At 42.6% G+C, this 115,343-nt stretch carries 97 protein-coding genes (1 of these 97 running past the window's edge); 32 read left to right on the forward strand and 65 right to left on the reverse strand.

The genetic code is table 11. The annotated features are described in order from the left end of the window. The 3 genes from MJZ25_03520 to MJZ25_03530 all read right to left on the reverse strand — a co-directional run. On the reverse strand, positions 1–482 hold a 482-nt coding region (locus MJZ25_03520), incomplete at its 3' end, for a hypothetical protein (GenBank protein MCQ2123231.1). Positions 483–493: 11 nt separating this feature from the next. After that, positions 494–1,225: a hypothetical protein gene (locus tag MJZ25_03525; protein MCQ2123232.1), complete on the reverse strand. Its 732-nt coding sequence runs from the start codon at positions 1,223–1,225 to the stop codon at positions 494–496. After that, positions 1,225–2,448: a hypothetical protein gene (locus tag MJZ25_03530; protein ID MCQ2123233.1), complete on the reverse strand. Its 1,224-nt coding sequence runs from the start codon at positions 2,446–2,448 to the stop codon at positions 1,225–1,227. Before MJZ25_03530 ends, MJZ25_03525 begins: the two co-directional genes overlap by 1 nt. A gap of 120 nt (positions 2,449–2,568) precedes the next feature. On the opposite strand from MJZ25_03530, the gene MJZ25_03535 reads away from it, so the two are divergent. After that, positions 2,569–3,231: a hypothetical protein gene (locus MJZ25_03535; GenBank protein ID MCQ2123234.1), complete on the forward strand. Its 663-nt coding sequence runs from the start codon at positions 2,569–2,571 to the stop codon at positions 3,229–3,231. A gap of 42 nt (positions 3,232–3,273) precedes the next feature. Here the strand turns inward: MJZ25_03535 and MJZ25_03540 are convergent, their stop codons facing one another. Continuing rightward, positions 3,274–3,828 (reverse strand): HD domain-containing protein, encoded by a 555-nt coding sequence (locus MJZ25_03540; protein MCQ2123235.1) that lies wholly within the window; start codon positions 3,826–3,828, stop codon positions 3,274–3,276. Positions 3,829–3,961: 133 nt separating this feature from the next. Between MJZ25_03540 and MJZ25_03545 the strand changes: the two genes are divergently transcribed. Continuing rightward, on the forward strand, positions 3,962–4,441 hold the full coding sequence (locus tag MJZ25_03545; protein ID MCQ2123236.1) for a hypothetical protein: 480 nt from the start codon (positions 3,962–3,964) through the stop codon (positions 4,439–4,441). A 2-nt stretch (positions 4,442–4,443) separates the two neighbouring features. After that, positions 4,444–5,022 carry a hypothetical protein gene (locus tag MJZ25_03550; protein MCQ2123237.1) on the forward strand — a complete coding sequence of 193 codons (579 nt, stop codon included), beginning with the start codon at positions 4,444–4,446 and terminating at the stop codon, positions 5,020–5,022. Positions 5,023–5,074: 52 nt separating this feature from the next. Here MJZ25_03550 and MJZ25_03555 read toward each other — a convergent pair whose 3' ends face one another. The 7 genes from MJZ25_03555 to MJZ25_03585 all read right to left on the reverse strand — a co-directional run bounded on the left by MJZ25_03555 (position 5,075) and on the right by MJZ25_03585 (position 12,360). After that, positions 5,075–5,572 carry an MmcB family DNA repair protein gene (locus MJZ25_03555; GenBank protein MCQ2123238.1) on the reverse strand — a complete coding sequence of 166 codons (498 nt, stop codon included), beginning with the start codon at positions 5,570–5,572 and terminating at the stop codon, positions 5,075–5,077. Positions 5,573–5,588: 16 nt separating this feature from the next. Then, on the reverse strand, positions 5,589–6,116 hold the full coding sequence (gene nrdG, locus MJZ25_03560) for an anaerobic ribonucleoside-triphosphate reductase activating protein (protein MCQ2123239.1): 528 nt from the start codon (positions 6,114–6,116) through the stop codon (positions 5,589–5,591). Between the two features lie 64 nt (positions 6,117–6,180). Next, a complete protein-coding gene (locus MJZ25_03565; protein ID MCQ2123240.1) occupies positions 6,181–8,718 on the reverse strand; it encodes an ATP cone domain-containing protein in 2,538 nt (845 codons plus the stop codon). A 320-nt stretch (positions 8,719–9,038) separates the two neighbouring features. Further along, positions 9,039–10,640 carry an ATP-binding protein gene (locus tag MJZ25_03570; GenBank protein ID MCQ2123241.1) on the reverse strand — a complete coding sequence of 534 codons (1,602 nt, stop codon included), beginning with the start codon at positions 10,638–10,640 and terminating at the stop codon, positions 9,039–9,041. A gap of 12 nt (positions 10,641–10,652) precedes the next feature. Then, on the reverse strand, positions 10,653–10,832 hold the full coding sequence (locus MJZ25_03575) for a hypothetical protein (GenBank protein MCQ2123242.1): 180 nt from the start codon (positions 10,830–10,832) through the stop codon (positions 10,653–10,655). A 44-nt stretch (positions 10,833–10,876) separates the two neighbouring features. Next, complete coding sequence (locus MJZ25_03580; protein ID MCQ2123243.1) at positions 10,877–11,575, reverse strand: hypothetical protein; 699 nt, start codon at positions 11,573–11,575, stop codon at positions 10,877–10,879. Next, positions 11,518–12,360, reverse strand: coding sequence for a galactosyltransferase-related protein (locus MJZ25_03585; GenBank protein MCQ2123244.1), 843 nt, complete (start codon positions 12,358–12,360; stop codon positions 11,518–11,520). The genes MJZ25_03580 and MJZ25_03585 overlap by 58 nt, the downstream gene beginning before the upstream one ends. 344 nt (positions 12,361–12,704) lie before the next feature. Here MJZ25_03585 and MJZ25_03590 point away from each other — a divergent pair, with 344 nt between their 5' ends. Genes MJZ25_03590 through MJZ25_03600 form a run of 3 tightly spaced genes read left to right on the forward strand, consistent with a single transcriptional unit; the run spans position 12,705 to position 16,933 of the window. Then, positions 12,705–15,545, forward strand: a complete 2,841-nt coding sequence (locus MJZ25_03590; protein MCQ2123245.1) for a hypothetical protein — start codon at positions 12,705–12,707, stop codon at positions 15,543–15,545. Between the two features lie 37 nt (positions 15,546–15,582). Beyond that, a complete protein-coding gene (locus MJZ25_03595; GenBank protein ID MCQ2123246.1) occupies positions 15,583–16,572 on the forward strand; it encodes a hypothetical protein in 990 nt (329 codons plus the stop codon). A gap of 1 nt (position 16,573) precedes the next feature. Beyond that, positions 16,574–16,933, forward strand: a complete 360-nt coding sequence (locus MJZ25_03600) for a hypothetical protein (protein ID MCQ2123247.1) — start codon at positions 16,574–16,576, stop codon at positions 16,931–16,933. Positions 16,934–17,007: 74 nt separating this feature from the next. Here MJZ25_03600 and MJZ25_03605 read toward each other — a convergent pair whose 3' ends face one another. Next, positions 17,008–17,862 (reverse strand): Hsp20/alpha crystallin family protein, encoded by an 855-nt coding sequence (locus MJZ25_03605; protein ID MCQ2123248.1) that lies wholly within the window; start codon positions 17,860–17,862, stop codon positions 17,008–17,010. Positions 17,863–17,865: 3 nt separating this feature from the next. Beyond that, on the reverse strand, positions 17,866–18,672 hold the full coding sequence (locus tag MJZ25_03610) for a sigma-70 family RNA polymerase sigma factor (protein MCQ2123249.1): 807 nt from the start codon (positions 18,670–18,672) through the stop codon (positions 17,866–17,868). A gap of 123 nt (positions 18,673–18,795) precedes the next feature. On the opposite strand from MJZ25_03610, the gene MJZ25_03615 reads away from it, so the two are divergent. After that, entirely contained in the window at positions 18,796–19,128 is a 333-nt protein-coding gene (locus MJZ25_03615) for a hypothetical protein (protein ID MCQ2123250.1), read from the forward strand. Next, positions 19,121–19,339 (forward strand): translation initiation factor IF-1, encoded by a 219-nt coding sequence (gene infA, locus MJZ25_03620; GenBank protein MCQ2123251.1) that lies wholly within the window; start codon positions 19,121–19,123, stop codon positions 19,337–19,339. Before MJZ25_03615 ends, infA begins: the two co-directional genes overlap by 8 nt. A gap of 20 nt (positions 19,340–19,359) precedes the next feature. Here infA and MJZ25_03625 read toward each other — a convergent pair whose 3' ends face one another. Together MJZ25_03625 and MJZ25_03630 are read right to left on the reverse strand one after the other, a co-directional pair. Beyond that, a complete protein-coding gene (locus tag MJZ25_03625) occupies positions 19,360–20,730 on the reverse strand; it encodes a transposase (protein MCQ2123252.1) in 1,371 nt (456 codons plus the stop codon). A gap of 231 nt (positions 20,731–20,961) precedes the next feature. Beyond that, positions 20,962–21,483 (reverse strand): hypothetical protein, encoded by a 522-nt coding sequence (locus MJZ25_03630; GenBank protein MCQ2123253.1) that lies wholly within the window; start codon positions 21,481–21,483, stop codon positions 20,962–20,964. Positions 21,484–21,566: 83 nt separating this feature from the next. Between MJZ25_03630 and MJZ25_03635 the strand changes: the two genes are divergently transcribed. Beyond that, complete coding sequence (locus tag MJZ25_03635; GenBank protein MCQ2123254.1) at positions 21,567–21,821, forward strand: hypothetical protein; 255 nt, start codon at positions 21,567–21,569, stop codon at positions 21,819–21,821. Here the strand turns inward: MJZ25_03635 and MJZ25_03640 are convergent. Further along, on the reverse strand, positions 21,818–22,396 hold the full coding sequence (locus MJZ25_03640; GenBank protein MCQ2123255.1) for a hypothetical protein: 579 nt from the start codon (positions 22,394–22,396) through the stop codon (positions 21,818–21,820). The two genes, MJZ25_03635 and MJZ25_03640, sit on opposite strands and share 4 nt — an antisense overlap. Before the next feature lie 92 nt (positions 22,397–22,488). Here MJZ25_03640 and MJZ25_03645 point away from each other — a divergent pair, with 92 nt between their 5' ends. Further along, positions 22,489–23,022: a hypothetical protein gene (locus MJZ25_03645; GenBank protein MCQ2123256.1), complete on the forward strand. Its 534-nt coding sequence runs from the start codon at positions 22,489–22,491 to the stop codon at positions 23,020–23,022. A gap of 31 nt (positions 23,023–23,053) precedes the next feature. Here the strand turns inward: MJZ25_03645 and MJZ25_03650 are convergent, their stop codons facing one another. Continuing rightward, on the reverse strand, positions 23,054–24,151 hold the full coding sequence (locus MJZ25_03650) for a hypothetical protein (protein MCQ2123257.1): 1,098 nt from the start codon (positions 24,149–24,151) through the stop codon (positions 23,054–23,056). A gap of 83 nt (positions 24,152–24,234) precedes the next feature. Here MJZ25_03650 and MJZ25_03655 point away from each other — a divergent pair, with 83 nt between their 5' ends. From MJZ25_03655 to MJZ25_03665, 3 genes are all read left to right on the forward strand, one after another. After that, complete coding sequence (locus tag MJZ25_03655; protein ID MCQ2123258.1) at positions 24,235–24,945, forward strand: hypothetical protein; 711 nt, start codon at positions 24,235–24,237, stop codon at positions 24,943–24,945. A gap of 240 nt (positions 24,946–25,185) precedes the next feature. Continuing rightward, the gene (locus MJZ25_03660; protein ID MCQ2123259.1) at positions 25,186–25,635 is read left to right on the forward strand and encodes a DUF4416 family protein; all 450 of its coding nucleotides are present in this window, start codon (positions 25,186–25,188) and stop codon (positions 25,633–25,635) included. 11 nt (positions 25,636–25,646) lie between these two features. Then, complete coding sequence (locus tag MJZ25_03665; protein ID MCQ2123260.1) at positions 25,647–26,669, forward strand: hypothetical protein; 1,023 nt, start codon at positions 25,647–25,649, stop codon at positions 26,667–26,669. Here the strand turns inward: MJZ25_03665 and MJZ25_03670 are convergent. The 18 genes from MJZ25_03670 to MJZ25_03755 form a co-directional block, all read right to left on the reverse strand. Beyond that, a complete protein-coding gene (locus MJZ25_03670; GenBank protein ID MCQ2123261.1) occupies positions 26,666–27,442 on the reverse strand; it encodes a glycosyltransferase in 777 nt (258 codons plus the stop codon). The two genes, MJZ25_03665 and MJZ25_03670, sit on opposite strands and share 4 nt — an antisense overlap. Continuing rightward, entirely contained in the window at positions 27,439–28,473 is a 1,035-nt protein-coding gene (locus MJZ25_03675) for a hypothetical protein (protein MCQ2123262.1), read from the reverse strand. The genes MJZ25_03670 and MJZ25_03675 overlap by 4 nt, the downstream gene beginning before the upstream one ends. Beyond that, positions 28,470–28,901 (reverse strand): hypothetical protein, encoded by a 432-nt coding sequence (locus MJZ25_03680; GenBank protein MCQ2123263.1) that lies wholly within the window; start codon positions 28,899–28,901, stop codon positions 28,470–28,472. Before MJZ25_03680 ends, MJZ25_03675 begins: the two co-directional genes overlap by 4 nt. Before the next feature lie 26 nt (positions 28,902–28,927). Further along, positions 28,928–29,455, reverse strand: a complete 528-nt coding sequence (locus MJZ25_03685; GenBank protein MCQ2123264.1) for a hypothetical protein — start codon at positions 29,453–29,455, stop codon at positions 28,928–28,930. A 6-nt stretch (positions 29,456–29,461) separates the two neighbouring features. After that, positions 29,462–31,441, reverse strand: coding sequence for a hypothetical protein (locus MJZ25_03690; protein ID MCQ2123265.1), 1,980 nt, complete (start codon positions 31,439–31,441; stop codon positions 29,462–29,464). Beyond that, positions 31,441–32,673, reverse strand: a complete 1,233-nt coding sequence (locus tag MJZ25_03695; GenBank protein MCQ2123266.1) for a hypothetical protein — start codon at positions 32,671–32,673, stop codon at positions 31,441–31,443. The genes MJZ25_03690 and MJZ25_03695 overlap by 1 nt, the downstream gene beginning before the upstream one ends. Before the next feature lie 2 nt (positions 32,674–32,675). Then, on the reverse strand, positions 32,676–34,004 hold the full coding sequence (locus MJZ25_03700; protein MCQ2123267.1) for a hypothetical protein: 1,329 nt from the start codon (positions 34,002–34,004) through the stop codon (positions 32,676–32,678). Continuing rightward, on the reverse strand, positions 34,004–34,441 hold the full coding sequence (locus MJZ25_03705; GenBank protein MCQ2123268.1) for a hypothetical protein: 438 nt from the start codon (positions 34,439–34,441) through the stop codon (positions 34,004–34,006). Before MJZ25_03705 ends, MJZ25_03700 begins: the two co-directional genes overlap by 1 nt. Before the next feature lie 15 nt (positions 34,442–34,456). Further along, positions 34,457–35,647 carry a hypothetical protein gene (locus tag MJZ25_03710; GenBank protein ID MCQ2123269.1) on the reverse strand — a complete coding sequence of 397 codons (1,191 nt, stop codon included), beginning with the start codon at positions 35,645–35,647 and terminating at the stop codon, positions 34,457–34,459. A gap of 69 nt (positions 35,648–35,716) precedes the next feature. Continuing rightward, complete coding sequence (locus tag MJZ25_03715; GenBank protein ID MCQ2123270.1) at positions 35,717–37,672, reverse strand: hypothetical protein; 1,956 nt, start codon at positions 37,670–37,672, stop codon at positions 35,717–35,719. A gap of 291 nt (positions 37,673–37,963) precedes the next feature. After that, entirely contained in the window at positions 37,964–39,343 is a 1,380-nt protein-coding gene (locus tag MJZ25_03720; protein ID MCQ2123271.1) for a hypothetical protein, read from the reverse strand. 9 nt (positions 39,344–39,352) lie between these two features. Beyond that, positions 39,353–39,586, reverse strand: coding sequence for a hypothetical protein (locus tag MJZ25_03725; protein ID MCQ2123272.1), 234 nt, complete (start codon positions 39,584–39,586; stop codon positions 39,353–39,355). Beyond that, positions 39,586–40,911, reverse strand: coding sequence for a hypothetical protein (locus MJZ25_03730; GenBank protein MCQ2123273.1), 1,326 nt, complete (start codon positions 40,909–40,911; stop codon positions 39,586–39,588). The genes MJZ25_03725 and MJZ25_03730 overlap by 1 nt, the downstream gene beginning before the upstream one ends. Before the next feature lie 55 nt (positions 40,912–40,966). Then, positions 40,967–42,091 (reverse strand): metallophosphoesterase, encoded by a 1,125-nt coding sequence (locus MJZ25_03735; GenBank protein MCQ2123274.1) that lies wholly within the window; start codon positions 42,089–42,091, stop codon positions 40,967–40,969. Then, positions 42,088–42,753 carry a hypothetical protein gene (locus MJZ25_03740; GenBank protein ID MCQ2123275.1) on the reverse strand — a complete coding sequence of 222 codons (666 nt, stop codon included), beginning with the start codon at positions 42,751–42,753 and terminating at the stop codon, positions 42,088–42,090. Before MJZ25_03740 ends, MJZ25_03735 begins: the two co-directional genes overlap by 4 nt. An 8-nt stretch (positions 42,754–42,761) precedes the next feature. Continuing rightward, on the reverse strand, positions 42,762–43,235 hold the full coding sequence (locus MJZ25_03745; protein MCQ2123276.1) for a hypothetical protein: 474 nt from the start codon (positions 43,233–43,235) through the stop codon (positions 42,762–42,764). Between the two features lie 103 nt (positions 43,236–43,338). Then, positions 43,339–44,055 (reverse strand): hypothetical protein, encoded by a 717-nt coding sequence (locus MJZ25_03750; protein MCQ2123277.1) that lies wholly within the window; start codon positions 44,053–44,055, stop codon positions 43,339–43,341. A 12-nt stretch (positions 44,056–44,067) separates the two neighbouring features. After that, positions 44,068–47,814 (reverse strand): hypothetical protein, encoded by a 3,747-nt coding sequence (locus tag MJZ25_03755; protein MCQ2123278.1) that lies wholly within the window; start codon positions 47,812–47,814, stop codon positions 44,068–44,070. Positions 47,815–47,936: 122 nt separating this feature from the next. On the opposite strand from MJZ25_03755, the gene MJZ25_03760 reads away from it, so the two are divergent. Then, positions 47,937–48,815, forward strand: coding sequence for a hypothetical protein (locus MJZ25_03760; protein ID MCQ2123279.1), 879 nt, complete (start codon positions 47,937–47,939; stop codon positions 48,813–48,815). Here the strand turns inward: MJZ25_03760 and MJZ25_03765 are convergent. Genes MJZ25_03765 through MJZ25_03775 form a run of 3 tightly spaced genes read right to left on the reverse strand, consistent with a single transcriptional unit; the run spans position 48,768 to position 50,470 of the window. After that, the gene (locus tag MJZ25_03765) at positions 48,768–48,995 is read right to left on the reverse strand and encodes a hypothetical protein (GenBank protein ID MCQ2123280.1); all 228 of its coding nucleotides are present in this window, start codon (positions 48,993–48,995) and stop codon (positions 48,768–48,770) included. The genes MJZ25_03760 and MJZ25_03765 overlap by 48 nt on opposite strands. Then, positions 48,973–49,416 carry a hypothetical protein gene (locus MJZ25_03770; GenBank protein MCQ2123281.1) on the reverse strand — a complete coding sequence of 148 codons (444 nt, stop codon included), beginning with the start codon at positions 49,414–49,416 and terminating at the stop codon, positions 48,973–48,975. Before MJZ25_03770 ends, MJZ25_03765 begins: the two co-directional genes overlap by 23 nt. Continuing rightward, complete coding sequence (locus tag MJZ25_03775) at positions 49,409–50,470, reverse strand: AAA family ATPase (GenBank protein MCQ2123282.1); 1,062 nt, start codon at positions 50,468–50,470, stop codon at positions 49,409–49,411. Before MJZ25_03775 ends, MJZ25_03770 begins: the two co-directional genes overlap by 8 nt. A gap of 37 nt (positions 50,471–50,507) precedes the next feature. Here MJZ25_03775 and MJZ25_03780 point away from each other — a divergent pair, with 37 nt between their 5' ends. Then, positions 50,508–50,936 carry a hypothetical protein gene (locus tag MJZ25_03780; protein ID MCQ2123283.1) on the forward strand — a complete coding sequence of 143 codons (429 nt, stop codon included), beginning with the start codon at positions 50,508–50,510 and terminating at the stop codon, positions 50,934–50,936. On the opposite strand, the gene MJZ25_03785 is transcribed toward MJZ25_03780, so the two are convergent. Both MJZ25_03785 and MJZ25_03790 read right to left on the reverse strand, forming a co-directional pair. Continuing rightward, positions 50,917–53,841: a hypothetical protein gene (locus MJZ25_03785; protein ID MCQ2123284.1), complete on the reverse strand. Its 2,925-nt coding sequence runs from the start codon at positions 53,839–53,841 to the stop codon at positions 50,917–50,919. The two genes, MJZ25_03780 and MJZ25_03785, sit on opposite strands and share 20 nt — an antisense overlap. An 88-nt stretch (positions 53,842–53,929) precedes the next feature. Continuing rightward, positions 53,930–54,496: a hypothetical protein gene (locus MJZ25_03790; protein MCQ2123285.1), complete on the reverse strand. Its 567-nt coding sequence runs from the start codon at positions 54,494–54,496 to the stop codon at positions 53,930–53,932. A 135-nt stretch (positions 54,497–54,631) separates the two neighbouring features. On the opposite strand from MJZ25_03790, the gene MJZ25_03795 reads away from it, so the two are divergent. The 4 genes from MJZ25_03795 (at position 54,632) to MJZ25_03810 (ending at position 57,682) form a co-directional block, all read left to right on the forward strand. Further along, entirely contained in the window at positions 54,632–54,790 is a 159-nt protein-coding gene (locus tag MJZ25_03795) for a hypothetical protein (GenBank protein MCQ2123286.1), read from the forward strand. Positions 54,791–54,907: 117 nt separating this feature from the next. Continuing rightward, complete coding sequence (locus MJZ25_03800; protein ID MCQ2123287.1) at positions 54,908–55,708, forward strand: transposase; 801 nt, start codon at positions 54,908–54,910, stop codon at positions 55,706–55,708. A gap of 189 nt (positions 55,709–55,897) precedes the next feature. Continuing rightward, positions 55,898–56,497 carry a hypothetical protein gene (locus MJZ25_03805; GenBank protein MCQ2123288.1) on the forward strand — a complete coding sequence of 200 codons (600 nt, stop codon included), beginning with the start codon at positions 55,898–55,900 and terminating at the stop codon, positions 56,495–56,497. 63 nt (positions 56,498–56,560) lie between these two features. Beyond that, entirely contained in the window at positions 56,561–57,682 is a 1,122-nt protein-coding gene (locus MJZ25_03810) for a hypothetical protein (GenBank protein MCQ2123289.1), read from the forward strand. Between the two features lie 325 nt (positions 57,683–58,007). On the opposite strand, the gene MJZ25_03815 is transcribed toward MJZ25_03810, so the two are convergent. Beyond that, complete coding sequence (locus MJZ25_03815; protein ID MCQ2123290.1) at positions 58,008–59,624, reverse strand: hypothetical protein; 1,617 nt, start codon at positions 59,622–59,624, stop codon at positions 58,008–58,010. Between the two features lie 139 nt (positions 59,625–59,763). Between MJZ25_03815 and MJZ25_03820 the strand changes: the two genes are divergently transcribed. After that, a complete protein-coding gene (locus MJZ25_03820) occupies positions 59,764–60,534 on the forward strand; it encodes a hypothetical protein (GenBank protein ID MCQ2123291.1) in 771 nt (256 codons plus the stop codon). Then, positions 60,476–63,397 (forward strand): DUF285 domain-containing protein, encoded by a 2,922-nt coding sequence (locus MJZ25_03825; GenBank protein ID MCQ2123292.1) that lies wholly within the window; start codon positions 60,476–60,478, stop codon positions 63,395–63,397. Before MJZ25_03820 ends, MJZ25_03825 begins: the two co-directional genes overlap by 59 nt. A 58-nt stretch (positions 63,398–63,455) precedes the next feature. On the opposite strand, the gene MJZ25_03830 is transcribed toward MJZ25_03825, so the two are convergent. From MJZ25_03830 to MJZ25_03905, 16 genes are all read right to left on the reverse strand, one after another. Beyond that, complete coding sequence (locus MJZ25_03830; GenBank protein ID MCQ2123293.1) at positions 63,456–64,304, reverse strand: hypothetical protein; 849 nt, start codon at positions 64,302–64,304, stop codon at positions 63,456–63,458. Between the two features lie 30 nt (positions 64,305–64,334). Continuing rightward, on the reverse strand, positions 64,335–66,443 hold the full coding sequence (locus MJZ25_03835) for a hypothetical protein (GenBank protein MCQ2123294.1): 2,109 nt from the start codon (positions 66,441–66,443) through the stop codon (positions 64,335–64,337). A gap of 2 nt (positions 66,444–66,445) precedes the next feature. Beyond that, positions 66,446–67,594, reverse strand: coding sequence for a hypothetical protein (locus tag MJZ25_03840; GenBank protein MCQ2123295.1), 1,149 nt, complete (start codon positions 67,592–67,594; stop codon positions 66,446–66,448). 73 nt (positions 67,595–67,667) lie between these two features. Then, the gene (locus tag MJZ25_03845; protein MCQ2123296.1) at positions 67,668–68,825 is read right to left on the reverse strand and encodes a hypothetical protein; all 1,158 of its coding nucleotides are present in this window, start codon (positions 68,823–68,825) and stop codon (positions 67,668–67,670) included. A gap of 102 nt (positions 68,826–68,927) precedes the next feature. Then, positions 68,928–69,572, reverse strand: coding sequence for a hypothetical protein (locus MJZ25_03850; protein MCQ2123297.1), 645 nt, complete (start codon positions 69,570–69,572; stop codon positions 68,928–68,930). A gap of 123 nt (positions 69,573–69,695) precedes the next feature. Beyond that, positions 69,696–70,199, reverse strand: coding sequence for a hypothetical protein (locus tag MJZ25_03855; GenBank protein MCQ2123298.1), 504 nt, complete (start codon positions 70,197–70,199; stop codon positions 69,696–69,698). A 44-nt stretch (positions 70,200–70,243) separates the two neighbouring features. Next, positions 70,244–71,758, reverse strand: a complete 1,515-nt coding sequence (locus tag MJZ25_03860; protein ID MCQ2123299.1) for an AAA family ATPase — start codon at positions 71,756–71,758, stop codon at positions 70,244–70,246. Positions 71,759–71,882: 124 nt separating this feature from the next. Further along, positions 71,883–73,157, reverse strand: a complete 1,275-nt coding sequence (locus MJZ25_03865; GenBank protein MCQ2123300.1) for a hypothetical protein — start codon at positions 73,155–73,157, stop codon at positions 71,883–71,885. Between the two features lie 73 nt (positions 73,158–73,230). Continuing rightward, a complete protein-coding gene (locus MJZ25_03870) occupies positions 73,231–74,127 on the reverse strand; it encodes a hypothetical protein (GenBank protein MCQ2123301.1) in 897 nt (298 codons plus the stop codon). Beyond that, on the reverse strand, positions 74,127–76,460 hold the full coding sequence (locus MJZ25_03875) for a hypothetical protein (GenBank protein MCQ2123302.1): 2,334 nt from the start codon (positions 76,458–76,460) through the stop codon (positions 74,127–74,129). Before MJZ25_03875 ends, MJZ25_03870 begins: the two co-directional genes overlap by 1 nt. Continuing rightward, complete coding sequence (locus MJZ25_03880; GenBank protein ID MCQ2123303.1) at positions 76,453–79,554, reverse strand: hypothetical protein; 3,102 nt, start codon at positions 79,552–79,554, stop codon at positions 76,453–76,455. Before MJZ25_03880 ends, MJZ25_03875 begins: the two co-directional genes overlap by 8 nt. 9 nt (positions 79,555–79,563) lie before the next feature. Continuing rightward, positions 79,564–80,538 carry a hypothetical protein gene (locus MJZ25_03885; GenBank protein ID MCQ2123304.1) on the reverse strand — a complete coding sequence of 325 codons (975 nt, stop codon included), beginning with the start codon at positions 80,536–80,538 and terminating at the stop codon, positions 79,564–79,566. Positions 80,539–80,633: 95 nt separating this feature from the next. Beyond that, complete coding sequence (locus tag MJZ25_03890; GenBank protein ID MCQ2123305.1) at positions 80,634–81,503, reverse strand: hypothetical protein; 870 nt, start codon at positions 81,501–81,503, stop codon at positions 80,634–80,636. 46 nt (positions 81,504–81,549) lie between these two features. After that, a complete protein-coding gene (locus tag MJZ25_03895; GenBank protein ID MCQ2123306.1) occupies positions 81,550–81,912 on the reverse strand; it encodes a hypothetical protein in 363 nt (120 codons plus the stop codon). Positions 81,913–81,936: 24 nt separating this feature from the next. Then, positions 81,937–82,896, reverse strand: coding sequence for a DnaJ domain-containing protein (locus tag MJZ25_03900; protein MCQ2123307.1), 960 nt, complete (start codon positions 82,894–82,896; stop codon positions 81,937–81,939). Between the two features lie 3 nt (positions 82,897–82,899). Continuing rightward, a complete protein-coding gene (locus MJZ25_03905) occupies positions 82,900–84,147 on the reverse strand; it encodes a transposase (GenBank protein MCQ2123308.1) in 1,248 nt (415 codons plus the stop codon). Between the two features lie 354 nt (positions 84,148–84,501). Between MJZ25_03905 and MJZ25_03910 the strand changes: the two genes are divergently transcribed. Further along, positions 84,502–84,954 carry a hypothetical protein gene (locus MJZ25_03910; GenBank protein ID MCQ2123309.1) on the forward strand — a complete coding sequence of 151 codons (453 nt, stop codon included), beginning with the start codon at positions 84,502–84,504 and terminating at the stop codon, positions 84,952–84,954. A gap of 402 nt (positions 84,955–85,356) precedes the next feature. Here MJZ25_03910 and MJZ25_03915 read toward each other — a convergent pair whose 3' ends face one another. The 4 genes from MJZ25_03915 to MJZ25_03930 form a co-directional block, all read right to left on the reverse strand. Then, positions 85,357–86,376 carry a DUF285 domain-containing protein gene (locus MJZ25_03915; GenBank protein MCQ2123310.1) on the reverse strand — a complete coding sequence of 340 codons (1,020 nt, stop codon included), beginning with the start codon at positions 86,374–86,376 and terminating at the stop codon, positions 85,357–85,359. A 184-nt stretch (positions 86,377–86,560) separates the two neighbouring features. After that, positions 86,561–92,872: a hypothetical protein gene (locus tag MJZ25_03920; protein MCQ2123311.1), complete on the reverse strand. Its 6,312-nt coding sequence runs from the start codon at positions 92,870–92,872 to the stop codon at positions 86,561–86,563. Between the two features lie 71 nt (positions 92,873–92,943). Then, the gene (locus MJZ25_03925; GenBank protein MCQ2123312.1) at positions 92,944–94,191 is read right to left on the reverse strand and encodes a transposase; all 1,248 of its coding nucleotides are present in this window, start codon (positions 94,189–94,191) and stop codon (positions 92,944–92,946) included. A gap of 117 nt (positions 94,192–94,308) precedes the next feature. Then, positions 94,309–94,467, reverse strand: coding sequence for a hypothetical protein (locus tag MJZ25_03930; protein ID MCQ2123313.1), 159 nt, complete (start codon positions 94,465–94,467; stop codon positions 94,309–94,311). Between the two features lie 131 nt (positions 94,468–94,598). Here MJZ25_03930 and MJZ25_03935 point away from each other — a divergent pair, with 131 nt between their 5' ends. The 3 genes from MJZ25_03935 to MJZ25_03945 all read left to right on the forward strand — a co-directional run bounded on the left by MJZ25_03935 (position 94,599) and on the right by MJZ25_03945 (position 101,979). After that, positions 94,599–97,802: a hypothetical protein gene (locus MJZ25_03935; protein MCQ2123314.1), complete on the forward strand. Its 3,204-nt coding sequence runs from the start codon at positions 94,599–94,601 to the stop codon at positions 97,800–97,802. Positions 97,803–97,899: 97 nt separating this feature from the next. Beyond that, on the forward strand, positions 97,900–100,983 hold the full coding sequence (locus MJZ25_03940) for a hypothetical protein (protein ID MCQ2123315.1): 3,084 nt from the start codon (positions 97,900–97,902) through the stop codon (positions 100,981–100,983). A 3-nt stretch (positions 100,984–100,986) separates the two neighbouring features. Continuing rightward, positions 100,987–101,979, forward strand: coding sequence for a hypothetical protein (locus MJZ25_03945; GenBank protein MCQ2123316.1), 993 nt, complete (start codon positions 100,987–100,989; stop codon positions 101,977–101,979). Here MJZ25_03945 and MJZ25_03950 read toward each other — a convergent pair. From MJZ25_03950 to MJZ25_03965, 4 genes are all read right to left on the reverse strand, one after another. Continuing rightward, positions 101,960–102,451, reverse strand: a complete 492-nt coding sequence (locus tag MJZ25_03950) for a hypothetical protein (protein ID MCQ2123317.1) — start codon at positions 102,449–102,451, stop codon at positions 101,960–101,962. The genes MJZ25_03945 and MJZ25_03950 overlap by 20 nt on opposite strands. Before the next feature lie 96 nt (positions 102,452–102,547). Then, a complete protein-coding gene (locus tag MJZ25_03955; GenBank protein MCQ2123318.1) occupies positions 102,548–102,772 on the reverse strand; it encodes a hypothetical protein in 225 nt (74 codons plus the stop codon). A 151-nt stretch (positions 102,773–102,923) separates the two neighbouring features. Then, entirely contained in the window at positions 102,924–104,027 is a 1,104-nt protein-coding gene (locus MJZ25_03960) for a transposase (GenBank protein ID MCQ2123319.1), read from the reverse strand. A gap of 563 nt (positions 104,028–104,590) precedes the next feature. Continuing rightward, positions 104,591–106,108, reverse strand: a complete 1,518-nt coding sequence (locus tag MJZ25_03965; protein MCQ2123320.1) for a hypothetical protein — start codon at positions 106,106–106,108, stop codon at positions 104,591–104,593. Between the two features lie 348 nt (positions 106,109–106,456). Between MJZ25_03965 and MJZ25_03970 the strand changes: the two genes are divergently transcribed. The 7 genes from MJZ25_03970 to MJZ25_04000 all read left to right on the forward strand — a co-directional run. Further along, positions 106,457–107,107, forward strand: coding sequence for a hypothetical protein (locus tag MJZ25_03970; protein MCQ2123321.1), 651 nt, complete (start codon positions 106,457–106,459; stop codon positions 107,105–107,107). 271 nt (positions 107,108–107,378) lie between these two features. Next, on the forward strand, positions 107,379–108,836 hold the full coding sequence (locus MJZ25_03975) for a DEAD/DEAH box helicase family protein (protein MCQ2123322.1): 1,458 nt from the start codon (positions 107,379–107,381) through the stop codon (positions 108,834–108,836). 6 nt (positions 108,837–108,842) lie between these two features. Next, entirely contained in the window at positions 108,843–110,267 is a 1,425-nt protein-coding gene (locus tag MJZ25_03980) for a hypothetical protein (protein ID MCQ2123323.1), read from the forward strand. A 29-nt stretch (positions 110,268–110,296) separates the two neighbouring features. After that, entirely contained in the window at positions 110,297–111,856 is a 1,560-nt protein-coding gene (locus MJZ25_03985; GenBank protein MCQ2123324.1) for a glycosyltransferase family 2 protein, read from the forward strand. A 37-nt stretch (positions 111,857–111,893) separates the two neighbouring features. Beyond that, the gene (locus MJZ25_03990; protein MCQ2123325.1) at positions 111,894–112,070 is read left to right on the forward strand and encodes a hypothetical protein; all 177 of its coding nucleotides are present in this window, start codon (positions 111,894–111,896) and stop codon (positions 112,068–112,070) included. Then, the gene (locus MJZ25_03995; protein MCQ2123326.1) at positions 112,070–114,328 is read left to right on the forward strand and encodes an AAA family ATPase; all 2,259 of its coding nucleotides are present in this window, start codon (positions 112,070–112,072) and stop codon (positions 114,326–114,328) included. Before MJZ25_03990 ends, MJZ25_03995 begins: the two co-directional genes overlap by 1 nt. Positions 114,329–114,397: 69 nt before the next feature. Then, positions 114,398–115,343, forward strand: the 5' portion of a protein-coding gene (locus MJZ25_04000; protein MCQ2123327.1) for a hypothetical protein. It continues 4,106 nt past the right edge of the window; only the first 946 of its 5,052 coding nucleotides appear in the window; it begins with the start codon at positions 114,398–114,400; its stop codon lies beyond the right edge, outside the window.

Genomic DNA, 115,343 nt, shown 5'->3' on the forward strand with positions numbered 1-115,343 from the left:
ATTTCGATGGTAATCTTATCGTCTTCGGAATCATCGATGCTAAGACCAGTACCTACATCTAGATCGGGAGACTCCTGAATTTCAGTCCATCCTTCGGTTGGCTGGTATCCGTAAGTCTTGCCATCTTCCATATCGGTTTCATCGATTTCGATAATGATCTTATCATCTTCAGAATCATCAATGCTAAGGCCTGTACCGACATCTAGGTCGGTCGATTCGGCCTCCGGGATAGCGGTCCATTTTCCGGTATTGTCAATAGCATAAAGTTCATCCGGTTCCATTTCACTCAAATCAATACCAATTGATACTTGGTTAGATTCTATATTTTCGGTGATATCAATACCCGGACCAGCAACGACGTCGGTCTGGTTCACGCCCAAACGATCATCAGCGGTACCGTCTCCGGTAAGCGTTGTGTCGTGCTGGACTTTACCAATAGCAACACGTTTAAGATCTTCGCCATGTTTTTCGTAAATAGCCATAGTATTCTCCGTTAAAATTTATTTAGCGAACCGTCGTCGTTAACATAAGGTTTATCATGAAAAAGGTGATCTGCACAATCCAAAACAACAAAATCATGCAAATAAATACCAGTTGTCAAATTTTCGAACTGGACGCCAACCAAGCTTGGCTGCTCTGTACCTATATTAGCAGCAATAATAGCGTTTCCGTTTTTATCATACAGATAACAGCTCAATATACCATCGACAGACACTAGTTTCAAATTATGCCATCCGGCGCCAATATCATACAGATCACTGCGGTCCGCCGTTGTTAGGGTGACCTTATCAGAGGTAATAGCGACGGTCACACCGACATCATCATCATCAGTGACAAACGTCAGGGTACCATCTTGTACATTCACCCACGCACTCATGGTCACTTCAGTAATGCTATTGGACAATCCAAATTGTACACGATTAGTGTATGGTGATCCGGTGAACTGTACAACATTCGATGATATAGTCTCATCAAATAATTCATAGTCTATACGCTGTAAGCATGAATCCATTGTATTGCCAGTACAAAAATCACATGGCATACCTGTAGTCTTTTCGTGGCCTGTAAATACCTGTGTTAGTAGTCTATCTGAACCGGTAATAACAGCATGATTAGGAGACTCATCGCCATCCTGTTCAAACAGCGTCCCTGATACGGCCTTCATTGCTAAGGCCTTACCATTGAATGCGAGGGGATTCCCATTATGTGAAAAAATTACTGACATTATTCATCCGTTGTGCAATACATCTTATATTTGACAATTTCTTCAGCACTTAACGCATCCAACTCCGCTTTAGTACCAATCCACGGTTTCAATACAGAGTCATCAAGCTCGTTATCGGTGGTAAACGACAATACACTGTCTTCAGTGAGTGCAATATTAATACTATTATCGGTTCCAATTGAAACACCCTCACCTTCCGTGTAAATTCTGCCTAATTCAATTTCAGCCCATCCGTCGTCACCATATCGGTAAAAATGGCCAAGCGTATAGTCATCAGTGGTCTCGCCAATATACTCAACTATGGTTCCAGCCGACGCTGTTTCAGGCATTGTAGAATACTGCTGCATGAAATTGGTTAACACCGCAGCGATCGCAGCACAACTTGGTGGATTGTTACTAGACGGGGTAAATGTTCCCTGAATATCCTCCGTTTTGAAGAAACCCGTGGTATCTATAGTAGTATCACCGATTTGAATCCATTCAAATTCCGGTTCTTCTTCAGATGATTCTTCTGTCTTTACATACACCCATTCAGTGTACACATCACCAGTAGTGACATCAGGATCCCTTACCAAGTATATTGCGTTTTTTACACCAACATCAGGCAATGTCTCAACACGAATGAACGATGTAACAGAGTTCAACGTCTTGATCAAGGTACGTAATGACACCGGTGATTCATCTTCGTTATAAGCAAAGTACAAGTCGCCAGCAATGGTCTGATTACCGTCCCAATCCAAAGTACGAATATTACTACGGTTTTCATCATCAGTACCGTTACCTACGATTTCAACATAGGTCCCTCGCTGGGCGCCACTATCAGAATCCTTGATATTGAACTCACCAAATACCAGCTGAGATTTTGCACTAGCATAGGTCGATTCACCCATTGCAACGGCATTTTTACCGGTTGTCTTAGTCAACGTGCCGGTCACAAAACTATTCACACCCGGATTTGTTCCTGTAGTGTCAACCGCCACATGTCCATCAGCGTCAATTTTTAAGTCCACACCGACACCAGTCCCCCCACCACTACCAGTGGCAACAATAAGCTGTCCAAGATAATTGCCATCATCATCATATTTATCAGTCAACGATACGTTGCTGTTATTTTCGGTAATCAGCTTTCCTTGCGCCTTAATGTTATCACGGGCGTTCTTGGCCTGACCATTAGTCAGGTTCTGTTTATTCGTAGTAGTCAATACTTTGGTTTTTATAATCATCTGGATACCACGGTGTCATATTCTACCGTAGTTTATATTATTTGAGGATTAACTAACATGTCACAGCTATTATAAACTTACGAATGAACGCACAGAGTATGCATCACTAGAGGACAATTTATGCATCTAGACTTATTTCCAGAATTCACCAATGTGAAAAATGACCCATTGCTAGAAGCCGTTATGGCCGGAAATGCGGTGTTATTTGAAGGCGACGACGGCGAACAAAACGCCGAATCTACTGAAATTCCGGCACCACCCGATCCACAAGATGCTGATACGGAAGAACAAGATGGCGCTTCGGCCGAACCTCCGGCAGAGGCAGATGGCCAGCCAGATGAATCTGTCAAAGAACCGCAACAGGACCAGACCCAAGAACCGGCTGAACCACAAGAAACCCCCGATGACATCCAAAGTCAAACAACGGAGGACCGAACCCCTGCCGAACCAAAATCTATGAGTGCCGACGACGCATTTAAGAAATTAGTGAATTCACCTGACGCAAATAAGATCATGCAAACAATGCGATCATATTTTCAGAAACAGCAAACCCAGCCATCAAAACAGCAAATCCTCACATTTGCCGTAAAATTGGTCGCAAAATGGAGATCCGACAAGAAACTTCCGATCAATTCGGAAAACATCATAAAGGTCGCCACAGATTTGCTTAGTAACGCACAGAAGAACGTGGTTGCAAAGAACAAGCAAGCACAGATGTTTGCAAACCAATCACAGGTAGCACAACAGCAAAAAGCGCAAGAACCTGCCGACGAACATAAATAAAAAAGACCCGCTGAAAAGCGGGCCTTTTTAATTTACAATCGATCACATATACAAGTCTGCATATGTATTTGAATCCATTTCATCCTTGGTCAATTTTTCTTCAAACTTGTACAGGCATTCATTTAAATATCTGTATTCGTCGATATATCGGCTTTGTCGTTCATAATCCTTTTCAGTGACATATGGAAGACGGTTTAAATTCATATTGTCATCCAAGTCAATCAGCTTTACCTTAATGGCAAGTAAATTTTTACCGATATCATTGATATATACCGAACGGTCTTCAGCTTTTTTACGTGTAAGCAATTCTACGGTTGCCCATACGACTTTTGGGAAAAATGCACTCAGGTCGGTGATAGTAAAATTGCCATCTTCTACCACATCATGCATATATGCGGCAGCGGTCAAATTTTCATCACAATAGCGCTTAGCCGTATTTTCCCCGACTCGGCATGGGTGCTGTATATAGGCCTGTCCGGCCTTGTCTAACTGTCCGGCATGTGCGAATTCTGCGAAAGCAATGGCACGGTCGATCATATTCATGTCCATATTTCGCATGACCTTCAAAAATTCTTTAATTTCATCCCTAGAACGCATAGTAAAAATCCTTGTGCATTATACGTGATTTATTGTATTCATTTCATGGACAAACCTGATGTATCCACTAGAAAAACTATTACATTATGGGTAAAAAATACTAATTTACTGAAAGTAATTCAAATTTACGACTATGATATACGAAACAAATACATTTGAGCAGGATCTGGTTAATGAATTGACAGCTGCATTATCTTTTACTTTTGAAAGCGATACCGAGGTTGGGATATCAGACAATTCCACGCTATTAGCTGTGTTAAGTACAAAACAGTGCAGGGTCAACGGCGAATTCATTGCCGCATGCGGACTTTTCGGGACTTTTGATGCAAAATATACCGTTAAGGACGGCCAGTGTACGATACCTAGTGTTGATATCGCCATAAACGGTAACAATCCGTATAAATGCGATTTATCGTCACAAGCACGGTTCATTAAAACCGTCAAAGAAATGCACCAGCTATACTTGACCCGTCAAGCCGGCCTAAAGCGTCAGCAGGAAACCTTGCAGCAATTATGCGATAAAATTGACTCGCTTGCCGAATTGGTAAATGACGCAAATATCAAAGACAATATCATCAAAATAACACAAGAAATCAGAACATACGTAGGTTAATCATGACAAAGCAAACATTGGACCAGTACATCAATGACATCAAGGCCGGCCTAGAACAGGCGTTAGGTACAACTGTAGACTGTTCCGGGCGTACGCTTGAACTTCATTTCACCAACAAGAACATCAAGTTGGAAGGCAAGGTATACGTAACCTTCTCCTTGCCGGGCGGGAAGATCAATGTCCGTATCACCTACTATAATTTCATTGGGGACAAGAAGGAATCCATAACGCTAAAGGATGCCAGTACAGCCATTGTATGTGCACAGACATTGAGCTTTATGAAAGCAAAGGAATCAGCAATCACGGAAACCAACCAGACAATCGAACAGTTCAGGCATGATTTGAACACGACGTTCACCCAGCAAGGCTACACCCGTGAATGTGACTCAAAGTACATGATTGTATTTACCAAGTCGCCAATAAATGTGTCCATTCGTCTAAATGATACTTCACTCAACATACTGATCACAAAGACAGTGAAAAAATCCTTGTCCAAGACATACAGTCTTAACTGCGATATTACGACAGGAAACACAGTCGGCAATTTATTGCAAGCGATTAAATATGCTCTAGAACATTAAAAAAAGCCCGGGATTTCCCGGGTATTTTTTATTGACTCGGTCACAATTTTGATTAACGTTTCCGAGCGGCTTTGTGGAACGAGTCGACATAATCGTACCACAGCTTTTTCCTTAATGCGAACTGACGGGTCCAATACCGCATAGCCATAAGACGTTGCAGATTATACAACATATCATCGGTAATCTTCGTGGCGCCTTTATGTATAGGCGCCTGTTTAATGATACGCACATATCCTACAGGCTTCATCGGTGTGACTTCGATCAGGCCGGCATTTTCCGGAAGCCGTTCAAGAACATAATCAGTCATATAGGACGGGACTGCATAATAGAACTGTTTAATGTATTTAGATTCGTGACCAACCTTCTTTTTAAAATCGGCCAAAAAATCGGACGTTGAAATCTTGATTTCGATCTCAGTGCAATACTTTGCTGCTGACACAGAAATCAAGTCGGCCTCATGCCCAAACATCCAAGCGCATTTGTTTACAACAACCGGATGCGTACGGAAAAATGCTGGACTTTGCTTTCGCTGCGTAAGAGCATTTTCCATGTCTATGGTAGTGAGTTTAAGCTTCTGTGACATGGAATGTACCGTCTTTCTTCACCATTATGTTTTGATTAGAACTACCCCTGAATTTCAGTGACAGATCTTTCAATGATTCAACGAACGGGCCCACGACCATTACGTCGGCAGCGAATAGTATGGAATCCGTATACATTGTATGTTGTGACCCGCCATCGGTCAAGTCACCAAATTTATAGCCTGTATATATCCAAATCGTCTTTCTGCATTTACATGCAAAATCATCGGAAAAATATTTGGTAAACTGATAAATGAATTCAGATATCGCTTCCTGATTTTCCACTTCAAATGGTTCGCCGCCAAGAATCGTCACCCCATCAATATACGGCTTATCGCACCCTTTAATAATTTCATCGATAGTCTCATGGGTAAACGGCTGACCGTAGTCAAAATTCCATGTTTCGGGGTTGAAACAACCCTTACAGTGATTGCGGCAGCCACTAACCCAGAAAGCTACCCTGATACCATCGCCATTTGCTGTATCGTCAAATTTAATTGCACTATAGTTCATACCGCCTCACACAAAAAGACCCGGGAAACCCCGGGTCTAAAATATAGCAACATCGATCGGATTTTTAAATATTCTTGCGACGTTTCAGTTCATTTTGCTTACCGACACCCCAGCTCTTCTTGATCGACTGACCCGGGCGGCCAACCAGATAGCCAGTAATGCGACGGATGCGGAGAATGTTTTCGCCATCATCCTTCACGCCACAGTGCGGGCAGGTAGCACCAATGATTCCACGGAAACCGCATTCACGACAGGTATCCTGATCGAAAGTGATGGTAAAGTAACCCAGATTGGCTTCATACATAGCACGGATTGCTGCCTCAACAGCGGCTACGTTAGATTCTGGATTACCTTCGATCTTGTAATAGAAGATGTGGCCAGCGTTGGTCAATGCATGGAATGGAGCTTCATTAGCCAGCTTGTTATCCAGAGTCGTTTCGATATCAAACGGCAGCATATGGCTGTTGGTATAATAACCCTTATCGGTAATGTTCTTGATGTTACCGTATCTCTTCTTATCCAATTCAGCAAAACGGCCGCATACGTTCTCAGCAGGCGTTGCGAATGTAGACCAGTTCAATCCGGTTTCCTTTTCCTTGCGGTCAGTGTATTCACGGATATGCTTAACGATGGACAAGCCAAAGTCAAACGCTTCCTTATCAATTCCATAGGTCTTGTCCAGCAGGATCTGGCAAACTTCATAAATGCCAATATAGCCAATTGAATTAGAACCCTGCTTCAATACTTCACGAATGGTATCCTGCGTATCATGCTTAACGTCATCAGATGTAAGATAGACGCCATTCTGCATCAGGAACGGGAAATTCTCGTACTTACGATTTGCAATCAATTCGTAACGATCCATCATTACGCCAGCGCACATATCCAACTTCTCATCAAGTTCCTTCCAGAACGATTCAATCGGCGTATCGGTCTTCGATGCACGCAGAGCAATGGCAGGAAGGTTAATCGTAGTGAACCACAGGTTGCCACGGCCATCGGTCTGAGAAGGACCATTAATATTGCCGATTACACGGGTACGGCAACCCATTGAGGCGATGGCTGTTTCAGGACGCAACCACTTAAACACCACATCAGAACCTTCTACACGGTCAAAGGTATAATACTTGCCGTCAATAGCATACTCAAACTTATTATGGTAAATTCCAATATTGGATGCAAGATCATCAATAGTCACGTCAACGACATCATTGCTTGCAATCTTCTGCAATGAAATTGTTTCGCCAACCCCCAAAGACACACGAGTTTCGTCAAACTTAACGTACGGACGATTAAATGTTGAATCCACACTAACAAAATTTGGGTAGAAACGCTTTGCACAGATACGGCATGCCATCTTCCACAGATCATAGTTAGGATCACCCGGAATTGCACTGATACCGGCCATCATCTTAAATATGGATATCGGGAAGATACAGGTGGAACCATCGCCAAGTCCAGCATCGGTTGCTCGCATTAAATTACGGGAAACCATTCGGCCACACTTAGTAGTATTCAATCCAAAGTTGATGGACGAGAACGGAAGCTGGTTTCCACTACGGCTAAACAAACTGTTCAGGTTATGAACCAATGCTTCCATAGCCTGATAAGTATCCTTGTCCGTCTTAACAATGGCTCGTTTCACAACCTTCTTAGGAATATTCCAGTCACCAAGATACATGTGATTAGCGGACCTGTTCATGGTAACATATTCAGGCATAGTCACCTTGGTATTATCGTATTCCATGCCATCGATCGTAACGGTAGCCCCGATAATCGAAATGAGCTTAAATGCCTCAATAGCCTTATTGTCACCAGTATAGTCAATATAGGCTTCAATTTCATATGCCAAGTTCTTTCGGAAACTGCGATCTACATAAACAGCCAGATCGTCATCCAAATGCGCATAAGCCTGACCACCATACATTTGATTCTGGTTGGATTGAATGATAATGCTGCCAAGTGCCGCAGCGGAGCCAATTGAGTTAGGGGAACGAATATAGCCATTACCGGTATCAAAACCACGTTCAAGAAGCTTTGCAAGTGGGATGAACAGGCAGTTCATGGTCAGCGCATAATAGTCAAGGTCGTGAATATGAATATCGCCGGACTTGTGCGCATCAGCATGTTCACGCTTGATAAGGTTAATCAAATTGTAGCGTTTCCACGCTTCGCCACCAGCCTTTGCATAAGACGTGGCAACGGTAGCGCCATTGACATTACCGTTGTCACGCAAGAGGTTAGACGAGTTCAGGTCAGCGGCGGCAATCTCCTTGATTACCTTATTCAATTCATTCTTGGTTTCACGAACACGGGTACGTTCCTGACGGTAGAGGATAAATTCCTTTGCAGTCTTCCCAAACGTGTGCGCCATCAACATCTGTTCAACGACATTCTGCACATCTTCAACAGGAATCGATTTTCTCTTACGTTCCAACAAGATAGCTTCGCATTCTTCTTCAACACGTTCAACAAGATGATCAATCTGTTCTTCCGTATAGGATTCTCCCGACGCAGCAAACGCATTTTTTATGGCACCAATAATCTTCGTCGGATTCCAAGCACGTCGCCTGTCATCACGCTTTATAACTGATTTAATCATATATAACCTCTTTTTAACTTTGACTCATGTAGTCGATATTAAATTAGTCGAAAAGTCTGATTCACGTTTATGAAAAACGATGTGCAAAATAATACAAAAAATCCAAGGTTTTTACAAATTTTTCACAATATATGGCGGTCATTGTTCGCAAATATGCCCAATATATTGTGAAAACGGCAATTTTACCCAGTCACCGACATTTTAAAGTTTTTTGTTATTTTTTTATTACACATCTATCTAACAAAACAACAAAAAATCCTGGCCTAGATATACTAGATCAGGACATGTTTGCCTTTTGACGAAAGATCTTAAATCAGTGGCTAAACCTTATACAACACACGGGCACGATTCGTTTTTTCGGCAGGCGCTGTAGTAATATGACCATCCGAATCAGCCACCATCTTTGCGTTATTGATACTACTGATACGCTTGTCAATCAGACGAGCAAAATCGGCGCATTCATACCCGTCAGAATACAAATCGGCAAGATCGCTAATCAACGATGCGACATGTGCATGAGTAAAGTTTGCCGAAATGATTTTTTCGGCAGCCGCCTTGAACTCATCATTATCCACATCTACCCAATCGGGGGCCGTCTTGCCAAGATGAATGTAGCGCTGGTGTACAATATCAGCAATCTGATCAACACTGTTCGGATTCAATACATGAATAACTTCGTCAATACGTTCAGCACGAGTCCTGATTGTCGAATGGAGTCGTTGTGGTTCATTGATAGTCAATATCAAGATCCCAGAGAATTTGGCTGAATTGGTTGCATCAATACATGTGATGAACGTACTAGTAAGATTACTTTTTTCGCCAAGATTATTGCCGTCTATGTCATCAAACACAAAGATACTGCCCGGGAACATATTAAGAAGCCTGAACACATTACGCATCTTAATGGTGTCTGAAATGGCATCCGGTGAAATCCAGAAAACCGGTACGTCAGTGAACTGCATGATCAGCTTATGAATAGACACGGTCTTACCTGTGCCCGGATCACCCTGCAAAATATAGCCACGACGCTTCTTAGCATTCAAAATCGTACGGCATGTCTTCGCCATGTCTTCAAGATCAATATTCTTGATCTCAAAATTCACATCTACACGAGGTTCAGTGTGAATAGAACTACCGTCGATACGGATGATGTTTTTGGATACATCGACGGAATCGATGTAATTGGAATACACAATGCTTTCCACCATCGTCAGTATGTCGCTCCCGAGTGTATCCTCAGGAACATCGGCATTATGATAATCACCCATGCTAGTGGCTACATTGATATACGCAAATTCACCGGCATTCTGATTATTAGTATTGGCAGCCGGATTTTTAGATTGGACATATGTCAATTCCAACCCAATTACGGCGCCATTCAACTTCGCTAACATGTACGTCACATTAGGATGGGCATCCTTCGATTTGGCATCCGCCGGGGCTTCCACTTTCGTAATTGTAAAATGATATTTCGCCTGAGCCGCCTTGGTCATACTTACCACACTCTTGCAAATCTCCGGTGTAGCGTCGAGCTGACGCACACAGATATGATTGCCGTCACGGTATCCCATAAATTTTGCCAGATCGTCAAAATCAGTATGAGTCTCATAACGCTGTGCGATAAATGTATTATTCACCACAACACTAGCCTTGGCAAGATTCAGCGCAGTATCAACAACATTAACATATCCACGAACAACACTACTATTTGTGTTTGCCCTGACAATACCCAGAATACTTTCCAGCAGTCGAGACCCAACATTCAAATATTTTGCACTGTTTTCGCCACATACCTTACGTTTAAGATAGTTCAGCTTTTCTTTAGCAGTTCTACCCACCCACATATCGCTGTCAATTTCGATTTTCAACAGCATATCACCCAAATCACGCAGAAGCTGGGCCGGTTCAAATTCATTCATCATACAGCTACCCTATTACAACTCACCTTCTTCAGTTGGCATATCATCGTCACCTTCGAACGAAACCTCAACTCTGGATGTGGATCCACCATACTTCCACGTTTTGATACATACACGTATCACATTCAGAAAAAACGCAGCAAACATCAGCGTCTTCAAAACAACAATAATTTTTTCGTGTGTATTACGATTCATACAAACCTCGAACAAAATATAACACTTTTAACACTTTTCGTCAACTACCGTATATCAATAGCATTCAAAAAATCATTAATCAATGCAGGCTCATACCCAATATCACCCGTTTGAACGGTAATAGGGACACCTAAATAGATGGCAAGCGACGGAATCATGCCACGACGCCCATGGCCAAGATGGATTAAATTTCGGGCGGACCTGATTTCAGTAGTCAACGACAATAGGCTGCGATTGACCGGAACATCTATACTGAAGCCCATATCCTTTAAGAAATCGGCAAACATATGTAAATCCAGTGGATCGGCGACAGCTACACGAATTGATTTGGCCTTATCGATTGAATCCCAATCAACCCATTGATCCGTACCCACAACGTCACCGACAACAGTAATATCCGCATCACATAAAGGAAGCCGTGTCACACTCGGATCAATGGGATAACTGTTTAATGTCACAGTCTGACGACGTATAACCGGGTGATCGAAATTACCAAGGTATATTATACGGACGGCAGATTCCAAATACGGAAGATACGCATCATTCCAATCATGCACGACGTAAATCTGTCTCTTAGCATCCTTCGTATTCATTATGCGGCCATCACCGGCATGACATACAACAATATCATCAGTTGGTCCATCGGAAAACCGGCACTCATGCATATACTTCATGCAGGTGAAACTTAATGCATTGAACTTTGAGTATCCGTCGGCTTCAAAGACATCTTTGCTAAAGAGCATGCTTTCTCCCGGTAGGCATTTATTTCTTCCAATTGGGCGATAGACAAATCAGAAATCGGCTTAAAAATTCCGTCAATAAACTCGACCACATATTCGGGGCCATCTTCTTTCAGGACTTCATCCAATATCTTGGTAAACGTCATTTCACCACTGCGGTCAATGTCATAAATGGTAGTATCAATCGTCAGGTAATGCTCATTGGTACAATGCCATTCCAATTGGACACTTAGACGACCGAGACGGTCGTACTTTGTAATTAGAGATTTCAACGATACATTTCCAGCAACGTAATCATGCAGATCATCGTCGGTCATTCGTCGAATACATGCACAACGGCGTCTATTCTCGACATAAACGCTAGACTTAATATACTGCATTGTATTTACCACCGGGTGAAACAAATGGTATACAGTTCCACGATCTGTATTTCGTAATATCGGACCAACAAGCCGCTGGCATTTTACCAAGAATGCATCGTCCTCGGCGCCCCAATTATTAAAGTCTTCATCAAACCCACCAATGGCGTCAAACGTGGCCTTTGTAAATACATTGCAAAGCCCAGTCTGTCTGGTAACATGCACACCATGGTCCTTAGGACCCGGTGTCAATGGCTGTCCGATGACCACACGGCGGGTATCAACCTCTTTCAAGTAGATGGCCTCCGAATACGGAAACACCAAGGAGCCCTTGTTCCAGTTGTTACGAATATACTCGATACAAGCGTCATCAAGGTATGAATCTGCGTCGCCCATCACATAAGCCTTATAGTCCGGATTAGATCGCACGGCTGCATTCAATAGCTTCGGTTTGCAAAAATCACCAGTGATCGCCACTGGGATATGAATAAAGCGTTCGCCATATTTCGATCTAATCTCGCCGAATATGTCGTCAGTTGGATTCTGTTCTGCGACGCACAAATCGGCGTCAGGAAACCGAACCATAAAATTGTCAATCACAGCCATAATATTGCGTGACCTAAACATATTTCCTTTATTTAAAAAGGCAGTGATAATCAAAAAATCGCCCATAGCCGCACCTGTTTATATGGTTCAATGCATAAAAATATAGCAAAAATGGCCTAATTTTCAACAAAGGATAAACTTTACCACAAAGAAAACAAGGATTTACGATGTCATTTAACGGAATTCACAATCTCCGTGACGCTAAAGAGAGCGTCAAGTACCAGCCATGGCAACTGGCTGAGATCAAGAGATGTTCTGAAGACCCTATCTACTTCATCAATACATATGTGTATATCAACACGAAGGATAACGGAATGCAGCTATTCAAGACATGGCCATTCCAGAATGAAGCTATCAAGCGTTTCCTAAAATACCGTTTTAACATCAACCGATGGAGTCGTCAGGTCGGTAAGTCGACAATCGTTCGTGGGTTCATACTTTGGCATGCCATGTACCATAGTGACCAGCTGGTAGCAATGCTCGCAAACAAACTTTCTCTAGCTAAGGAACAGCTACAGCTACTGCGTGACTCGTATGTTGCACTCCCGTACTGGCTGCAGCCCGGTGTCAAGCTATGGAACAAAATGTCCATCCAGTTTTCAAACAATACCCGTATAATCGTGGCGGCGTCGTCACCTGACGGTATCCGTGGTTTCTCCCCCAACCTGCTATATCTGGACGAATTCGCATTCCTACGTTCAGGCATGGCCGATGAATTCATGGCATCAGTATTCCCGGCCATTTCATCAGGTAAGAAAACCCGTGTGATCATCACAAGCTGTGTCACTAAAGATACAATGGTATTCACACCAGACGGCATCAAAACCGTTGACGACTTCATTATTGACGATGGCCGCCGCCTTGGTTACGAGGTACCGGATTATCAGGTTCTGGGCCGTTATGGAATGAATCGTGGCCACATCATGCATAATGACGGCCATAAGGCGACGAAGGTTGTGGAAACCCAATATTCAAGCATTGAATGCTCGCTAATGCACAAGTTCTGGGTTTGCCGTGATGGTGAATACAAATACATGCGTGCGCATGAACTGAAGCTAGGCGACTACTTGATGGTACGGTATGGAATGAATTGCTGGGGTAATGATGAAATCAACTATACCCAACATCATGACGGATTAAGCATAAACGCAATAACACCTGACTTGGCATATCTGTTTGGATTATATATTTCAGCAGGAGATATTAAGGATCAAACGTTATGCTTAACGATCGATGATGACATATCTACTTTGTTACGCAAAATGAACCTGACAAATTATAAGCGTGACCAATTCCAATATCAGATTGCAAGCGCCGATATAGTAGACCTATTTAAGTTCGTTGGGTTCAATACCAAATTGCCAGCAACCCAAAAGGAAATACCCCCACGCTTAATGCGTATGAGCAAAGAATGCACGGCAGCCATGATTCAAGGCATGATGGATGGCAATGGTTGCACAACGGCGACACGTAAGCGTATTTCCTACACATCCACATCGCACAAGCTGATTAAGCAGCTCCGCATGCTTCTATTGAACTTCGGTATACTGTCGGCTATGGATGATAAATATTCTCACGATATTGGCGGTAAACCAGCCCGAGAGTATGTACTACAGGCAACACGAGATAACCCGGCCCATTACGATATTATACCGTTCTCGGCACAGGAAATCAGACGTCTTAAAAAAACGAACGTGCTAACTAAGGACATGATCAAATTAACCGACGGATGGCGTGGAAAAGGTCAACAGCATTTAAGCAGGAAACTTATTCTTGACATAAAGGCTCAATTACCACAAGACATTATCGATGCGGAGCCAGTGTTCCAGAACGCAGAACCCGATTTTGTGTGGGCCCCAATTACCAAACTTACAGATAGCGAAAACGATGTATTCGATTTCTCGCTAAATGACGACAATTACGGCGGCGAGCAGTGGGCTCACTCGGTCATTTACAATGGTATAACTGGTAGGCAAACTCCCGCCGGCCTTAACCACTTCTACCGAATGTGGGAAGATGCCGTCGAAGAAAGTACCGCTTCCTACCACGACCTCATGTCCAAGTATGTCAAGTCCACAGTTCTGTGGAGCGAGGTTCCGGGTCGTGACCAGCAATGGGGTGTAGACGAAATGGCCCGTATCGGCGAACAGAAATTCCGACAGGAATATGAATGCGAATTTGTGGGTTCTGCAGTCACACTTATCGACTATAAAATCCTCCAGAAACTCAAGGCATCCAAGCCTATCGCAATCCCGAACATTCCCAAAGACTATATGGTCAGAATGTTTAAGCGTCCAGAAAACAAGCAGAAGATGGAGGTTAACAAGTGGGTTTACGTTGCATCAATCGACAGTGGCTACGGTATCCGAAAAGACTATCATGTTCTTCAGATTCTATTAGCCAAGCACAGTCTTGACGCTGAGCAAGTATTCGTAATGTCATCTAATACAGTGACCATCGAAGACTTCTGTTCACTTGCATACAAAATACTGAAACTATACGGAAACCCACCGTTAACAATCGAATTCAACGGTCCGGGTTCACGAACATACGGAATCATGTTCAACCAGTTAGATTACGAGAATATTGTAAACTACGATAACAAGTTACACGGTCTATGGGCGACAAATGCGATCAAGCAGACAGCCGTTATGCTATTAAAGCTATATGTGCAGCGTTTCTATCTAAAGCTGCATGATGAGGCTACCATTACCGAACTAATGTCATTTACCCAATTGACGGTAAATAAATGGGGTGGTAGCGGCGGCAACCATGACGACAATGTGACGGCACTATACTGGGCCATCTACTACATGGCATCAGAATTCTTTGAAGGTGAACAGAAGGAAATGCGGTTCATGGATGGTCTAGAGCTGGCATTTGCGTCTGCCGACAATGGCGATGCAGAGAATGCGGCAATCGAATTCATGAACGACGACTATGCAAAGGCAGAACAAGCTGCAATGGGAGCATTAGAGAAAACATCTGGATTCGAAAACCAACGCTAACATATAAACTACAGGTAAATTTATAGTGAGAGCGCACATGTTTAACGAACTCGAACAATTGAAACAGTTGACCCGTTCCATCGAAATGGAATCCATTGAAATGGAAGCATCTGACCCGGATCTTGGCGCCGTCATTATCGATGGCGTCATGGACAATTCACCATACGTCAAGGGAGACCCGTGCTTTGTGGCCGTCATTGAAGGTCAAGGCAAGAAGGAATCCAAGGCAGACGCTGACGACGAGAAGACCGATGACGAGAAACAGCCCAAGCACGTAGGTAGCTCCGGCACCCCGGGTAAAAATACCACCGAAATTAAGATGGGTGATACTAAATCCACCGCACCTGCAATTTTCGAAAAGAATGATACGGCCGAATCCGTGGAAGAATGTTTCCTGAGCGGTGTTGGATCAGCAATGAAACAGGGTATGCACCGATTTGAATCATGTGTCGACGGCCCTGAAGCACTTCTGCAACCGGGAACATTCGCCGCTCCAAAGCATTGTGCCAACGGCAAACCGGTAATCATGTACATCACAAGCAATGATGGCGGCTACATCAAGGCAAGCATGCCGACCAAGATCGAAAGCAATTACGCCCATAGCGGAAATGGATGCTGGCCAAAATTCATTTTTGAATCTGATGAGCTGACACCGATGTCCGACATTTCCAAAGATCAGATTCATGATGTCATCGCATTCAATGATAATGCGTGTGAAAACGACCTCTGCGCATGTAAGTCTGGCTTTGACGGTGAAACTCCAATGAAGCAGGCACAGGAAATGGCACAGTATGGACAGCAGGATAAGCCTCAGGAACATGTTGATATCCGTAAACTTTCCGATCTACTTGATATAATTTCAGGTATCGAGACCCCATTTGCCGACCAAGACACAACAGTATCTACGCCAGTCATGGTATCATACAATGACGACGGGTCAATCAGCGCACAGCAGCAGAGTGTTACTGTAAAGAATAATGGCGGCAAGCATGTTGCACCATGGGGAAGCTCTATGCTGGAGTTCTAATATGGCATTACCTAAAATTATATATGATAGTAGTTGTCCGGTCTGTTCGGAATACATGCGTCTTGTAAAAAACAAGATTTCCAAGACAGAGACCAATGGTCCAAAGGTCGAGTACCAGTCCAGCGATGGTCAGGCATCCGACTTTGAATACATCACCGCAAGCGGCAAGTCCTTCCAAGGCGTCGCTGCGATAGATGCGATGGCAAAGGATTTCCCGGTCATCAAGGACTATATGTGGATGCTTCCGTCAGAATATAAAACGGCCGGCCTGAAAATCGCATACAAGGTCGGTAGCGTCGTCCGTAAAGTTCTAGGCACCGTAAAGAAAGGTTGCAACTGCGGCGGCGGAAAACGTAAATAGGTCAATGAATATCAAAAGGCCACCCATTGCTGGGTGGCCTCTTTTTATGCCTCTTTTATGCCTCTTTGAGGTATTTAAGCAATACTGATGGTGACTCCCTCAACCGCCACCCTCAGTCCAAGCACTACATGAACCTGTCCGTATTCGAACGAGCATGTAATCTTAGATTCATCCACAGCACGGGGAATGTGATACGACACTTCGTGCTTTCCGAGAAGATAGTCTGGGATGTTGATCTGTGATTCAATTTTAGGGCGTTTACCCTTCGAACCCTTGACCATCCCCTTGATACTATCGCTATATGTATTTCGTGTATACACGATCTTCACGTCGTTTTCCGGCGTAAGACTGATACTAACATCGTTCTTTTTTACGCCCGGCAAGTCTACAATGACATGGCATTCATTATTAGTCAGCACCAATTCAGAAAACGGTTCGTCCAGATAAAACTCAGATTGCGAATCACCTGAAATCGGAATATTCTGCGCCGGAGCAATAGGAGGTTGCTGAGGCTGCGGGTAATATTGTTGCTGCGGCGGGTAATACTGCTGTGGCGCCTGTTGCGCCGGCGGTGGCGGCATCTGCGGATTAAACGGCTGTTGTTGCGGTCTAGGCGGTTGCGGCGGCATCTGCTGAGGCATATTGCCGACACCACGGCCACGCTTCACGTTAATCTGTCCGTCAATAGGGTTGGCCGCCGAAATACGTGCGGTCTCCTGCTGCATAGCCGCAATAGCCGCTGGGGAAATTTTAGACCCGTTTTCAGTTCCATCCATAATAGTCGATGTGTAATCAGGCTGGCCAGTAAAGATCAAAGTATCTGAATTATCCATTTTTCGTCTTCCTTCTAGTTTGACAACTTCCGGTGTTTCATCATCATTATGTGACGTGCCGAAAAGTTTCCCAAGCAAATTCCCGAAAATTCCCACATATCACTCCAATGAATTTCGTAGTTCGGCGAATTCCGGTCGCTTGCGCAGTTTAGCCAATGCGGCATTTTTTGCACGCCTGATTAACTCGGTACTAATACCACGTTCGTCGGCAATCTCGGCAGCGGATTCTTCGTATCCGTCAAACCCATATATTCTGCGTAATAAATTATTCTCTTCTGGGCTTAATGTAGACTGCATCAGTGAAAAAATGCTGTTTTGAAGCAATTCCTGTTCATGATTCGCATCAGTACGTTCTGACGACGGTACTACATCACTAAGAGTTGACGACTTGTCGGATGTATCAGATGAATTCACTGGCTGGTCAAGCGACATTGGCATCGACACGGCATTTTCAGCAAGATCGGCATACGACACCCCATCAAGGCTTTCGCCATGCTTCTTAGCCTTCAGCACACGTTTTCGCATGCGAACCGGAACATGCACCATATCGCTATTCTGGACAATCAGGTCCATGTGGCGACGGATCTCCCACACAGCAAATGACCCAAACTTCACACCAATAGTATGATCATACTTATGAAATGCTTCAATCAACCCAAGCTTACCCTCGGCAAAGAAATCGTTTATCGGCATCCCGGTATTCTTCTTATAGTCCTTGGCCAACTTCAGAACAAATCTGAGGTTTGATTTAAGGATGCTGGTCATCAGCTCTTCCTTGCGGGCCGGATTCTTAGTCAAGTGGTATTCCTTAAAACAAGCTTCTTCGGCAGCACGTCCAAGAATCTTGTACTTAACTGTTTCTTCAATTAATTGCTTAGTGCTGATATCCTCTTCGAAAGTTTTCATTTAGCGCCTACCATGGCATGTTATGCGCTAATATAGAATTTTTAAAAACAAAATTCAAGCTGCACATACACATTTTACAAACATTTTTTAAACTTTTTCGCAACAGTTTATAAACTCTTTATCATGAATACGAAACGCCTAGACATTCATGGGTCGTTGATCCTCAATTCTGACCAAGAAGCCTTCAGATTATTACTGAGCAAGGCTGTCCCAAAGCTTGTCAAATACACAAAGTCAATAGACGTCGGCAAGCAAACAAACAAGCCGGGATATGAATATCAGGATTACGTCATCACGATCAAAATGAGCCATGACAGGAATTCCTATGAAATATTCCGCAACAGGAACGGCGCCCTCGTATTCGCAGTTATTGACGGTAAAACAGTGAGCATCAACCATGAATACGTATTTATCGAAGATCACATCGCATCTTTAATGAAGGATCAGAATGGCTAAAGAGCAAGGCATAAGTGTCAGGGGCGTTATTATCGAGGAAATGGGTAATGCCTTTTTTAAAATCCAGATCGAATCTGGACATCATGTGCAGGCCCGTGTATGCGGCCAGATGGTAAAGCACAATATACAGGTACATCGTGACGACTCAGTTCTAGTTGAGATCAGCCCATACGACCTAGAACGTGGCAGAATTACATGGGTCTATAAATAAAAAATGCCGTTATATCATTTTCAACCATTTTGCACAATAGGGTCATCTATTATCAATGATTGGGTGATTTCCTGCTTCAACGACCTGCACTGTTCTTGTGTTTCAAAGAACTGTAACCTCAAGTCTTTGGGGTGTGGTTCGGAACCACTACCTTCCCTACAGCATTCACTGCAAGGGCAAGCTTCAACGGCATATCTTGCCGCAGTTTGCTGTGTAGCAAAGCCATACAGCCACAGGCCGTAGAAACGTAAGTTTCTGGCCGCATTTACATCTCTATCGTGATGGAAGCCACAGTGAGGGCAAGTCCATTCACGAGTAGTAAGTTTCAAATCTTCTTTCTTGTAGCAACCACAGTTTGAACAATACTTACTGCTTGCATAGAACTGGGGCGCCTTGATTAGATGGATGTTGTGCCATCTGCACTTGTATTCCAACTGAGTATGAATTCTGCCAAAGTTTGCATCCAGAATAGATGAAGCCAGCTTGCGGTTACGGCTCATATTCTTAGGCTTCAATGTCTCGATGACAAGCACCTTTGGTGCAAGTTTCCGAGTCAGTTCCGTAGTACACTGGTGGGCTGAATTAACACGGATATTAGTTATCTTACGATGAATCCTAGCAAGTAGCTTAACTGCCTTCTTGCGGTTCTTGCCACCTTTTCTTTTTCTAGTTACCGAGCGTTGTTGCCTTTTCAAACGGGTTAAGTGTTTTCTATAAGCAATAGGATTATGTATGGCCTCACCATAGGATGTGATGGCTAAATCCTTGATGCCGAGGTCTACGCCAACTATATCGTACTCATCATCCGTGATTTCTATTGTTTCGTTAACTGGGACTATATCGGTAACATAGGCAAACGATACATACCATCTATCTGCTGTCCTAGATATGGTAGCCATAGACAAAGGCACTTTATCCACTCCGTCTGGAATAGCGATATAATCTTTTTCTTTCAGCTTGACCTTGCCTAGAGTAGGAATCTGCACAAAGTCCCTTCCGATATAGACTGAACCAGTCACACGGAAGCTGTCATTGATGCCAAACTTATGGAATCGTGGGTGCTTACCCTTGTTACTGAAGAACTTCTTCCACGCAGTGCCAAGGTCTCGCAAGGCTTCCTGACCGCAACACTTAGAAAGCTCAAGCAGCCATTCGTTACCTTCCAGCCTCTTGTAAAGTACCCATTCCTTATGCCAGTCTATCGGAGTACCTAGCTTGCACTTGGGTTTGGTTCCTTCTGGGACTAACTTCTTGGCTTCCTCGTAGGCAGCGTTCTGCTGGGCAAGTTTCCAGTTGTATGCCCTGCGTGCGGCAGCACAAGAGCGGATGCATACCCGTTCCTGTTCCTTGGTGAGCCGTAGCTCTATCTTTCTGCCACACTGCTGTTCCATATTAAAAAATCCTATTCAGAATCTGGTACATTCTAAATAGGATAGGTGGTCATAAGACCATCAAAACTCAATCATCAGAATAGTACCAGTATTCTAATTATACATATAGTTTATATATTATTTCTCGTAGATGTATCATCAAAATAAGGTAAAATGGTACATTATTGTGTAAAATATTGTTTACGGCTGATTACCCCCTTCCGGGGGCACATTCATCTAAACAGGTTTAACCTACTTCTTAGATTTCGATCCACGCTTAGTAGTGGTTTCTGCTTTTTTAGCGGCCGACTTTTTCGTGTCCTTAGCCTTCTTTTCAGCAACAACCTTGCTAGTCTTTGCCTGCTTAGTAGTCTTAGTCTTAGTATTAGCAACCTTGGTCGACTTATCCTTTACCTTGACGGCGACCTTACGGGTCTTTCTTGGCTTCGGGGTAGCCGGCTGATCAAGGTCAACCGTTTCCAAGTCAGCACCAGTGGATACTTCAGCAGCAGGAGCGACATTTTCGACAACAGGTTCAACAGCAGCAGGTTCAACAGCAACAGGTTCAACGGCAACGGCAGTATTTTCCGGGGCAACCACGGGTGCCGGATCGCCCATGACAATAGTATGCGCACCAGCATCGGGTTCGCATGCCGTCTGTTCAGGACATACGTCGATTTCAAATGCATCAGACTTCTTTACAACCTTAGCGACAGCATACACTGCAGCGACAATAGCGGCGAGAACCGCAACAACAATAATACATGTAATCATGATATATGATCTCCTAGTTAATTAACTAGCATAGAAATTATACCATTTTGCAAAAAACAAACAAGAATATATAAACTATTTGCATGAGCAAGAATAAAACTACACAGGAGATGGTAGACACCATGCTGGATGAACCCGTTGTCATCGCATCAAAATCTGCCAAGGAAGAAACGCCAGTTGAAAACGTCAGTACCACTACTGTCGTAGTCGCTGCCGAAGAATCAGCACAAACACATCGTCCGACACCCAAGAAACGTGTCCGTGTACGCAAAAAGGCAACGAAGAAGCTCTCCGCTGCCATCATCTGTGCCGATCCGTATATTCGCAGATTTATTTAATCAATCGACGATTCCGGTTCAGAACCGATAGTGAATCTATCACGCAGTTCCATTGAAACGTTAAACGGTTTAACGATCTTCTTACCAGTACGGGGATCGTTTTCAGTGTATCCCAAGAAGCTGGTTTCCAACGTAATGTCGGAATCTTCCATAGCCTTGTCATAGTTCAGCACACACTGCAGCACGACCTGCTTAGACGATCCAAACATTTCATCCTTGACCTTGATGGTTTTCTTGCTGATCTTCAAAGAGGTCAGGCGCATGTCGAACTTCATGCCAGTCTGGTTATAGTTTTCGTCAGACCCGAAATCAACAGTGAAATACAGGTCATAATCCAGCAAAGACACCGGAAGACTTGTCCACGGATTATCATCGGCTACATTACTAACGCAATCTGCAAGGCGGCCAAGCGCAGCGGTATCACCGGCCCACTTAGACAATTCCTGTACCATCTGGCAAATTTCGTAGGTATCCATCATCTTGATGGCACCCTTCTTAATGACATTGCCCTTAACATTTGTAGTGGCATTCTTTGTCAAGGAACCAGTAAATTCCAATTTCAGTTTTTCGCTCATAATTGATACCTGTTCGTTCTGGCCAACACCGGCCACAGCAATATGTTAGCAAATTTTTTATAAACTGTCAATGGGCATATACAGGAAGCTTTATGAATATCGAATTGTCAGAACTATTAGAAGAGATCGCAAAAAGAAACCCAACCATAGTAGAAGCTGTATCCAGCATGTACACAACCATTTTCGAAGGTGCTGACACCGTGATGCCCGGCCCAGAACTAGGTACGGCTGAACAAATGATCCCCGGCGCCGAACACCCGCAGATGTCATCCAAAGACACGACAGACATCCTTAAAAGGGTAACAAACAACCAGCAAGACGCTGTCCCGGGAGACAAAATAATTGGCCTCAGTGACAAGATGGGTATTGAGCAAGATACAAATGGTCTGTCCAAGAGGGATACACAAAATCTTGACTCTGCAATCGCAAGCGTAGCTGCCGATGCACTAGACTTTTCGCTTCCCAAAGAAGATCCTAGTCTAAGTAAAGCAATCCATACCGACGTATCGGATGACGATTCGTTACTACCTCCTGACGATTCGTTACTACCTCCGTCTGACGACATGTTACAGTCCGACGGAGTCCCGCTAGACGAACTTGAAAATGATCTAATCGATCAACTATAACAAAAAGCCCCGGAATACCGGGGCGTTTTCATTATCCATTGAACATTCGGAACTTTGCGTGTTTGGCATTTTCCTTGCGCTTTTCTGCCTTAACAATATCACGCACTTCCTTACGGGTTTCCTTATCACGAGTCTTAATCTTCTTCATGATAGCCTTACGCACGGTCTCGTTGTATTCACGGCGCTGCTCGGACACATTACCGTCCTTGATGAACTTATCGATATCGCCAATAACCTTGGACACCTTTATTTCTTCATCATTCATGGTATTCAACGCAGTAATACGTGCGTTGGTTTCTTCACGAACATTCTTGACAGCGGCGTCAATGCGGTCCCATATACCAAACAGACTGTCAAAGTTCTCGTTGATATACTTATGCAATGCACTGGGCGCCATGGCCTGCTGCGCTACATTACCTTCAGGAATCCAACGGTCCGCCTTCCATGACTTACCTTCTACATGAATCGGTACAATTTTCAAGCGTCCATCCGCATTAATTCGGACCAATGTCATATGTTCAGTATTGGCGGCCCAGTTAATACACTTACGTTTTGCCACACCATTATCAGAGAATCCAAGGCTTACCGTTTCCGGGCATTGAAAAACGACACCCCAGTAATACCCCTTTGTATCCGCCGGGTTGATCTCGGACAGCTTATTGGTATAGATGTACCCATTACGTCGGCCACCCACTTCTTCAGTTTTCGAGTTGGTATCAACCTTCCAGAATGCATTGATATTAGGCAATCCATGATACACTTGAGTTTCGCAAATAGATCGGGCCTCCAATTCAGACTGCATCATGTCGATGTACCATTCGTTGTCCGCCTCTTCCTGCGGATCATTTGTGTGGTAGAACAGATTCAACGTACCATCAACAAATTCAATCCAGTCCTTATCTTCGTTCTGGAAATCATACTTACCAAACCAGTCGGTATATGCCTGCTGCGCCTGTGTAGGCAATTCCACCACACGAGACATGCCATTGAACTGTATAGGATTGAAACCATAATCATGACACTTGTTCATGATCCAAAAATCAAGGATGAGGTCCTTGTGCGTCTGCCAAGTAACGCCATCGTTTATGTAGTTAATCAGACGGATGCCTGCAAGTTTCTTAGCCTTCATATCAACCTCTACCATAGTTTATACATCGAAAACATTACCAGCATCGTATAAACTATAAGAAAACGTAATTACGAAGGTATAAGATGATCGATATGTACGACCTCCCAACAGAAGCAGAAATGGCAAAGGATTTGTTCGAATCTGCTAAGAAACAGAAATCTGAAATCAAGGTTAATGAAATCGAAACCAAGACCATCTTCCCGTTCTGGGAACCGCACTCTGGCAAGGGTATGGTCGACGTACTGTCCGATAAGACTGGCGTTGTGAAGGCCAAGGATGATTTCAAGAGTACCGACGTTGGCACGGCTTGGACTGACTTCCTGAAGAAGGTAAAGACCGCTGGCAACAAGCCTGTCACTGAAACCGATACATTCGGTTCAGTTGTAGTGAATTCGTATGCGGCAAAGCCGAATCCGGACAAGCTCGTTGGTTCCATCAAGGCACTCAAGAAGACCAATGTAAAGGATATGAGCGGCAAGACCACGTCCAAGACCGAAGAACTCGGAGTATACAAGGTACTCGCAAAGTCCAATGCAGCCGAACCGAACCCGGATAAGCTGGTAGGCATTGTCAAGCCGATTTCAAAGAAGGCACTTGAAAACTTTACCAAGAAGCCCAAGGTTGTTGATGTCAGTGGCTGCAAGGTCGCTATCGGAAAGGACTTCTTCAAGGAAACCAAGCTGTGGGAAGATGCATACGAAACCCCATGCAAGGTTGCCGGCAAGAAGGAACCAAAGGGTCCTGCCGTCGTTTGCGACAAGACCGGTATCGTAAAACCACCCAAGAGCAAGTAATACATGGAAAGCACAGATTACTTAGTAAATGAACGCAGATTAACCAGAAATCCGGTGCCAGTGCATCAGGGTTTCTGGCGTCTACGTATCGGGCCTCTCCCGGCAAATTACAAGGAAGAACGTAAATCTGTAACCGATCCATATACTACCGATGCCCCGGAAACAATCAACGCACATATCAAAGACTTTGTATGCCCGGGGTTAACATGCTCATTCGCCAAAGAAGGCCATTATAAGTTCGTGACGAACATTCCTACGCAGGAAGACAACCAGTATGATGAAACGTTCACCGTATCCATGCTGGCCGACAACCACTACGAAAACTGGTGGGCAATCAACCGTTACATGGAGGTTGTCCAGAGTGGCCGCACCGATGCAAATCCGATCAAAAACAGGGCTCACCGTGTCTACGGTCGTGATGGGATATACAGAAATCGTTTAACATACATTCCATGGATTGATTTCCATGCGGCCGACGATGTTGCCCAAGAATACATGATTGTTCGCTTTGAACGTTGCCGTTTCCAGACACTTTCACCGCTGCAGCTCAAGCCCGGCGCTATCGACCCGATTACATTCAACTTGACAGTCAAGTACGAGATCCGACGTGTCATCCGTATGCCAGACCCAAACGACTTAATGGAGGCAATCTGCGTTTCGCAGGGATCTGACTCGTACATGAAATACTAATTGGAGGTAAAATGCCTAACTACCAAAAGGGTACATTATCTGGTATCAACCAATCGTATGACACTGCCATGAAGGATGCTGAGCAGCGTAAAACATTCAATGATAGCCAGATTGGCTACTACATGAATAAATTTTACGACAACGCCCGTGGTCATTTGATCAACAAGTATCATGTCGGCCTGTGGGGTGACTACGTATATGAGGCATTGCGTGTAATGGACCGAAACAGTTACGCTGACAAGTATACGTTGACAAATACAAAACAGTTCAAGCAAACAGGCGATTTGCATATCAATACAGCATTCAAGAACTGGGCCGACTTATTCTACTCGAAAGAGGCCCGTGTACTCAATATGTATTGGAATGCCAACAAGGTCACAATGGGTTCGTCTACAGCAAAACCGACTAACCTAAATATCGATAATACGAAGACGATGATGTACCCATTGATCCTAAGTGATCAGGGTCCCAAAGAACTGAAAATCCATGTCGTCGATGATCCGTACATGATGTGGTATCAATTCTTCAACGCATTGTACAACGTACAATTCAGCCCGCTCGTTTTGAAGGCCCGTAGTACATGGCAAAAGATTGTTATTGCCGTTGACTTATACAACGACGCAACGACAACAACCCGAAGCGACAACTTCAAGGAAGCGTCCAAGGGAAACCAGTTTACCACGGACATTTCGTTGGCCCAGATGTTTGAATTCAATTCTTGTGTATTGACCGGCGCACCGCAGGTAAACCCGTCATACGATGAATCGAATCCATTCTCATTCGATGTATCGTTTATGTTCCCGAATGCATTCCAAGGAACCTGCAAGCAGCAATTGCGCTACCTAAGAGACAATACCAACGATGGTTGCGACGGCAATGCAATAACGACCAAAAACGGTGGCACCTATCAAGTCAGCTTTTATGAGGAATCATACAGTTCGATTAAAAAGCGTGGCCCGTTATACGAAGCGTTCAACGAAAGCGATTACTATAAAAATTACAGCAATAGATATTTTAGTTCCAAGAAGGTCTAGACCACAAAAAACTTAGGAGTCAACTTTTCAGTCACCAGTTTCTTAGATAGACTGGTGACTTCCTTATTTAGTATATCTACATGATCCAAATTATACTTGTCTTTGGGGCGTGCGTGGTCCTGATGCAATACCGCATTAGATCCATATGGAAGATAGAACATGTTAATGCGGCAGCTCCACGCAATATATGACAGGAAACTATCCTCGCCACCCCATTTGCCATCAAATGCAGGCGAAAAAATTCGACCGGCCGTATTGAAATACATTTCCATCATACGTCTGACCAATATAACCGCCTTCCTGTTAATCCCAAAATTGCATGACCATATCCCCATGCATTTTTTAAGTAGCGATGCATTATTAAACATTGTCCCATGCGAATCGAATAATCCAAGACTGGACATTTCATTTGAATATTCCCTTAGGTCACGCCAGTTATATTGTTTTTCTAATCGGCGGCCAATCGTAATCATAGGAATATCCAAGTCAAGCCATTCTTTATGAGCCTGAACAATAAATTCTTGCGGCGCACAGTCGTCATCCAAGAAAATAAACGAATCGCAAGTCTTCTCCGCTTCAACCAACCCCATATCACGACATTTGCCGGCAAGAAACCCGTCGCCTTCAGTATTTTTCACGACATGCACATAGTCAGGCAAATCGGTCGTAATTCGGTCTAATACAACAAATATTTCACATGGCTGCCGATGTAAACGAGCAACCGTATCATGAATCAACTTATCATTATGACATGGAATAATGACGCCGATCATTTAATCATCGTCTCCACACGCTGTCTGATATCCAATGTTTTATTGGCGCCATAATACTTGATCAATGATTCATACTGGCTATACATTTTGACATTAGTTCTTGTGAGCGGTATCTCTGAAATAAAGTTGTCAAACAAGGTATACACTAGCTTTGCCGACATCTTATATGCATCATTACCGACGATCACGATACCCCAGAAATCACTATACGGCGTATAATAAATACCCTCTCTAGCCATGGCAAGCTGAACAGGCATCTTCACCTGTTCCGATGTCATCTGGACACGATCAAACCGGCCACCCATATATTTCATATATGCGTCAATTCGGTTATCCATAACAACTAAGTTATCAGTGAAATCCTTATTCATTATCAAGCTAGTAATTTCATCAGGTTCAATCGGTGAATTCGGTATATCGTACGTATCCAAGAACAAGTTGCACAGTGCATTATAAGTCATGTTAGGACGGCAATACGTTTCACTATAATCTTCACCAAGATGATCAAATGGGCACTCATACGTAAATCCATGCATGGTAATATGAGACAGCTGAATTCCACGCCACCGTGTAATACCAATTGGTTTGATAAAGGTATCAACAAATTCCGATGGCATGGCATTCTTCATCACGGACAACAGCTTGGATGGCGAATTAACCTTATTTTCAAAGCATTCTGAGACTTCTTTACCATTGAACGCATTGCATACAGCTTCCCACTCAGATTCCTTCTCAAAGGTATTTTTATTCATCGGAAACTGGATTACACCATTTGACGAATTAGATATTTTGACCTTTTCGTACGGAATGTACATGTGGCGAGGATTATGATATTCAGTAAATTCAACTACAGGAAGCAGCGTTTCAATCATATCAGCCGTACGGCCGGATACCATATCATGGAACACATCCAATGGTTCACCCAGAACACCAGATGAACGGAACGTCACGTCATTTCCATTTATCTTCTGGCGGACCGCCTCAACAACAGCGTCAACGGAATACCCGATTATAGTTATATTCTCGCTCATATCACACCCCCGTCAGCCTGAATATACGGCAAAATATAGTTTTCAAGCCATTTTGCCTCTGGGAATTCAAACAGAATGTCAATGATTCGGCCATTATCGTCAGCAAAAACAATAGCAGGTAATTTCTGCATTCCTAAGTCAGTATAAATCAGGTTCTTTTCCGGATCATCCTCAATAACAGTTCGCACGCATCGAACAGGATTATCAAATAGGCCATATTTTCTGAACCAAGAGAACATCTCGTCAAACGCCGCCTTACACATCTTACACATGGTAGAGTCATCGTAGAAAATGAATACCCACATGATTACACGCTGTCTGGACGTCACATCGGCATACGCCTCTTTACCATAATCAAGCAAACGATGGGACAGAGTCCTATAACCGCTTTGAATAAATACATTATTACCACAGCAAGCTGACATCATAGATCCTATTAAAGATTACCTTTAAATTAGATCACAATACTAGGATCAAACAAACCCTTCATATTTTTTTCATTAGCTATCAGCCAGTTAACGCCTCTGGCCTTGCACCAAGCCGCAGCAGCTTCCCACTTGGCATAATTGACCATCACGTCCATGTTCTTTCTGTCATAATTCAGTTTACGTTTTGCATACCTATCAAGCTTCGCCTGATCAGTACACCCAGCCGGTGGTGGCTTAGGCGCCTTCGGCAATACGGAATAAGCAGTCGGCTTGATTTCAATCAAGTACTTGGCTTCTCTTCCATCAGGATACCGGCACTCAAGGTATATATCCGGCCGATAAATAGCCTGTTTCATATACACAGGCGAATTATATGCGATTGCAAATGGTTCATACCCCCATTTAGTGATAAACGGGTTGATGTCGCAAACAGCAAACATGGTATATTCCCAACGTGACTTTGAAATCGGCGGATCAATATTTTCCATGTACTTTTCAGGATGTATCAGCTTATACTCATCCTTATGGCAATCAGTATAATAATTATTAGCCATACGCCCCTACTTCAACGCATTGTTAAACATACGAGCATAATATGCCGCTCTAGGTTCCCCAGTATACTTACCAGTAAACTTCATATTGGATATCTTTTCATAGCGATCCCGATCAAAGTCATACGGGACTTCATAATCAACGACAACCGGGTTAGATGCACCAGTACCGTCGGCATTCATGTGTCCCATCGGATCATTCTCAAAAATAGACGGTCGACCGCCATCAAACGGAATGCTAGTAGTCGAATTGCGCAGGAAATTGGCAGCCAACTCTTCAGCACGGTTAAGTTTGTCCTGAACAAACAGGACATATTCCTTGCTGGTCGCATAGCAATTTGTGAAACGGACAAACTGGTATAAATGTTCGGTATAATACGGATCACCCTTCTCGCTAGACATTGTCGATACAATCTTCTTGCAAAGGCTTTCTTCACGCTTTGTAATCGGTCTGGTACCTGACGATGCAGCATTTTCCGTTTCGAGCGTATAGGCAAAATTAACCGCATCTGAAATCGAACTAATCTGGTTACTAGGCGCATCCATATTAGTATCGCCATTCTTCTTAGCAATATCACCAAATGCTAGACCATGGTTCAAATCATACTGATCAGCCAGTTCATCATCTTCAGATGTATCATCATCGTTATTCTTGCTCTTTGTCAGCCAGTTAAGCAGCAAATCAAGCGGGGATTCATTATACAATTCACGAAGAACGGTTTCTCGGGCTGTAGGCGCAGCCAATTCAGTTGCAAGGCACATGGTGTAAATATCAGCTTCCTGAGCACGGCGCCAATACTTATCGTCCAACCGCAAATCCTTATACACTTCCTTCATTCGGTTCTTGATCTTCTCGCCGATACCCGGACAAGGGAGTTCAAAACATCCTACCCATCCCTTCATGGTATTGATCATATCGATAATGGACATACCGTAATACTTATTGCCAGACTTAGAAACTTCGTTACTGTACACGAACAAACATTCAAACGGACCAAGCATCTTGATGAAGGCAGACATATCCATCTTATAAGTAAGCATACCAACATATGACTTGATAAGCATACGCAGAGGCTTAATAAGCATAGTAAAAATATAGACCAACCACGATTCCAGATAGCCAAAAATCATCATGATGTATTTTTTCACATATTTGCCAATCAGCTGTTCAAGACCCATCATCAATTCCGACGGATCCATGAACTTGAACTTTTCCTGAACACAAAGAATAACAGCACGAGCATCATGGCTGATGTCACCACCAGTCACAGGATCTTCAGTACACCCCATTAAATTAGCGATAATCACAGTAAAACATGGACAGGATTCCATCAAGCGTTGCAGTGCGCTCCAGTCAATTTTCAGCGAAAAATTCAATAAATCAAAAATCTTATCACGTAATGAGTTAATAACATCAAGAATGCAATACTTAATGGTTTCGGTAAAATCAAGCATGGCGTTTTCAAGTCGAAGCCTAGCGGCGTCAATCTTATTGAACCAAACAATCGCCGCCTTAATGCCGACATCAATATACCCCATCAGCATACCATACCATTTTTCTATAAAACCGCAGGCGGTCTTGACAAAATCTGGTGATGAAATCAACGTACTAATAGAAATGCCACTACTAACACCATGAAGAAAATCGGCAACCGAATCGATTGCACCGGACACCGTACTGAAAAGCGGAACATTGTCCTTGAGAAAATCATACAGTCTATCACTACAGTCTATTGCGGCCAATGCCCGTGTACCGTCTTCTATGGCCTTCGAGGCAACATCCATACCGCCAGCCACCGTATCGATAGCGTCATCAAACTTGGTCAGCAAGCCATCATCATTTCGCTGCGGTTCCGCTTTCTTACCGTCTAGCGATGACGACGTTGACGCAGTCTGTTCAGCGCCAACTGCGGACGTACTAGCGGAGGTTTTGCCCTTAGCCGCTATGTTATCCGACGATTCACTATAACATTCCTGTTTCGTAGCCATTAGTATTCACCCGTTTCAAAATTTATCAAAGCAGTAGGCATCGGAAAGTCAAAATCACCCGGAGTCATAACTGGCAAGTCACTAATGCCGGTCTTTGACCTGATATGCCATATAAGTTTAGATACGATTTCATGTTGATAAGACGACAAATCTTCGGTAACAGAGCCAACAACCATAATAATGACAGCATCGACATTAGCCTTTCGGCCACTAATATTACTACCACTATATGCATATCCGTCATCAGACAAGTCGATGAACTGATAAAAACCATAGTTGCGTAAATGAGACTTGTCTGCATTGTCGCCAAGAACTTCCGGTTCGCCATCAGCCTTACCCACCAAGAAATGGGCCGAACAGTTAGAATTCGGGTCCATGATCTTATTCGCCATAACCGGGAAGCATTCGCCTTCAGTATGGCAAACCAGAATATGGGAAGCCTGCTTTCCGACACGCTTGATCACTTGATCAGTTCTATCCATACGAACAAATGTAGTACCCGATGTAACATATTCGCCATTCTTGTCAACCAATTCGATTTTTTCAAGGTCCTGTTCGACCTGTGGAACCGCAGTCGATGGTGATGCGGGTGTCACTTCAGCCTGTCCATGGAATGCATCAATCGTAGCCTGCGAAATATGCGAAACACTGAGATATTCTGAACCTTGTCCTATACCGGTATTTTCTCGATTATGACCGACAGGCATACAAGTGAATATATCAACCGTACCTTCAGTCAAAACATGTAGCACATTCTTACCAGAGCCATCCTTAGCCCCCATACCAGCATTTGTATGCGCAATACTAGATTCGTATGTTACATACCCATTATTATCCCAGATCATCTTGGAATAATTACCCGGGTTTGTAATAGTCGTGATGTGCGTCTTACGATTATGTTCATAAAAAAATCCGTCTTCGCCACAGTTTCCTACGGCAACATCCGGATATTCCGCATAAAATGCTGCCGGGATTACACTAGGCGTAGCTGACATTCCAAAATACCGGCCACAATGCGGATCGCCATTCTCAAAGCGAACACGCAGATAATACCCGATTTGAGGAACCTGCTGGATACCATTCATCAGAGCAGGATACACATGTACCTGTTCCTTATCGGTCAATGAATTAGTCAATCCAAGAATCTTGACACGAACTGCGCCACGATGCTCGGTATCGTTACTATCACCAACTACAACACACGTATATTCTCTATCAGGTAAACGTTCCATAACTACTTCTTCGCATTTTCGTTGCAGGCCTGAGCAATCTTGCCGAGTTCCTCAACAGTATTGTTAAATTCACTGTTACCGGGATGATTTGAAATCAACACCAGCGTGGTAATATAATCAGCATTCTGGTCGCCAACCATACCGCCAAGAACGCCACCGCTCAATGTTTCACGTTTAGAATATTTCTTTGATGCGACAATATATGAATCAGTGTAATACTGGTCCAATACTGCGTCGGCAGCATTCCCTGCGGTAGGCTTCAAGATACGGACAAATACACGAGATCCAATCGGAGGCCCCATAGAATTAAGCAACCCGACACAAAGCTTTTTACCATACTCCGCCAGAATTCGTGAACGAATGACATCAGCAATGGAATAGGTCTTATGCACATTGACCGCATAGCTAGTCACAAGGTCTGTCTCACCAATCACAATATTAGGCGATACGCCAAATTGTTCAGCAGCCTTTTCAGCCGGCATAGCGCCGTACTTATAGACAACCTTACTAAAACATTCACCATTACAGTTACTAATGTCGGCCTTTCCCTTGGATACAGTAGAAAACACTATGTTAGGAAACATCGCTTCAAGGTTATTTCCTGCATCATTCAAGCGTTCACTAATATTAAACAACCAAAATGTAGATCCGGTATTGGAATCCTTATACACGATCGACTCGGTCGGGCCGAGTGCATTCTGGCTATAAATCAACGCCTGAGGTACACCAACATCCTTTGCATTACCAAGGGACGATATCAAGAACGACGATGTGGTTTCATCAAATGCCCAGAACAGCCAGTCACCGTTCATAGACGAATGATTAACAATGCCATTTAACTTTTCTGGCAAATTATTGTTGATATTCTGCCACTGCATGTTGTCGGTAAAACTATTCGCCAGATCTCCGGTAATAAGATTCGTATACTTCAATTCATCGCCATAAGACTTCAAAATATCTACCATGGCATCAAGACTCGACCCGGTAACCGGGCCTGTCGTACATTTCAAGGTGGTTTCAGATGCGGCTTCAAAACGCACTTTAACCTGTAATGTGGATTCAGATACTTCCTTGTATGAGGCTTCCCTGACCACAATACTAAAACCGGTTCCATCCAATGCCGGGTTGCCTGTATTCAAGAAGATGATCGTACCGAACTTACCGCTTTCAACTTTAAAATCAGGGGCATCGTGAACCTTAAATTCGATCTTCCCATACGGTAATTTGCACATAGGAATGACAAGGTCAAGTGACGCAACGTCATTCACGTCGAACAATCTTGATCCAATGACAGCCGTAATACCGAAACTACTACCAGTTCTAGTCGCCATTATTCTTCTTCCTCATGGACTTCATTATACTTATTATGCCATGCTACAACACTGTCGACAGTCGGGACAACATAAGAACGATCGCCTTCGGCATCACTTAAAATGCCATTAAAGTTATCATTATAACCAAGCCAATCCTTGCTGCCCAATACAACTGAGTCAATAGCCGCACGATATTCACGTTCAAGTTCAGCTCCCTTGAATCCCTTCAAAATTAGTTCATTTCGAATGGACTCCTCATATGGCCGAATCAATCCACGCAACGCCATAGGATTCTTGATTTCATTGGCGGCAGCAAACGCCTTATACATTGTAGGTGTCCCATATTCCTCGCCTATAGCCAAGTCGAATCGGCCATTATGTACCATAGACACCTTAAAAATGCCTGAATACGAAAACTTCTTGTCACGAATACGTGGAAATGAACTGTTTTCCATTATGAACCCTCGCTACTACTTCTTCTTCTTCTTGGATGACGATTCTTTCTTTGTCTTCGTACGGTCAACATATTCCTCGAAGACCTCATTACCCAAAATAGATACAAAGTCTTTATTCGGGCCCGGCTGCATCCAGTAGTCAACCGTGACAGAAGCTGTTATCGTAATAGGAAGATGCGTACCATCTTTAGAAATAAATTGTTCTTTACTAGTTTTAAATTTCACATCTGTTATGACCATTGGCTCCAAGTCTAAATAATGGCCAATAGTGACTCGCACAGGTAACGGATTTGCAGTTATTTCACCGCCAAAGAACGTATTTATGTCATTATAAACATCAACGGCACCAGATGCGACCGTTTTTAACGCATTTTTACAAAATGCTAACGCATCTTGAGCAGTTGGTTTTACTGTTTCAACGACGCCATCAACCAAATCACTCACAGACGTTGCCGTGTCATTCACAACTTTTGTAACTTCTGATTTTGGGTCAATAAACGTATCTGCCGCCAAGTCTTTAGCCTCTTTAGCTTTCTCTAAAGCAGCCTGCGCAATATTACTCACAGCATTAGCTGTATTGCCATTCAATATACCCTGTGTAAACGCATCGATAAAGGCATTAACAACCTGCGCACCGTCCATATCAACTGGTCGCACATAGGCCATTCCAATAAGCCGCTTAATTGAAATTCGGCACATATTTTCCTGTTCGGGTAAATACCACGTAAATGTCAACGGCAATTGCAGGTTCATGTTTGACCCGGTGAATTTCTTAATGGTAACACTACCAGTCGAACTATTATTCACACCGGACAGGCTCATTGTGGTACTTGCAAGTGATTCGACGGAATCAAATACTTTTTTAGTTGCATTATGAACCATCTGGCCGGGCACCAAACCCGTAACACCCATTGTACCGGAATTTCCACCAGTCATTAGTTCACTGAATGCACTGAACCCGCTCTTACGGTTTTCCCGCACCCAATTTGTACTCAATCCTAGAACCGCTGCACACCCATCAGACAGGATTCCATAAAACGGCTCATAAATATTATATCCCTTATTAAGAGCTATGGAATCCATCATCATTGAACGTAATCTATCCAAATCCTTCTGGAAGCCGCCCATATATTCTTCACGGGCCATAGAATCCATTACTTCAATTCGCACCACATTCGGCTTGACAAGGCGGTTTCCTTCAGCCATCTGTGAGTCCTGATACAAATGGCCATTACGTGTTCTATACTTACTCCATTTAGTACTCAATGACATCGTTTACCCCCCTACGCCATACAAGTTATCCACAGTGTGCTTCTGAATATCAATAAGCATTTGACGATAATCATCACTGGTTAATGCGTTCTTCATTCCCTCGGCCATCGTTTCAGCAAACTCCTTCGGTAGTTTAAATGCTGATGATCCACTAAGGTTATTATTTTGATCAATATTCGGTATCGTCAACGTCGCCAGATCACCATGTTCAGCTGATCGTCCTTGATTGTATGTTTTCAGGCCAATTTGCGATTCCGAGAGGCGAATATTTACGGATCCAGCGCCCAATTTAACATTCGGTTTAACCTCAGCCACACCTGTATTAGATGAAGACTCCGCCGACGGTGACGTTTCTGCCGTACGTACCGTGGATTCATTTTTCACAGTTTCGATCACTTTCTGTGCATCGGTAGCAGCCAAATCATATGTTGCGCCAAGAACACCTAATCCATTGCCCGATGTTTGTTTGAGCCCAACATCCGATGCTTTCATGTCGTACTTCGACGCTTTCGCCATACGCCTCGTAAATTCAGTCCCATTTCCAACCATATTCTGTATATTAGCAACAGCACCCATACCGTATGAAATTTTTTTACCACCTTCGGTTGGGTCCAACACCTTCTTCAACAGTTGCTTTCCGCCCTTGCCTTCTTGTAATCCCTCAATAAGGCCACCCACTTGATTAACTAGCACCATATCAAGTAAAGCATCGGCCGTGGTACCGGCGGCCATAGTCAATCCATCAGTAACATTTCCGGTCTTAATGGCATGATTAATGCCATCATAAATACCAATCCCAGCTTTTACAAACGGGAGTGCCTTCATAACACCGGCACCAAGCTTAAATCCTGCACGAGCAAATGATGCCAACTTAGATGCCCCGGTCGTAAATGATTCGAACAATTTACCGATCGCACTGGTAAAACTCTTCACCCCACGGGAAATCATATCAGTTACCGGCTTAATTGCGTTTTTAGCGGATTCGAAACCACGCATCAATCTACTGCCAATTGAGTTAGCAAACGCCTTTATTTTTCCAAAAATACCACCACCGCCACTGGGCTTTGCGGCCGGCTTAGGTTTAGGTTTAGGCGGTGCTTTTGGTGCGGCGTCAAAAGATTTGAAATTCGATTTAATTAAGTTCGTTAATTTAGTAAAATTGGATTTGATTGATGAAGCAATACCTTTAACTACCGATGCAACATCTTTAATAAATTCAGCAGCTTGCGATACCCTAACCGTCAATGCGCCTATACCAAATGCAGCGCCACCAACGGCTAATTTAAGCAAAGACGACAGTAAAGACCCAATACCGGATTGTTGCGACATTATCCCGCCAAGTCCCCTGATCTTAATGCCATCCCCTGTAGTGCCGGCTATACCTAGTGCTTTCATTTGATTATATGCGGGATCAACAACCTCATATCGATGAACTAAATCGTCAATGCGGTTCTGTTCCCTCTTAGTCTGAGCTAATGCTTTTTGCGGATCATTCGATCCGGTGTTAGCAGCAGAACTTTTTTTAGCAATATCACGTAATTCAGAAACAACACCGCTATCCTTTCCTGTAGCGGAACTTTTTACAGCATTAGATGTAGCACCTGCGCTTTGTTGTAATTTTTCGGTAGCATGTGTATTTCCGGCATCACTAGATACAGTACGTAAACCACGCAATGATGTTTCAAACACGGTACCCAACGATGGAATAAACCGTGCAATCGTGTCGGTAATGACGCTAGAATTATTAGGGTTCAGAGAATCAGACAATTCTAATGGTTCATCAGCAGAATTATCACGCATGGCCTGCATCTGCTGTTCTAACACTGCCTTTGAACGATCATACTCCGCAATTTTCGCACGGTGATCATCCATAGCAATTTTCACACCATTGCTAATTATCTTTGACAATTCTTCCGCATGTGTTTCAAGATAATTAAGTGTCTGTTTTTCCTGATCCATAATAAATCCCCATATTATCCATAGTTTATAATATTCTTTAGACGTAAAAATGAAAAGACCATGCTTAGTAGCATGGCCTTTATTTACACTCGTGAATATTCAGATAAGTCAGAATAATCATCTTCAGAATAATCAGAATCTGATTCAGCCGGCATATATTTCGCCTTGAATCTAGTCGAACAGTATTTTGCTGTTTCGATAAATTCAGGGAAAAACATATTATCACATTCAGAACTTGTATTCGACGTGATTTCGGCAATCAAACATTTAGTCTGAATCAGATTCAACCGATCATAGACTGGAAATATAGTCATCAAGGCGAAAGGGATAGTCTACAGTGACCTCCTTACCGCAATGCGGACATACAAATGTAGCCTTGATAGTAGTTGTCAGCGACACGTCTGCCATTGTATCGAAAATCAGCTTAGCATCGCTAACGTCAAGTTCGCTAAGATACGAAATCTTATCATGGATATTTTCACACCCCTCGATTTCGATTACCACAGCATTGCGAACAATCAATTCCAGTGCAACAGAAGCATCCTTATGATACTTTTCACGATAATAACGCAAATATTTTGCGACTTCAACTTCATGCGAGCGACGGCGCAGGTAAATGTCGCATTCACGGCCATCAGGCAATGTAAACGCATAATAACCCTGCATATGCTTTTCCATGATATCATCAGGATGCTTGTTGGTTTCAAACGACAGGTCATTGAACGTGATCTTGATTTTTTCCAAAACCTGTGGATCCGTAATCATTTCACCGGATGTCGGGCATTTATACTGATATACCGGCAATGGCTGGTCGGTAAACGACGATGCTCGAAGCCAATGCAGCAAATATACTTCATCATCAGCCAAAATTTCAGCCGGATCAACCCCCTGTACACGACGGCCAAAGATTTCGTCAAATATATCGTTGACGTTATCCGCATCAATGTCCCCCAGAGTCATTACATCAATAAGTTTAAATGACTGGCCATACATAGCCCCTTCATAAAATACACCATGGGACGGCAACCCTCTGATCTCGGTAAATTGATCGTACATGCGGTGTTCCTTAGGTGTTTTTGCTGGAGCAACCACCTGCGGCTTGACCGGTTTCGGCGGTTCAACTACAGGCGCCGTCTGGCGTTTAGTTTCTGTGCGGCGACGTTCGGTGTTTACTTCCGATTCAATGGCTGGTTTTACAGGTTTTACCTGTTTTACCGGTGCTACCGGTTCCTGTTCAGGTTCTTGATCCAAATACTGGCCTTCAAGTTCATTTTCATTGTCTTCACCAAAGTCCGGTTGAATCATACCAGAACGCATCAATTTTGCCATCACTGCGTCATAATCTTCGGCGGCCATATCCTGAACACCATTATATTCCGGGACATTCTGCACACGTTGTACTGTGTTTGACTGAATTTCCATAGGAATTTCATCAGCTTCAATGGAATTACTGCGTTCAACAACAGGAGCAGCCTTTTTCTTGATCGGGCGAATATTCTGCTTAACCATTCCCTTGGAACGTTTTACATTCATTGCGGCCTCCCTAATTTCCTTATTTCTACGATTCATGACTTCAACCGGATCTTCGGTCATTTCAAGGCCATGATTAACGGCAATTCGATTCTTTGCCTGCTGAATAAATTTCAGTGTTTCTTCATCATACTGTTGCATAGATGGCATTTATGTACCCTCACACACTCGATAGATATATTGTGGCCCTTGGTATTGTTTCCCATTCACCAGTTGGACATCAATTGTATCGCAAGCTTCATTAGACAATTCATCCATCTTAGCATTTGCTTCCTCAATGGTATCAAACGGGCCAATAAATTCAGGGGCAACCGTAGAATCATCTTCGTACGGTTTATCCCCCTGAAAACTATTCACGTCATATTTCACAACGTAATACACCATTACTTTGATTCCTTAATGTCAGCATTGGCGGCAGCTTCAGCCTTCTTGAAATATTCCTTACGGGCATCAGCAATTCGACGGCCAAGCATTGCATTAAAGTACGACGCCATGATAACGGGCGACGACAGCAACTTTGTAGACAGCAACTGACGCTGCTTTTCATAGATATTGTCCCAGTTGACACATACCTTCCACTTTGAAAGCATAGCGTCAAGATCCTTTACGGATGTCTTTACGCCAAATGTCATTCCAGTCGCCTTACAGATATGCATGCCGTCATCATATCCAGCATCATCAATACCAGCAATAGCGACGGCACCGGACGCAATTGACATCAATGCATCGGTATCCACCGCAGTAATGTTATAATAATCGATCTTCACGTCATCGGGTTCAGAGCCACCCATAGTATGAATCACAAAATCAAAACCAGCGTCACGTTCAATTGCAGCAGTCTTAACCGCATTAGTCTTGCTTACAAACGGATTTGCCCAGTGCTGGATATTATGCACGGTCCTATCCTGAATCAGCTTAACCAGACGTTCATCCAATTCACCAACAGAGCACACGGTAAAATCATACTTATCGGTTCCATGGATGATCAAATTCTGCACGTTCTGCGGAATGACGGTACCCTTGACAAGAACCTTCGGAGTACGGATGGATGTAGAATATCCGGTAGATTTCAGGAAGATCTTTCCGACCGGGTAGAAATTTTCTGTCATGAACGTAGGGATGACAAGCACTTCCTTCTTTTCATGAACAAATCCAATTTCCTTGACAGCCCCGGCAAGTTCTGCGTTCGGGACGATCACCTCATCAGCAATAGACATGGCGTCTTCAACTGTAGTGACAGTAATCATGTTGACCTGACGGCCACCCGGAGCATCCCAAACAAATTCATCCAGACCATAGATGATACGGAGCGACATGGAACGGAATTCATTAGCCTGTTCAATGTATGCTTCCTTTTCTTCAGCAGACAGATTAGCGGCGTCGGCCTTCCAGTTAGGTGCCAGCTTTTCCATGAGTTCATCAACCAAAGACAGTACGGTATTGTTGAACGTGCCGTTTGCTACGTTATCAACCCACAGTACATTGTATTTAGAAAGATCAGGGCGAGACTCGACAAAGGTTGCACTATCCATAGTAGTAACCTTAATCGGCGCAATATGACCATAAAAGTGCTTAAACTCAGTCATTGCGCCAGCGCCACGAATAAATGACAATCTGGAGGATTCATCAGACACAAACAGGATGTCAAAATGAACCTTATCCTTTACAGCGTCATTAACATATTCTTCAATCTTCTTCTGGAAATCCATATAGCGTACCCTTAGTTGTACATTTTTTAATTAACAACTAAATTAGTACACTTTTTTATGGATTAGAATCAAACTCTCGCAAGAATGACAATATTTTTTCTGCAGGATTCTCGCCACTATGTAACGTAGGTAGGATTTCAGGGTGCTTTTCCATATAGATTGAAGCCATACTGATGGAATCGCTAGACATAATTCGTCTTGCTTCTTCGTTATCCTGCTCACGAGCTTCCTCGACCGTTGCAGTATCTTCACCGCCATAAGGGATACTCTTGATGACGATGGGGTTACAGTCAAGCACCTTGCCTTTAAGTTCAGACGCTTCATCAAACGAACGGTCATTACGAACGTAATACCTGACGAATGAATTAGTCATATCAGGCAAGTTGTCCAATTCTGTATCGACACATTCAATAAATCTCGGTGATACAGTATTTTCGACAAACGTGATATTGTCCTTGTCATCCAGCAAATAATACCCGCAGTCGGTGCCAACGTGAGCAAATGACAAGTGATACGGGGACCCAGTATACACTATTTTATGATCATTACCCGATTTTCCGGTAATTTCAGACCGGCAATGATAATGTCCACTAAACGTAAACTTAGCCGCATCCAAGAACTTCTTAGGTTCAAACCCTCCAGATGATATCTGGCCGGCCTCCATCAACGCACCGACCATTTCAAAATGGCCAGCAATCACGGTCTTTTCGATATCCGACTGCATGCGGCAGCCAAGCTTCACTAGCCATGAACTAACCTTCTCTGCAGAATCAGGGATAACCCATGGAACAAAATACCATGTCTTACCAAGAATTTCATGCTTTCCGACCGTACCGGCAAACAGATGGACATTAGGTAGCAAAGACAGCATCCTAATTGATGTCACCGAACTACTGTTTTCGTACATCAGGTCATGATTCCCCGATATCACAAAAACTTCAAAGTCAGCAAGCTTATCCTTGAAAAAACTGATCGCATAATCTAGTGCGCCAACCGCAATGAACTGACGATTCGAAAACACATCACCCAAGAACACGATCTGCTTTACATTTCTTGCCTTCAGGTCATCAACCATCCAATCCAAGAACGCATGCTGTCCCTTGACCACATTATCCTTGATAGTAGCATTTTCACACTTAGGTGCAAAATGCAAGTCACCAACTATAGCTACTTGACTCATTGTTTATTTTCCAAAAGTTTACGTTCGTTTGCCTCGGCAGTAGCACGAACCTGTTCGTTAATGTTCTTTTCGTTTGCAGCCGTCCATCCAGCAATCAGCTTATTGATCTTGTCCGGAGTCATGTCCATTTCTTGTGCGTCATTATTGCCGATTTCACCGGATTGAATCTTCTTTTCAATGTCACGGTCATTCTCTTCACGAAAATCCTTAGTCATCTTATTCAGATTTGCCAATGAATTAGTGACCGACGTAATCATATTCGCCACGGCTGCCCACATCTTGTCGCCCGGCGTAATCGTAGTTTTCAACTGGTCATACATGAACTGCAGCATGTTCTTACCCATATCATACAGTTCATGGGCCTCATGTCGAATTCGGGCCCTATCCTGACGCAATACATCATCATTGATTTCATCGGCCTCGATTTCGTCAAATGACGTATCCTTGAACTGCAATGCATCGGCCTGTGCAGACAATGTTTTTGTAGCGGCCACAAGCTGTTTAGCACTATTCAACGCATCCTTAGTAGAACCTAGTGGCAACTGGAGCTGTGATTCTATACCTTCGAACACATTTGGTTCAGACTGGGTGGCCGGCGCAGGTGCGGAACCTTCAGTAAAGTCAATGTTAAAAAACTGTGACGGGTCAATTTCTGTAGACATACGCACCCCTAAATAATCATGCCATGTTCACGGCCATAATTTGCAACGGTTACGAGCGAATTAGCATTTCTAGGATAATATCGAATCGCTTCCTGACAATTACCCAAGAATTCAATATATGCCTTTTGCTTGTTGACCTTCATCGTCAACGAAGATATGGTTTCATTTCCATCAACCATAGTCTTAACACCTTCTGCGTTCGGGTTGAACGGTAAACGTGTATGCATCGTTTCTTCATATATTTGCTTTCTGGTCTTTCGCAGCGTATCTTCAAGTTCTTCAAGCTTGATCTTTTCTTGCAAGATAAGTCCACCGATTTCCATGGCGCCCTCACCCATGTTGTATGTAGCATTATACATGATTTTCTGCAAATCCGGGCGACCGTTTTCATCATTACTGTCAAGCGTCTCCATCATGAACTCACGGAGCCTCTTGATCTGTTCATTATTCAACATATTACGGACTTTACTATCTTGCTTCATAAAATACCTCTAACGATTAAAATCTAGTTTATTCCATCATTTTTTTCAAATCAGAAAGGGTCCCCCCGAAGGGAGACCCATATTCTGTATCCAATTACGACAATTAGATCACGCCGTAACCCTTCGGAATATGCAGATTGAATCGGTCGTAACGGAATTCAACCTTAAATGTTCCGAGCTTTGCCTGATCGTAGTCAAGGCCGAAGCTAGATGCATCCACCGCTTTCGGCCATGCGTTTTCGAACACGACGGTCAGAATCACGTTACCATAATTCCAGTCGTACAGTTCCAAACGAACGCAAGCGTTACGCAGCAACTTGGCATACAGGTTGTTGTGGTTTTCCTGCTGGCCAAGGCCAAGGTAGATGTTGTTGTTGCCTTCGACCGACGTACGATCGTTATCAGGCACCATAGCACCGGGTGATCTTGCCAAAATACCCTGATTGAAGCAAGTCTGGTTCCAAGCAAGCATAGCTTCGTACGCACGCATGTCTTCCAAGAGCAAGCATTCCATCGAAATGGTATTTGCCAGACCGTCCTGCTGGGTCGGATAATACTTTTCAAAACCCATATACTTGATCGAAGCATCCTTGGTCTTAACCGCAGGAATCTTCAGACCCTTGTTGATATGGAGAGTAAAGTCATCGTCACCACCATCGATACCGAACGAATCGCCGTTAGTAGTTTCCACACCGATCAACTTAAAGATATCGGTGGGGATGATCATACGCCAACGGGTGCTTCGCACTGGATCCGGTAAGTTGTCAATCTGACCAGCCCAGAAGGTCTTTCTACTAAATTGGTCGTTATTATAACCCATGATTCAGCCTCCTTAGGAAAGTGTTGTCGTGATCTGATTACCATCGCTAGTAGCGAGGACTTCAGAACGAAGATAGATGTAACGGGTACTCTTTGTCGGACGAACCTTCAGATCGACATACAACTTATTCTGATCAATGACTTCCGGCGGGTTGTTGCTGTCGTCGCAGATAACAACGGCAGAATAGAAACCGGCAGGATTTGCGGTCATGATGGAGTTGAGACGAGCCTGAAGATCAGATGTGATCTGCAGACGAAGAGCAGCTGTATTCAGGCGGAATACCTTGTCATCAAGATACTTGTAGAAGCTCTTGTGGACACCGGCCATGAGCATGGATACGTGGATCTGGTTAAATGCGGTATCTTCCATCTGCATTGTAAAGTCGCCCCAGATATACATGCCATCGGATGTAGAACGGGTCGGGTTACAGTGGATGTCGCTCAGCTTAGCGATATCAGACGTACGGTCTTCCGGATAGCTGAAGCGGCGAGGATACTTTTCACGAGTTCCCCATGCGGACGGCACAACACCGGTAGTCTTACCTGCAGGAGGCAACCACCAGATACTTCCTGCACGGTTTGACGTGATCAAGGATGCAAGCTGGATAGACTTCACGCCTTCGACATTACCATTCGTATAAATGGAATCGTAGAAGATAGAACGGCCATCATAGATAGCACCCCAACGTCCAAGGGTCGAACCGAAACCGGTAGCAAGGATATTCTTCTTCAATGCAGTGTCAAGCTTAGCTTCACCGACGCCATCCATAATTGCGAAACAGTCCTTACGGAGTTCGCAAACATTAAGCATAGCCTGCATTACCTGAGTATTCAAGGTTTCAAGATTCTTCATGAACAGGTTGTTGATACCGACACCGGCAGCAACAAGCATGGACACATCAGAACCATCCTTGTCAAGGTAGAGGTTCCAAGCAGTAGACAGAGTACTGCCGCTACGGTTATTGTTCGGATTATAGGACCATACAGCGTCATTCTGGATAGCCGGGTCATCGTCATTGTAAGCGATACATGTAACGCTTCCATTCAGGACACCTTCAACCATAGACTGCGACAAGTCATATGAATCGTTTTCAAGGAAATAGTCCAGAATACCACTTTCGTTCAGTACGAATGTAGCACCACTATTTGTCAATTCAGAGTCAGCGGCATCACCGATGAACAACTGAGTATTGTTGTAGGTGTACGGGACGATGGTACCTTCGAATTCGTAAAGCTGGCCATTGAACTTATAGCTAACGGCGAGGAACATACGAGCGATATTTTCACCATCACTATTCAAAACATAGACCTGACGAGGATTACCGTTGAAATCGATATCAAGGTACTGAGTCGTAGCCAATCCAAGACCCAAGAAAGTAGCACCGATATCAGAATCAGCCAAAACCTTTGGAGATTCTTCAACTTTCACGTCATTTCCATCGCAAGCTTTAATGATAACATCAATGTCGTCATCAACATCGTCACACATGACCTTCTTCTGGTCTTCCTTACCAACATACAAACTGTAGTTCGAAATAATGTACGTGTCAACAACGTCACGGTAATGAACTGTATCTACACTACATTCGTATGCGTTGGCAAAATAGGGACGATCCGGATTAGGTTTGGGGAGGTTCTTCACCGTCAAACCAGTCATCCAGCCAGACGCAGTATCAATGGTAGAAATCGTGAAACCAACATCTCTCATCGGAACACGAGTCGAACCATCGGGCGACAAGCCCTCATAGGTGAACGTAATCACGTCACCAACAGACGCCTGAGAAGCAATGACGTTAGACTGCAAAGCGGTAAATTGGCCATCTTCATCTTCATACCTATATCCATCCTTTTTAATGTTGACGTCGGTTCCTTCCACCACTTGTACATAAGACTGCGACGTAACAGCGTTGTACACAACGTATGCAGACAATGACAAATCAACAAGCTGATAAGTCAACGGATGATTAACGTCATTGTAGGTGACTTCAGTCTGACAGTTTTCTGGCACATCATTCAACAGTGTAATCTTACCGCTCAATGCATTAATGTCGGTAATCGTAGTTACCATTACCACGTTAGTTGTATCAATTGCAACCATCTTATCGTCACCAGTTCTTTCTGTCTTTTCACCATACGAAAGGACATTCTTACCACGAACGATTGCAACCTTATCGCCAATAGAGTAATCGTAAGCGGCACTTGGTTTTACCCAAACCACATTTCCCGTATGACCAAAGGATGACTCGTCGATATCATTGGCGATAATGCCATTGCCATATCCAATATTTGCGTTGCGCAAAACTTCAACGACAGCGTTAGCAACATCTTCCCAAGTTTCTGCAGAGCTGATATCCACTTTATATACGTCGTAATTTTCGCTGAATTCATCAACAACAATTTTAGCAGCATTAGTCAACAAGGTAGTCGATTCAATTTTACCAGCAGTTGTAGTAACCTCTGAACCTTTAACATCAAGGATTTCAACAACACAATACAACTCTTTGGTAGTTTCTTCATCCACTTCGACCGTGTAGTAGATACGCAAGGTATCACCGATCAAGAGCGATGATGTTTCCATCAACGACTTGAAAATCCAGTTTCCGGTGATTTCATCAACCTTCACAATAGAACCAGACTTCATGTGAGTATAGCACGTATTGGACTTATTGACAAAGCGGAGATAATACGGTTCCTTATACGAATCCAAGAATTCGATCATCTGACCATTCTTAATCGAGGTAGCTGGGTTATATGCCCCATTAGAACCCCAATGCATTGAAGCGAACGTCTTAACGCTATTTCCAGCCACAGCGGTGCGGACATTCATATAATCATAGCCGTCGGCGACAGCATTTTCATGATCACAGTAGATGATTGCATTCGGCTTATTCACGCCATTAGCCATGAACTTGGCGTCAAGTACTTCAAGATTAACGGTCTTATCAACAATTCCAGTAACCAAAGCTTCTGCACTACGAGACGATGTTCCACCATCCGTAATAGGGAGACGCACACGGTCACCGACAATAAAGCCCGGGTAAGTAGACAAAGTACATGTGATTTTAGGATTTGCACCTGATACGGCGGTTTTCTTATCATATTCGCAACTAACAATATCATAGCGAGTATATGCACGATAAGAATTGCTCGGGTCACTATTCATCATAGCGAACAAGACGGTATCGGTAGGCTGCAGCTTACGGTTATCGTCATACCAACGGCACTTATCACTATCAGAGAACGTTTCACTTGCGTTAACGTTAAAGTTGACGTTAGTACCTTCCGCAATAGTTTCGGAAATATTGTTAATCTTACGAGTAACGCCATATTCAGCGGCACCATCAGTCTTATAACGGGTCGATGCAAAATGCTTGATATTAAACGAATTCTTCGGATAGCTGGTGTAACGGTACGCATTCTTGTCGAATGTGACAACGTATGCATCAGTCTTCAGATCCCTCTTATAGGGATCACTCTTGTCAATAGTTTCGCCATAGGGACGAATAAATTCAACATAGCCACCAGCATTAAGCACTGCACGAGCTGCATACAGACCCTGATTGTACTTATAGCTCTGGAAGCCATACCCAATTTTGGTGTCCTGTTCAGCCGTATTTGCCAACGTAATGATCTTATTGAGTTCACCCTTGGAAGCGAAACCTACAATGCCTGCCACAGTTTTCGGGTCTTCGACCATACTGTATGCAGAGCTGTCTTTAAGTTCAATGCGAACTCCAGCAGCACCCATTTTTGTTCCCATAGTATACCTCATGTTTTCACATTAAGTTCATTTGTGAAAAGTTTATGGGGTGGTCACGTTTTTTAGCCGATTTTAGGGAAAAAACTATAAACTATGTGTAAATAATCGTTCAAAGGCTTTATATGATCAACAAAAAGGCATTCAACTGCAGATTAAATCGAATGAAGGACGCATATCCAGATGAACGTCCCCTAATTGAGGCGATTCAGAACGAATTCAATAAGAAAGTTGAATTGATTTCACCTAATACCAAAAAAGCCTTGCTGACATTCCCGGAGCAGTTTACCCAAGAAATCCGTACGTCCAGTGAGAACTGGACAACCATGCTACATGTATGGGCGGACAACCAGCTTACTGATTTGTTGCGAATCGACCCGAGAAATCTGACTGCAAAGAATTCGAACGGTGACTGCGTACTAAAAGTCCTTATCATGGCGGCACTTGGTGCGTTTACCGAACAGATTAACTACGAACTGATCGAAACAATCTTAAAAACACCGATGCAGTTTACCGAATTAACTAAACCCGGAGACCCAGAATCATCTATTCCGGGTAACGTCTGGTACGAACGAGACATCAACGGCAAGAGCGTAATTGAATTCCTATATAATTTTGCCAACGCCGATGATGAGTTCAGCGGACGTGAGCCCGATGAACGTCTAATCGGCATGATTAATCATTATGCGGAAAAAGCTCTGGATACCGAAATCCTGCCAGACATTGCAATTACAAAAGTTGATGAGCAGGCCGCCCAAGATGAAATTGAAGAAACCGACGAGGCATTGGACAACACCCTAGAAACCGACCCGGAAAACATCGAAACTGCCGATGAAGAATCAGGTGAACCTATTGACGATGATACCGGCGACGTAGTAAATACAGAAGAACCTGCCAAATCGCAGGTTCCTGAATCTTCCGTAGGTGAAGAAGGCAATGACGATAGCAAGAATATGCTAAATATTCTCAGCACCCTTATCAAACTTGGCCGTTGCTTTAGCTAACGCATCTTTCAAGGTTTCCGCTTTGCTGTCAAGGTGAACTTCATCATTCAATGTCTTTTCTACGCCAGAGTGCATAAAATCAACATTAAACCCACAGGCTATCATTTTGGTAGCCTTTTCTTCATCGCATCCAAATATTTCCATTATTGACTGAACGTCACTTTTTTCTGGCCCCGGCATTCTTACCTCTGCTAGTCTTTGATTTAGGCGCAATACCATCGAATTTGTACGCATACAATTCATCGACAACCTTTCGGTCAAGATCATTCTGCTGAATCATAAATTCAGCAGTATGCCCATCGGTATCATACAATTTCATGACACGTTGTTTATATGCCTCCCTATCAGCGATTGCGGCGGCCGGCGCCTTTAACCATCCATTGTTCAGATGTTTACCATTAAACCCCTGCATCACCTTCGCCTGAACCTTCTTTGTCAGTTTGGTAAAGTCAGTTGTATTAAGCGACACCCCCTCTCTATATAAATTGGGGGTCATCGAAATCGTAAGGATTGCCATATAGGTATCGAAATTATCGATATCCTCCTCGGTCACCGGCTGTCCCAGATTTCGGTCCATGATAAATTTTTCACGATCAAACATTAGGCTTTACCCACTTCCAGTCCTTTGATGTTGCATGGATAATCTGCATTACCTCAAGCAAGAATCCCCATAGTGCATACATCTGGTCAACCTGCTTTGTAGAACGTTCAAGCGCCTTGGCCAATGAAATACCAAATGGGATCATTGCGGTATCAGGCAACTGGTCAACTGCATAGTCGCCAAATGGAACATACACCGACTGGCAGAAAGAAATGTTTTCGGACAGATAACGGTACAATCCCTTTGCGTCAAACTTTGTCACCAATTCAAAAATTTCCGCAACGGAGTCATGTGCAAGCGCAACAGGCTCCCCGACAATACTACCATCATTCTCATTGAACGTATTATACATGACCTGAATCATAGAACGAATATCAGGTGCATAGTTATACATGATTTTCGCAACGGTGTTTTTGTCTACCGTACCGCCGACTGCAGATGTCTCGGTACGTGCTATATACATCAAACGTTTAAAAACACGTTTTTTATATTCTTCATTTTCGACATCAGGTGCCGTAAATTCGATACATGAGCAGCGTGACTTCACCGCATTAGGGATACGGAAAAAGTCATTGCATGTAAGAACAAAGCGCAAAGTTGATGCAGATCCCTCAATCAACGACTGGAGCGCTCTGTAAAATTGTACAGGTAAACGGGCGCCGTCAGCTTCGTCAATCACGACAAAACGAGGCATACCATTGCCAGAACTATACTGAGCATATTCTTCGATATCGGCAAGGATCTCGGAATCACGCTTTCCATACAAAAACAGGTACGGTGTACCAAGCATCTCAGGTATTGCTCGTGCCAAAGACGTCTTTCCTGTACCAGATGGCCCAGAATACAGGATATAATTATTGAACTGATTGAACTTAAATGCTGACCTGAACTGCTTCTCGACATGCTCCGGCAATATAATCGAGTCAAGATCATGACCACGATAACGTTCAACCCACGGAAGATTCTTATCTAATTCAGCGTTCACGACAGAATCGACAGACACTTGTTCGCCGTCTTCAGAAATACCATCACAAGTAAAAACATCTACAGCCATATTAAACCTCTTTTGATAAAAGATATAAACTTCTATCATGAAATCCAAATTTTTGACATATATCGAATCAACCGCCGACATATCGCCTATAATGCGGGAAGCTGTAGAATCAATCTACAAGGCGATCTATGAGGCAAACCTATCGCCAGACAATATGCCTATCACGACCATTCCAGAACCGGCGGCATGTGACCATGGCATAAACAATAACGAATATTTCGATGATGTCAAGGATTCCGTATTTAAAGAAGCCGAACTCGCAAAAGAACAGTCTGCCGAGACCATCGATAATCAGCAGCATATTGTTAGCGGAAAATTGCAAAATTCTGAAAACGCTAAAGTCAAGAAACCAACAGTAGTCGTTCCGGGACGAACAAGCTTAGGAATGACCAAAGAAGCAAATGGCACTCTTGGTGGCCAAAGCTTCTCGGCATCCGATAGCGGTTCTACATCCACTCAAGCATAAATTCGCTCTCATCATACTCAAGCTGCTCATCCCATCCTACGGCACTAAACAATCTGCCGAGAATCTGGGCTACCGATACGGTCCAATGTTTTTCCCAGTCAGGGTGGAATATTTCCAGCAGTCGCTTCGGGCATTCTTCGCCTGTAAAGCATATAATACTCACACCAAACAAATTATCAGCTTTTTTGATGAACTTCATCTTACTGCCTGCATATATAGGCTCATAAGGCGTCTGGGAAAGCACCGGGTCAGATTCAATCAAATAATTCCACACAGAACCAGCCTGAACACGCCAGTCAATGTTACTACGCAGGTCGGGGTGCATCGTTTCCAGTTCAGCGTACGTAGGGGGTTCACCCTTAACACCTGACGGACATGCGATGTATGTAAAATTCTCTTCACGCACTGCATTGAAGAATTCAGTTTTCATTTCCAGCAGTTTTTTACGCACCACAGACCTATCCATGGTATCCATCATCAGATTAACCATGTCCATCATACGGTCCTTACCGAACAATGCAGTAGAACTACGGACAAGTTCAAGACCTGTAATTGCATATTCCGGCTTGACATCAAGCGTACCCTTAACCCAACCGTCATCGCCTTTATGACCCTGATCAAGATATACGATATCTTCCATACTTTCGACAAGGCAAATGTATTTCTTCTTGGCCGTCACGATAGCTTTAAATATGCATTTTTCACGCTTCAGGAACAATTCGTTCGTATAATAGTTCCATTGTTCAGCATATCGAAGCATGTATTCATCTAGTTTTTCTTCCAGAATAACAGCATCCAATATACGACAGAAATCGGTGAGTCGATAACGATTATAGATTATACGATAGTCCCCGTCCATGAACATGCCATCGGCAAATGAAATCTGACACTTAGTAAAGCCAGTCTTTTCATCGGGTACACGCATATCATCATGGTTCCAAGCATCATGAGCATACTTATTGCACATACGATTGAACGCAATCTTTGAATCTGACTCATGGTCATTGTCGAATGTATAATGTTCAATGCAGTCATGGCCCTTAAATACGATCACTTCAGTACCGGTACCCTGCTTTTCCTCAAATTCCTTATAGATATCTTCAAACTTGACAAAGAATGAGTCTGTATCGCCATGGCTCATTCGCTTGTAATTCGTTTCACCATCAGCATCGATAAAGGTACCAACCAGTTCGGGGTCGATAGTCGGCGTATACCCAAATACTTCCTTAAAACGATTATCGTTAGCAATGTCGTTATTGATGTATTCAGCCAAACATGCGATCGTAAACTTAATCAACCGCTGGCCATAAGCAGTAATAGACGCAGCATTGTCAACATCATAGAATGCGAAGAAATTAGATCCAAGCAAACCATACAGAGAATTACCAAGGACCTTATAAACCTTCTGCATCATATCATAGATTGCAGCCAATTCTTTATTACCAGCCTTTTTGGCCTTCTTCATCTGCTTCTTTAGATTTGAACGACCATCAAACAGCAATCTGGTAACTTCAGGAACAACCCCAACCTTGTCCTTACGGAAATAGACCTGATACTTACCATTATGATCCCACGGCGACTTAATCAACACCTTGCGCTCTGCTTCAGAAAGCACATAATCGATCGGGAATGTCACCTTCAGTTCCGGCGACGTATTGAACGTCATCATAATAGAGGGGTAAAGAGAACGATAGTCGTACGACACTAAAATACGTTTAAATCCCGGAACAGAATACACGAATGCGCCCGGGAACGTTTCCTTATTCTGCGCACGATACGGGGGGAACACACGATTTGTATGATGCAGATGGTTCAGTACGAATCCAGTAAGCATTTTCTTGGATTCAAAAACCGATGTGAAAGGCACACGAGCTTCCGCTGCAGCGGATACGGCAAGATTGAACATCTTGACCTTGGCTTCAATTTTCTTCAACAGGCGAACGTCCTGAAAGTTATACAGGATAAACATATCCCAGTGATTTCGCCATGATAAATAGCCTTCCGGAAGCGGCGCCTTATGCTCATCACAAATAATACCGCCGATATAGTCCAACTTGTATGACGGCTGTTCAGAGAAGGTATACTTTCTATATAATTCCAAAAAGTCAATGACGGCAGTTCCGTTGATAATCAGTTCGCCGTCCTTAGAAAAGTACGCATGCTGATGACGTCCACGTAAACGTGACATCGGATCTAGACTGATCCCAAGCATCTTTGCACGATTTGCAATATAAGTAGTATCGTATTTAAAGTTCCAACCTGATAAAATATCTACATCATGGCTTCCTATGTCATGGCATAATTTCTGGATCAATTCAGTTTCATTGGCACAAAGGCAATATACCGCATTATTTTTTGCCAATTCTTCCTTAACCTTCGGGGAAACATCCTTCTCGACGCCATATACGATATACGAATCTGTCTTAGAAAAATATATGGTACAACAGTTAATAGGGTATTCAGCACGGGCAGCCGTAGGGAAACGACCGACCGTTTCAACTTCAATATCCAAAAACGACAGGTTAAAGTCCGCCATATTCGGGTGAAGCATCCCAGCATTTTCATAATGTTTTTGAAGGAAACGACCAATGGGATCAATATCGATTTCGGCATAATGATTATTTGGGCCGGCAGAAGCCTTCCTAATTTCACGTTCTAAATTCGCACTTGACATGCCGTCCTTCGGTTCCATAACAACCTTATAGACGTCCTCGTCCCAGATATTCTTCATGCCACATGGTTTTGCACCATATTCACCCTGAATGGTGGTATAAAACTCATGCTTCACCTTGACTGTATCCATGGTACCATCGACATACCAGATGAACATACGGTCATCATCAGTATCGTGGTAAACTGCACGATACATAGGAATTTCATTTTCTGTAGATACATTTTCGCTCATGCGAAAAAATGTAGCAACATTCGAAACAAATTCCAAATTTTAAAAGGCCCCCACAAATGGAGGCCTTTTTGAATGAATAATTCAGCTATTACTTCTTGTTGGCGAAGAACTTGGTGATTTCGTCAAACTTAGCAAGAATCTTTTCGGCGTCACGAGCAGACTGTTCATCAACAGCCAGCGACTTTACATAACCACGGAACAATTCAGCCTTGTTCTGGGTTGCGCAACTGGCGTCAAACTTCTGCTTCGGGGTGACCTTAGCCTTCTGCGCTGCCTGTGCTGCCTTAGCAATAGCGTCGAAGCCGCCATTACCTGAGCCAGCCTTAGGTGCGTCAGACACTTCAGCCTTCACATTAGTAGTGAGCGTAGTGACCTTTCCGTCATCTTTTTTGTCGGTGACTGTATCCTGCTTGATAACCTGTGTAGCGGAACCCTTGGAAGGAACCTTGACAGCGCCTACACTCTTAGCGGATGCATCAACACCCTTGCCAGACGACCAAGAACCAGTGTCAACCTTGATGCCGTTAAAATCAACGACGGATTCGACAACAGGCTTTGGATTGGCAACGATGTTGTACGGGGTATCATCGATCGGTTCAGCTGCAATCTGATCAATGATGTCTAAAATACTTTCGAATTCATTAGCCTTGTACATGACCATACCTCATTAATGGTATTTTACCGAAAGTTTATAATAGTTGTAACAAAAAACTCACGGGTCTTTAACCCGTGAGATGAATTGCTGATGAAAATAATATAGTTTAATGATATATTTAATGGAGTATGCCGTATGAATAAACAATTACAATTGGATACTGATAAGGTCATTGAAGAAATGATTTCCAAGAATGACATGACTGGCAATGATGCTGATATGATGAGAAAATCCAAGATGGGTGTATGTAAAGTAGATGCCAATGGTAACATAACTAAAACGCAAACTAAGTAATATAAACTATATGGTGGATAGGATAATTGGCGTTCTCCAATCCACGTAATCAGAGAGTTTTTGATGGCTGGTAGTGGAATGAACGCCAAATTAGTCCGCTACTAGCCATTTCTGTATATGATAAACAAGGCATTCAAGATACGGTTGTACCCGACAGTAAGACAGGAGAAGTTCTTCAACAAGACCTTCGGCACTTGCCGTTTCATCTATAACCAGTTCATAGACTTGAAGAAGTCAATCTTTGAAGAGTCTCGTATATCATTTACGCCTAAGTTGGCCTCGTTCAAGGAGGAATGGCCTTGGATGAGGGAAGCCGACAGTCAGGGAATGGCTAATGCCTATATGGATGCCAAGGGTGCATACCAGAAGTTCTTTGATGGCAAATCACGCTATCCGAAGTTCAAGAAGAAAGGGGATAAGCAGTCCTACCGCAATGCAATGATGTCTAAGACAATGGAAACATTGATTCGGGGTGCTAGGAATGACCGCATATTCATTCCGAAGGCTGGTGAGGTCAAGTTCCGACAGGACTATGATTTCAAGTCATTGCCTATAACCAAAGTATGCAGTCTGACGATATCCAAGTCAAATACAGGCAAGTATTTCTGTTCCATCCTAGTGGAAATGGATGATGAACGGATGAAGTTGCCACCTAATCAAAATGATGTTGGTTTCGACCTCGGCATCAAGGATTTCCTGATAGACAGCGATGGCTGTGTCATTGAAAATCCAAAATATTTCCGAAAGAGTGAGCAAAAGTTGGCAAAGGAACAGCGAAAGCTGTCACATTGCACCAAAGGCTCCAATAATTATCGGAAGCAGAAGCATCGTGTCGCTCTGGTACACGAAAAAATACGAAACCAGAGAATTGATTTCCAGCACAAGGTCAGCAAGAGACTGATAGTAGAGAACCAATGACTGAGGGAATGGATAAATCCATTAAGCCTGTTGATACTGGTGTGGTTGCACACCGTGATCAGGAAGCCTGTAATGCCACGGATGGGCACGGGGAAACCCACCCATCTTTAGTGGGTGGGTAGTTCATATAAGATCTAATTTATTGTTGAAACCACTTATAAACTGTTTTATGGAAAATCGAGGTACACTATGAGCGGTAAAGTTGATCATAACGTAATCATCATGCCATCCAGCAATATCGTCAAGAACAAATCTACATCACATCAGGTGCAGAATGCAGCATACATGTCTGGCAAGGACCCCAAGGTAATCAAGACAGAAATTGATCAGGCAATTGAAGATACAAATATGGACGCATTGATGAATCCTCCACATGGTCTTGGCGATAAGCCGATACAGAATTATATCAACGTCAAGGGCGCCACTCAAGTATACGATAAATACAAGTATGGCAAAACATCCGAAGACGCTGAAAATGGCGAGGATGTTGGTCAAGACCCAATGGCTATCGATTTCAGAGCGCCAACATTGTTTGATGATAATGAAATTGACGAATTCAACTCGCTAGTAGCAGACATCAATTTCGCCGACGACATGAATGGTGCCGGTGGATCCGATGAATTCAATATGGAATTTAGTGAACCAACCGATGACAGCGAACCAGCATTACCAAATGATTCCAGCGAAACATTCAATTTCGACGAAACCACGCCAGAAAGTATTGCGGCGATCGGTAATTCAGACGTGCAAGACGGAAGCGATATATCTGGGGCATTCTCACAAATTTAACACAAAAACCACGGTAAGCCGTGGTTTTGACATAATTTAAGTAAAAAATAACAGGAGTTTCTAATGGAATCCCCTAAAATGCTTTTACTAAGTAATACAGGTAAATTTAACCAAGCTATGGCCCTGATATCAGAATCGATCACAGATTTGAATACCAAGGCGATGTTGTCCACCCATGAAAACGAAGATGGACTCATCATGCTAGATATTGATACAGAAAACGGCATCCATACTTCAGTGAGTACGATGTTGTCTTCGGCCCCGTTTGAACAACCAGTATTTATCTTTGCAAATGACCTTTGCGTCGCATCCAAGAAAATTCGTACAGAAAAAGCAACGGTAATGTGGATTGCCGATGGTAAATTGTACATGGGTGCCTACTATAATGACCGTCTGGAAGGTTTTGAGCTGGAATGTGGATTTAAGCCGGCGGGTGAATTTTTCCCAATGACCGACATTAACCCAACATCTACGGTAGACATTGACCAGATGACATTCAACACCGTTATTGATGCACTTTATGAATTCGATTCATTGGAAATCTACCGAAAGAACGGAATCGTATCATTCAGGACTGGCGACGACAGAATTACCATTGCCACAGTAATGCAGGCTGCAACAACACAGACATCGGATGCGCCAGATTTCTCCATCCGCATTGCAGCAAACACATTCAAGGTATTGCCGTTGATCAAATCGATTTCAGATGAACTTGATGCAGTTGTAAAGCTGGAAATCGACGATCGTCTCAAATATCTGCGACTTTCCGCAAAAAATTCCCAGATTGTCGCCGGGTATGAAAATACTAAACTAGAAACATTCACGTCTACAGGGCTCAAAAAGTTCATCACGATCGACAGCGGTGCAATTGCGGCATCCATTGACATAATATTCGGGATCAATTACATCAACCCAACAGGCATGCTGACCATCAGCGCAATTGACGAAGGTACCATTTCCGTCGAAAACTCTGACGAAGAACGTATTCACGTCAATCTAAGTGTAGGCGAGGTGACAGTTCACGATCAGTCCATGAAGGTTAAAATTCCGGCAGACATTTTGACAATGATGATCAGAAATTCAAACTGTCCAAAACTAACGCTTGAAATCGACCAAGATTCCCGAAAAATGATGATGCGATATGGCAACGGATTATTCCTGAGAAAATGCACGGCATCATACTAAAAAAAGACCCGGTTTCCACCGGGCCTTTTCATTTAATAGCTATTCATTTAGGAAGTTGACAAACTCCCACGACTAAAGTACGTGGGATTCTCCATCCCCGCCAATGGACGCCACCTTGCCCGATGGCTTCGCCACTTCTACCGCTTTGCGGTATCTTCGGCATTATACGGGGCCAGCGGCGAACCCTAGCATGAAAATTTTTCGCTTAATCACCACGATATTACCCGTTGTATGACCAACACTCAAACTTTCAATTCAAATATAGTTTATAACTTTTATTTTGTCAAGAGGTTTCATCCCACGGCTAAAGCCGTGGGCTTTCAGTTCAGCGTAATTCAGGCAGATCCTCTACGTCCGTTCCCTGTTCTTCATTGCCACCTTCATCAGGCGCCAACGGATTTTCATAGTTATCACCAAGTGCCGCATTAGTAGCATCAACAATATTATCAGACGATGCGTCAAAATTGGAATCAAAACTAAATCCAGCGTCGGCACTACCGGAACCGCCGTCAGAATAAGCATTCCAATCAAGATTACCAGCATCAAAGTCCATCGTAATACCATTGTCATAATCATTGGCACTATCGTTACCATCACCCCAAGTATTCATCTTGATAGAATCAACACTCATATTCTGGTTATTCTGATCCTTATACACGGTATCACCGAAGATCTGTTTCATCTTATCGGCAAACATGCTCAAATTCACGTCTTCGCCCGGATTATTGATGAACTTGACAAATTCATCCATCTGCTGCAAAGTAACATCGGTATCCAATTCAGAATAGTAATTAAGGAATGCGTTAGCCTTCTCGATGGCTGACGAACCCTTAATAATACCGACGCCGCCATGCAAGATTCCGTCAACCGACACAGGGTTTAAATTAGTATCCTGACCAGATGTGATCAGCAAGTGTGCATTCTGGGCAATCAGCTTTTCCAGAGTTCCAAGACCAAACGATGCATCGCTGTTGGATGTAGTATCAGTATCAATATTTGAAATTGAATCGACACCCGGAACTGAATTGCCTGACATCAACTTAATAAGCGCATCACGGAAATTGACCATATCATCCGCTTCAGGATTTTCGTTTTCTGCATTTACGCTACCCGGAGTCTGAGCAACCATTTCATCAGGTCCCGACATTCCGTTAATATTCGAAGGATCCTCACCAGCTGGTGCTTCAAAATTACCTGCACCGGCAGCCTGTTCATCCCCATCAGCGTCACCTTCAGCTTCAAACATTGCAGCGTCATTGCAAATTTTCAACAACTTGCTCAGGCCAGCGTCAACAGATTCACGAATCATAGCACTCGGCTGAATAATCGTATCATTAACATCACGCATTGCAGTGCCCATTCCATCCAGAATGTCAGAATTTTCAATGTCATCTGTTACTGAATAGCCATTAGCCTCATTCAACGCATCAATCGACTTCAAAATTGTATATCCAAAATTCATGCGGAACTGATCACTGTCCAACGATACTTCATAAAGCTTAGAATTACCAGATTCAGTCAACAACTTAATACTAATGTTTTTGTTGACATTAGGGTAGTACATTTCAACAAGCACTCGGGTATCATGTCGATTGACGATGAACTTACAGTGAGTTTCTTCCATGTCAATGCTGCTAAGATTTAGGCGCATGGAATGATCGGCAGTCTTAGACGTTGCTTCAGTCAACGAATGGATGACCTTACCATAGATATCCTTAATCGTCATGAACGGTCTTGACGACGTAAGGGCCGGGTTCTTGTCATAAAGGCGCTTATCGTGCTTTTCATTATCCTGAGGCTTGGTAATTGGACCCAGAATCTGTTTAGTCATGACTTCAATCTGTTTGGACTTAGCCGGCACAACGGGGCCGCTAGTAGTAGTTACGTAGCTAAGGCCCTGAATAGCCTCAAACAACTGTTTCTTATCAAATTTCTTTTCCACGATAGCATCCTCATTAATGCGTTTATCACAAGTTTATAATATAATAATTAAAAAGGATCTATCCACCAAAGTGGTGTTTTGGACAAAAATATAAACTATATATATATATATATATATATTACAAAAAATGAGGTAGCGTATGAGCGGCATATTAATGCATATGGGGATGGTTAATTTAGTGGAGAGGCTAACACAAACACATAATGGAATACCAAGTACCCCAGTACACCCAAATGTTCCACCGAACCCGAATATATTACCCAAGACTACTAAGTTAAAACTTAGATTAAATAATGACGATTTTGACCCAACGGAAATTGAGTCAGATTATCATCTATTCATTAAATGGTCTAAAGATGAGGAAGATTCTAATATATGGACAATGGAAATTAATCCGGAAATCTTTATTGATGCAGAAACATTGGCACTAAATATACGTGAGATGTCAGATGAATTTGAACCGCATGCCATTGATAAGAATCATATGAGGATGAAATTTCCACTGGAATATGCCGATGAGCTTACTGGCAATGAAGTTGCCGAACTATTGTATGATGAATTTTCCGAATTTGGGTGGATAGCCGAGAACGATACCGTTAAATATATTGAAACTGATGATGACAATGCTGCTTATGTGTTAGAAATTACTGCAACGAAACATGCGACTGCCGATAAGATACGATTAAATGATTATCTGGATGCTTCTGTCAATGATAATGTATCTTTATTATCATGCGATATTGGTAGCGACATGTTAACATATACGCCCGGATTATTCAGTGACTGCACTGGCATCACAAGTATTGGGAGCGATGCATTCAATAACGTCATTGATGGAACCGAGATGTTCCGTGGATGCACTGGGTGGGTTAACTACTATACCAAGCAATTCGTTCAATTCAGTTACTAATGCAACTAATATGTTTGCCGAATGTTCATCACTAACTGAAATCGAAAATGGAAATTTTATATCATTAATTAATGCTCAAGGAATGTTTGCTCTGTGTACATCATTGGAAACATTTGATAATACGTTTAATTCGGTAATCGATGGATCTAATATGTTTAGGGGTTGTACCGCATTGACGTCAATTCCTGATGATTCATTTAAACATGTGCAATGCGGAAATTCAATGTTTAGCATGTGTTCATCTTTGAAACTGGCACAATTAAGCTCATTTGAGTCATTAACTGATGCACAATATATGTATAGTATGTCCGGGGTATGCGACATATCAGGTTCATGTCTCGACAAAATACAATATGGGGATGGGATGTTTGCTCACTGTAATATAGATTGTATTCATGATATTAATATGGATAATCTCGATACAGGATCCAATATATTTAGTGGATGCGCAATTCGAACCATAACTAATGTTGTTACTAAATCGGCTAATTGGGTTGGTCGCCTACCAATGCTAGAAGAGGTTCATAATTTACAAATTACTGGAACTAGTGCATCGCATTGTTTTGCAGAATGTCCAAATCTGGTGCAGATTACTGATATTACTATGCCAAATGTTACTGATGCATCCTACATGTTTGCTGATTGCAATAAACTGGAACAAATTAGTATAGGCGGAAATCCGCAAATTGATAATGCATCATATATGTTTGCTGGATGCGGGGATTTGAAACAAGTTAGTATGGGTGAAAACCCGCATATTGATAATGCATCATATATGTTTGCAGGCTGTTATAATTTAGCTGCATTACCGGAAATGGATTACTCATCCATACGAGATGCATCATATATGTGCGCTTACTGCGAAACGCTTGAAATATTTACAAAATATATGCCTAATGTAACTAATGTTATTGGTATGTTTGAAGGTTGTTGGAATATTCTACTTGTTGATAATATTAATTTTGATAATATTACTGATGCGTCATATTTATTTAAAGATTGCGCACATCTATCATATATAAAAACCCTTAAATTCAGAAATGTTAAAAATGCATCCCATATGTTTGATGGATGCCGTTTTGGCCTAGATATAATTGACAATGAGTTCAATAATTTAACGACAACTGACTTTATGCTTGCCGGTACCTCACTCAGCGGCTTGTCTCTAAATATGACAAATGTGACCTCAGCAAGATATATGTTCAGGAATTGTGGACATATACCTGATTTATTGAGCGGTGAGTTAGATGTTAGTAATGTAATTGATGCGTGTGGAATGTTTAGCGGATGTACCATGGGTGGAGTCATTGAATGGTCTTCAGAACTACCGTTTAACAATGTTACTGATGTAACTCATATGTTCGATTCATGTAAGAATATCACTATGGTTAATTTGAGTTGTTTTGGTGATCAGGTTACTGACACATCATATATGTTTAATAATTGCGAGAACTTGGTTGAGTGCCATATAACTAACATTAAGCCATGCAACACAAATCATATGTTCTATTCTTGTGGTAAACTAGAAACCTTGACTATGGATATAAGTAATATAACGGATGCCCAGTTTATGTTTGCCCATTGTAATCTAAGAGTATCTGTAAATCAGGAATTCATGGGCTTCATGCAAAAATTATCTAATGCATCATATATGTTTTATGACTGTAATGGCATTGATGCAATTGATTTTGAACACAACACTATAGTTGATGCATCATATATGTTTAGTAATTGCCATAATTTACCTCAGGTAGATAAGGTCAATGTTCCGATGGCAACAAATGTATCGCACATGTTTGATAAATGTGATGCTTTGACGACCATCGAGGAAATGGTAGTTACTGAAGCGATTGACGCATCATACTTATTCTCTGGTTGCAGCGCATTAACCGAAATACGGAAATTTGTATCATCGAATAAGCTTGACAATGTAGCTAGTATGTTCGTTGAATGCACTAATTTAACCAGTATCCCGGAATTTGACACATCTGGTGTGACAAATATGGGAAATATGTTCTCTTATTGCGAAAATCTGGCTGAAATTCCGGAATTGGACACATCTAATGTGATAACTATGGAAAGAATGTTCTTCAGGTGTTTCGCATTACAAGCTATCCCGGAATTGGACACATCTAATGTAACAACTATGAGACAGATGTTTGTTTATTGTGATAACATCTTGACTATCCCGGAATTGGACACATCTAATGTAACAACTATGAGCCAGATGTTCCATGGTTGCAGTAAGTTAAGAGAGGTTCCTCATTTAAATACATCGAATGTTATTAATATGTATGGAATGTTTGATAATGGTGATGGGTTTAAGCCAAACAATACTTCATTGGCAAGTCTACCTGAACTGGATACGTCTAATGTAACAGATATGTCATATATGTTTAGGGGATGCAAGGGACTTACCGATGTTCCGCATTTTGACACTCGTAATGTAACGGAGATGTATAATATGTTCTCTGGCTGCACTAAATTGCAACATGTGCCTGATTTTAATACATCTAAATGCAAGGCTATGCGATCTATGTTCTATAATTGTAGTAGCTTACTGACTGCACCGAATTTTGATACATCTAACTGCCAATTTATAAATAGGATGTTCTATGGCTGCACATCATTAACCGCTGTACCACTATATGATTTATCTGCTGCAACCAGTATATATAGTATGTTCTATAATTGTAAGTCAGTGGCTAGTGGAGCCCTTGCGTTATATCAAAAGGGTTTCCCCTCCGTCGTATGGCCATCTGAGCGATCTGATATGTTCTACAATTGTGGCATAAATACAGATACGGGATTGGAGGAATTAAAGCAGATACCGAAAACGTATGGTGGCTTACTGGTAGCATAATAAAGCCATTATTTAAATAGACCAGCTATTATATAGCTGGTCTATTTTTTCAGATAACTTACACAACAAGATCGTAATTACTAATCGCCGCCGCAGATACTTCAGATGCACCGACAAACAATCGGATAGGATCATCAGGATTGGCGCCCGGAATAGCAGCATGAGCCTTTAATGCCGTCATAACCGTCTGGGCATTGGTAACATTCCTGATATCGATGTCATATTGCGCCCCAATACCCTTCAATATGCTGAAATACATTGCAGGGAACATAATGACCTTACCCGGCAAGAATACACGCTTTACCAATGCATCATCAATATATCGTGTACAATTGGAATCGATCAGATAGGTAATTTGCTGTGACAGCTTACCTTTCATATAAAACTTAACACGGTCATCCACCATTAGCGTAATAAAGCGGCATCCCGGAACCAACTTGATCTTCTTGTCAAAATCCTTCAGCATCCCCTCATCCATGGCAATCTCGGCCACACGTTTCATCGGATCGGCGTCACGGCTACGAGGGGTATTTCTATCCATAGGCTTAAAACACGATGGGTCAGCAGTAATTGTACGGCAAGTAATGTCAGATGACGAAAACTTAATATACTCATAGAAGCGGCCGCTCATCGAAACTTCCTTATCAACACTAACACTGCCTGTCGTCGGATAATTGATAGCTTCGGCATATTTCACAAATTCAGACAAGGAAAAAATATTGACATTTTCACAGTCAAAATTCAGATCGGCAGGGCCAGCCGATAAATGTGTGAACAAAGCCTGTCCGGGAACTGTAATGCGGCAACGGCCATCCTTTTTATACAACAGGGTTTGTTGCGGCTTTGCGACAGCCACAACTTTTTTCAACAGGTCAAAAAATTGCTGACTAAATGTAATATTGTTCATAAAAACCTCACCATCAAATATATGAAAATCCTATTTATATTGCAAACCGGTGTGTCCAAACCGAATCAGCATCGTTTCGGCCTTATTCCAATCCAGCGAATTAGTACTTGGCACAAAATCAGCGCACATACTAGAATCCACTTCAATTTGCAACATCTTAGTCCCAAGACGCTTCATCATCATGGAAATTGCATATGGGACATAGGAACGTCCATCACCCAATACATGAAATGACTTTAATTCCTTCAGCAGCGGCAAATACCCGCCCCTGATAGCAACAAACGGTCCATCCAGCACAGCAACCTCATGGCATCCCACAGCAGACTTGGTTCCTATAACCCTTCGGGCCAACTCAGGGTTGACATCGGAATACAGAGAATACATTCCGTATGTACTAGGGCAATTCACCCACGACCCATTAGGCAAGAAATACTCATAGCCAAACGGTGCAACTGCCGCATATTCATCCGGCACAGCACGAAGCTTATTAAAGAAATTGGAATCCGGGACCATCGATGAACCGGCAACCAATATAATCCACGCAGGATCCACTTTTGGCGGCAACGACATAATAGTATGAGCTCTTTTCGCTATATTAAGGAATACGGAAAATATAGGTTGCTCAGACCGTTTGAAATACGTCACGGTATCCTTCGTATAGAAGATGCAGTCATTCGGTTCACGACTATACTTTGTATAAATACCAATACTTTCGGTTCTATTATACACAATAGTAACGATTTCAGGCACATTAGATTCTCGAAGCAGTCGATTCGGAGTTATTTTTACCTTGGCAGCCTCAGTAATGCCAAGCATACGTCGAACCTGATTTCGTTCAGATTCAATTTTGATCGTGTTCGCAATAGCCTGTTTTTTACGTTCTTCCTGTTCGAAATCCTTACGTTCGATAGCGGCTCGTATGGACAATTCAAGTTCATCATCTACCGGCTTATACGGAATCGGCATACTGCGAAGCTTGCGCCTAACGGCACGAAGGTGGCTCAAATCATTATGATTTGTTTTGTCCAGAGTCTTCCTGTCCTTATAGACCTTATATTCAAACACCGGATCGACATCAACCCCACTAGCTATAACAGCATCAACCTCTTCTTTAATCCACCCCATGTAGGACGGTGTAAATTGCTTCGCAGTTTTTTTCAGCGCACGGCGTTCCTCAGTCGTAATCGGGGCGGAATTGATTCCGGCCATAGTACGGCATTTATCCTTTACATACGTATCGATCCAAAAATCAGTTTTGCCAAATTTATTTTTAATATGATTTCGGGAATAGTATGGCAAATAATCGCCATAGCACGCCTTATTCTGCAATACAACGTACAGCTCATCAAGATCAGACTTTGTGAAGAAATTTTTCGTGATTCGGCCAACCTTAACCTTTTCCGGGACAAGCTGACGCCCATTCAGCATTAGACGATATGTCCGATCAGATATTTTCATATAATTACGGCATAAATTTACCGTCAATTTATCTGGCAATGGAATCTTCCTAAACAATACTGTAGCCGCTTTATTTTTTGCCTTCGCCTCGGCATAGATATTATTCAGATACAGACTAATTTGGTCACGGGTCATTCCCCTAAACCTACGTTTTCCGTCACGGCGCACAGCCTGTATACAGGTAGCCTTACCGATGCGAACATAATGGCGCAGCCTGCCGATTTTTAATCCAAGAAATGCAGCGCAATCTTTCATCGGCATTTTTGGCGGAAGCCATCGAACCATCTTACTAGGCACGTAATTCTTTATGAAATAATCATAATCCTTATAATAAATAAACTTGCCATATTCGTCCGCAGGCTGTTCAGTAATATATCCCTGCTTCACAAGGCGTAAATATGTTCGTTCATTTACATCCAAATCAGCTATAATTTCAGCAGGTCTCCATTTAGCCATTGGATGATTCTTATTAGGCGGCTCAATACCATATGACCTCAACTTAGCCATGGCCCGTTCAAAGTTATACACTTTTAGGCCATTAAGCCCGGGCTGCTTAAACGGAATATCATTTAAGAAATCGGTATCTGTAAGTAAACTAATCGGCCGCCCAATATGTTTAGCTATCGTACTCACCGGTACGAATTCACTTTCACCACCCTTATATCGAAGATCACCAAGCATATTTAAAAAACAACTCCTATTCGTCTAGCCGCCGAGAGGCGGTCTCTCGCAATTTTACGGGCCGCCATCTTTTCTTCCCTAGCCTTCTTCTCTACATCACCGAATTTCAACGCAAACAAAATATCTGACCCTTCTGGACGCATACTATACTTCTGGATGTAAGCAGGATCAACATACCCACTGGAATCTAACGGCATTTCACCGGCCATTACTGCCCCGTTTATATCCTTCGCCTTAATATCATTCCAATCAAACCATCCGAATCCTTTCTTAGTCGTGTCAACCATAGCTTTCTGGCCGGGAGGGTCGTTGTCCCAAATAATAGTACATTTATCCTTATTTGCAGCAATCTGCGGATTATCGTTCAATACTTCGCCAAGATGCTGGATACCACCTATAGCAATGGAATTACGAATAAACGTAGAGTCGATAGTACCTTCAAGAATATAAAACGGCTTCGAGAAATCAACAAAGTCTATATTATAAGCCGTGCGTTTTACACCTTCAAAATTTCGGTAACGTAGCGTATTATTCGGATCGATAGCTCTGGCATCAAACTGATTCCATGCACCGCCAAAACGATAGAACGGTATGATAATACGATCACGATATTCATTACCAATTGGATAACCACTACTGTTCAGAATTAAATTACCAGCCGGGTCTCGTTGTAAAAAACGCTTATCATTAAGACATACAAACCATTTTTCGTATACCATCGGCCTAATTTTTCGGTCAATACAAATTTGTTTACCCTGAACCGCTAACGGATGGTTGCATGTAATTGGGATAATTTCACCATCCATGAATGGCAGGCCAATTTTTTTAGCCTCACTTACTGGCACTTCCTTTTTCTGTTTCGGCTTACTATCACTATCGAATCCAAGCAGCAACATTCGTCCAAATCGATCTTCATCATGTTCCTTGATATACTGCATAAAATGTTGGCTCACACCACACTTATAGCATATATAACGCCACGTATCCTTGTAAACGTATGCTTTTTTCTTGTTTGGAAAATTCAAATCGCCGCACGTAGGACACACAAAGTTGAAACAGTCTGATTTTTCAACCAGAACTTGCCCGCCGAACATTTCATTCACGGCATCTTCATATTCCGTATCAGGTATATTTTCGTACGAAAAACTCATGCACCAAATATATTAAAAAATGAGGATGGTGCCAAATTTAGCACCACCCTCGGTTTCCAACTACTACTTCAATTTAGAACGGCAGTTCGTCATCATCAGAAGAAGACGGCGGGAGCTGATTTGCCATAGGCTGGGCGGCCGGTGCAGCTGTTCGAGGAGCAGCGATAGCGGCGGCAGCCAGCAAAGCAGCGTCATTATTTACCTGCGCAGGCTGTGCGGCAGGAGCCGGTGCTGCAGTCGGTGCAACAGGAGCGCCAGTTCCGAGGAACTGAGAAGCATCAACTACAGTGGTACGGGGTTCAACAGCCGGCTTGTATGCAGTTGCCTGCTGATATCCGCCAGTCGGAACATCGTTAGTGATAGCGTCGGCCTTTTCCTGAGCCTTACGTTCGGTAGCTTCCCAGAATTCACGAATAGCGGCGGCAGCTTCCTGTTCGGTAGGAACGCCTTCGAGATACTTGGTCAAATCATGACACTGGTTCAGGATTTCGATCATCTCGTTGTTTGTTCCAGCCAACGGTGTTGCTTCGTCTTCATATTCAGAACCTTCATAGGTAGGCATGCCCTTAGCTTCATCCCAAGTGACCATGACAGTAAAGTCTACGCCATTAGTCGGGGAGTGCGGGATAAAGCGGCGCTTTTCCTTCTTCTTACGATCACGAATACTACCGGGTGCATTGGCAGAATCTGTAGTGGTTTCAGCACTGTCGTCAAACGGTGCACGAAGCATACGATCCATAGCGTCACTATGACGCCACACCTTAACCAAGCCGTTGTTGTTCGGTTCATTGTCGTCCTGACGGATCAGAACGTTGGTATACCATTCTTCACGGGCGAGCATCTTGGTGAGTTCCTTGGCACGTTCGTCCTTCTTGCCATAAAGCTTAACAACTGCGTCGTAACGGTTCCAGATGTCAGCACAAATAGGACAGCTGGTTACACCCGGAACAGACATGCGGCACTTCACTTCACGGAAAACACCATTCATAGCAAGACGATGGGTCTTGACATTAACGCCCGGATAAAGATTATTCTTGAGACCTTCGATGCCCTGAGGGAGCACACGAATAGTTGCATCATAGCCCGGATGCTTTGCGGAAACACGGGGACGCCACTGATTAGGATCAGCATTAGCGGAACCGCCACCACGTACATTAGGAATGACTGGAGCAGCATTGATGGTCAAGAAATCATCAAACGAAGCATTAGCATTAGGAATCTGAGTATTCATGTATTACCTTACCTTTTCTTATCTTTTTCTTTTTCTGTTCTTTTTTATCTATCTTGTCCGCAGTGTACCCGTTGCCGGTTAACTGCCAATGTATAAATTATACTATTTATTATTTTCAGTGTCAAATTTTGAATATGTGAGCTGAGCAAAGGCTTCAGATCGTTTAAGAGCCTTGTCAACCTGTTCACTAAGATTTTCCGGCAACTCAAAGTCAAGATCGTCCTTATGTTCTTCTTTCAGGGCGTCGGTGACTTCATCCATCAAGCTGTCAAAATCCCAAGATACTTGCTTAGCAATAACATTATTGATAACACACAGGTCGGAGAACTTAGATGCATATCCTTCAAGCTTTTCAGAATCGGTGACCTGCGTATTGTTCGGGTCATATTCTTCGTCGATATGGACCTTTCCGTCTGTGTCCTTGGCAAGCATTTCTGCAGGATTCTCGACGAAATGCGCACGGTCGATTTCTTCATCATCACGTTCATATTCATGGGCTCGGCTTAAATAATCCTTACCAATAAATCGATTTCGCTTCTGTACTTCAGCCAGCCAAGTGTTATACGCCTCAGTCTTTACCAGAACTTTTGTACCGCCATCACCCACACCATTGCCGTCAGTACCAATGTTGCAAATAGCATTCGTAATCGTTTCAATAGTTTCCTTGTTGGCGGCAGCTTTTTCAGCCTCGGCCATATCGTTTTTCGTCATGACGTCATTATAATTTGAAAACTTAAACTTGCTCATATAACTACTCCAATATATCAGCTATGAATACAAACAGGCCTTGAATCAGCATCACAATTTCATCGCCAATATTGGCAAAAAACTCAAGAAACCTAGATTTATTAGATTCGCTACGTTTCGTCATTACATCAACCCCGCCATGATTTCAGCTTCTTCATCAGGATCATCTTCAAGCAAACGTTCTTCATACGACTTTTCTTCCGCCGGAGCGCCAGTCACAATGTCATTATCATCATCTTCCGCATTTTTTGCACGCTTACTTGTCGAATTCACAACAACCATTTCAAGTTCCTGTTCACTAATTTCTATAGATCGCTCCCTAGCAAGCAACAGTTTGATGTCCGTATCCAGAATTGCGCTTAGCTTCACGGCATCAACCATTGTTTCAACGGCAACCAGAATGTCAAACATCCCGAACCCTTTAGAGGCGTACGTTTTATACAAATCCCAGATAGCCGCATTCAGTTTTTCCTTATTCTTCTTAATGATATTTTCAGGCATATTCAGGATAATACAGCTATCGCCATCAAAACGTGGTTTCATTAGATATTCATCCAATTTGGCCACAATTCCGGCAACAGATGTATCTAGCTTATCCTTCTTGCCATCAGTCAAATTTTCTAACATAGTTAGTACCCATTACTAAAAGCTATGTTAGAAATTAGATCATTCTACACGTAGTTTCCTATACCATCGGCCGGAGTACCTGCGGACCCAACGACTTCATCAATAGTCTTCTGCGGCACCGTAGTCTGGTTCTGGATTCGTTCACGACGACGTGGTGGCGCACCATTAGGCCTATTCACCGGCTGCGGAGATATTGACGCCTGTACCGTTTCGAATTCGATTCGGGCAGCCTCTTCGGCATGCAATTCATCTTCAGTGGCCGTAAACCAACGCATTGTACTAAAATCACAACGGGTTTTGAATGGAATTTCATTGGGGCCCATTCGATTCTTCTTGATCCAGTGCGCATACATACCGAGTGACGCCAATACAGGGTCCTTCGTAATGGTTATGATCAAGTCACCGGTTTCAGAATAAGCGGAAGAACCACTGACTGATTCCAGACCGGCGTCAATATTAGAATAACCGGTACGATTAAACTGGATAGCCGACAACCCAGCTATATTACGTTCAATGCATAACTCACGGATCTGTTCGGCCTTAGCCTGTCCATCCAAATACTGACTTTGTTCCGAAATCGCACCAGACTTATTTGGCTTCATGATGCCAATATAGTCGATAACAAGTAAATCAATTTTCTTACCTGTAGTTGCCGTAAACGAATCAACCAACGCCTCGATATCATTGGTCGTAGTCGTCGTCCTCATGTGCTTGATTTTCAATGTACCGAAATGTTCAGCGTCAGGATTCTTCGAATCATACATCATCTGGCGGCATTCGTCAGGCGTTAAATTGCAGACGTCTCCCTGCTTGACACCGGTAACATTAGCCGTAATTCGGCGCCACACGTATGCTTCAGACAATTCAAGCGTAATATACAGCACATTATAGCCTAAACGAACGGCATGGCCGGCCTCACTACATAAAATAAGTGACTTACCTACGTTCGGCTGTCCCACATATAGAGTAAGAGCTTGGCGAGGATATCCACCCTTACTATCGTCGCCTTCAACCGGAGTCGTATAATGGTTAACCTCAGCAACACCTGACGGGATCGCATTGACAGTTTCACGCAACCTACGTTGAGCCTCTTCAATGTCATCAACCAAGTCAAGACCTAAATTCATGTGAAGACTAAAATTGATTCGTTCCTTGAACATCGGGATGATGTTTTTAACGTCTTCAAGGCGATTTTCATTCATGGCAATCGCTTGCTCACGAATAAGCATTGATAGCGATGCCTCTTGATAAAAGTTTTCGATCAACGACACACAGTATGACTGTGTGACAGGCGGTATTTCTGAATTACAAATTGTAAGAATTTTATTACGAACTTCTTCACCAAGACCATGCTTTTCAACACCCAACAGTAATTCCTGACCGGACGGCTGCCTGCCATATTTTCGAACAAACCCACGAATCAGACGAACGATGGTCTTATTAGTTTCATCCTTGTATAGGCCAATTTCCATCAATTTAGCCATTTTCACCGAAATTGTGGCATCAGTAAAGTATGTTCTAAGCACCCAGTCCTCACGGGTCAAGTCATACACAGCCATATATCACTTCCTTTAATTTCACATAAGTACGTGACAAGTTTAGAAATTCAACACACAAAATCCAAATTAGAACAAACCGGGGCTGTTTAGCGCAGCCCCGGTTGAACGTCAGGTAAGGAACAAATTAGTTTTCTTCATTTTCATCGACCTCAAGACTACGGAGCATTTCAGCAGTCTTGGCAACCTCGGCGTCCATTGCGGCACGAGCCTTCTGTTCAGCAGCAGCCAATTCGTCTTCATCGAATTCGATTTCTTCATCAACACGGAGGCAAGGCGGACGATACTTATACGTAGCCTTAACATACTCATTGATAGGTTCCAGAATGGTACCGATGGTGTTCTTGCCACGTAACTGGCTCAACTTGCAGACCAGCCACTGTGATGGATCCTTATTCGGGTCCTTAATCACATAGCACTTCTTCCTAGTCTTTGTGCCATCCTTTTCAAGCGGCACGGTCAAATCAGGGTACTTAGACGCCTTAAATTCTTCGATCAAGCCGGCATCCATAGCGATCTGATGCAAACCGTAGTAACGGTCAAGACCATATTTATAGTCTAGATAAATCGGCGCACGCAGACCTTGCTTGACAAGACGACTCTTAGTTACAGTAGCATGAAGAACAACACCGAGAACTTCCTTACTATCCTTTTCAGAAGCCTTTTCGAAGGTCTTGAACAGGTTCAAAATAATGGAAGCACTAAACTTAGCACCTTCACCACCAGCAATCTTTTCAGGATTACCGAACATTGCACCCGGATCCATGTAAACATGGTTCGTAATGAACATCGGGATACCTAAATTTGCGCAACGGTTGGTAATAGATCGATACATACCGGCCAACTGCTTAGCCTTGGTCATGTCCTGCTTGATTTCACCCTTAGTTGCGTCATTGATGGCCTTTTCCGTGGATAACTGACCCTGAGAGTCAAGGATGAATGCCACCTTACGCTTAATTTCAATACTATCGCCACGGTCTTCTTCAAGTGCATCGATAATGCCATTGACCGAAATAAAGAACTGTTCAACGGTAGTCGGTTCCTTAATAAGTCGATAATGACCCGGGATAAAACCGTTCTGAGTTTCCAAATCTTCTTCAGTAGTTTCACCTTCAGTATCATAATAGAAGATGTAATATCCTTCCTGAAGCAGGTTATAGCAGTAATTGTTTTTTCCGATATAAGATTTACCACTACCCTGCTGACCTGCTACCATGATAAAGCGGTTACGGGGGAACCCGCCGAAAATATCACCACACAGCAACCCATTCAGGGCATATGAACCAGAATCCACAAATCCGAAATCCGGATGACGCATACGCTTATCCGCATAACGGTCATTCACCTTGATACCATTCAAGAATGAAAAATCATCATCAGCAATACTTTTCTTTGTTGCCATATTAGTCCTCACTTACGTTTTTTACATCAAAAAATGTAGTAAGAACATTTTTTTATGTCAAATTTTCACAAGTTTACGGTGTAAGCAAGTCTTTTCCACCCTTTAATGACGTCCAAACATCATTTTTTGACATCACCGGATGCATAAAAATAGTCGAATTCGCAAAATACACCTTAGACCAAGGCAATTTTGCATCACCCAATTCAAAAGGACGCCTACAAAACACTATAAAAGGATCAAAACTATTGACTTTGTTAGAATTTAACACTTCAGGCCACCCCTGTACGGACAAAACAGCGCAGTTTTGTTGTATCATCGTAACTGAAAATCGAGGTGGATGGCCATTACTTTTGACTAAAACGCTATATTTGCCATTTTTATTATGCAAAAACAGGTTTCTGCGGTCATCACGAAGAACTTTCAGGTATTCTTCCAAATTGATGTACCCGACTAATGGCAAATTTTTAGGCATATGCGTATTCAATTCATAATATCGAGCAATAACAGGTTCGAACAATTTACCATTATTCAAATCCAGATGTGTCATGATATCAAAAATTCCACGAATATCCTTATGGGCCTCCGCATTAAACGAAATGGCCTGCTTATTACTATCCATCATAAGATAGATGCTTTCATACCTGAACGGCGACACAAATGTAAACCCACACTCAGGCAGTCTAGAACCTGACGGAAAATAATTCAGTGCTTCCGCAATATCCCTGACACCAGTCGATTTCGCAACGATCGAGTCATTAACCACATACAAATCAACAGTTCGACCATTTAGCCTATACGCCGGCATAGCAATGCCATTATCATTCTTGTAAGTATCAGATTCAATAACAACATGCGACAACGGATGGCCGGCATTATCCAGCATACCGAATTCTTTTGCAACATCCATGTAGTCAGTCTTGTAGTCCTTTACATAAACAAGCTGCTTATTCCCGACATGCTGCAGTATCATTATTGGCCCCTATCTTTGAAAGTTAGATAAATGTATTCATGACGATGCGTCGGCAACAAAATGCATAGCTTAACTTTAATCGTATTCATGCCCTCGTCAAACGATACCGAGCTCAGGTCAGGATCGATCGTTACACGGGGTTCATACTTCGCTACAACCTGCATACATTCCTTGATAATTTCATCAGTATCATCAAGTGTGGCAATCGTAAATATACGGCGTTCAATAGTCGAACCAAATCGATAATTGAACAGTCGTTCCCCCTTATTAGTTAAGAGGCATGAATACAAGTTTTGGATAAGACTAGTTTCATCAGTGATTTCAGCAAAATTGTTGAAGCCGAGATCACGATTATACGTCGCAGATACACTGACTCGTTTATCCTCGTTTACACCCGGCCTAATCTTATCTGCCAGAATAGTATTACGGTAATATGCGTCATTTTTAATGTATAGGTTGTACGGTTTCGTCAAGTCAATTAGGGTACCGTTAGGTAAAACACTCTTGACCACGATGGAAACGTTTCCCGTAACTGTATCCGGGACCACCACGTCAATGTAGTTTGAATTACCCGATACAATCACACCCTTGACCCCATCAAAATACACTTCATTATTAAACACGTAATTGCCAAATGACCCGCTATAATCACTCACCAGCAATCGGATCGTTTCGCCCCCAATCGCAGACGACGTACCGATCGATATGTTAAACGTTTCAGGCTTCATAATAGCCTTTTCACCAGACGTAATAAGCAAATACGGGTGGAACTGAACATTTTCGGTAGAATTAAACGTGATTGACGGATTACCTTTATTCTTGATCATGACAGCAATCGCCGCCGGATACTGATACGTATTATTAAGCCATTTCTTGACTATATCCGCATTCAATTCCAATTCAATATAATTGTTATACCCGTCCATTCGGCCATTGTTAACAACCATAGATGCCACTGGAATGTTGGTCACATATTTAGACAGTTCGCCATACGTCATCCCAGTATCCCATTCACTAGACGACATTTGATACACAACAATATCACCTGAACTATAATTCATCCCAGACACATACATTCCTAAAGTTCCAACACCCTCTAGAGTATTCAGGTGTCCGACAGCAAACTTCATAGCAACAATCGTATTCATGTTACCTCGTGACGAGATCAATGTCGGATTAGAACTGAATTCCGGTATTCCACCCTCAACGACATACGTATCAACTATAGGTTCAGCTTTCAACGTATTTATTGTATGGGCATATTCGGACGCATTATCCAGTACAATTTTATGGCCACCTGCAGATGTTTCAATAGTAGGGAAATTTACCGGTATCGATTTAGATGGCAATACAGGGGTATTGTAAACACGAGCCTGAACATCTAACTTACGGGTAGCCCCAGTACATAAAAATGTATATGTATTGGGTTCAGATGATGAATCGACAGAATCAACTTTAATGTTGGTAAAGATCCCTCGTTCATTAGCGGTGGCCCCATCATAATCAAATGTGAAAAAGTCTCCCTCTTCAGCCTGTAATGATGCTGATGAAATCGTTGCAGTTCCCGAATCAGGGTCAATATGCAACGTCTCCACATTATAATAGGATACAAGTTCCCACTTTTCGGCACGGCCGATTTTATTATAGCTAACATCAGGCGTGTTTGGGTTATAATGCTTTGTCTGATACGAAAAGCTGGTTGGGTTTATTCGCTTAATCAAAAATGTGCCCATGAACCTACCACCATTCTCGCCAAGAATATGATTCGTAGTTGTCAACGTAGACGTCGACGAACCAGCCACAGGCAATCCAGTAATGGTAATAGCGTCACCAGTTTCAAACCCATGCGGTTCCGCCGTAATTACAGTCACTGATGTTCCGGTTGATGTAACTGAACGGATTTCGATATCACTAATTTGACGTTCGATGATCAAATTTCGTGGATTTTTTGTACTCACACTAGGCAACATAGAAGCGCCGCTAACTGTTATCGATTCGCATTCACGATAATGCCTATCGATTCCGTGTAGCACAAATGTATTCACACCGGCTACAAGAGGATATCGTATTTCTGTGTTAAAATTTTCGCCGTGGTCAGAATCAATACGAGGCGGTCTAAGTGCCGAATCCCAGTCGTCATACTCTGCCACACCAGATGTTTCCATCAACCCATAATGGGCGGTGGTTGTGTACGCCTGTGCGGAATCCTCATAATTCAAGAACAACCTTGCTCGGTATACATCATCCAGAATATTATCGGGTAAAGTAATCGAATACGACAGTGATCCCGGATTAACGGTCATACTAGCATTTACGTCAATAAAATTAATCATATAACGAACCCTCAATTCGGTCTTCCTCGGACTGAACCTTTTTCAATGATGTACGCTCAGTCGTCTTGGACTTAGTATCCTGTTCAGTGTGTTCATCTAAATCACGATCAAGACTTGAAAATGACTTACGTTTAAAATCACCGAACGCCCTACTCATCTGAGACGCATAATCAACCAGTTTATTTACATGAGTGACAATGCGACCAAGTTTCGATAGTTCAGGGACGACATCAAGAATAATACCAATACCTTTGGGCACATCGTCTTGTTCAATCTCGCTGACAGCAAGAACGATATCATCAAGAGATATCCCATCAATCAGAGATTCTATTGCAGTTTTCGCCCATGCATCAAAATCATTACGGGTATCGCTAATAACATTCAGCATAGTAGTCGATCCACGAACAATCACATGCTTAGAATTACCGATTATCGAATCATAGGTATCACGCAAATTAAGCTTGGCAAATCGATATATAACACCGTAATTAGATCCAGATGCTTCATCGAAAAACGCCAAAAAATCACGAATCAATGACAAGCAAACACTATTTTTAAAACACGCAGCCTTATCATCGTACGGCACCCCGTTATTCGATTGAATACGTTGATACACTTCGTATCTAGCATCTACGCTAGTACGCATTTGTCGAAGCAGTGATAATGGTTCCGCCAATTGAGTTTGATATGCAGCCAATTCATCAGGCGTAGCCTTGGGGTTTTGGCTACGATACTCTGAAACTTTCTGTTTCATGTCATCATCCGACATAACACAATATTTTTTAAAAATAGCATCAATGGCATCAACATCACCAACTAAGCGGTTAACCATAGCGGCAAAATTATTAAACCACATGTCACGAATTAAGTTCACCTTATCGGCTGAACTAAAGAATTCACCTTTAGTTGCCGCATTAACAGCACTAACATGGTCAACAGCATCTTTCCTACCAAATAGCACATCATCAAATAAATGCAATGCAAATGATTCGTCATTTTGTACAAGATAATCATAATACGGCATCATATCAAAATCATTATCTTGCAGCATAGTCATAACTCGCTTAGCTTCATCAAGACCGGCATTTGAGTTCGTAATCAAACGGAATGTATCCACAACCAACGATTCGGGCATTTCAAGATTCTGAGCGACCATAGAGCAAATAGTTTTTGCCAACGGATCAAGCTGAATTACCATTTCCGATAAGAGATTTTTAACGTTCATCACAATATCGGATGAATTACTTACACCTCGACGATGAGATACGACATCATTGACTGTCCGGATTTGGTTCCTATTATTATCATACACGCTAACGTAATTATTATAGATAGAATCAATGCTAGACGCCATAGAATACAATGCGTCAACAACCTTTTCCGCACTCATGAATTGATCCGTATCATATCCGGCAGCTTCCAACTGTGAAAACAATGATGGATACAATTCGCCATTCACAACACGAATGATTCTCGCACGAATATCATCAATTAGAGCATGGGCGTATATGTGTTCAGCAGCGTCATGCTTAGAATTTTCCTTTGTACCGGGCGTTGAAATTGCCATATACGGGACCCTACCATACATTCCTTCAATCATATCATATGCAATAGGTGTCTGATCAGTAGTCAAAAACACTTCAATAATATCACGAATAATTGTAGAATAACTGGTTAGCGACGTGAAAATAACTGACGCTTCAGATGTAGAATCAATTTCAGGGAATGTCAACGCATCCATAGGCATGGAATGTTCAACAGCATTGTTGGCATCACTTACGAGACGCATCCACCCCATAATCTTGGAATAAGCCCTATAACTGCGCTTAATTGCGCTCATACAGCGCTTAACCATTACAGAATCCGAACGTTCTGCATCAGACACACGCATATCCACTAAATCGGAGTGTCCCTGACTAACAGATCCCTCTTCAGCATTATTGCGACCACCGTCATCAGAATCATCAGACGAATCCCCGATACGATTAGTTGCATCAATATCAGTCAAGTCAACAGCAACAAATTGATCGGCGAAAATATTATGAACGACCTCAGTAGCTGTGTTTCCCTTTTCATCTTTGATTGGATTACCTTCTGCGTCAACTTTATCAATAACATGGTCAAGTTCAGTTAACTGCAGAACAAAAGCCTTTGAATATGGATACGCCATATTAAATTCGCTAACATTCCTATGGCGGCGCCCAATACGTCCCTCAGACCATGTCGTGCCTTGTCTAAATTGAGCATATAGAGTTTCAGCGTCAGCGCTCAAATCAACAATTTGCCCATCTACGTTAACCGGCTTAGCAAATTTTTGTAAAACAGCAAAAAAACCGGGTATAGCACCACCTCGTCTTATCCCATTAAAAAATGCGGACGAGCCAAAAATACGTAAAGAAAACTTTGCGTTAGCATCAGTCAATTCTGTACTAGACGGTAATTTAAGCGATCCATATACCTTGGCACACGTTGTCATTTTTTGGAAATCATATCCGTTTATCAACGCAGTGATAGCGTCCGTAACAGTCCCCGAATCACTATTATCAACGTATGAATCAATGGCATCACGCAGCGTAAGATTAATCTGACGTCCTAACTGGTTGTTAAACCCCTTATTCGCCAAAGACACATTTTTATTCATACGGTCTTTACCAGTAACTATCTGCATGCCAATACTTTTAGCCAAAGAACGTAAACTACCATTGGCGGCATTGACAGACAAGCCGCTATTCTCTTTGCCAGATTTATTCCAATATAGGTTACCCGTATCGATAACATTATTAAAATACGCTGCTAAAGCGCTTGCTACATTACGGTTACCATATATTTTTTGCAATTCACGTTCATTATTATCCACTTGAGTGTTCAACGCATCGCCACTCAATCCTGTAGTGTTAGCATACTTATCAATATCAATAAGCGGTTCCAGCCAATTCATGACCATAGTTGAGTTAATCTCGGGAACTTCACCACCATTGTTATAATTTTGCTTAGCTCGATCCGCCCAGATATTAAGCAAGGTCATCAGGTCATAGTTAATGTACTTCAATACATCACCGGTGGACAGTTGTTTTATAATTTCCTCGTCTTTCATACAATCACCTTACTTTTCCTTGGGTAAACGATTCATATTTGCGTCAGCATATTCTCCATATCCAGCCACAAGACTATTAAACATATCGTTGGTATGATCATCTAAGTCACCAACCGTGATGGATCCAACCAATGCATGTGCATCAGGAATAACCTCTTCATATTCTTCGCCATCATCAACAACAACCCCAACATGGCATTTGACATAATCGATTAGTCCAAACATAGCCAATGTAGGGTCATAGTTATACACATTATCAATCAAGCGAATTGTGTTACCGCTAGTCATAAGCGCCTTATTGGATGTCATTGACTGCATAGATACATCAGCCGCTTTACTGGTAACGAATCCACCATATTTCTCGCTGGTATACTGATATACAGGCAACGATTGCTCCAGCACTTCCAGCGAGCATCTCAGCAATGTATCAGCATCTAGCTCAGACTTGAGTGTTTCAATAAACAGAGTTTGGAATTTCGAAGCATCCAGTTCAGTCAACATCTGATGACGGGTATTCAGAAAAATCTGGACCAGCTCACGGTTACATATAATGTATTGAATACGCTTAGCGTCAGCTTTAGATATGCCAAGTAGTTTCAACAGCATATACCAATCAGCACTTTCGCCTTCATATTGGTTTGGGGCATAAAAATATTCCGGGTATAAAACGTTTCTTCGCTTACCATCAGAACCCTTAAATCCTCTAGCCAGCATAACAATAAATTCAGCTATAGACACTTTAGCCAGCGATTTATCGAACACCCTGATATTGGCATCCGACGCAACGACATTCTCGGAAACATGCAGCAACCGCATCAACTGGTCACGATCTTCCAAAGTAATCATCGTGCCTCTTTTATCTCTAGCAGCAAGCTCATTATATTTTGCAGCGAATTCATCACCACTTATCTGAGAACCATACAAAAATGCGTTCAACATTTGGGCCCAAATATTTCCTAGTGTCGCAGCGGTATACGTATCCATAAGCAAATCCCTATTGTTACAGGTAGTTTATAAGATTCGACGGGATTTGAAACAAAAAGCCCACACTTTCATGTGGGCCGTGGGTTCGCTATGGTCTATGGTAATTCAGGTAGTTCCATACTAGGTGGTGCGTCATCATAGTCAGACTCATCATCTTCGGCTTTCGCAATCGATTCCTCAAGATCATTCAGATACTTATAGAATAATGAATAGCTTTCAACCATATCATCCGATTCAGTCTCGAATATATCAGTCGGAATCCATCGTTCATCCAGATACATCTTGGCCCGTTCGTAATATTCATAGTCATTCGGGATCCACACGTCATAGACATAGCCTAAATCAGTGACCAGCATCCCTATACGAATAATCTCCGGATATCCACCATACAAAACAACTTCCTTCATATTCGTCGGGACTTTAGTCTCGTCAATCGGATTTTCAGAAAAATCCTTATATGTACGAATCGACTTGGAAATAGTGGAATCTACAGAAAATACATCGTAACTATATTTTCCCGGGACAAACATATTACCACTAGATTTAACAGTACCATTAGAGATGGCAATGCCAAAAAGCTTTGAACTTACGTCAGTATCCTCGATCAGAGGATTCTTCTGAATATACTTGGTGGCAAATTTACCTACATTCACATTTTTAGGCACAAATCCAAGCGAATACGCCGTAGAGCAATCCTTCATGGCGACACTTGCAATAAAAGTACCGCCAAGATCGTCAAAGACGGCATCATAAGCATCACTTCCGGCAATACGTTCATTGGTAGACAGAATGAACGGAATTCCATTATAGACATAAATGGTATACCGTTCAGTCTTCATATCGCCGATAACGCCCGTATTGACATATACATGCACAGGCTTGTAATGTTCAGATTCATCAGTTCGTAGGTCCACTACCAACTTCTTGAAATCCTCTATCATATCGGCGCCGTCGTAGTCACTCATGAAAACACTCATGGTCGGTACGACGGTAGTTAGTCCACGGTAAACATTATTCATTGACAAGCAATCCAAGCGATTCGTTAACAGAGGTCAGAAGGGAACCGAGGGTTGAACCCGGGGCAGTTGCGCCGGATTCAAGACGGCCAATATAATCATCAATCGCATTAAGGATATCACCAGACACGGTAGCCGTATCATATTCAATCTTAATATCCTTCTTAACAGTGGGGACCCCATCTTCAACCGTCAATCCAGCCTTTTCAGCTTCTTCATTCGAAACATGGACACTATCGATGAATGCGTCAAATGCCAAGCGCACGGCCAGCGTAGACGGCAATCGATATGCGTTACGTTCAATATTCCAACGGTCAATAATACCCAACTTGATTTTCTTAGTCTTAATAGTCTTCATAGACAAACCCTATGTCATTTTCCTTTAAATTATATCATTAAACCTGTTATTACGGATTTCAGTAAACATATTAGTATCCGAATCTGTTTTTTTCAGGGTAACATTGAATCGAATCAAGAACCCGGATACCTTCTTGATGAACGGAACACCCGTTATATCTTCAGGCGCCACGACCACATTGAACTCTCGGCCATTACCGGCGTCAACCTTAACACATGTTCCCAGTACAAGATCTTCAGGGTACATTTCAACAGTCGTATCGATCACATTGTCGGTTGCGTCATACGAACATTTACCACATGGCGTGACATTAAACTTGACATGGAGATTGCCATTTTCACCACCATTAGATCCATTATTGCCATCACCACGCAAGTCCAGCTTCAATACACCCGGCATGTAATTAATTGGTTTGACAACCGTCTTTGTAACACTGCCAGAACCATTACACACATCGCACTTTTCTTCCGTCTTGTATCCGGTGCCGTCACAACCGATGCATTTACGCTTACGGCCCTTAAAATGGATCATTCCATAGCCACCACAATGAGGGCAAACATGATGTATTTTGGCACCAGTACCGGCACATTCTAGGCATTCACTATGGCGGGTGAATGTGATCGGCATTGCCGGCACCCCAGTCATAAACATGTCGACCGGCAAATTGACTGTCAAGTCAATATCCGTCCCATGCTTCATGTTTTTGGGTTTTATAGGTTTTTTGCCAAAGTTTTTGGCAACTTCCGGACGTCCAAAAACTGATGCCAGCATATCAAAGTCGGCTGCAAACGCATTGGATTCGTCATATTTCCTACGATCCTCAGGCGTCTTGATAATTTTATAAGCCTCATTCAGCTTAACCATCATGGAATCATCCCCATTATTCTTGTCAGGATGATATTTTTTAGCCAATATTTTGTACTGTTTCGCTATTTCAGCATCGGTAGCCGTTGGGCTAACCCCAAGAATCTCGTAAACACTCATGAACTACCCTCCCACTAAAGATGGGTGGGTTTCCCCGTGTCCATCTGTGGCATTACAAGCTTCCTGCTCAAGGTGTGCAACCACACCAGTGTCAACAGGCTTAATGGTTCCATCCATTCCCTCAGTCCCTGAGGTATTTCCACTTAAACGTATGCGATTCCCTTCATTCAGTATGTTGATAGCTGCGTTCTGGTCTCTATCTAGCCAAGTGCCACAATTCGGGCAAGTCCACTCTCTATCAGATAGAGTCAGGGTGGTATTCTTGTAACCGCAGCAGTGGCATAGCTTGCTGGACGGATAGAACGAACCTACCTTGACATAGTATCTACCGTGCCAGTAGGACTTGTAGGCAACCATATCACAGAACCTACCGAACGATGCATCGGCTATTGCCTTGGCTAACTTATGGTTCTTCAACATATTTGACGGCTTCAGGTCTTCAGAGTAGATGTATTGGTTCTCTACAACTAACTGCTTGCTGACCTTGTGCTGGAAATCAATTCTCTGGTTTCGTATCTTCTCGTGTACCAGAGCGACACGGTGCTTCTGCTTCCGATAGTTATTTGAGCCTTTGGTGCAATGTGACAGCTTACGCTGTTCCTTTGCTAACTTTTGCTCACTCTTTCGGAAATATTTTGGATTGTCAATGACGCATCCATCGCTGTCTATCAAGAAATCCTTGATGCCGAGGTCGAAACCAACCTCATTTTGATTAGGAGGCAGTTTCAGCCGTTCATCATCCATTTCTACTAGGATGGAACAGAAATACTTACCCGTAGTTGACTTGGATATCGTCAGGCTGCATACTTTGGTTATGGGCAATGACGTGAAATCATAATCTTGCCTAAACTTAACCAATCCCGCCTTCGGTATGAATATCCTATCGTTTCGTACACCTCGGATTAGCTTACCTATGATTTTCGACATCATCGCATTACGATAAGATTGTCTATCACTCTTCTTCTTGAACTTTGGGTAGTTAGCCTTCTTGTCAAAGAATTTCTGATAGGCTTCCTTGGCATCCATATAGACGTTTGCCATACCTTGGCTGTCGGCTTCCCGCATCCAAGGCCACTCCTCCTTGAACGACGCCAACTTCGGTGTAAATGACATCCGAGTTTCCTCGTATATAGCTTGCTTCAAGGCAATGAACTGGTTGTATATGAAACGGCAAGTGCCGAAGGTTCTATTGAAGAACCTCTCCTGCCGTTTAGTTGGATACAACCTTATCTTGAATGCCTTGTTTATCATATACAAAAATGGCCCATTGAGGACTAAACTGGCATTCAATTCCCCAACAGGCCACAAAATTCTTGTTTCCGATAGGACAATAGAGAATGCCAGTAATCCATTGTTCTACCTATACGTTTATACATTGTAGAAAAATATTTCAGATATGGCAAGTCGGCTATCATCTCACGGGCTAAAGACCCGTAAGTTTTCTCGCCGACAAATTATAAACTACATCAAAAGAACATTGGGTGACTTATGGCTAAGAATTCAAAAGGAATCACTGCAGCACAAAATATGAAAAACTGGGTTGATCTAACTGGGGTCGTCCAGAAAAAACACCAAAACAAGCTAAAAAATGGCAAATACCCACGTATGGGATTCCCGGAATGGAATTTCGACAGCGCCGTTGGCCACAGTCACCCTATGGGAACCGACGCTGGATCAGGAAACGGCGGATTTGCCGGCGGGGCAAGCCTTACCGCTGGATTTGCACCGTCAGCGGTAGCAACCAGTTCAGGCCCAGTCGCCGCAGCACCATGTGGCGAATCGATCGAACCGTCCGACTTCAACGCAATCCTTGAACATTTCAAGGCAGAAAATCCGACATCGGCCGTAGTCGATAAAATCAAAGATATGTTCAATGCGTCACAGGATGGAAATTTGACACCTCTTATCCATGATTCTGAAGGCGTCGATACTGTTGCAGACATGGAAAATCGACCAACGGACGACACCCAGACATCAGCGTTGGCAGCAGCATGTGAAGCTGTCTTATACGCATTCAAGGCATACACTGGAGTCGATTACTTCAATTACAGAAAATGAACTACCACCCACTAAAGATGGGTGGGTTTCCCCGAGCCCATCTGTGGCATTACAGGCTTCCTGCTCAAGGTGTGCAACCTCAAGTCTCTGAACCATAACTTTCCGCAGTCTGCTGTGTGGCAAAGCCATACAGCAACAAGCTGCTGGCCCATATTAAAAAATCTGGTCCATTCTGAATAGGTTAAGTAGTCATAAGACCATCAAAACTCATTCATCAGAATAGGGCCAGTTTGTATGAAATATTGTTTACAGCCGATTACTCTAGATTGGGTCGGTCCGAAATCATATCCAATTGATTCCTGTCCGGTTCCTCACGCTTCTGTTTCATCTCAGCAATACGTTGCTTGAACTTGGCTATTACTCGCTCTTTCGTTTCTTGATTCATGATGATTTCTCCTACAGTTATTTTTTCATATCTCCACCCCAATATACTGGGATTTGAGAACGTTCAATCTTGGCCTGCTCTGATGCATACTCGCCTGTTTCTGGATTGTAGCCGCAATTAGTGAAACAGTCACTATAAGATCTAGCGACTACTGCATTATTGTAGAAATCAAGCATTCCGGCCTCGACAGATGTGCAGCCTCGAAACATAGTATTCATTTTCGTCACATTGGATGTATCAAGCCGTGGAATGCTTGTTAGAGATGTGCATCTATAAAACATAAAACTAGTATTCGTCACATTGGATGTATCAAGTTGTGGAATGCTTGTCAGAGATGTGCAGTCTCGAAACATATCATACATAGTTGTCACATTGGATGTATCAAGCTGTGGAATGCTTGTCAGAGATGTGCAGCCCCAAAACATGTCTTCCATATCCGTCACATTGGATGTATCAAGCTGTGGAATACTTGTTAGAGATGTGCAGCCCCAAAACATACGAGTCATACTCGTCACATTGGATGTATCAAGTTGTGGAATGCTTGTCAGAGATGTGCAGTCTCGAAACATACCATACATACTCGTCACATTGGATGTATCAAGCTGTGGAATGCTTGTTAGTAATGTGCATCCTTGAAACATACTCTCCATATCCGCCACACTGGATGTATCAGCAAACGCAAGGAATGAATATTCTATTCCAGTATATGTCCTATACCAGTCCTCGGTATCAAGAGTCACGTCCACCACAAGTGAAGGCTTGCTATTCTCAACAACAGATACCGACACCTGACTTTCTTCCAGTTCATATATTTCCGCCAAAATACTAGGCGTGGTAAGGGTCTCAACAGCGTCCTCGTATGACATCTCAAGTTCATCCAGCATTTCCTCGGTAATCATATACTTTGCCCTATATGTCCTAGGCGGAAGAATAATCGGTTCTGGTCCGGGTGGAACGGGCGTAGGGGAAGGAGTGGGCTGGTATGCTTGGTTTTCTAACCACATAACGTAAGCCATATGCATCAATGTTGGAGCCATAATATCATCCTATTGCTTGACATCATATAGATAGTTTATACGTTAGTCAACTAGATTGACCATACATTCAAATTTTCAGCAAGGATATAATCAGCATCAGTGAGTTTTCTTGCTACGACTATTATAATGTATGATTGATTATCAACAAGAAACCCCCTCATTGAGGGGGTTATTTCATTGTGTTTTAATCGTCGTATTCAGAATTATATACGGGTTCTTTTTCCGTCTTGTTTATTTTTTTGGGTTTCGGTTCAGTTTGTTTAGGTTGCGATGATTTCATGGACTTCTGACGCTTTGCGGGTTGCTTACCAACGACAGTGGAAACGTCATCAATATCCTCTGTATCCACAACGGAATTACGTGGTTCCGATCCAGCAGCATGTACTTCAATTTGATACTCTTCACCAGAATCATCAACAACAGTTACACTAGACTCATCCGAATCATCGGATTCCGGCGCTGATTCAGGATCATTTGTAGATACGGGTCTAACAACCGGATTACGCACCTTATTCGCACGGCCAGAAGATTTAGCTTTCTTGGCATTAGTCGGGGTGGTAGTCTTAACCGGCGTCGGAACCTCTTCTTCGTCATCATCCTCGTCACCGTCATCAGCGTTAACGTCATAATGGTCGTTCTTAAATTTCAGTTCATCAAACTTCACCTCGCCCTTACTAGCAAGCTCAGTAATATATTGATCAACTGCATCAGAAAGCACTGCAACATCATCACTAGGTACAGCAGCAATCACATGAGCAATGATGCCAACCATTAAATTGCCATAAATAACCCCAAAAGGATCTATAGATACCATCTGGCATTTCGGATATGCCTGAATCTTGCCATTATCCATCAATGCAGCGATCAACTTTTTAATCTTGCTATCGTCAACGTCAGGACGTTCAGACATGACGGCAATCTGCTTATTTATATCGATGCCGGTATCATATGCAACAATAACCATATTAAGGTAAGGAATAACCGTCGTAATGTTCGCATGTTCATTCAAATCACCGGCCGATTCAGCAAGTTTCAATGCTTCGGACACAAAGTTTCTAAATGTGCGTTCATCGTACGATTCATTGAACATAGTAACAACAAAATCAGAACTGCCCACGGAATTCCTAATGTACCCAACCGAAGCTAACTCACGCATGACATTCTCAAAACCGGCGTCAGTCATTGCATTGAATGCCGTCGGGCCAAGACGCATGTGTCCGATACGCTTAACAGTTGCTTCAGACGGCTTGATCGATCCAATCGCAACCGAATTTCCACCATTACTAAAGGATTCGGTAAACTTGGTGTACAACAATTGTGCACGTTGACCCATCGTAGAATCCGAATCACCATTACTGTACAATTCCCTCAGCAAAGCAACAATTGTTTTATACTGGTCAGACTTTGTATCTCCAAAGAATCCATGTGGCAAACCAGATTCAGTGTCCAACTCAGTCAAAGATTCAAATATAGCATACATTTGCTGGCCGATTTTAGTACTCAGCAACTCATCACTATTATCAGATGACCCGAAATACAAACTAGCAAAATGGTCAGCCATGTCTAATGAAACGGCATCAGGAATAGAAGCCAACACACTACACACGGAATACGCCCATTCCAAATCAATGGCATTAGCTCTGTCAGCGGTTCGTGTAGGAGTAATCTTATTCATCTGCACAAGCATACGTTCCATATCTGAATGGAAATTTTGGTCATTTTTACCATGGTCAGACGCATACTGAATCATACGGGCACGATTTTTATCAATCATCACATGAGCGGCTGCTTTTTGACCGGCATGGGTACCAGCTGCCACAATGTATGATATAGGCGTATCCAGATCAGCAACCAAACGCTTGATCGAATCATTAACTACTTCACGAGTTTCAGTTGTCTCACGGCTATTTTCAGTCACATCACTTGTCGAATACACGGCAGAAAGAACTTTTTGGCCAACTACACGGCGAAGACTCTTTACAACAGCAATGATATCATCTTTCGTTATGTCAGCCGGTTCATTAACTTCATGCGACAATTTATCACCGCCAAGGAAACCCATGATCGTATTCAACGACATTTGTTCACCGGCAGATGCAGCATCAGCCATAGCAATAGTCTGCTGTCCGTCATCATTCTGCTGGATTTCAAAAACACGTCCATTTTTGACACGTTCCTTAGACCCACCCTTTGTTGCATCCGACCCATCAGTCTTGGAATAATTCTTTACGTATGGATAAACAGGCTGTCCATTCATTACAGTAGTAAGGAACGTCATTAACTGATTGTAATCAGAATCCCCATTACGTTCATCATCAATCAACGCATTAATCGCTTCACGCTGTAAATCGTTATCAGCCATATTACCATATAGGATATCGTTTCTAGCCATATTCTTATAAATAGAAGCTTCGCTACGGTCTAAACGGGTATTAGCATTATAACGTTCATCTGTTATACTACGATCAAAGGTTCCTATCATCAAACCTACAGAATATGCAAAATCAGCCAATTCCGGATTCGATTCCATTTCAGTAACCATATTATCGTAATATGATTCATGGGCATTAGCCACTGCACCGGTTGGAGCGTTACTATATTTTTTCACGCCACGGAAACGGGCACGGGCAAAGGCATCTATTGCATTATCTTCACTGTCGTTAAAATCGCCATGTTTCTGAATACCGTTGACATTATTAACAAATCGACTTAACGTTTCCTTAGAATCGGGTGTCAACACTCCACCTAAATACGACAATACAGATACAGCCGATGAAGCCCATCCATAAGTATCATCCGAATAAGTTTCATCCGTTGTAGCTGACTCCAATTTTTCAATTGCATAATCAGCGGCTGATATCGAAACTGGATTTCCACTATTCTTTTCGATAATACGCCTAATAGATTTCAATGAGCTCACCAAGTCCCTTACAGTATCCGCATACATATTGTATTTCGAGAAGATAAAGGTTCCGATCACTAAAATAATTTGTGCAACGGCAGTGTCATCAGACATAGTGAACGGTAACACTTTACCATTACGATTCAACTTCTTAATAATCATCGACGCAGTATCGATAGCCGCACAAGCTCGCTTTAAACTTTCACCAGAAACACGACTGCTTGCAACAACGTCACCGATCAAATGAAGATCAACATCAGTAGTATTCATCACCAATGCATTCAATTTATCAACGGATTCATTATATAATGCTTCACGTTCGGCCCAGCCGGTTTTATACGTTTCGATTTCACGTTTGATTTCACTTGCCGTGCCATTATCGTTGTCTTCAACCGCTTCTTCATAGGCAGTTTCATACCCCTTGATAATGTGACCATACTCGATCTTATCACGTTTCGCTGAATATATATCATCACACAATGACACGATCTGGGTTGCATACTTAGTAGCGACTCCAGTATGTTCGTCAAGTTCTTGCTTAGTTTGCGCAAGTGCGGTTTTAAATTCATTCGCATTGTACGATTTAGTATTATCAGTATAATTCAGCTCACGAACAGGGTCTGGGTTAACGTCAAAGTTATCCGCATATTCAGTCGGATCAATAGCGTCATTAACATCTTCCAAACTAGCGGCATTGTAAATACGGCTCATCTGGCGAATTTTTTCAATGACTGCACGTAATGTAGAACAGGTACAATCAACAGCCGAGAATACACTTCGCATTGGCTTGCCATCTTCGACATCAACGCTTGCCATAGTATTGGCGGTCATGATAATCTGAGAGATATCAGCCATTGTCAAGCCAGATGATAAAATTTCATGATGAATATTAACCAATGTATTAGACACATTACCGGTTTCATCTATGACAGCGGAAATAATACGTTCAGCACGTTCACTAAGATTAGATGCAATGTTTACCAGCGTAGCGTCTAATGTACTATTCGCAGTATCAACCTGATTTCTAGCCAATTCGGTTTTAGTTCCATCCGGATTGATCAAGCTATACACCAAATACTGTTTGATATCAGGTAACAATTCCTTCACGTCATTGATATGTTTACCTAACGTTCCATCCAGTCGATAACCAGCTAGAGTACTAATGCGTGAAAAGACATTCTTAATTGATTGTTCAACTCGTCCGGCGTCAGCAGAATCGTTATCACGCATTACTGACTGGACCAGCATTTGCATTGGCATCAAACGTTCGGCAACAACAACGGCATTGGCTGCTGCAACCACATGGCCAGCAGTTTTTTCATCAATTTCAGATGTTTCAACTGAATTCAACAATTTCAGTAACGAATCCGCCCTTGATACGCCTTTCAGAATTTTAGGCGTATTATCGACAATTTTATCCTGACGGAATAAACGACCGGCGATAGCCATTTTCATATTGGCAATGCATTCACGGATTCGATCGTCAGGAATCTTATCATTAAACATAAGATTCACATTAGGAATATTTGCGTCAATGCCATCACGAACAATACTAGATGTTTTTAAAATACCAAATTCACGTAATGCGTCTCGTAAAGACTGGCATGTATTGTTAATACGTTTACAGTAATTATCGATGACAGAAAGTCTGGCCATAGAATCATACTCAAACCGGTCTTTACGGCTATCGCCCGTATCTGGGCCAACAGGGTACGTCATTCCGGCAATAGCAGCCATTTGTTCATAATCAGAGTCAGTGTATTTTTCCGACGCCATGTGAAGACGTTTTAGATCATTCTGAAAATTGACATTGCCTAAACGTTCAGTCTTCCTTTGCTGCAGTAAATTGATTTCGGATGACGACGGTCGTTCAGCAGCGGCGATCTCATGGCCCAAATGTTCCGATAGGCCTGACATACCCTGTACATCAGCAAGAGTATTCCCGGACAAAGTCGTGTATGGAACCAATCCATGAATCAAATACCACGATTTCGTCTTTTCACCGGATACGCCAGTTTTTACCAACGCTGGGGCAATATATTCACGATTTGCATCGTCATAATTCACTTCTGCAATCGGAGTGTTGCTTACTAATTGACCGGAAGCCGATTGTTCAAACCCCTTAGTAATTACAAATGCTTCTCCATTATTTGCAATCAACGATGAAAATGTTTCACCATTATTAGTAAGACCCGTACGATTAGCGTCAATTGTTCGATTTGTTGTATCCTCAGAACCCAAGCACGGGTTTCCACTTACATTAGAAATCGTAATATCAGCTTCACCAAGCTTACCACTTACCGAACCATTCATATCATACAAAAATTCTTTCTTGATACGATTCAAGATATGCGGCACATAAGAATTGGCCTGAATGTTATGTCCAGCCGGTCTCGGGAAGATATTCAAAAAATCATCATAATCATCAATTGAATCAATAAAGTCAATGATGGCAAGACGGACGTTATTAGCCTGAATTGTATCGGAAGCCAATGTTTCAAAAATAGCATCGATCGATGCACCAAGGTCGGTGGCCAACATAGTAGTCTTATATGACGGCAGAATATTGAGCTCATGCAAAATATATCCAAGGAAATACAGCATATCCTTTGATTCGATATTAGCACTACTGTCTGATTTTTTATTGTCTTTATGAAGGTCCGACGCAATCAATTCGCCTTTATTGGCAGCAAACATCTTGAACACTTCACCAGCGGTACATTTTGTCTTAGCCGTAATGAGTCCGAGCTGGGTATCATTACCTTTGCTAGGATCCTTTACCACTATCGTTTCACTACCCGGTTCGGATTTAGACATTCGTTCTATACCACGATACAACAGTTCAGATGAATCAGATGATTGCGAACTAACTGACGCATTAACATAGGCACGCAGCATATTTCCGGCAGCAACCCATACGGCAGCATCATAATCAGACTCGCTGCAACCAGTAAAACCGGCTTTTTCAGCTGCATTCACTAACTTTGTTATAAAAAACTCGGCGGTCTTAATAATTTTTGTCACACCGTTCATGTGTGTGGCCCATGAATTCTGCGTTGCGCCGTAATCATCAGCAACTTCCATACCCGGTGCCGTAGGAGTATGAATCTCAAGCGTTTCATACACTGCTTCAGACATAGCATGGGCCGCTTTTACCAATTCAGATCTCGATGCGTCGGCCGTCGAAATGATATATTTATAGATTAGCGGTTCAACCGGGCCCGATGCACTAGAATCTCCTATACTGGCCAAGCGCATATCAAACTTTTTCGCACATGCATCGATAAATTTTGCGATACATGGGATAATCAACGCAGCTAAAAATAAATATTGGCGTGAATTTTTAACACGATTGTCGATACCATTTCCAAACAAACTGGTCATCATAGTATCTGAATCTACTGGAGGTAGTGCATCTGCTTCTTTAATAATCAAATCAAATAATTTTGAGAAATTACTAAAACTCGACAAATGATTGTACGATGTATGCGTGGACTGATCTTGCTTTACATCGCCAAGGACAGCATCAATGGCATGCTTAAATGTGTTAAAGTTATTACTTACATCAAAATTACTTTCGAAAAGCGATATCATATATCCCTGCCACAGTAGTTTACACAAGTTTATAACATTGTGCCAGATATTTTAGCATGGCTGATTATGAACTACCCACCCACTAAAGATGGGTGGGTTTCCCCGTGCCCATCTGTGGAATTACAGGATTCCTGCTCAAGGTATGCAACCACACCAGTGTCAACAGGCTTTAGCGATTCATCGCTTCCCTTAGTCCGTGAGGTATTTCGACTTAAACGAATGCGATTTCCTTCGTTCAGTATGTTGAGAGCTGCGTTCTGGTCTCTATCTAGCCAAGTACCACAATTCGGGCAAGACCACTCTCTATCAGCTAGAGTCAGCGTGGTGTTCTTGTAACCACAGCAGTGGCATAGCTTGCTGGAAGGATAGAACGAACCTACCTTGATGTAGTATCTACCGTACCAGAATGCCTTGTAAGCAACCATATTGCAGAACCGTCCAAATGACGCATCTGCAATAGCCTTGGCTAACTTGTGGTTCTTCAACATATTTGACGGCTTCAGGTCTTCGGAGTAGATGTATTGGTTCTCTACTATCAGTCTCTTGCTGACCTTGTGCTGGAAATCAATTCTCTGGTTTCTTATCTTTTCGTGTACCAGAGCGACACGATGCTTCTGCTTCCGATAGTTATGCGAGCCTTTGGTACAATGCGACAGCTTACGCTGTTCCTTTGCCAACTTTTGCTCACTCTTTCGGAAATACTTTGGATTTTCTATAACGCAACCATCGCTGTCTATAAGGAAATCCTTGATACCGAGATCAAAGCCTATCTCGTTATCATTCGGTGGCAGCTTCATCCGGTCATCATCCATTTCCACTAGGATGGAGCAGAAATACTTGCCTGTTGGGGACTTGGATATCGTCAAACTGCATACTTTGGCTATAGGCAATGACTTGAAATCATAGTCCTGTCGGAACTTGACCAATCCGGCCTTCGGAATGAATATGCGGTCATTCCTAACACCACGAATCAATGTTTCAATGGTCTTAGGCATCATTGCATTGCGGTAAGACTGCTTATCACATTTCTTCTTGAACTTCGGGTAACGTGATTTGCCATCAAAGAACTTCTGGTATGCACCCTTGGCATCCATATAGGCATTAGCCATTCCCTGACTGTCGGCTTCCCTCATCCAAGGCCATTCCTCCTTGAACGAGGCCAACTTAGGCGTAAATGATATACGAGACTCTTCAAAGATTGACTTCTTCAAGTCTATGAACTGGTTATAGATGAAACGGCAAGTGCCGAAGGTCTTGTTGAAGAACTTCTCCTGTCTTACTGTCGGGTACAACCGTATCTTGAATGCCTTGTTTATCATATACAGAAATGGCTAGTAGCGGACTAATTTGGCGTTCATTCCACTACCAGCCATCAAAAACTCTTTGATTTCGTGGATTGGAGAACGCCAATTATCCTATCCACCATATAATTTATATTACTTATTTTGCGTTTTAGTTATGTTACCCTTGTCATCCACCATACATACACCCATCTTGGATTTTCTCATCATAGCAGCATCGATGCCAGTCATTCCATTCTTGGAAATCATTTCTTCAATGACCTTATCCGTGTCCAATTTCAATTGTTTATCCATACGACATACCACATTAAATATATCATTAAACTATATTATTTTCATCCGCAATTCATCTCACGGGCTAAAGACCCGTGAGTTTTCTTGCTACATCTATTATAAACTTAGGGAAAACATGCCGGTGGGATTTTATGGTTATTAATCAAAACATTTTAAATGCCGCATTTCCGAATAATAAAGATGCGCAGCAGCAGTTCTCAACGATTGCAGAAAAGTACGGTAATATTTTAGATACATACTTCGACCTCGACAGCAACGACGACACTTATATGAATGATTTGATCGAATGCGCCAACGAACTTAACAAATGGGGTATTTTAACAAACGGAACCGCATTTAAACTATTCGGTTTTATCAACGATATTTGCGGCGGTGTTGTACCAGATAACCTAAGCGAAGATACGTTGCTTGATATCAACGATATTATATCGTCTAGAGGCGTATCTGATCGATCAGCGGAAATTTATTCGAATTATATCAATTCGATACTTCATGATAGTCTACTTGGAGTACAGACAAACATTCACGACATAATTAACGAAACATCTCGGTCCGGATTCAATATATTAACCCCACCGGAACCAATCACAGGTGACGCTACAGAAGATTCATCATCGCAAATTCTGTCGAATTATGGTATTACTGCGCCGGCCACAAAAATATTGGATGCATTTAAACAGAATTCCACTGATGACGATACTGCGGCCAGAAAATATGTATTATTTGAAAAATGGACAACTACGCCGTCGGGTGAAAAAATACCCAAACAACAACAATCGCATATTCAAGCTTGCTTGAATAAATTGACGTCATTATCCGATAATGAATTAAAAGAGCTGTGCAATACAAATCCTAACCCGAATAAATTGCGTACACTGCTATCCCAATTGACAATTACGCCACAGACATTACTGTCTACAATAAAAAACAGTGGCAACGAAAATCATGCACAGCAACCTAAACAGCCAACTGAACCCCCAGCCGGTGGTGGCCAAGACAAACCAAAACAGGCTATTGTATCCGATTACGCTCAACAGATTGCACAATTTATTGCAGATTCAGGCAAATACGTTTCAAACATAGATGCCAAGGACTTAGCAACGAAAATCGTCGGATCCAATATTCCAATTGACGAAATGATCAGCATTTTCAGTAATTCGGATGCAAAAACCGAATCTGATCTACAGACACTTATCAAACACAAGACAGAAAATTCCATCAATGACTTAACCACGGCAAATTTACTAAGCAAGGCGTTCGGCGAACGGCCAGCTAATATCGATTCATTCGTTACCCAGATGCCGGTTCTATATACTGGCGTTGATCAGCTACCGTTGTATATTTTGAACGCAGAAACTATTAAACGCATCCAGAAAATTGCAGCCAACATCAAAAGCCTTGCAAACAGTAAAGACTGCGGATTTAACGACAATATCGCAAATGCTATACAATTCCTTATCGATATGCCTGATAAAACGCAGCACGAGTCATATCCGGTTGCTAACATAAAGCAAATAATCAAACAAATGCAAGATAACAATACATTGGCAGATATAAGCGCAAATGGCACAGTAATCGAGAAAATTTGCTTGTCGAAATCGAATAATACACTAAGTGAATTTAACAAATGGGTAACAGCAATCAAAAATGCTGGTATCGATTTGTCAACCGCAGATGCAAGCATAATTGACTTTGTTAAAAAACTAAATGCCACCGATGATTTAACTAAAAAATCGACACAGACTGAGCTGGGCAAATTATTGAAACAATCGACGCCCCCACTGGCGCCAGCAAACCCAACACCACCAGTAAATCCACAAACGAAGACTGTAAAGTTAGCAGATTTGTTTAACACCGATATCAAATCAAATCCGAGTTTCGTCAAAGCCATTACCGAATACATGAGGAAGCATGGCAATACAACCGGAGAAATAACAGGTACACAGGATGAAATAAACGTCATTGTAACAGAAATTCGCAACTTGGCTAATCAAAATAATCCTACGGGTACAATTCAGACACCGGTAAAGCCTGTAACGCCTGCAGTTCAACCGCAGCAAACCAATCCTACTGCGCCAGTTGCACCAACAACACCTACGGCACCGGCTACACCGGCTGCGCCAGTTGCTCCGACAGCCCCAACATCGCCAGCAGCTCCAGCAGCTCCGGCAGCTCCAGCAGCTCCGGCCGTACAGTCTCCGTCTGCACCCGCATCTCAGACCGGTACACAGCCTGCATCAATCCCGGCCCCGGGTCCTGCAAACCAGACAACAAGTCCAGACCCACGCACAACATATCAACCTGTATATGATGCGATTAAAGCACATGCAATGTCTCCACAACAGGCTGACCTAGCATCAACTATGGCAGATGATATTTTTATGCACCCCGGTCATGATGCTGATGCATATTTCAAATTGGTGAACATGACCAGTTCGATGTACCCGGTAATTTTTGACCTACTGGATAAAGCGGACCCTGCCAATGGACATAAAGAAACTATGGCGCCATCTGAAGCCAATACCAATGATTTGAGTACGGTCGAGTTCATAAATAATCCAATGAGCCAGCACAAACCGAAACGCAAATTATTCACCGATTTTACAAAACCGGCAGGCATGACGATGGGTTCAGCTGACATCTGGGACGCACCAATAATCGAATCAATGGGTTTCCCATTTGTCAACTTTAGTAACGAAACAGTCCGTGACGTACTCACCGGTGACGACAAGGCCAAAAAATCGGCATACAACAAGCTAAAGTCGATACTGAAGGACATCAATATTGCCAACAAGCATGTCGGTGGTATTTTTGACTTCTTTACCGATAAGCCAATCAAGCTTCTCAAGGAATTTGCCGGAAAGGGTAACCGTTGTAAGCCTAATTGGCTCAGAGTAGAGACTAACGATCTTAACTCAGCATCACCGGATTCACTGATAATGGTCACCCCGATCAAGCAGTTTACACGAAAACTGGAATACAATAAACCACAGCAGGTTACAATGACTATGCTAACCCAGTTCTACAAGCTTCTCGACGTTGACGCCATTCTAAAAGCAGACCCGTCCATCATCAAGAAATACATGGGCATGACTGTCGACGAGCTGGCCAACCAGTATGAAGCAAACGGTAATCAAATGCCGTACTATCTGCTTTATCCGAAGCTCGGGAATGGCATAAGCTACGAAATATACGATAAGTCTACGGGATCAATATTCAGTTCCATCTTCAGAACAAAACAGAACTGCAAGGCAGTAAAAGTCAAGTTCAAGGGACATGATGGCCGATTCATAATGCCCAAAAGCGTAGCAAATGCACTATACACAGAAACTTAAAAAATAGCACCGGATTTCCGGTGCTTTTTTAATTATCATGACCTGTATTTATTGGGGCAAACATTATAAACTTAGGTAAAACTACCTAAGGGCTATTATGAAAGACAATACCTTACAGAAACTGATTGTTGGTTCAACACGTTCCTGTGGCGACGAAATTACAATCGAAGGCTATGATCCTCAGTATCATGCAAGTATCCGTTCTATCATGGAATCGGTTGATCAGAAAAAACTGAATATCGTCATCGATGAATGTGATGATGCATCTAACCCGGGTTTCCGAATCACGGCGGTGAATGAATCTACTGATATGGTAAATGTCATTCGTAATATTCTAGAAGCAGAATCATCCGTAGTCAGCGTATCTCAAGAAGATATAAACGCCGGCAAGGAAAAACTAGCTCGTCTAAAAGACAGTATTGCCAAAGCTGAAGCAAAAGAACTAAATCTTGATACGGCAAAAAAGTTAAATATGGAGTTTACGCCAGCAATACATAAAGCACTATACACTACCTTAAATCACGGTGATAGCGAAGCACACGATATTAGCAATGAAATCACCACGCTATATAATCAAAAATGGGCCCCATTGTATCGTCAAATCACCGACACTACACCGTCCAAACAGACATCAATACAGGCGGTCAAACAAGAAATCATCTCCATTAAGAATGAGGTTGACAATAACGCACTAAATGAACCGGAAGCAGAATCCAAAATTGAAGATATTGTCAATAATCAATCATCTGATTCTAGTAAAAAAACTATTTTGGCCGCACTTTCTAAGCTTGCTAAAAAGGCTTCCGAAAAGGCTTCCAACACAAAATCAAAGTTTGGCACAGTACTTCAAAACGTTGTTGCCAAATTTAACCAAAATGATGCCGACGAGCTAGACTATAACACTAATGACGATGGCGTTACAGCGAAAGATTTTATCGATTCGGTCCAAGACACAATCAAAGCGATTGATTATGCAAAGAATACCGACGACTTAGACAATTACGTAAGTAATTTGGAACTCCAATCGTGGGAAGCTGAAGCGAAAAAAACAGACAATGTCGATCTTCAGCAAGCTATTGACAAAGTCAAGGCAGCAATCGAACAAAAGCATAATAAGTTTGTTGCTAAAGAAGGTAAACAAGCTAACATCGCTAACATCAGGCTAGATGATCCGCAGGATGATACAGTAGACGCAGAAACCAAGCAAACTGCCGGCGGCAATGCACAATCTGAACAGGCAAATCAGCAAGAAGACCAATCATTTAAACAAATGGTTGAACAACTCGGCAATAAAATCGAAACACATGAAGGATCATCTGAAGACCAAATTGATCAGGATTTCATTGATTCGTTCAACGCAAAAGCTGATCAAATCGTTGGTGAAATTTCGCAAAAAGTACATACCGAAGAACAGCTAAAAGACGCTATCGAAGGTTTTAAAAATCTTAATAAAATCATTTCAGAAGAAGGAGCATACGCACCAATGAACCCAGCATTGCAGAAAATCAACGGCGCAATACAGCAGAAATCCGCTGACCTAAATAAGGCAAATAATAACCCTCAGGACCAAAAAGCTGCCGAACCAAAGGTTGACGAGATCACGCCTACCGAAGAAACACCCGAGGAATTAGTTAAGCCTACTGACGACACACCTGCAGAAGAAAACCCAGTCGAGCCAAAGGTTAACGAAACCAAGCCTACCGAAGGCAAAATACCCGAGGAAACAGTCAAGCCAGCTGGAGACAAACCTGCAGAAGAAACTAAGGTAGCAGAGACAAAGGAACCTGCTAAAAAGGAAGAACCTGTTAATATCGAACCACCGGCATCATCTGAACAACCGGCGCCGGAAAAAGCCTATGAACCAAATGAGTTCGATGAAACATACCCAGCGATATCAAAAGCAATCAAGCGTATGTCAGCCGGCAATGTAGACACAATGAATGATCTACGAGACAAGATCCAGAACAGCAAGGTATTGGAAAATGACGAATGGAAAAACGCCACCAATAATTTCACCGACAGTGCGCTTGTCGCCCAGAAGCTGATCCCGACCATCGCAAAGCATTTCGGAATCACACTGAATCGTTCAGTGGATAATGAAGGCAACCTTCACGAAGAATCGTCTAGCCAAACAGTAAAGCACGGACGTTTCGTTGTGCCACAGGGTTGGAACAAACAGCCTGAAGATTACGGTCAGGCTGCAGTGGTAACCCAGTTTGGTTTACCTATGCTAAATCTTGATTCCGAAACCATCAAAGACCTGAATAGGGAAGATTTCGATAAGGACCTCATGAAGGACTTTATCAAGGAATATCACCCGACCGCTATTGCAAATGCACTTGGAACCGGCAAAGGAAAAGCTCACCAGCGCTTGATGGCAATCCTTCAGTGCAAGGGTAAGCCATACATTCACCGAATGATCCGTGTAGACAATCCGGAATCAATCGGTGGTGAAAATTCAAGTAAAGTCACTTGCCGTCCAATTGACGAACGTGCCAAGATGGAATCCATCAACAACATCGTCGCCGCATTGGTAGAAGCAACGGCAGGACAGCACAAGGGAATCATCCTTGAAGCCGCCGAACGCACCCCGAACCGCAAATATCTTGAAAGTTTTGCCGGTTCCCGTGTGAACGAACTGATTGAATCATTCCGTGCAAACCCGGATACGGCATTGCTGGAAGCATTTGTGTATCAGAAACAGGATGAACTAGAAGCAGCATTTGATAGTAACCCAATGTTTGAAGCATTCTGGAGTGGATCACAATCTGGTTCCGTAAGCAGTGCATTCAAGGGACCTGTCGACGTAGAACTCGGCTATCTTCGCCAATTCTATACAGTAGCAATCGCATCGCCAAACCGTGAATCCGAAAAGAACCTGTACCTAAAATACTTGACCGCAGAAGATATCGCTAAGATGAAGGAATCGCTCGGAATCAAGCAGGAAGAAAACAAGAACAAGGAAGAACTGCTCAAGATGTACTTGGGCAAGAATAACAACATTCCTCCATATTACTTGCTGATTCCACGTAAGAATCCCCGTGACTTCCTCCGTATTACCAACAAGGCGGTACTCCGTGGCTATTACGTCGTAAAGCATCGTCAAGGTGGAAAGGGAGGCCATTTCGGCGCCTACTTCATCAAGGATGATTGGAAGAAGAACATGTTTGCATTGGGTTAATCTATGCAGAAAAATTTGCTGTTATCACAATTAAGCCGATATCATGCTATGCTAGAAGCCACCGCAGCCCAGTTAAGGGCTGCCGGTGACGACAGCAAAAAGCACGACATTTCATGTAATCTGGTCGGGGTATCCCCTGATCCATCAGGAAACGCCGTCCTCGAATGGAATGCTTCATCGGAATCGAACCCAAACGGCACACCACACAAGGTATATATCGATCTCATAACTAAGCCCGGTACAACCTTGTTTTCTCTTGCGCAGGGAACGACAAAGATGTCCGACAAGCAGCAAATCATCAGAAATGCCGATGTAAAGTATTTCTGTACCTGTAAGGACTTCCAATATGGCGGTCCTTGGTACAATGCAACCCATATAACGAACAGTCTATCCGAAGGTCATACCCCGGAAACAGGCGAATCGGACAGTAGTCGAAATACACCGCCAGACAAGCGAGATCCGGAGCGCAAGCATCTGTATTGCAAGCATGTCAAGACGGTTTTCACACTTCTAGGTACAAATACGCTAACTATCATGAAGATGGCCAAGAATACTGTCGTTCAGCCGCCAAAGCCTGAACAAGCAAAACAAGCCGCTCAGGCGGAACAGTCTGAACCAAATAAGCCTGTACCGCAAACAGACCCGGCCGATCGCACCGCATCAATGACTGAGGATGAATCCAAGCAAGTTCTAAACAAGCTCGGAATGATAGAATCACAGGTAAAGACACCTGAAATCCAAAAGGGACTTGATGACATGGCGGCAAACATTGAACCGGGCCAGATGACCGATGATGTGAAAAACGCTCCATTAAAAGGTCTAGTTCCCTATGATGAGCCTGATTATGTCGCTAAACAACGTGAGGAGGACGACGCAATGGATACCCAAGAACAAAAACCGTATAGCCAGTTCCCGGATTATGAAATGGATGCATCAAACTCCATGTTCGATGTTCCGCTTGATGATGACGAGGAAACTAATCCTCCGGCGCCATAGTGACTAATTCGCAGGGTGTCAAGTACGTATTATAATTCCATTGATACGTACATCCCACGAAAACACCACCAATCAAATCACGCAGAATCCTAACTGCGTGGTTTTTTGTAATCATACGGATAATATCCATATAGATCTTATCGCATTGTGAACGACCAAACGCATTAAATCCCGATCCGGCATAAAGACCGGCAAGCAGGAAAGACGCACAATTATAGTCCTTAGACCCACATTCAGGGAATAACAAGCCCATAAATGAAGGGAATGGCGATCCACTTATCGTAAACCCCTTATGGATAGTAAAATGGAACGTATCAACCATATTATGATGTCCAAACGATAAATTCAACCCAACCTCAAGGTCTTCAGTCAATTTATACCCGTCAGCAACCTTTACCATGGCCAGCTTAGAAAATTCATAGGATTGTACACTGTAAATTTCGTCATCTTCGGATAAATCAAAGTCGTTCATAAAAACCCACTGGCAATCTGTAAAAGTTTATTATGAAACTAGATCAAAAAAAGGGTTGGCAAACGCCAACCCGTAAATATTCTTATGACCTGCAAATTATGCAAACGGATTTTGTAAATTTTTATTTGCAATGGCGGCAAGTTCTGCCACGGCCATATCATACCTCTCATCAACTTCTTCATCAGTCATGTCTTCCGGATTCACGACGCTAGATTCATGTAGGACATCGAATGCTTCGCAAATCGTGTTCACTACAGATTCCATCTTTTCGCTGCCATCACTTAGGCGATTGACATAAGACTTAAACAATGCATTATCCATAAAACCACCATAGGTTATTTTACATAAGTTTATAATGCAGCGGATAGGTTTTCGCCTGACATAGCATAATCACGTTCCATTTCACGATAAATGGACTTCTCAGTGTATTTGACATACTCCCACGACTAAAGTCGTGGGATTCTGGGAGTTGCTACGGTGAGCAACATATCCCAAAGGTAGATGCCCCTACCTTACATAAGTTTCGAGCGGCATTCAGGTCTCTATCGTGATGACATCCGCAAACGGGACAAGTCCATTCACGAATAGATACATCCTTTAATAGATGATTCTGATAACCACATTCACTACATAGCTGACTAGAAGGATAGTATTTATCGGCATACATAACGGTCTTACCAGTCTTGTGTGCCACATACTCCAGTATGTTCAAGAAAGTGTTGAACCCGAAGTCATACATCGACTTCTTGTACTTCTTGGACATATTAGCTAAGTCTAGCGTCTCGAATACCATCACATCGTAGTCACGGCACATTTGCCGTGCCAGCTTCCAGTGCATGTCCAAACGCTGATTAGCCACCTTCTCATATAGCTTCTGCAATGTACGCAGCGAACCTCGTTTTCCTTTAGACCTACGGTATTTCTCCGATAAGTTCCTTAAAGAATTGAGGTTTTTTCGCAGTAGCTTTGACATACTACAATCATCACCATTAGAGGAAACCAAGAAGTCATGTAGACTGAAGTCGAAACCAACGATTTCACCCGATTTAGTCCATTCTTCGTATACTACTTCTTGCTCTACGACAATGTATATGTAGAAGCCATTACTTTTACGCTTGACGGTCAAGGTCTTGACCTTGCCATTAAAATCCCTACTATTCCAATAGGGAAAATCTTTTTTGCCTATCTTAACACGATTAAAATCATGAAACTTATATCCAGCTTGCTTGGTCGTGAACGACCTATACTTCGCAGTTTTCTGGAAATGCGGTGGATTAGTCTTCTTACCAGCCTTTAGATTGGCGAAGAACAACCGATATGCTCGGTCTATCCTGTCCGTGATGTCTTGAATTGCTTGTGAAGGAACCTCATTCCACTCTGGATAGTGTTTCTTTGACTTCGTGAGATGTTTCTGCAACTGATACTTGTTCAACATCTTATGATAGATGCTATAGTACCTACGGTGCAGAGCAATGCAATGGTTATATATCCGACCAGCAATAACAAGTATGTTGTCGAGATACTTCAAGTCATCCCGATTGTACAGCTTGTACTTGTATGTCTTCAATTCAACCATAGGCAACAAGAAATGCCAGTTAGACGCTTATTGTGGTGGTTAGCATCCAACTGGCACTCAAAGTCCGTTCTTGATATACGATAACCACCACGAAATCGCATATACTAGAAGTTTATAACATTTACAATTTAGATTTCTGGTCTTCTATGTATTTTGTGACCGTTTGCTGGCTAATATGTCCAACGGTTTCGCAATAATAGGAACGAGTCCATAATGATTTCATACTAGCCAACAATTGAAATTCTTGCCTCAATATCCTAGAACTATACCCTTTCAGTCCCTGTACTACATTTGCGATTGACTTAGTTGGCGGACATTTGATGAATATGTGGATGTGGTCTGGCATTACTTCCATAGTATCTATTGTACACGCCATTTCAGTAGCCTTCGCTACCAAAATCTCCTTCAGCCTAGTTTCTATAGAGCCACGAAGATATTTTCGCCTATATTTTGGACACCATATCACATGATATCCTATGTTATATACACAAGTTGCCGAACGATTCCATCTAGCATTCATATCTCAAATATAATACATTCATAAACTAGCTGCAAGGTTCGCATCATCCCACGGCTAAAGCCGTGGGCTTTCGGTTCAGCGTAAGATTACCCATAGCCTGATCATAGGCTTCATATTCGATTTCGGTCATCGTCGGAATTCCAAGGAAATGCAGTTCACGATCAACCAGAGCCTTAACCTTATCAGTATATTCCATTGGAACCATGATAGAATCATGCACAGTGCAGAAATGGCAACCAATCTCGGACTTGATCTTCGGGCAGATTACATTGAACACGAATACGCTTTCAGTCTTCTGCAGTTCATGGGCCAATGCCTTGTAATTGTTATGCTTGATAGCGTTGATACATTTAGTCAGTACAGGGAATTCAGTCTTCCAAACCTCTCGAATCAACCTGCGCATTTCCTTGGTATCGTTCGGGTTATATGCCTTACCAAACAGATACTCCATGAACCCCTTCTTGGCTTCCTTTCTAGTAATTTCACGGCCGGCTACAGAGGACATCCCTTCAGCAAAAAACTCGTAGATCCTTCCATTAGACAGCAGATGTTCATATTTCTGCAATTCATTGAACCAATCCCACATCACGGTATCATAGTTATAGTCATTCCAGAACGGGACCAAATTCACAAAGGTCAATGCTTCCAGATCAGATTCAGCGGTAAAATGGCCAGCCTTATTATAGCACAGATTCAGCAAACTATATAGACCTGCAGCCTGCGAAGACTTAATATCAACCTCGCCAATTCTAGATCCATCACAACGCATAGACGCCAGACGAATCTCACGCTTCAAGCTGGTGACATTAGTATGAATTCGGCCATACTGGTCATGCTTGACATACAATGCATTCTCATCGGTCTTGGCATTATCAAATCGCTTCTTCTTCTGGCGTTCGATGTTTTCCTTATAGGAAGACATTCCTTTCTGTCGCAAAGACGCAATAGTATCGTCAAATGCCTTCTCATCTATAGTAAAATGTTCCAGTTCCTCATGACACATGGCCACAATAGGGTCGTTCATGTGTCTTTGCTTGATTTCACCCAAGAACTTACCCCATTTACGAATCAAACGAGGTGTCTTGATCTTAACTGCACGCATCTTGCCAATAACACGGGCAGACCCATCAACTTCCTTCTTGTTAATGCGGGATTCGACAAAATCCTTGTAATAGCGAGCATATTCAGGTTTTAGCCAAATAGCCTTGCACAATCCCTTAGTATCGCATGAACTGACAACATACCCATTGCTTCTACCTATGAATCCAGCTGATTCGAGGAACTGCAGCACTTTGGTATAGTTATTACCTATAACATTCTTCAACACCACTGCAGAAACATTAACACACCAATGAGCAAATGGAACCTTAGATCGGCTAACCCCTTCAGAAATCTTAATAACATCAAGTCGTTCCATCAATCCATGGGTCACTATAGCCAGTGTAATCACACAGGATTCATAAAATTCTGCTGAAATCTGCTCAAAATCGTAAAATTTACGCAAATCAGTAGATATCAGGTCAGGAAGAACAAACTTAAAAGTAGAAGCAGGGTCAGTCATGTTAGCCCAAAGATAATAATCAACACTTAAGCTGTCAAGAGTTTATGAAAGATTGAAACGAAAACTATATCAAAATATCAAACTAAAACATCAAACCATCTATCAACCTATCCAAACTATTGACAAAGATCAACCAAACAACCAACCATCCCACCCCTCAAACAAAACCAAATAATTGTTTCCAGAAGACAAAGGTAATAAAGAATAAACCAAAATCCAAACCAAAGGACAAAGGAAGATAGTCGACTATCCTATCCAGTCTAGCGAAGCAAACCAAATAATTGTTTCCAGTTTGACAATAAGGAAGGAGTTTACTATTATATATGTATATTGATTAAGAGGTTTACTATGGGAGTGATTGCCAGACATTTGGACATTATCTGCATGGACTTGCATTCGTTGGATGGATACAAGGTTGGGAATAGGCCGGGTATGGCAGTGGATATGTGGCCAGTCTATAGTAATGAAAATCCTGAAGGGGTATGGAAAATACTCCGTATGATGACCTTGGTGCGTCCGAATTATAACCCTGAATATGTGTGTAATGAAGCTGTCCCGTATTTCTTGGGTGCTTTGGACCATAAGATTACGCATGACATGAATGAATTGCTGGATGGGGTAGACGTAAAGTCGATTGGGGATATCAGGGAGGCGTTGTTCTATTCTGGTAAGCGAGTTAAGCCTGAAAATGTGTTCTTTCAGACCCAGTGCCAGTATCAGCATCACAAACATTACAATCTTCTTACAGGAATGGACCATAAGGATGTGACCGCTGGGATGGTTGATCAGGGATCGACTGTTCCGGTTGACTCGGACTTGAGGTTCTGGTTCATTACACCTGAGGCGTATAATCCGGCTATTTTTGGTGATCGTAGTGATGAAAGCTGTGATAAGGCTGCTGAATATTATAATGGCCGTGGGTGTGTTGCCTTGTTCAATGATATGGTTGTTCCTCAAGTTCCCGTCATGAGGGGGAATTATGACGGTAGTTCGATTTAAGTATTATGACCAAGTCGATACGTATGTGAGCATAGAGGGATGTGATGCCAAGGAGTATCGCAAGGTAAATAATTTTATTTATACGTCCATGACGTTCTATGATACGAAGAAGGCGCATGGATGGGAGGTTCAGGAAGGGTTTTGCGATGCGTCTGAGCATTTTTACGATAACCATACCAATTTACTGCCGATAGGATTGATTCCGAGGGTTAGTAAGTTGTTAAAGACACGTTTAGGGTGTTCGATCAGGCTGGATGATGAAATCCATAAGATGTACATTCCACCAAAGGGTCTGGTTACTGAGCATGATGTTCGTGCCTATGCAGCCACATTGAAGCTGCATAACCGTGAAAAGGGGTTCGAGATTAAGCCGTATCTGCATCAGTACAAGTTGGCTGAGCGTGCGTTGAATGGACGCCGAATTTCGCTATTGGCATGTACAAGTGCTGGTAAGTCGCTGTCTATGTGCATTATTGCCAGATATCTGATGGAACGTGAGCATAAGAAAATTTTGATCGTGGTTCCGTCGACAAATTTAGTAGAACAATTGTATTCAGATTTTTACAATGATTATGGGTGGGATGACGCTGGCCGCCATTGCACCTTGATTCACAGTACCTCCAAGGATAAGTTATCCAAGAAAGAGTTGGAGGAACTGCGTAAGATGAATATCGGCGAAGAAAAGCTGCTGAAGGACATTACGATTTCTACATGGCAGTCTCTTCAGTATAAGTCTGATGAGTTCTTTTCTGTGTTTACTGCGGTATTGGTTGACGAGGCCCATTCTACAAGGGGTGTAAAGCTTCGTGATATTTTAGCTAAGTGTGTTAATGCGAATGACTTTAAGGTTGGCGTATCCGGTACACTGCCTGATGATGGGATTGATGCTGGATACATTGAATCTCAGCTCGGCCGTAAGGAAGAAATAGTTCGATTGCGTGAGTTGGTGCTTGCCGGAATTTTGACGCCGGTTCAAGTGAATGCGCTGTACATACCTTACCCGCACAAGAACCGTGCAATGATTTGCTCCCAGAAATATGATGATGAGGCTGCTATTGTTAACACTAATAGTTCTCGCCGTGATGTGATGGATATGTTGATTAAAGGTGGCCGTATCAACAAGGAACAGAATACGGTAATCTTGTTCAAGGGTATCCAGAATTTGGAGCTGATGCATGACTTTCTGAAGGAAAAACACCCGGATTTTAATTATAGTGTGATTAAGGGTGAGATCTCTGCGTTGGAACGAGAAAATATCCGTAAGTCGATTGAATATTCGACCGGAAACATTATTCTGGCTACATACGGATGTATGAAGCAGGGTGTGAATATTAAGTTGCTGCATAATCTGGTGATGGCTGATCCTGCTAAATCGGCTTACATGGTGGTGCAGTCTATCGGTCGAATTGTTCGCCCGCATAAGGATAAGAAGATGGCGTTCGTTTATGATTTTGTAGATGACGCATCCTATTATTACATGCCTCGACGAGGCGGTCCGCCGAAGATGAAGACTAACTATATGATCCGACATTTTTTTGAACGTGAGGGGTATTATGCCAAGGATGACATCCCGGTCAATGAAATTCGTTTGGATGGTTTGTATGAGGCATCTATAGATATGACTATGATTGCCGAACGCAAGAAAAAAGCTGCTGATGCGGCTGCTGCTAAGGCTGCTAAGTCTATTAGCAAGAAGAAGAATGGTTTGAAGAAAAAATTTTTCCTGTAGAGTATTATGGCTGGATTAAAGTTAAGAGAACCTGCGATTACGTCGTACCCATATGTCAGCAAGCGTGTGCTTATTGTAGACTGGGCGTCGTTGTCTTATCATCAGATGTTTTCCATGAACACCAAGTCGTCCCAGAAGCGTCTTGGCGTGATGACTGAAGATGAAGAAATGATTGTATGGCGCACAAAGATGTTCAACCGAATGGTTGAATATGTCAAGCTGTTCAATCCACTGCACATTGTATTGTGCTTGGAGGGTAAGGCTGCTTGGCGAAAGGGGTATGTGCGTGATTTTTACAGTGAACATACGAACGTGTATTTTGATAAGACGTCGTATTATGTTCAGAGTTATAATCAGGCGTATCAGGTAACAAAAGTTGCCGATGCTTTTAACGTGGTGAAGATTCCTGTTAAGCAATTTTCTATGTTTGAATCGTTGCGCTGCAAGAAGCTTGGGGAACTCCCGGTTGATAAGCAGAATATGTTGTGGGATATTTCTACGTCAACAGGTACGCCTATTATCCCGTCATACAAGGGCAAGCGCAAGGCGGCTTATTGGCCGTTCATGACCGATAAGCGTACGTGGATGAATTACAAGGATGAGTTCGCTAAAGAACTTGCACCGATGTTCAGGGCCCGTGCGGTAAAATGTGACTGTGCCGAAGGCGACGATATGATTTATGCTTCGGTTCAAAAGTTTGCTGGCGATGCGGATGATGTTATCATATTGACCCGTGACTCGGATATGTCCCAGATTGGACATCCGAAGGTAAAGATTTTTAACCACGAGACTGGTAATTTTACCAAGTGCATTGATCCTAAGAAATATCTGGATGCCAAGGTATTGGCTGGTGATTCTTCGGATAATATACCGGGTATGGCTTTTGTTGATAAGAAGACTGGTTCGATTGTGAAGACCAAGGCGAACATGATTGGGGAGGGCGATGCTACCACGTTGATGGATAATTGCCCAAACATATATTCTGTTGCTAAGGCCAACGGTTGGGATGAACAATACCTTAGAAACCGTAAACTGATCGATTTGTCTATGGTTCCTGACGAGATCAAGATGAAGATTGATATGGAGCTATCTGTCGACGAGCCCGAGGTTGGGCCTTTGGACAAGTGTACCGAATGGGGTGTCCCTAAGACCAAAATTGACTATTATCAGCTGCTGAAGACGTTTGGCTTTTATGCGTTATTGCCGTATGATTATGTGATTGCCAATCCGTCAAAATTCAGGGGTGAACTGTTTGCTGAACAGGAAAAGGAAGACCAGCAGGCTGAACTAGATGTAAATGTGGTTGAACTCGATGATGTTGCCGGAAAGTTCGCTTCACCTGATTTTAATCTTGATACTGGTAATTCTGCCGATGATGGATTTGGCTGGGACTCCGGTAGTGCCAATGATGGTGGCTTTAGCATCTTTTGATGTAATTTAATCATCGAAAGTGAGGATCTATGATTTCAGAAAAGATTAATTGTTTGGTACGTGTTAATGGAAATAACGCAGCTGATTTTAATGAATGGCTGGAATACCATATTGCACTTGGATTTGATGGTATCTTTGTATTTGATACTGGAATGCGTACTTGGCTTGAAGGTGTCTGTGACAAATATAGAGGCTTAGTTGTTCTGGTGCCTCGTGAAGATTGGCGTCTGAAACGAACTATTATCAACAGTTATTCTCGACGTCGTCAGGCACCGGAATGGTTTATCAGTCTTGATGATGATGAATATTTGTGGCTTGACATGAAGAATTACAAGAATGTGCGTGAGTTGTTGACTAAGTACGGCAATGATGCGTTGTCTATTTATGTGAAGTACCTGTCATCCGAAAAACCTATGCGTAATCGTGTTGGAACAATGATCGATTGTTTTACCCATTCTAGACCGGATCCTCAGGGTTTCGTTGCGCCGAATGCTATGACGCCGAATACTGCTGTTACATTTGTTAAGATTACTAAGGAATGGCTGCGTACAAAGTCTACCGATTTAATGGTGAACCCTATTACCCCGAGTGCAACCAGATGGATTGATACTAGTGGCATGCATATGAATTACGGCCGCATTTCTGCGTATTTGGGTAGCAAGACATATTCGCCTGTGTCATTCCCGGTTCGATGCTATAAATATGCTTTGAAGTCTGGCATTGAGATGGAATTCAAGGAAGGTACCTGTCCGTCTGGTTATGTGGTATCTGATCTTAGTATGCAGGAAGCTCGTGCCAGATTGCTGCGGATTCCTGTTAATCCTGAAACTGAAACGTTGTTTGCTAAATCTGACTCTGCGTTGTCTGCCGATACGGTTGTTGTACGTGAACCGTCTGCCGATTTGAAAAGTGAACTGATGCTCCCGATAACTGCTGGTAAGATCGATGAAATGATCCTCGGCGGTAAGTATTTTGAGGATGTCGTTGAATTCTTGAACAGCAAGAATGCATCGTTTGATTCTGATGTGTTGTCTAAAGTATTTAACCGTGAACGTGAAATGATAATTTCTAGTTCTGGCATTTATCGCAAGCTGTATGAATTGATCAATGCTGGCGTTAATGACATGGATATCTTGCATGAATTGAAGGTAAGCAAGATGTCTCTGGCCCGTATGAAGAATTGTCTGACGGTATTAGACATCGCTGGATATGATGAAGAGAAGGCTGCTGCAGCGGCGGCCGACCGTCAAGTCATGGCTGCTGAAGCTGAAAAGATTGTCGCTGCGGATAATATGAAGGAATTGACGGCTGCGTTCGAGGAAAGTGTGTCTGCCACTAAGATGACGGCGGAGGAACATGCTGAATTTGAAGCTATTGAGACTGAAAAGAAGGCCAAGAAAAAGGCTAGTTCTAAGAAGTCTAGAGCCAAGAAGAAGAAGGCTGACGCTGAAACACAGGCTGTTTTGGATTCACAACCCGAAGTGAAGCCTGAAGAACCTGTAATGCCTAAAGACACTGGCATTAATGATGATCCTGATAGTACCGACCTTCTTGCCAACGTCGATCTTAGTGCGTTCATGAATAAGTAGGTTTGACGGTCGGCGCCATTGTTTCTATTATTTGAGTATGGCTGATAACATACCACCAATGATTGAATTGTTTCCTGCCGAGGAATTCGGCAGGATGTTGATGAATATAGACAGGTTTGATATGGAAAATCCTAAACCTGATAAAGTAAACGTCGATAAGTTGGCTGATCTTGTTGATGAAGTTTCCGAGCATATTATCGAGGATAATTTATAATGCATAAAATTGTGTTTAAAGAATTGACATTCCGTAATTTTATGTCTTACGGAAATAACGTAAATAAGTTTACGTTTACTGATGGCTTGATTTGGCTGCATGGCGATAATGGTTTTGGCAAGTCCACTATAGTTGAAGCCATGATGTTCGCCTTGTTTGGTGTATCATACAGAGGCGGCAATAAGGCTGATTTGCGCAATTCAAAGAATTGCATTCGTGATGAAAACTGGACTGATCCTATTCCTGATACTGAAGTGAATCTGGTGTTTGATATGGTTTCGCAAACCGAAACTGAATCATACCGTGTCATGCGTTCTCTGGTTGGCAAAAAGGATACTACAAAATTTGTCATTGAAAAGTTGGAAGGTGACCAGTGGGTTGTTCAGAATAAGCGTGCCGGGTATAGTCAGAAGGATTTTGAAGAGGGTATCCTCCAATTCAATGATGTTTTGTTCAAGAACGTCATTGCGATGAATACACAGGAAACCATTCCGTTTATTATGATGCCGGCGGCAAAGAAGCGTGAGCTCCTTGAATCTATTATTGCCATGTCGTTTGATAAGTGGAAAAAGTGCAATGGTAAAAAGTCGTCTGAAGCAACCATGGCGTTTGGTATCGCTGAATCTGATATCCGACAGTATGGCGATGAAATTGCCAACCTGAATACGATTTATCAGAAGATGAAGGATGAACGTGCTACTAACGTTGCTGACATGAAAGACACTGTCGCTAAGCTTAGAAGCGATAATGATACGCTTAATGAACAGATGTCTGAACTGAACAAACAGAAAGATGCGCTTGAGGCAGAATTGACTGAATTGCGTAGGCAGTTGGATACTGAATATAGCGTCACACAGGAGATTCAGTCGTTGGAGTTGCTTTCCGATGATATTCAGCACTTGGATAACCTTCGTGCCGAGGAAGCTGATTATGCCAAGCAGTACGATGAGAATTTGGCTACATATAATGCCATGGATCCTGCCGGTGTCAAGGCTGCGAAGGACGCTGCCCATCAAGAATACATCGATGCGTTGCATGATAATAGTCATGAACGGAACATTGCGTCTATCAACGCTATGATTACTATGCTTACTGATCAGTGTAATCAGATTATTGCGGATGGTAAGCGGCAAATTCCGGGTGAGCCGTGTCCTACATGTGGTAAGCCACGTACCGAAGAAGAGGCTGAAGAGGCGAAAATTAAACTGCGTGCTCAGCTTACTGAGAAAAAAGCTGAATTAAAGGGCCAGCAGGCTAAGCTTGATGCTGAAGTTGCTGCGCTTGAAGAATATAAATCACGAGTTTCGGCTCTTCAGGATGCTGATAACGCTGCAGCTGAACGATATGATGCGGTAGTTTCCTACAATAATACATCAGTTCAGCCTATTTTGCGTTACAAAGAGTCTATTTCTGCTAAAATAAAAGGCGTTTTGAATCGAATGACTCAAAGCGGCATAAATGATGTTGCGAAAGCGGTAGAAAAATTGACTGAGTTGCGTGCAGTTAAAGATGGGTTTGTAAAGATTCGTGCGGATTTTGATGCAAAAGCCCCGGGAATGGTGGATTTTATGTCAAAAATCTCTACGATTATTGCTAAAGTCGATTCTAATAACCAGAATATTTATCGTCTGGAAGATGATATTAGACATGCCGAGGAGAATACTGATGATTCTATCGCTGAAATGGAACGTCGTATACAGGCTGCCGAATCAAATAGACGGGATGCCGAGAATCGGTTGCACGACGCCAGTGATACATTAGCCATTTGCAAAGCGATCACGGCAATATGTGCTGATACGGGCTTGAAACAGATGCTGTTTAGTTATTTTGTGCCTGAATTTAACAAGGCTGTTCAGAAGAATCTTATTCAGGCGAATCTGCCGTTTATCATTACATTTGATGATTCGATGAATTTTACGTTTACAAGCATCCCGGGTTTGGCATCACGTTATGAAATGCTTTCTCAGGGTCAGAAGCGTAAGGTCGGCTTTGCGATTTCTATGGCGTTCAGGGACTTTGTTTCGCTTATCGGTAATTTCTCTGTTAATTTCTTGTCGTTGGATGAGGTCCTTGACATTTCGACTGATGACAACGCCATGAGGGAAATGCTTGATCTTGTTAAGTCTATGGTCGCTGATATTGGGTGCGCAGTCGTGATAACGCATCGAGGCGCCGCCGTGGCAGACAAGTTCGATTATTCACTAGGTGTTACGTACGATGGGTTGTATTCTCGCCTAGAGGATCTGAAGGAAGCTTAATATTACCCGCCGAAAGGCGGGTTTTTTGATGTAGATTATAAACTGTAGTCGTAAAAGTGAGATAATACGATGGCAGAACCATTATTTGATTTTGAACAATGCTACCTAAACAAGGTGTTACATACTGAGATCAATGTAGATATCAGTGGGTTGAACCTGAAGTCTAATCCAAGTTCTACTGCGGATAATGAAGATGGTAGCGCTGATGAAGTGAACATGAACCAGTACATTACAAATAATGTGATGTACCGTGTTTCTCGAATGGTTGTGACGACTGCAGCTGGTTCTTTTATTGCTGGCGAACAGGATACCATACGTTTTAATATCACTTACCAGAATCCTGACAATCCTAGCGATGATTCGACCGCTTCCCCGGATACCCCTAAGTCTGCCGCAGAACTTGAAGGTGAAGATTTTGATGATATGACCAAGATGTATCGAAATGTATACACTGGCATTGGGTATTCAATCGATGATTTGTGCGCAGCCGATATTTTGCACATACCCGAATCAAAACGCATGATGGAACCTACGCTGATTAATAGCGGTGTACAGGAAGATGGTATTACCCGATTGAAGATCACATTTAGGCACGAAAGTAATGGTGCAATGACTAATGATCCTGTAAGTCAGGTTGTTATTTATGTAACACCTCGATTTAGATTGCAGAATCCGTATTTGGCTGCACTTAGCCGCAATAATCATCCTGCATATGGAACAGATTTTGATTCGGCACCATATTATGCGGTTCCGTCGCAGAGCCCTGCGTTTACAAACGTTGATCAGAATATATGGCATATGAAATCAGTCAAGGATTTGCAGCGTCTGTATGGTGCGATTGGCCTGATGGATTCAGGCGAACGTTATCCGGGCTTTGAATGGTATTCGGATCAGCAATCGTCGGACCCTACCGCTGTTATTTGGTATGATACTTTCAGGCATCGTATAAAGGCTATGGCTGATATCATGAATGAATATGGGATCGGTATTGATGTCACGTATTATGATGATAATT

This window comes from Fibrobacter sp. (genome assembly GCA_024399065.1).
Taxonomy (GTDB): Bacteria; Fibrobacterota; Fibrobacteria; order Fibrobacterales; family Fibrobacteraceae; genus Fibrobacter.

Coding starts and splice junctions, on each gene's coding strand:
- MJZ25_03855 (MCQ2123298.1), bottom strand. CDS start 70,199: ATGTTAGAAAATTTGACTGATGGCAAGAAGGATAAGCTAGATACATCT.
- MJZ25_03545 (MCQ2123236.1), top strand. CDS start 3,962: ATGATATACGAAACAAATACATTTGAGCAGGATCTGGTTAATGAATTG.
- MJZ25_03975 (MCQ2123322.1), top strand. CDS start 107,379: ATGTACATTCCACCAAAGGGTCTGGTTACTGAGCATGATGTTCGTGCC.
- MJZ25_03710 (MCQ2123269.1), bottom strand. CDS start 35,647: ATGGCTGAAGGAAACCGCCTTGTCAAGCCGAATGTGGTGCGAATTGAA.
- MJZ25_03715 (MCQ2123270.1), bottom strand. CDS start 37,672: ATGGATCAGGAAAAACAGACACTTAATTATCTTGAAACACATGCGGAA.
- MJZ25_03845 (MCQ2123296.1), bottom strand. CDS start 68,825: ATGAATACTCAGATTCCTAATGCTAATGCTTCGTTTGATGATTTCTTG.
- MJZ25_03890 (MCQ2123305.1), bottom strand. CDS start 81,503: ATGAGTGACTACGACGGCGCCGATATGATAGAGGATTTCAAGAAGTTG.
- MJZ25_03835 (MCQ2123294.1), bottom strand. CDS start 66,443: ATGCTTGGTGATCTTCGATATAAGGGTGGTGAAAGTGAATTCGTACCG.
- MJZ25_03950 (MCQ2123317.1), bottom strand. CDS start 102,451: ATGAACGACTTTGATTTATCCGAAGATGACGAAATTTACAGTGTACAA.
- MJZ25_03610 (MCQ2123249.1), bottom strand. CDS start 18,672: ATGAAAACTTTCGAAGAGGATATCAGCACTAAGCAATTAATTGAAGAA.
- MJZ25_03750 (MCQ2123277.1), bottom strand. CDS start 44,055: ATGGGTTATAATAACGACCAATTTAGTAGAAAGACCTTCTGGGCTGGT.
- MJZ25_03775 (MCQ2123282.1), bottom strand. CDS start 50,470: ATGGCTGTAGATGTTTTTACTTGTGATGGTATTTCTGAAGACGGCGAA.
- MJZ25_03675 (MCQ2123262.1), bottom strand. CDS start 28,473: ATGAGCGAGAATATAACTATAATCGGGTATTCCGTTGACGCTGTTGTT.
- MJZ25_03530 (MCQ2123233.1), bottom strand. CDS start 2,448: ATGATTATAAAAACCAAAGTATTGACTACTACGAATAAACAGAACCTG.
- MJZ25_03820 (MCQ2123291.1), top strand. CDS start 59,764: ATGAGCGGCATATTAATGCATATGGGGATGGTTAATTTAGTGGAGAGG.
- MJZ25_03865 (MCQ2123300.1), bottom strand. CDS start 73,157: ATGGCAACAAAGAAAAGTATTGCTGATGATGATTTTTCATTCTTGAAT.
- MJZ25_03570 (MCQ2123241.1), bottom strand. CDS start 10,640: ATGATGAATGAATTTGAACCGGCCCAGCTTCTGCGTGATTTGGGTGAT.
- MJZ25_03765 (MCQ2123280.1), bottom strand. CDS start 48,995: ATGCCGGGGCCAGAAAAAAGTGACGTTCAGTCAATAATGGAAATATTT.
- MJZ25_03800 (MCQ2123287.1), top strand. CDS start 54,908: ATGATAAACAAGGCATTCAAGATACGGTTGTACCCGACAGTAAGACAG.
- MJZ25_03985 (MCQ2123324.1), top strand. CDS start 110,297: ATGATTTCAGAAAAGATTAATTGTTTGGTACGTGTTAATGGAAATAAC.
- MJZ25_03880 (MCQ2123303.1), bottom strand. CDS start 79,554: ATGAAAGACGAGGAAATTATAAAACAACTGTCCACCGGTGATGTATTG.
- MJZ25_03790 (MCQ2123285.1), bottom strand. CDS start 54,496: ATGTACAAGGCTAATGAATTCGAAAGTATTTTAGACATCATTGATCAG.
- MJZ25_03635 (MCQ2123254.1), top strand. CDS start 21,567: ATGAGCAAGAATAAAACTACACAGGAGATGGTAGACACCATGCTGGAT.
- MJZ25_03540 (MCQ2123235.1), bottom strand. CDS start 3,828: ATGCGTTCTAGGGATGAAATTAAAGAATTTTTGAAGGTCATGCGAAAT.
- MJZ25_03795 (MCQ2123286.1), top strand. CDS start 54,632: ATGAATAAACAATTACAATTGGATACTGATAAGGTCATTGAAGAAATG.
- MJZ25_03640 (MCQ2123255.1), bottom strand. CDS start 22,396: ATGAGCGAAAAACTGAAATTGGAATTTACTGGTTCCTTGACAAAGAAT.
- MJZ25_03780 (MCQ2123283.1), top strand. CDS start 50,508: ATGAAATCCAAATTTTTGACATATATCGAATCAACCGCCGACATATCG.
- MJZ25_03700 (MCQ2123267.1), bottom strand. CDS start 34,004: ATGGCGACTAGAACTGGTAGTAGTTTCGGTATTACGGCTGTCATTGGA.
- MJZ25_03670 (MCQ2123261.1), bottom strand. CDS start 27,442: ATGATCGGCGTCATTATTCCATGTCATAATGATAAGTTGATTCATGAT.
- MJZ25_03995 (MCQ2123326.1), top strand. CDS start 112,070: ATGCATAAAATTGTGTTTAAAGAATTGACATTCCGTAATTTTATGTCT.
- MJZ25_03565 (MCQ2123240.1), bottom strand. CDS start 8,718: ATGATTAAATCAGTTATAAAGCGTGATGACAGGCGACGTGCTTGGAAT.
- MJZ25_03920 (MCQ2123311.1), bottom strand. CDS start 92,872: ATGATATCGCTTTTCGAAAGTAATTTTGATGTAAGTAATAACTTTAAC.
- infA (MCQ2123251.1), top strand. CDS start 19,121: ATGGCTAAAGAGCAAGGCATAAGTGTCAGGGGCGTTATTATCGAGGAA.
- MJZ25_03745 (MCQ2123276.1), bottom strand. CDS start 43,235: ATGAAGCAAGATAGTAAAGTCCGTAATATGTTGAATAATGAACAGATC.
- MJZ25_03600 (MCQ2123247.1), top strand. CDS start 16,574: ATGGCATTACCTAAAATTATATATGATAGTAGTTGTCCGGTCTGTTCG.
- MJZ25_03625 (MCQ2123252.1), bottom strand. CDS start 20,730: ATGGAACAGCAGTGTGGCAGAAAGATAGAGCTACGGCTCACCAAGGAA.
- MJZ25_03680 (MCQ2123263.1), bottom strand. CDS start 28,901: ATGATGTCAGCTTGCTGTGGTAATAATGTATTTATTCAAAGCGGTTAT.
- MJZ25_03525 (MCQ2123232.1), bottom strand. CDS start 1,225: ATGTCAGTAATTTTTTCACATAATGGGAATCCCCTCGCATTCAATGGT.
- MJZ25_03895 (MCQ2123306.1), bottom strand. CDS start 81,912: ATGAAGACTATTAAGACTAAGAAAATCAAGTTGGGTATTATTGACCGT.
- MJZ25_03555 (MCQ2123238.1), bottom strand. CDS start 5,572: ATGGAAAATGCTCTTACGCAGCGAAAGCAAAGTCCAGCATTTTTCCGT.
- MJZ25_03970 (MCQ2123321.1), top strand. CDS start 106,457: ATGGGAGTGATTGCCAGACATTTGGACATTATCTGCATGGACTTGCAT.
- MJZ25_03840 (MCQ2123295.1), bottom strand. CDS start 67,594: ATGAGTTTTTCGTACGAAAATATACCTGATACGGAATATGAAGATGCC.
- MJZ25_03685 (MCQ2123264.1), bottom strand. CDS start 29,455: ATGGCTAATAATTATTATACTGATTGCCATAAGGATGAGTATAAGCTG.
- MJZ25_03770 (MCQ2123281.1), bottom strand. CDS start 49,416: ATGTTTGATCGTGAAAAATTTATCATGGACCGAAATCTGGGACAGCCG.
- MJZ25_03730 (MCQ2123273.1), bottom strand. CDS start 40,911: ATGGATTTCCAGAAGAAGATTGAAGAATATGTTAATGACGCTGTAAAG.
- MJZ25_03965 (MCQ2123320.1), bottom strand. CDS start 106,108: ATGACTGACCCTGCTTCTACTTTTAAGTTTGTTCTTCCTGACCTGATA.
- MJZ25_03550 (MCQ2123237.1), top strand. CDS start 4,444: ATGACAAAGCAAACATTGGACCAGTACATCAATGACATCAAGGCCGGC.
- MJZ25_03595 (MCQ2123246.1), top strand. CDS start 15,583: ATGTTTAACGAACTCGAACAATTGAAACAGTTGACCCGTTCCATCGAA.
- MJZ25_03945 (MCQ2123316.1), top strand. CDS start 100,987: ATGCAGAAAAATTTGCTGTTATCACAATTAAGCCGATATCATGCTATG.
- MJZ25_03980 (MCQ2123323.1), top strand. CDS start 108,843: ATGGCTGGATTAAAGTTAAGAGAACCTGCGATTACGTCGTACCCATAT.
- MJZ25_03860 (MCQ2123299.1), bottom strand. CDS start 71,758: ATGGCTGTGTATGACTTGACCCGTGAGGACTGGGTGCTTAGAACATAC.
- MJZ25_03960 (MCQ2123319.1), bottom strand. CDS start 104,027: ATGGTTGAATTGAAGACATACAAGTACAAGCTGTACAATCGGGATGAC.
- MJZ25_03760 (MCQ2123279.1), top strand. CDS start 47,937: ATGATCAACAAAAAGGCATTCAACTGCAGATTAAATCGAATGAAGGAC.
- MJZ25_03695 (MCQ2123266.1), bottom strand. CDS start 32,673: ATGGAACGTTTACCTGATAGAGAATATACGTGTGTTGTAGTTGGTGAT.
- MJZ25_03805 (MCQ2123288.1), top strand. CDS start 55,898: ATGAGCGGTAAAGTTGATCATAACGTAATCATCATGCCATCCAGCAAT.
- MJZ25_03535 (MCQ2123234.1), top strand. CDS start 2,569: ATGCATCTAGACTTATTTCCAGAATTCACCAATGTGAAAAATGACCCA.
- MJZ25_03915 (MCQ2123310.1), bottom strand. CDS start 86,376: ATGGCTCCAACATTGATGCATATGGCTTACGTTATGTGGTTAGAAAAC.
- MJZ25_03935 (MCQ2123314.1), top strand. CDS start 94,599: ATGGTTATTAATCAAAACATTTTAAATGCCGCATTTCCGAATAATAAA.
- MJZ25_03925 (MCQ2123312.1), bottom strand. CDS start 94,191: ATGATAAACAAGGCATTCAAGATACGGTTGTACCCGACAGTAAGACAG.
- MJZ25_03955 (MCQ2123318.1), bottom strand. CDS start 102,772: ATGGATAATGCATTGTTTAAGTCTTATGTCAATCGCCTAAGTGATGGC.
- MJZ25_03720 (MCQ2123271.1), bottom strand. CDS start 39,343: ATGCAACAGTATGATGAAGAAACACTGAAATTTATTCAGCAGGCAAAG.
- MJZ25_03905 (MCQ2123308.1), bottom strand. CDS start 84,147: ATGATAAACAAGGCATTCAAGATAAGGTTGTATCCAACTAAACGGCAG.
- MJZ25_03705 (MCQ2123268.1), bottom strand. CDS start 34,441: ATGGAAAACAGTTCATTTCCACGTATTCGTGACAAGAAGTTTTCGTAT.
- MJZ25_03740 (MCQ2123275.1), bottom strand. CDS start 42,753: ATGTCTACAGAAATTGACCCGTCACAGTTTTTTAACATTGACTTTACT.
- MJZ25_03575 (MCQ2123242.1), bottom strand. CDS start 10,832: ATGAATCGTAATACACACGAAAAAATTATTGTTGTTTTGAAGACGCTG.
- MJZ25_03650 (MCQ2123257.1), bottom strand. CDS start 24,151: ATGAAGGCTAAGAAACTTGCAGGCATCCGTCTGATTAACTACATAAAC.
- MJZ25_03850 (MCQ2123297.1), bottom strand. CDS start 69,572: ATGAGCAAGTTTAAGTTTTCAAATTATAATGACGTCATGACGAAAAAC.
- MJZ25_03940 (MCQ2123315.1), top strand. CDS start 97,900: ATGAAAGACAATACCTTACAGAAACTGATTGTTGGTTCAACACGTTCC.
- MJZ25_03910 (MCQ2123309.1), top strand. CDS start 84,502: ATGGGATTCCCGGAATGGAATTTCGACAGCGCCGTTGGCCACAGTCAC.
- MJZ25_03885 (MCQ2123304.1), bottom strand. CDS start 80,538: ATGGATACGTATACCGCTGCGACACTAGGAAATATTTGGGCCCAAATG.
- MJZ25_03645 (MCQ2123256.1), top strand. CDS start 22,489: ATGAATATCGAATTGTCAGAACTATTAGAAGAGATCGCAAAAAGAAAC.
- MJZ25_03990 (MCQ2123325.1), top strand. CDS start 111,894: ATGGCTGATAACATACCACCAATGATTGAATTGTTTCCTGCCGAGGAA.
- MJZ25_03900 (MCQ2123307.1), bottom strand. CDS start 82,896: ATGAGTGTTTACGAGATTCTTGGGGTTAGCCCAACGGCTACCGATGCT.
- MJZ25_03735 (MCQ2123274.1), bottom strand. CDS start 42,091: ATGAGTCAAGTAGCTATAGTTGGTGACTTGCATTTTGCACCTAAGTGT.
- MJZ25_03875 (MCQ2123302.1), bottom strand. CDS start 76,460: ATGATTAATTTTATTGACGTAAATGCTAGTATGACCGTTAATCCGGGA.
- MJZ25_03580 (MCQ2123243.1), bottom strand. CDS start 11,575: ATGCTCTTTAGCAAAGATGTCTTTGAAGCCGACGGATACTCAAAGTTC.
- MJZ25_03665 (MCQ2123260.1), top strand. CDS start 25,647: ATGCCTAACTACCAAAAGGGTACATTATCTGGTATCAACCAATCGTAT.
- MJZ25_03630 (MCQ2123253.1), bottom strand. CDS start 21,483: ATGATTACATGTATTATTGTTGTTGCGGTTCTCGCCGCTATTGTCGCT.
- MJZ25_03755 (MCQ2123278.1), bottom strand. CDS start 47,814: ATGGGAACAAAAATGGGTGCTGCTGGAGTTCGCATTGAACTTAAAGAC.
- MJZ25_03830 (MCQ2123293.1), bottom strand. CDS start 64,304: ATGAACAATATTACATTTAGTCAGCAATTTTTTGACCTGTTGAAAAAA.
- MJZ25_03810 (MCQ2123289.1), top strand. CDS start 56,561: ATGGAATCCCCTAAAATGCTTTTACTAAGTAATACAGGTAAATTTAAC.
- MJZ25_03590 (MCQ2123245.1), top strand. CDS start 12,705: ATGTCATTTAACGGAATTCACAATCTCCGTGACGCTAAAGAGAGCGTC.
- nrdG (MCQ2123239.1), bottom strand. CDS start 6,116: ATGAACTATAGTGCAATTAAATTTGACGATACAGCAAATGGCGATGGT.
- MJZ25_03655 (MCQ2123258.1), top strand. CDS start 24,235: ATGATCGATATGTACGACCTCCCAACAGAAGCAGAAATGGCAAAGGAT.
- MJZ25_03690 (MCQ2123265.1), bottom strand. CDS start 31,441: ATGGCTACGAAACAGGAATGTTATAGTGAATCGTCGGATAACATAGCG.
- MJZ25_03785 (MCQ2123284.1), bottom strand. CDS start 53,841: ATGAGCGAAAATGTATCTACAGAAAATGAAATTCCTATGTATCGTGCA.
- MJZ25_03930 (MCQ2123313.1), bottom strand. CDS start 94,467: ATGGATAAACAATTGAAATTGGACACGGATAAGGTCATTGAAGAAATG.
- MJZ25_03870 (MCQ2123301.1), bottom strand. CDS start 74,127: ATGATACTGCAGCATGTCGGGAATAAGCAGCTTGTTTATGTAAAGGAC.
- MJZ25_03615 (MCQ2123250.1), top strand. CDS start 18,796: ATGAATACGAAACGCCTAGACATTCATGGGTCGTTGATCCTCAATTCT.
- MJZ25_03725 (MCQ2123272.1), bottom strand. CDS start 39,586: ATGGTGTATTACGTTGTGAAATATGACGTGAATAGTTTTCAGGGGGAT.